Below are 115,343 nucleotides of genomic sequence, written 5' to 3' on the forward strand. Positions count from 1 at the left end.
GTCAGCATCACGCTCACCTTCGACGCCGAGACCGACCCGAACATCGCCCAGGTCCAGGTGCAGAACAAGCTCCAGCTCGCCATGCCGCTTCTTCCCCAAAGGGTGCAGCAGCAGGGGGTGCAGGTCGTCAAGTCCACCCGAAACTTCATGCTCATCGTCGGGCTCATCTCCGAGGACGGGAAGATGTCCCGGTACGACCTATCCGACTATCTGGCAGCGAACGTCCAGGACCCGCTGAGCCGCGTCACCGGGGTCGGCGAGGTCACGCTCTTCGGCTCCCAGTACGCCATGCGGATCTGGCTCAACCCGAACCGGCTCGCCAGCTTCGGCCTGACCCCCGCGGATGTACAGGCGGCGATCCAGGCCCAGAACGCCCAGGTCTCCGCCGGCCAGCTTGGCGGTGCGCCGGCGGCCAAGGAACAGCAGCTGAACGCCGCTATCACCGCCCAGACGCTGCTCAAGACGCCGGAGGAATTCGACAGCATCCTGCTGCGTACCAACCCCGACGGATCCGTGGTGCGGCTGCGCGACGTCGCCCGCTCCGAGATCGGGACCGAGAGCTACGAGATGGTCGGCCAATACAACGGCAAGCCGGCCTCCGGCCTGGCGATCCGCCTCGCGTCGGGCGCCAACGCCCTCAACACCGCCAAGGCGGTGAAAGACAAGGTCGACGAGCTGTCGAAGTTCTTCCCCGCGGGCGTGAAGGCGGTCTACCCCTACGACACGACGCCCTTCGTGAAGATCTCCATCGAGGAAGTGGTGAAGACGCTGGCCGAGGCGATCCTGCTGGTCTTCGTCGTCATGTACCTCTTCCTCCAGAACTTCCGGGCGACGCTCATCCCGACGATCGCCGTGCCGGTCGTCCTCCTCGGCACCTTCGGCGTTCTCTCGGCCTTCGGCTTTTCCATCAACACGCTGACGATGTTCGCGATGGTGCTCGCCATCGGACTCCTCGTCGACGATGCCATCGTCGTCGTCGAGAACGTGGAACGCATCATGTCCACCGAAGGGCTGTCCCCCATCGAGGCGACGCGAAAGTCGATGGACCAGATCACGGGGGCCCTGATCGGCATCGCCATGGTCCTCTCCGCCGTCTTCATCCCGATGGCCTTCTTCGGCGGCTCCACGGGCGTCATCTATCGCCAGTTCTCCATCACCATCGTCTCGGCGATGGTCCTTTCCGTCGTCGTGGCGCTGATCCTTACGCCGGCGCTGTGCGCGACCCTGCTCAAGCCGGTCGCCAAGGGGCACAATGTCGCTGAGGGAGGCCGCTTCTCGTGGTTCTTCAACTGGTTCAACCGCGTCTTCGACAGCGGCAGCGGCGAGTACCAGTCGATCGTCGGGCGCCTGCTCGCGAAGAGCGGGCGAGTCATCGCCGTCTATATCGCGATCGTGGCCGTCATGGGGTTCCTGTTCTGGCGGCTGCCCACGGCATTCCTGCCCGACGAGGACCAGGGGATCCTCATGTGCATGGTCCAGCTTCCGGCCGGGGCGACTCAGGAGCGGACGTTGAAGGTCCTGTCCGAGGTGCAGCGGCACTTCCTGGAAGACGAGAAGGAATCGGTCGCCTCCATCATGACCGTCGCCGGCTTCAGCTTCGGCGGACGGGGGCAGAACATGGGGCTCGCCTTCGTGAAGCTTAAGGACTGGAGCCTTCGGACGCGCGCGGACCTTGGCGCCAAGGCCGTCGCCGGAAGGGCGATGGGCGCCTTCTCGAAGATCCGGGACGCCATGGTCTTCGCCTTTCCGCCGCCGGCCGTCATGGAACTCGGGAACGCGACCGGCTTCGATTTCGAGCTCCAGGACCGGGGCGGGCTCGGGCACGACCAGCTGATGGCGGCGCGCAACCAGCTCCTGGGAATGGCGGCGCAGGACCCGCGCCTCATGAAGGTGCGCCCCAACGGGCAGGAGGACACGCCCGAGTATCGGCTCGAGATCGACAAGCCCCGACTCGGGGCGATGGGGCTCTCGATCGCCCAGGTCAACGACGCCATCTCGACCTCTTGGGGCAGTGCCTACATCGGCGACTTCCTCGACAAGGGGCGCGTCAAGAAGGTCTATCTCCAGTCGGATGCGGCCTACCGCATGAAGCCGGAAGACCTCGAAAGCTGGTTCGTCCGGAACAAGGACGCCGAGATGGTTCCCTTCTCGGCCTTCGCATCTACCCGCTGGAGCTACGGTTCCCCGCGGCTCGAGCGGTACAACGGCCTGCCGTCCGCGGAAATCCAGGGCGAACCGTCGCCCGGCACGAGCTCGGGGGAAGCCATGACGATCATGGAGGAGCTGGCGGCGAAGCTGCCGCCCGGCATCGGGTTCGAATGGACCGGGCTGTCCTATGAAGAGCGGCTGACCGGCGCCCAGGCGCCCGCGCTCTATGCGATCTCGCTGCTGGTGGTGTTCCTGTCGCTCGCGGCCCTCTACGAGAGCTGGGCCATCCCGGCCGCAGTCCTGCTCGTCGTCCCGCTCGGGGTAGTCGGTGCACTCGTCGCGGCCACCGGGCGCAGCCTGTCGGACGACGTGTACTTTCAAGTCGGGTTGCTGACGACCATCGGCCTCTCCGCCAAGAACGCCATCCTCATCGTCGAGTTCGCCGAGGCCAATCTTGCGCAAGGCATGGGCCTGATCGAGGCGGCGCTGGAAGCGACCCGCCTGCGCCTCCGGCCGATCCTGATGACGTCGCTCGCCTTCATCCTGGGCGTGCTCCCGATGGTCATCACCAAGGGGGCCGGGTCCGGCGCGCAGAATGCGATCGGCACCGGCGTCATGGGCGGGATGATCTCGGCCACCTTCCTTGCCATTCTCTTCGTCCCCGTGTTCTTCCTGGTGGTCCGGCGCGCCTTCCCCAGGAAGTCGGAAAAGGCAGAGCCGGCGATCGAGGCGGGAAACGAAATCGCTCAACCCACGGAGACCGTCTGATATGAAACGTTTACTTATCGTTCTTCCGATCGCTGCAATCGCCTTGTCGGGCTGCGCCACGATGGCGCCGAAATACGCCCGACCGGCCGCCCCCGTACCTTCGGTCTGGCCGACCGGCGCCGCCTATGGGGCATCGGAGCCGAAACCGCCGGGGATGGCGGCGGCCGACATCGCCTGGGTCGACTACTTCACGAACGACGCACTCAGGAAGGTGATCGCCCTCGCGCTCTCGAACAACCGCGACCTGCGGATCGCCACGCTGAGCATCGAACGGGCACGGGCGCTTTACCGGATCCGGCAGGCCGATCTTTTCCCATCGGTCAACGCGAGCGGCGGCGCCGCAGCCCAGAGGGTGCCCGAGACGCTCTCGGGCGTGGGGAAACCGATCACCACGCACCAGTATGACGTAGGGGTCGGGGTCAGCGGCTACGAGCTTGATCTCTTCGGCCGGGTTCAAAGCCTCAAGAACCAGGCGCTCGAAAGCTATCTCGCAACCGAGCAGGCCCGCCGGAGCGTGCAGATCAGCCTCGTCTCCGAAGTGGCCGGGCAATGGCTGGCGCTGGCCTCCGATCGGGAACGGCTGCGGCTCGCGGGGGAAACGCTCGGAACGCAGGAGAAATCCTACGAGCTGACGAAGCGTCGCTTCGAGGGCGGGGTTTCCTCCGAGCTCGACCTTCGGCAGGCCCAGACCAGCGTCGACGCCGCGCGAATCGATATCGCCCGCTATACCTCGGTGATCGCCCAGGACCGGAACGCCCTCGAACTGCTCGCGGGGGGGCCGGTCCCCGAAGAACTGCTCCCGGCGCAGCTCGACGCCGCCTCCGCGATGCAGGATCTGGCGCCCGGAATTCCATCCGAAGTACTTCAGCGGCGTCCCGACATCCTGGAGGCCGAAGGGCAGTTGAAGGGCGCCAATGCGAACATCGGCGCGGCACGTGCCGCCTTCTTCCCCCGAATCACGCTTACGACGTCGATCGGCCTCGGCAGCGATCAGCTGGGGGATCTGTTCAAGGGCGGCGCGGGCATGTGGAGCTTCGCGCCCCGAATCACCCTGCCGATCTTCGAAGGTGGCGCGAACCTGGCGAACCTGAAAGTGGCGGAAACGGACCGCGACATTTTCGTGGCGCAGTATGAAAAGGCCATCCAGGGCGCATTCCGGGAAGTGGCCGACGCCCTGGCGCAACGCGGGACGCTGGGAGAGCAGCTTTCCGCGACGCAATCGCTGGTCGATGCAGCGGCGGCGACGCGCAAGCTGTCCGATGCCCGGTATGAAAAGGGGGTCGACAGCTACCTGTCGGTCCTGGATGCCCAACGCACCCTTTACGCGGCGCAACAGAACCTGATCGCGGTGCGCCTCGCGCATCTCGCGAACCGGGTGACGCTCTACAAGGCGCTCGGCGGAGGGGCCTGAAACCGATCCATCACGAGTCCGAAGCCGATCCCCCGGAGGGAACCCATGACTGATCGATTCCGATTTGTTCGTCGGCGCTTCATGATCCCGTTGCTATTCGCGATGGCCGTCTCGCTGGCGATCGCCGGGTCGGCCCTCGCCGTCGATCTCGCCCCGATTCCGCTCCCGGCGCCGCAGACGGACGGCGGCAAGCCGCTCATGCAGGCGCTGGCGCTGCGAGCGACCAGCCGCGCGTTTGCGAAGGAACCGATCCCGGACCAGCAGCTCGCGAACCTGCTCTGGGCCGCCTGGGGGATCAACCGCCCCGCGGACGGGAAGCGCACCGCGCCCTCCGCGCGCAACTGGCAAGAGATCGACCTTATGGTGGTCCGTGCGGAGGGGACGTACCGCTACGATCCCGCCGCCAACCGCCTGGTACCGGTGGCGCCCGGCGATCTCAGGGCGCAGGCGGGCGTCCAGTCGTTCGTCAAGGACGCGCCGCTGACGCTCGTCCTGGTCGCCGACACGTCCCGGATGAAGGGGGCGGAGAAGGACCCCGAGCAGAAGCAGTGGATCTGGGCGGACGCCGGCTTCATCGGCCAGAACGTCTACCTGTTCTGCGCCAGCGAGGGGCTCGCCACGGGCGTGCGCGCCCTCATCGACCGGCCTGCGCTCGCGAAATCGCTCGGACTGTCCGACCGTCAGGTCGTCCTGCTCGCCATGAGCGTCGGGCGCCCGGCGCCCGCCGCCGGTCCGCCGGGGCGGTGATCCCGGGCGCTCCAGCGTTTATGGCGTTGCAATAAACTGCATATGGCGCATATCATTCAGCCCAAGACCATGAATCGGGGAGGGTTGGATGGCATTCACCGACAGGTGCAGCATCTACGCCGGCGTCACCGAAGCCGGCATCAACGCCGCGGTCCGGCTGCTCATGAAGCAGCGACCGTCGCTGTTCAACTACGGGACGGGATACTTCCAGGCTGACCCCAAGCGCTTTCCCAAGCCGATCACTCCGGCGCCCGACGTCTCCCGCTACAAGAATCCGCTCACGACACTCGTGAAGCTCCCCGATCTGGGACTCAAGGTTCCACCGGACCTGTGCTTCCAACTGACCGGCTTCGCGATCGACTTCCATCCGGCCAACACGGTGGCGCTGCCGTCGAACATCGCCTCCCTGATGAAGCCCGAGCAACGATTTTCGCTCCAGGCGACGGTCACGGCGGGCGTCCTGAACGCGCTCGACAACATCTACCCCGTGAATCCCGTCTATTCCTTCGACCTCGTGGTCTATGCGATCGGTCACCTGGTGCTGGGCGGGACCGCTCCCGACGAGACGCTCTCCGGCGTGGCGGACCACCTCGAGATCGTCGGCATCGCGCCCCCGGGCCTCGACAACGCGCTGGTCTACCTGGCCCGGCTGGTGCTCAAGGAAAAGGTGCTGCCCAAGGCGGTCCTGGCGCTGGCACCCTTCACCCTGGACATCCCGAAAATGGTGGGAAAGGTTTCCGTTTCGGCAACGAAGCCGTCGCCCGCCACGGTGGCCAACAACCCCGCGGTGGAAGACGATCAGGTCAAGGTCTTCGTGGAGGTGACCGCGTCATGAGCCAGTTCACCGTCGCCCTGAATCATCAGCTTTTCTCCGATCTGTTTCGCGCTGTCGAGGAGCATTTCGCCGTGACCAAGAACGGCAGCACGTCGACCGGGGCGTTCTCGGCCTCCTACGATGTGGGCGCCAAGCTCCATGGGGGAAGCGTTTCGCTGACCGATGCCGGGACGATCAAGGTGGAGGATCTCGAGGTGGTCAACGACCCCACGAATCTCTCGGTCGGCGTCGCCATCCCCGACCTCGCCATCGGCGGGTTCTGCATCGTCCCCGACCTCATCCATGGCGGCTGCGCCCTGACCGCGCCCAGGGTCGTCATCTTTCACGGCAGGACCGTCACACTGGACCTGGACCTCAAGGGAATCCTCGACATCAACGTGAACGTCGAGTCGGGCGCGACGATCCGCCACTTCGCGAATCCGGACCGCACCCCCGCCATGACGGACCTCGACGCCGAGATCGCCAAGGTGGCGAACCAGTGGCAGCTCTTCGCCGCCCCGAAACACGTCGATGTCACGCTGAACGTGGCCGCGTCCATCGACGCCCTCCTCGAAGACACCGCGAACAACGTGTTCAACAACCTGCTGGGAGGCGCGCCCCAGTGGATCAAGGACGCTTTCTGGGCGATCGTCGGACCGATCGTCGATTTTCTCAAGAAGCTGGTCGGAATCGTCGGAACGGTCGCCGACTGGGTGCTGGACCTGTTCAAGCGGGTATTCAACTTCGTGGCCTTCCTCGAGACGGCGATCGCCGACCACTTCGCGAACAAGTACCCGGTCCACAAGTTCAACGATCCCTACCCGGCGACGAAAGGGGATCCCAAGGTCCCCCTGAACCCGCTGCTGATCCCGATCCTGAACCCGGCGGTCGCGGTCAATGCGGCCGAGCTCGTCATCACCGCCGACATCGGAGGCTGATCATGACCGAATTCGTCGATCCGGATCTTGCGTCGCAGACCACCCTGGACAGCGGTGCGCTGACGCTTCTGGGAATGGTCGTCCACCGATTCACCGAACCGGGCCGCTACCTCGGGACGGTATGGGAAGGTGAACGCGCGGTTGCGCATTTCCGCCTGGAATCGGACGTCGGGCACACCATGCCGCAGACCGATATCGACCTGGCGGCCTTGGCGTCGGGTGCCCCGGAGCCTCTGCGCGGCGGGGGGCCGGGCAAAGGGGAAGCCGCGTTCGACGTCAACCCCGGCGGCTACGTCCTGTTCTATGTCTCGAAAGGGAAGGGGGGATACGCCGTCACGGTCTCCCCCGGGACGGGCACGGATGGAAAGCCGGTGTTCGACAGCCGGGAGCTGCAGCAGGGCGACCTCTTCGTCTCGCACCTGGTGCGTCCCGGCCGATACGCCGTCAACAACCTGGTGGCCCGCCAGACGCTCAGCCTGAAGGTCACGCGTGCCCCCCGGCTTCGGATGCACGGGGCCTTGCCGCTCAAGCCGCTGCAGATCGAGGCGCACGCGCAGGGCTTCAACCGCCCGGAGGTCGAACTCCAGGCGATGCAGGGGAAGGTCTACAAGATCCAGTCGCCTTCCCGGATCCGGATCGAGCTGGTCGCGCCGGACGACCCGGACTGACGGAAGGCCCGGCGCGATCCGGGAGTGCCTAGTCGGTCACGATGATGGTTCCCGTCATGTCCTCGTGTCCTTCCCCGCAGAAGACGTCGCAGTGGAAAGGGAACGTTCCCGACTTGTCAGGCACGACCCGCAGGCGGGTTGTCTTTCCCGGCGGGATATCGGTCCGGAGTCCCAGGCCGGGGCAGTCGAACCCGTGCAGCCGGTCGAGGGAGGTCAACTCGATGATCGCCGGAACCCCCCGTTTCAGCCGGATCTCGTTCGGGCTGTATTCGAATTTCCTTGCGGTGACCCGGACAATGGTTTCGGGCTCGTCGGACCAGGCGACGGGGACGAGCGCCCCGGCCGCCAGGATCAGAAGCGCCAGAACGGAGACGGCGCGAAGCCTGTTGATCGAACGCATCGGATGGGTCCTCCCTAGCGGATCGGGTATTCCTGGAGCGAATAGATCGATTTCCCGGCGATCGCCTTCGGCTCCCGGAACCCGAGTCCCTTGTACGGATGCGCCGGGTCCCACGGGATCGGCGCCTTTTTCGGGACCGAGCCGGGCTCGGGAAGGGGATACATCAGCCCGCGCGCTGCGTGGTGCGGAATATTCCCGGTCATCCGGTGATGTTCCTGGTGGATGTGTCCGTAGAAAACCGTCACGTTCCGGAACGGGGTGAGCAGCTCGATCGCTTTCGCTCCGTCGCGCGTCGCCCAGTCCCACTGTGGGTAGAGATCGAAGAGAGGCCGGTGGGTCAGCACGGTGATCATCGTCTCGGGATCGAGCTTCCGGAGGTCGTCCGCCAGCCAGGCGAGCTGCGCGTCGCCGATGGACGAGGTCGGATCGGAGACGTTGTCGAGCGCGATGAAATGGACGCCCTCGTGGTCGAACGTGTAGCGGGTCGGGCCGAAAAATTCCTTGAACGCCTCGCCGTTGTCCAGGGAGGCGTCGTGCTCGCCCGGCATGTAGCGGATGTTCCCCGCCTTGAGTCCTGCAGCGATGTCGCGGAAGCCCGACAACCGATTACGCCGCTCCTTCGGGTCGTCGGTCGTGTGGCTCAGGTCGCCGGTGAAGACGATGAAGGCCGGGGGAGACTCGAGGTCGTTGACCGCTGCGACCGCTTTTTTCAGCGTTCCCTGCCAGTCCGGATTCACCTTTTCGTCCTTGAAGCCCCAGTGGGTGTCGGACAGCTGAACGAAGAAGAAATCCTTCCCGACCGTGCCTGTCTTGGCCGCCTCGGCGAATCCGCCCATGCCAGAGGCGAAGACAACGCCGCCGATCCCTGCCAGCTTGAGGAACTGCCTCCGGTCCAACTTGCTGTTCATCGTCTTGGTCTCCTTCCGCGCCACGTCGGGGTTGGCTTCAAGAGAATACCGGGTCGAATAACGGGAATTAGATGACGATGACGGGAGTCGGTTTCCGGAAACATCCGCCCGAACAGAAACCCGTGCTGCGGCATCCAAGTATCGGAGGGTTGTGCGCGTGATCCGAAAGGGACGTCTCGTCCGGGCCTTGCCGGTCTTCGCGGCGGTGGCTGCCGTAGCGCTCGCTGCGGCGGAGTTCCAGACCTCGTGGCTGCAGTCCCGTCTGCTCCCGCGCCTCGATCGTCAGCTCTCCTGCGTCGTTAAGGGCGGGGCCAGCCGGCAACCCCCGCACCGGGGGCAGGGGCCTTACGACTTCCGGCTCGGCTACGCGCGTCTCCCCGGATTTCTCGAACACCTGTCCCGCCAGGGATTCCGGATCGTGTCCCAGGCTCGATGCACGACGGCGATGGGCGAGCGGATCGACCGGTTCGTCTATCCCGTTTACCGTGAAAAAAGCCAGGCGGGCCTTTCTCTCCTCGACCGGAAGGGTGTGTCGCTCTACGAAGCCCGGGTTCCCCGTCACGTCTATCGGGACTTCCCGTCGATCCCGCCGCCGGTCGTCGCCACGCTGCTGTTCGTCGAGAACCGGGACATGCTCGACGAGCGGTACCCTTACCGGAATCCTGCGGTCGAGTGGCCCCGGTTCGCCAAGGCGATGCTGGATCTCGGCTACAGCCGGATCGTGCCGTCGCACCCGGTCTCCGGCGGCAGCACGCTTGCGACGCAGATCGAGAAGTTCCGCCATTCCCCCGCCGGCAGGACCCCCGACGGGGTCGAGAAGATCCGGCAGATGGCGACCGCCTCGCTGCGCGCCTACATGGAAGGGGAGCGCACCCTGGAAGCGCGCCGGCGGATCGTCCTGGACTACATCAACGCGATGCCGCTCGCGGCGATGCCAGGCACGGGAGAGATCATCGGCCTGGGCGACGGTCTTGCGTCCTGGTTCGGCGCAGATTTCGACCGCGTCAACCGACTGCTTCAGGAGGCGCCTGCCGCCGACCCGCAGCGGCTGGCCGAGCAGGGGCGTGCCTTCCGCCAGGTCGCTACCCTCGTGCTCGCCGTCAAGAAGCCGTCGGAGTACTTGACGAAGGCCCGCCCTGCCCTGGAATCCCGCGTCGAGGCCTACCTGCGGCTGCTCGCGAAGGAAGAAGTCGTCGACCGGCGCCTGTGCCGGGCGGCGCTGGAATCGGATGCGGGGAGTTCCGTCCCGACCGTCCCGCCCGAAGGGACGGCCGACCCGGCCCGGAAGGCCGCCGATGCGATCCGGGGCCGGTTGCTCGGGCTCCTGGACCTGAACGACACCTACGACCTAGACCGACTCGACCTGTCGGTCGAGACGACCCTCGACGGGGAGCTCCAACGAGCGGTCGCCGACACCTTGGCGCGGCTCGGCAAGCCCGGGCTTCCGCTTGACCCCGAGCTCCAGGGCCCATGGCTGCTAGACCGGGGCGACCCGTCCGGGATCATCTACAGCTTTACCCTCTTCGAGCGCACCCCCGGAGGGAACCTGCTCCGGGTCCAGGCCGACAGCCTTGACCAGCCGCTGGACATCAACGAGGGCACGAAGCTCGAGCTCGGGTCCACGGCGAAATTGCGCACCTTGATCCATTACCTCGAGATCGTCGCCGCGCTCCACGCCGATTTGGCCGGCCTGTCGCCGGAGCGGCTGGAGACCCGACAGGTCCCGCCGCAGGACCGGTTGACCCGATGGGCGGTCGACTACCTTTCAGGGACGGGCGATCGGGGCCTTCCGGCCATGCTGGAAGCCGCGATGACGAGAACGTATTCCTCCAGCCCGTCGGAGACGTTCTTCACGGGGGGCGGCATCCAGCGCTTCTCGAACTTCGACCACCGGGACGATGGAAAGATCCTGACGGTACGGGAAGCGTTCCGGAAATCGGTCAACCTCGTTTTCGTCCGGCTGATGCGTGACGTCGTCAACTACCACGTCGCCCGGCTTCCCGGCTACGCGCCAAGCCTGTTCGAGGACCGGGGCGATCCCGGCAGGCTTGCCTTGCTGTCCCGGTTCGCCGACATGGAGGGGCGCCGGTTCCTCTCCCGGTTCTACGAGCGATATCGGGGCCAGTCGCCGGACGAGATGCTCGAGACGCTGGTTGGCGGGCTCGGCAGGCCGTCACCGGGGCGGTTTGCGGTGATCTATCGCGCGGTCCGCCCGGCCGCGGGGATCGGGCCTTTCACCGCGTTCCTTCGCGCCCACGACCCGGAGGGGCGCCTGGACGATCGGGCGATCGTCGCCCTCTACGGGGATTACGACCCCGGACGGCTCACTCTTCAGGATCGTGGTTACCTCGCGCGGATCCATCCACTTGAGCTGTGGCTGCTCGAATATCGCTCCCGTCATCCGGGAGCGAAGTTCGACGAGCTGGCCGCCGCCTCCGCCGACGTCCGCCAGGAGATCTACCGTTGGCTCTTCAAGGACCGCTATCGCCGCGGGCAAGACCACCGGATCCGGACGATGCTGGAGGCGGACGCCTTCCTCGAGATCCACGCCGCATGGAAACGCATGGCCTTCCCGTTCGACCGGCTGGTGCCATCCTTCGCGACGGCGATCGGCAGCTCCGGCGACAATCCCGCCGCCCTCGCGGAGCTCATGGGCATCCTGGCCGGCAACGGAGTCCGGCAGTCCTCCGTCCGCATCCGGGCGCTCCGGTTCGCGACGGGAACGCCTTACTCGGCGAACGTAGCGGCGGTCCCCGCCCCGGGAGAACGGGTCCTTTCCCCCGAGCTGGCGGGGATGGTCAAGACGGAGCTGGTCGGAGTCGTCCGGGAAGGCACCGCCCGACGCATCTCCGGGGTCTTCGCCAGGCCGGATGGGACGCCGATCGAGGTCGGGGGGAAGACCGGCACCGGCGACAACCGGTTCAAGTCCTACGCCAGGGGAGGTCGGCAGATCGGCTCCCGCGTCGTGAACCGGACCGCGACGTTCGCTTTCATCATCGACGACCGGTTCTTCGGGACGGTCACCGCATTCGTCCCGGGGGAGAAGGCATCGGGCTACGGCTTCACCAGCGCATTGCCGGTGGCGCTGCTGAAGCGGCTGGCGCCGATAATCATGCCCGCCGTTTCCTCCCCGCCTCAGGCGGGAACGTGACCCGCCCGGGCGGCTGCGATCATGGTATATAAGGAGACATGATCAGCGGCCTGTCCAGGGTCCTTCGATTCCTGCCGTCCGTTACCGCAGCGCTCCTGTTCCTGCTTTTCGCTGCGGCGCCGGGCACCGGCGCACCCCTTCCCCCCCTTCGCGTCGTCATGGACGATAGTTATCCTCCGTATGTTTTCCGGGAATCCGACAATACGCTGTCGGGCATCCTCGTCGACCAGTGGAAGCTCTGGAGCGAAAAGACGGGAAGGCGCGTCCAGGTCACCGGCATCCCCTGGGGCGAGGCGCTGCGCCGCATGGAGGCAGGCGAGTTCGACGTCATCGACACGATCTTCCGGACGTCCGACCGGGAGCGGCGGTTCGATTTCACCCCCCCGTATGCCCGGATCGAGGTGCCCCTGTTCTTCCACTCCGACATCACCGGGATCCAGGATGCCCACGACGCAAAGGGATTCATGGTGGCCGTCAAGCGGGGCGATGCCGCCATCGATATCCTGCGGGAGGCGGGCGTCGGCTCCCTCGTGGAGTACCCGGGATACTTGGAGATCGTTGCCGCGGCGAAGGACGGACGCGTCAAGGTCTTCACGATCGACCGCCCTCCGGCGCTCTACTTCCTCAACAAGGCGGGGATCGCCGATCGTTTCCGCGAGACGAAGCCCCTCTACACCGGGGAATTCCACCGCGCGGTCCGTAAAGGGGACGCCGCGACGCTCGCCGCGGTCTCGGACGGCTTCGGACGGATCTCCCGGGCCGAGTTCGACCGCATCGACCGCCGATGGTCGGGATCCCCCCTGGCGGGTTGGCTCACTCCGGGCCGGATGCGTTGGGCCGGGGGCGGATTCGCCGTCGTCGCACTGTCGATGGCGGCCTGGCTGGTCACCATGCGGCGTATCGTGGAAGCCCGGACGCGGCAGTTGCACGCGAGCGAGACGCGCTATCGCCTGCTCGTCGAGAACCAGACCGACCTGGTCGTGCAGGTCGACATGGAAGGGCGCTTCCAGTTCGTCAACGAGGCGTACTGCCGCATGTTCGACAAGACGCGCGAGGAGCTGCTGGGACGGACGTTCATGCCGCTTGTCCACGAAGAGGACCGGGATTCGACATCCCGCGCGATGGAGGGGCTTGACCGGCACCCGTACCATGTCTACCTGGAACAGCGGGCGATGACGAAGGAAGGGTGGCGCTGGCTTGCCTGGGTGGATACGGCGCTTCGCGGCCGGGACGGGGAGATGATCGCCATCCACGGCATCGGCCGGGACATCACGCCCCGCAAGGAGGCCGAGATCGCCCTGCGCGAGTCCGAGGGCCGTTTCCGCAACGCCATCGACTTCCTGCCCATCCCGATCGGAATATCTTCGGCGGACGGCGAGATCCTGACGATCAACCAGGAGTTCACTCGACGCTTCGGATATACGCTGGAGGATATTCCTACCATCGATGCGTGGATGGCGCTCGCCTATCCGGACCCCGCGTATCGCGAACTCATGTCGTCGAACTGGCGCCGGGACATCGCCGGGGCCGAGCGGGAGGGCTCCGCGACATCCGTCCGGGAATACAGGATCGACTGCCTTGACGGGGAGACCCGGGAAGTCGAGATCCGCACGCAGCCGGTGGGGAAGCAGCTCGTCACTGCCTTCAACGACATCACGGAGCTTCGGGCCCATGAACGCGAGATCGTCCGGTTGAACCGCATCTACGCCACCCGGAGCCAGATCAGCCAGTGCGTCACCCGGGTCCGGTCGGCCGAGGAACTCTACCTCGAAGCCTGCCGGGTCGCCGCTTCGACCGGGAGATTCGCCCTGGCCTGGATCGGGCTGGTCGATCGCGGCACGGGCGAAGTCAGGGTCGCCGCAAAGGCTGGGAAGGCGGCCGGCTATCTCGTGGGAATCCGGGTCAGCGCCGACGACCGGCCCGAGGGGGCCGGACCAATGGGGACCTGCATTCGGGAAGGGCGGACCTACGTCTGCAACGACTTCGCGAACGATCCCGCGACGCATCTTTGGGCCGACCGCGCCCGGCGGTTCGGCCTGCGCTCCGCCGTCGCGGTCCCGCTCCGCATGGGAGACGCCGTGTACGGCGCGATGATGGCCTACTCGGAAGAGGCCAGCGTCTTCCACGAGAAGGAGATCGCCCTCCTCGAGGAAGCCACCCTCGACATCTCCTTCGGGCTCGAGTTCCTCGAGCACGACCGGAAGCGGGGGCTTGCCGAGGAACGGCTCCGAGAGAGCCGCGAGCGGGTCGGCCTGATCCTCGATTCCGCCGCCGAGGGGATCTACGGCGTCGACCGGGAGGGGGGCTGCACCTTCTGCAACGCGTCTGCGCTCAGGATGCTCGGGTATCCGGAGGAAGGCGCGCTTCTGGGCCGGAACCTCCATGCGCTGATCCGGCATACCGACGAGCAGGGGGAGCCTTGCCCGGCCGGCGATGGGGCGGACTGGCGCGCCATCTGGATGGGCGAGCACGCGCACCTCGACCGGGTCCTGCTATGGCGGAGCGACGGGACGAGCTTCCTCGGCGAGATGTGGGCTTACCCGCTTCTCGGGGAGGGCGGTAACGTCGGCGCGGTCGTGACGTTCGTCGATATCTCGAAACGCGTCGCGCTTGAGGACCAGCTGCTGCAGGCCCAGAAGATGGAGGCGGTCGGCCGGCTTGCCGGCGGCGTCGCGCACGACTTCAACAACCTGCTCACGGCGATCCTCGGCTATGGTGCCCTGGCCACCCGGAAGGCGGCCGGCAACGCCGAGCTGCTGCGGGACCTCGAGCAGATCCGCCTGGCCGGCGATCAGGCCGCCTCTCTGACCCGCCAGCTGCTGGCGTTCAGCCGGAAGCAGATCCTCCGTCCGCGCGTGATCTCCCTGGCCGGGGTGGTCCGCGAGATCCAGGCGATGATCGGGCGGCTCCTGGGGGAAGACATCGCGCTGGTCGTGGACGCCCCTGCCGGAACGGGGTTCATCGAGGCCGATCCGGGGCAGGTCCACCAGGTGATCATGAACCTCGTGGTGAACGCCCGCGACGCCATGCCGGAGGGAGGCACCGTCACGCTCCGGACCAGCGACGCGGTCGTCCCGCCCGGGGGCGCCGCGGAAGCCGCAGGGATTTTCCCCGGCGCGTACACGCTGTTGTCCGTGACCGATACGGGGTGCGGCATGGACGAGGCGACCCGGCTGCGGCTGTTCGAGCCGTTCTTCACGACCAAGGAGCCGGGGCGCGGGACCGGCCTGGGGCTCGCGACGGTGCACGGGATCGTGACCCAGAGCGGCGGGTACATCCGGGTGCGGAGCGAGGAAGGGAAGGGCACGACGTTCCGGATCTACTTCCCGCGGGTCGAGGCGGAGATCGTCGCGACGGAAGCGGCGGCGGCCCCGACCGTACTGCCGCGCGGAAACGAGGTGATCCTCGTGGCCGAGGATTCCGAGGAGGTTCGCGAGCTGACGTGCCGGACGCTCGCGATGCAGGGCTACCGGGTGCTCGAGGCGGCGAACGGGGCGGAGGCGATCGCCGTCGCCCGCCGATGCCCGCAGCCGATCCGTCTTCTCCTGACCGACGTTGTCATGCCCGGGATGAGCGGACGCACGCTTGCGGATGCGCTCACCGCCGAGATGCCCGGCCTGGCGGTCGCCTACACCTCGGGCTACACCGAGGATGCGATCGTCCGGCACGGCGTACTCGAGCCGGGGATCCGCTTCCTCCCCAAGCCGTTCCTTCCCTCGGAGCTGGCGATCTTCGTCCGGGACGTCATCGGCCCGGCCGAAGAACCGGCCGGAAACGAGACCGCCTGAGGCCCTTCGGGGGGAACGCACCGGCCGGTCAGGGCGAGGCGGGGAAGCGGATGCGGAAGGCGTCCCGTTGATGGAAATCGGGACGGGGGGAGGTGTGCGCGAGCGCCCAGCAGGACTTCTCGCCCGACACGGTCCGGACGACGGCGGCGACCGCGGCCGAGAGCGGCCGCCCCGGCGGGAACAGCTTTCCGAGATCCAGCTCGACTGACAGCGCGAGCCTGCCCTTCTCCCGGTCCACCTGGAAGGGGAGCGCGTCGAACGCCGCTTCTTCCCGCATGCCCTTCCTGTAAACATCGAATCGGTAGACGTTCCAGTTTCCGGAAGGGGACAGGTTGAACTCCAGGTAGCTCTCGGAACCGCTTTCGCCCAGAAACAGCTCAAGGCAGGTCTCCTCCCAGAGGCCGTCCCTTCGCTCCGGTCTCCCGGTCGCCGGCGGGATCTCCAGCATCGACAGGTCACCGGATATGGAAGGGCAAAAGACGAGCGTCTCCTCGTGGCGGCCGAGCGTGCCCTCGACCGCCAGGCCGGGCGGGAAGGCCTGGCCCGGGAAGGGGACGAGGGAAAAGGGAAGTATCATCATCCGGTTGGTCGGCGAGGGGAGGCTACGGGGGGTACAGCAGGTTTCCGGCCCGCCGTTTCGAGAACGCCTGCTCCTCGGGTTTCCAGGCGGCGGCCATCACGCGCCACCCGGCGCCGCCTTCGATCGCCTCGCGCTCTCGCGCCGATCCGCACAAAAGGTCGAAGGCGGGGATGTCCTCGACGAACTCGTAAGGTTTCGTTCTCCATCCGAACTTTCCGGGGGCCTGGGCGCGCGCCGTGGCGACGCAGGCGAGGCCGGTGCGGACCGGGCGGAACGCCTCCCGGTCGTCGACGACGAGCTCGGCGCCCTGGCACCGGATCCCGGAATGCTTGTCCCAGGTCGGGACGAAGCTGACCGGCCGGAAGCGGACCCCCGGCAGCCGTTCCGCCGAGAGCGATTCCGCGAGCCGCGCCCCGTCGAGCCAGGGCGCCCCGAACAGCTCGAACGGCCGGGTGGTGCCGCGGCCCTCGCTCAGGTTGGTCCCCTCGAGCAGGCACATCCCGGGGTAGACGAGCGCCGTCTCGGGCGTCGGCATGTTGGGCGACGGGAATATCCACGGGAGCCCCGTGTCGCGCTGGTGCATCCCGCGCCGCCAGCCGCGGCAGGGGATGACTCCGAGGGCGAGTGCGAGCCCGCGCTCCTCGAGGTAAAGGCCCGCCAGTTCGCCGACGGTGAGGCCGTGGCGGACCGCGATGTCGTGCACGCCGCAGAAGCTCCCGAAGCCCGGGCGAAGCGCAGGGCCTTCAACGGCGAGGCCGCCGATCGGGTTGGGGCGGTCGAGGACGAAGAAGCCGATCCCCGCGCGCGCCGCGGCTTCCATGCAGAAGAGCATCGTGGCCTGATAGGTGAAGAAGCGGGTCCCGACATCCTGGATGTCGAAGACGAGCGCATCCAGCCCGCGGAGGTGCCGGGGCGCGGGACACAGAGATTGCGCGTCGCTCCCGTAGAGCGAGTGGACCGGGACGCCGGTCTTCGGGTCGCGCCCCGCCCGGACGGCCGCCATGTACTGGACGTCGCCCCGGACGCCGTGCTCGGGGCCGAACAGGGCGGCGAGTCGCACGCCCGGCGCCTCGTGGAAGAGATCGGCCGCATGGCGCAGCCGGCGGTCCAGCGAGGTGGGGTTGCAGACGAGCCCGACGGAAAGCCCCTTGAGGAGCGCGAAGCCGTCCTCGACGAGGACGTCGAGGCCGGAAAGGACGGGTCTGGCCCGGCGAGGCGGGCGGATCGGCTTGGGAGACATGATCCACATCTTAGTGCGGGAACCCGCCTCCCCGCAATCTTCTCCCGGCAAAGGGAGGGTATACTATCGGCGGAACACCCAATACCCGTCGTCCAATCCAGAAAGAAGGTGTCATGGGTTTCAATACGTTCAAGCTCCACAAGCTGATCATGTCCGGCGTCCGGGCGCTCGATTATTCCACGCCGACCCCCATCCAGCTCCAGGCCATCCCGCCGGTGCTCGAAGGCCGGGACGTCATGGGCCTCGCCCAGACCGGCACGGGCAAGACGGCGGCCTTCGTGCTGCCGATCCTGCAGCGTCTGCTGGAAGGGCCGCGCGGCACGCTTCGGTCGCTGATCATCGCTCCCACGCGCGAGCTCGCGGAACAGATCCACGTCTCGATCGTGGCGCTCGGGCGAGACACGAAATTGCGCAGCTGCACCATCTACGGCGGCGTCGGCGTGAACCCGCAGGTCCAGAAGCTGCGCGAGGGAGTCGACATTGTCGTGGCCTGCCCGGGACGGCTGCTCGACCACATCGGCCAGAAGACGATCAACCTGTCGAAGCTCGAGGTGCTGGTCCTCGACGAGGCCGACCGGATGTTCGACATGGGGTTCCTGCCCGACATCCGCAAGATCATCAAGGTGCTGCCCGCGAAGCGGCAGAATCTCATGTTCTCAGCCACCATGGCCGACGACATCCGGAAACTCGCGAACGAGGTGCTGCGCAACCCGGTCACGATCCAGGTTGGCCACTCGGCCCCGGTGAATACGGTGTCGCACGCGCTCTACCCGGTCGAGCCTCACCTCAAGACCGCGCTCCTCATGGAACTGCTGAAGCACACGGACACGGAATCGATCCTGATCTTCGCTCGCGAGAAGTACCGGGCCAAGCGCATCGGACAGCAGCTCGAGGAAGCGGGGTACAAGGCCGCCTCGCTCCAGGGGAACCTGTCGCAGAACCGGCGGCAGGAAGCGCTCGACGGGTTTCGCAGCGGGAAGTACCAAATCCTCGTCGCGACCGACATCGCGGCCCGCGGCATCGACGTGTCGAGCATCTCGCATGTCATCAACTACGACATGCCGGATACGACCGACGCCTACACGCACCGCATCGGCCGGACCGGGCGGGCGGCGAAGACGGGAGACGCCTTCACCTTCGTCAGCCGCGAGGACGAGTTCCAGGTCAAGGCCATCGAGCGGGTGCTTGGCGCGAAGATCGAGCGGCGCGTGGTCAAGGGGTTCGACTACAAGAAGCCGGCCCCGGCCCGCGACCTCGAGTTCGCCCGTCCTCCCCGCGAGCCGCAGCGTCGCAAGGCCGCCCCGCGCACGAGCCGCCGATCCTGACGATCCGGGAAGCGCCTTTATGATGGGATAGGGCGGTCATTTGGCCGCCCTATCCTGTGATCGAAAGTGGAATAATGTCGGGACCCCACTCCCCTGGAGGCCCCGGTGATTGCGCGCCCCGCTCGTTTGTTCCTCCTTCTCGCGTTGTTGCTGGCGGACCTTGCCGTCGTCGGCCCCTCCCATGCCGCTCCCGTATCCGGTTCCGCCCCGACGGTCGAAAGCTTTAACCCCACCGGCCTCGTGAAGGGCGTCCGGCAGGCGGCCGTTCGCTTTTCGGACCCGATGGTCCCGTTCGGCGACCCGCGGGTCGCGGACCCGTTCTCGGTGTCGTGCCCCGTCAAGGGGAAGGGGCGATGGGCGGACGAGCGGAACTGGGTGTACGACTTCGACAAGGACCTCGCGGCCGGGATCGTCGCGCGATTCACCCTCGTTCCGGGTCTTAAGAGTCTCGCAGGCCTCGCGCTTGAAGGGACTGCGTCCTTCGAGTTTTCCACGGGGGGGCCGGCGATCATCGCCTCGGTTCCCAGAGAGGGAACGCTCGAGATCGACGAGGAGCAGGCTTTCATCCTCCTCTTGGACGGGGAGGCCGACGAGGCGTCGATCCTCGCCCACGCCTCCTTCTCGGTCGAGGGGATCGGGCAGAAGGTCGGCGTCCGCATCGTCCAAGGGGCCGATCGGACGCGGCTTCTCGACCTGGGGCCGTCGCGAGCCCTGATCCGTATCCGGCGAAAAGGACTCGGACGGGAGGATGACCTGCTCTCGTTCAAGAAGAAAAAGAACTTCGACGACCCGCGCATCGTCGTCCTCCAGGCACGTCAGCGTTTCCCGGCCTCCGCCGAGGTTCGCCTCGATTGGGGCGAGGGGATCCGGACGAAGAGCGGCCTATCGAACGAGGAGACGCAGCAGCTCGAATTCACGGTCCGCGATCCGTTCAAAGTCTCGTTCACCTGCAGCCGCGAGAATCCGGAAGGCGGCTGCCTCCCCATGCTGCCGATGCGCCTGGTCTTCTCCGCGCCCGTCACCCGGGGCGAGGCGAAGAAGATCGTCCTGCAGGGCGTTTCGGGCAAGTCCCGGCGGGCGGGATTCGAGCGGTCGGAAGAAGGGGGGACGGGCGACGACAAGGTGTACGGCGTCACGTTCGACGGGCCGTTCCCGCCGGATGCCCGCTTCACCGTGCGGTTGCCGGAAGGCTTCCGGGACGACGCCGGCCGGCGCCCCGGGAACGCGGCTTCCTTTCCGTTGAGCGTGTCTACGGGCGGCTATCCGCCGCTGGCGAAATTTTCCGCCCCCTTCGGCATCGTCGAATGGACGGGGGAGGCGGTCCTCCCCGTCACGCTCCGCAACATCGAGGCGCAGGCGAAAAGCCGGCTGGTCGATGCGGGGCGGACCCCGCCGCTGACGCTCCCGGCTCCCGGGGACAGCACGGAATCCGCCCGGATAAAAGGAAACAGGCGCGGGACGGACTGGGCCGCGGATCTGCAGGAAGACGCGATGGCCGATCTCAAGGGACGCATCCGCACGATCGTCCCGGGAAAGGACGCCGAGATTCTCGCGTGGCTGAGGAAAGTGGAACGGGCCTATCGCTACCACGAGGGGCCATACAACCTGAGCGCGTCGATCCTGTCCTCCGGCTCGGGAACCCAGGCAATCTCGATCCCGCGTCCCGCGGGCGACAATGCCTTCGAAGTCGTCGGCATCCCGCTTCCCCGACCGGGCTTCTACGTCGTCGAGCTGGAAAGCGCCCGCCTCGGCACCTCGCTCCTGCAGAAGGCGCCGATGTACATCCCCAACGCGACGCTCGTCACCAACCTCGCGGCCCATTTCAAGAAGGGGCGCGAATCGTCCGCGGTTTGGGTGACGGCGCTCGACAGCGGCGCGCCGGTCGCCGGGGCGAAGGTCGCGGTCCACGACGGAAACGGGAAAAAGCTGTGGGAAGGGGAGACGGACGGGGAAGGCATCTCCCGGATCGCCGGCAAGCTTCCGCCACCGGGAGGCGTGGAGGAATGCGGAGATTTCTGCGGCTATTTCGTCACGGCCCGGCAGGGCGACGACATGACGTTCGTCCTTTCGTCCTGGCAGAAGGGGATCGAATCGTGGCGGTACAACCTCGGGGACGAGAGCCGGGACCCGTCGATTGCGCACACCGTGTTCGACCGGACGCTGCTGCGCGCGGGTGAGACCGTCTCCATGAAGCATTTCCTGCGGCGCCACTTCTCGGGCGGGATCACGGCCGCGGAAGCCGGGAAACTCCCGAAGGGGCTGGCCATCGTCCATGAGGGGAGCGATCAGCGATATCTCTTTCCGCTGTCGTGGGACGCCTCGGGAATCTCGGAAAGCCGCTGGGAGATCCCGCGGGAGGCGAAGCTGGGGGAATACCAGGTCTACCTGCTCGACGAGGACCTGTCGGGCTCGGGTGGAAAAATCGCCGTCGGCAAGTTCAAGCGGGAAGACGACGTTTTCTGGCGCGTCGCACGACGCCTCTCGGGCGCGTTCCGGGTCGAGGAATTCCGCGTCCCGATGATGAAGGCGTCGGTGAGGCCGGTGGGCGGGCCGCTCGTGCGGGCGAAGACGGCGGCGCTGGACTTGATGGCGGCCTATCTCTCGGGGGGCGGCGCCGGCGGCGCCGCCGTCAAGCTGCGGACCGACGTCTCCCCCGGTCACGTGTCGTTTTCCGCCTTCGAGGAATACACGTTCGCCAACGGTCCGATCATCGAGGGGATCGTCCGGGGCAGCTCCCGGTACGATGACGAATTTGGCGGAGGAGAGGACGAGGAAGACGATGGCGGGCAGACGGGTCCCCGGAAGAAGACGGTCCGCACGAAGGAGCTGACGCTCGGCGCGCGCGGCACGCTGCGGACGACGGTCGATCGCCTCCCGAACGCGGCCGTGCCGATGGACCTGGTCGCCGAGATGGAGTTCGCCGACCCCAACGGCGAGATCCAGACGGTCTCGACGCGCGTCCCGATCTATCCCGCGAAGGTGCTTCCCGGCATTCTGCCTGACGGCTGGGCGGCGTCGAAGGAGGATTTTCGCTTCAAGGTGGCCGTGGTCGACCTCTCTGGCAAGCCGGTGAAGGATGCCGAAGCGACGGTGGACCTGTTCCAGCGGAACCGCTACACGCATCGGAAACGGCTGCTGGGCGGGTTCTACGCCTACGAGTACGTCACCGAGACGAAGAAGGTGACGGAGCGGTTCTGCGCGGGGAGAACCGACGAGAAGGGGCTTTTGTTCTGCGAGGGGAAAAGCCCGGTCTCGGGCAACGTGCTCCTTTCGGCGCGCGTCGCCGACGACAACGGCGCCGTCGCCGCCGCGAACCAGGACGTCTGGGTCGCCGGCAAGGACGACTGGTGGTTCGAGCAGCAGGACGGCGACCGGATCGACCTCCTTCCTGAGAAGAAGCGCTACGAGCCGGGCGACACCGCCCGGTTCCAGGTCCGGATGCCGTTCCGGGAGGCGACCGCGCTCATCGCCGTAGAGCGCGAGGGCGTCCTCGAGACGTTCGTCCGGACGCTGTCGGGAAAATCTCCGGTCGTCGAGATTCCCGTGCGCCCGACGTTCGCGCCCAACGTCTACGTCTCCGTCCTCGTCGTCCGGGGGCGCGTCGCGGGAGTGACGCCGACCGCCACGGTCGACCTCGGCAAGCCCGCTTACCGGCTGGGCAACGCAGAGATCAAGGTGGGGTGGAAGGCGCACGAGCTGCTGGTGGGCGTGACGCCCGAGAAGGAAGTCTACGCGATCCGCGAGAAGGCCAAGGTTCGCGTCCACGTCCGGCGGGCGGACGGCGGGCCGCTTCCGGCCGGGAGCGAGATCGCCGTCGCCGCGGTGGACGAGGGATTGCTCGCCCTGTCCCCCAACGGGAGCTGGGACCTGCTCAAGGCGATGATGGGGGAGCGGCCGCACGAGGTGGCGACCTCGACCGCGCAGTCGCGGGTGGTGGGCAAGCGCCACTTCGGGCTCAAGGCGCTTCCCGCGGGGGGCGGCGGGGGAAGGCAGTCGGCCCGGAAGCTGTTCGAGACGCTGCTTCTCTGGAAGGGGCGCGTCGTCCTGGACGGGAACGGCGAGGCCGGGATCGACATCCCTCTGAACGATTCGCTGACCGCCTTCCGGGTGGTCGCCGTCGCCAGCGGCGGCGATTCGCTTTTCGGGACGGGGGGAGCGACGATCCGGACGACCCAGCCGCTCATGGTACTCCCGGGCCTTCCGCCGCTCGTGCGGGAAGGGGACCGCTTCCTGGCGGGCGTCACCCTGCGCAACGGCTCAGAGCGCCCGATCGCGGCGACGGTCACGGCATACGCCGCCGGGAGCGCGGGGCGCCGGGCGGAGAAGCGGGTCGGGGTGCGGGAAGCGGCGCTGGCGCCGGGAGAGGCGAAGGAGCTCTCCTGGGAGTTCACGGTTCCTCCGGGCGACAACACGCTCGCATGGCGGTTCGAGGCCGTCTCCGGCGACAACGCGGCGCAGGATCGCGTCGAGGTGCGGCAGAAGGTGGTTCCGGCCGTCCCGGTGCGGACGCTCCAGGCGACGATCACCCAGGTCGAGATGCCGTTCTCGTTGGCGGTCGCGAAGCCGGCCGACGCCCTGCCCGGACGCGGCGGGCTCTCGCTCGACCTGAAGGCGTCGCTGTCGGAGGGGATGGGGGCCGTTCGCTACTTCATGTCGCAATATCCGTACGATTGCCTGGAGCAGAAGGTCTCCGTCGCGGTGGCGCTGCGGGATCCCGCGAAGTGGGCGGCGATCGCGGCTTCGCTTCCTTCCTATCAGGACGGCGACGGGCTGCTGAAATACTTCCCCGGCCCCTGGGACGGCAGCGACACGCTCACCGCCTACGTCGTTTCCGTCGCGGAGGAGGCCGGCTGGAAGATCCCCGAGGAGACCGAGGCGCGGATGCTCTCCGGGCTGGAGCGTTTCATCGAGGGGCGCATCTACCGGGGCAGCCCGCTCAACACGGCCGATCTTTCGATCCGTAAGATGGCGGCGCTCGAGGCGCTCTCGCGCCGCGGCAAGGGGCGCCCGGAGCTTCTGGGCCCGATCACGATCGCGCCGAACCTTTGGCCCACATCAGCCGTGCTCGACTGGATGAACGTCATCCTCCGGACGGGGAACCTGCCCGACCGGGACCCCCGTTTTTTGGAGGCCGAGTCGATCCTGCGCTCCCGCCTCAATTTCCAGGGGACGACGATGGGCTTCTCGACCGAGCGGACGGACTACCTCTGGTGGCTCATGGTGTCCGGCGACGTGAATGCCGTCAAGGGACTTCTGACGTTCATGAAGATGCCGAAGTGGAAGGCCGACATTCCGAGGCTCGTGAACGGGGCGCTCGGGCGGCAGCAGCGCGGCGCCTGGAACACGACCGTGGCCAACGCCTGGGGAGTCCTGGCGATGGAACGGTTCACTCAGCTGTTCGAGTCCGTTCCCGTGACGGGGAGGACACGGGCGATCCTGGGCGAGACGGTGCAACTCTCCGACTGGGCGGCGCATCCGCGCGGAGAGACGCTGGCGTTCCCGTGGCCCGCAAAGGGGAAGGGATCGATCGCGGTGGGGCACGAGGGTTCGGGGCGCCCGTGGGCGACCGTGACCAGCCGGGCGGCCATTCCGCTGAAAAAGCCGCTCTCGACCGGGTACAGAATCGTCAAGTCGATCAAAGCCGTGTCGAAAAAGCGGAAAGACCGTTGGAGCCGGGGAGACGTAGCCCGCGTGACGCTCTCGATCGAAGCGCAGGCCGACATGACCTGGGTCGTGGTCGACGACCCCGTTCCGGCGGGATCGACCATCCTCGGGAGCGGCCTCGGCCGCGATTCCGCCCTGCTGACCCGGGGGGAGCGGCGCGAGGGGCTTGCCTGGTCGGCGTTCGAGGAGCGGGGGTTTGACGGCTTCCGGGCCTTCTACACTTTCGTCCCGAAGGGGAAATGGACCGTTTCGTACACGGTCCGGCTCAACAATGCGGGCCGCTTCCAGCTTCCGCCGACGCGGGTCGAGGCGATGTACGCGCCCGAGATGTTCGGCGAGTCGCCGAATCCGTCGATGACGCTGGCGCCGTGAGTGCACGGTGGTCAAGGTTCGCGCGAATCCTCGTCGCGATTTTTGCGGCCGCGGGCATTGTCGTCCCGGCGGCGGGATGGTGGCTGACGACCGGGGGGGCGGACCCGCCATCCTTTGAAGCGGTGCGTTCGGGGTTCACGCCGTCCGAGGCGCTGCTCCTCGACCGGAACGGGGTGCCGATCGATTCGATCCGGATCGACTCCCGCGGCCGCAGGTTGTCCTGGGTTTGCCTCGACGCCATCTCCCCTGCGATGGTCCGGGCGATCCTCGCCTCCGAGGATCGGCGGTTCATGCGGCATCACGGGGTGGACTGGCGGGCGCTCGCGTCGGCGGCGGCCGGCAATCTCCTGCGGGGCGGGCGGCGCGGCGCCTCGACGATATCGATGCAGCTCGCCGGGATGCTCGACGGAGGCCGGGGGAGGGGCGTCTCCGGTCGCCGAAAGCTCCCCGGGAAGGTCGCCCAGCTGCGTCGGGCGGTCGCGCTGGAGCGCCGCTGGAGCAAGGGACAGATTCTCGAGGCGTACCTGAACCTCGTCACTTTCCGGGGGGAGCTGCAGGGGATCGACGCGGCGGCCCGCGGGCTATTCCACAAGGCGCCGGGCGGGCTGACCGGGCCGGAGTCGATCGTCCTGTCGGTGCTCGTCCGCTCGCCCAACGCGCTTCCGCCGCGCGTCGGAAGGCGCGCGGCCGTCCTGGCGCGGGCGATGGGCGGGACGGTTTCCGAAGCGGAAGCGACCCGCCTGGCCGTCGAGACGCTGTCGGTCCCGTACGCGATCGACCAGGGGCCGTCGCTCGCCCCGCTCGTCGCCCGGCAACTGCTGACGCTCGGCGGCCAGCGCGTCGCCTGCACCCTCGACGCGGCGCTCCAGCGCTTCGCTTCCGAGTCGCTCGCGCGCCAGCTGGCGTCGCTCGGCGGGCAGAACGTGACCGACGGCGCGGTCCTCATAGCCGACAATCGGACCGGGGAGATTTTGGCCTACGTGGCCAACGGCGGGACGCTCTCCTCGGCGATCTGCGTCGACGGGGTCGCCGCGCGCCGGCAGGCCGGTTCGACGCTCAAGCCGTTCCTCTACGGGCTGGCGATCGAGCGCCGCATCCTGACCGCGGCCTCGTTGCTCGACGATTCCCCCCTAGACGTCCAGACGGCTTCCGGCACCTATCGCCCGCAGAACTACGACCGGACGTTCCGGGGGGCGGTCTCCGTCCGCACCGCGCTGGCCTCCTCCCTCAACGTGCCCGCCGTCCGCACGATCAGGATCGCGGGGGAGGACGACTTCGCCCGGCGGCTTCGCGCCCTCGGATTCTCGGCCATCGACGACAGGGGCGATTATGGCGCCTCGCTGGCGCTCGGCTCCGCCGACGTCACGCTGCTGGAGCTCGTCAACGCCTTCCGGACGCTTGCGAACGTGGGGATGGGCGGGCCGCTGTCGCTCCTGCCCGGGGCGAAGCCGGGGGAACGATCCCGGAAGATGTCGAGGGAATCAGCCTTCATCGTCTCGGACATCCTGGCGGACCGGGGCGCGCGGGCCGAGGCGTTCGGGCTCGACAATCCGCTCGGGACCCCGTTCCGGGCCTCGGCCAAGACCGGCACCAGCAAGGACATGCGCGACAACTGGTGCATCGGCTTCACGAGCCGCTACACCGCGGGCGTGTGGGTCGGCAATTTCAACGGAGCCCCGATGTGGAACGTCTCGGGCGTGTCGGGCGCCGCGCCGGTCTGGCGGGAGGTGATGACTTATCTGCACGAGGGGAGTCCGCCCGCGAACGTGAAGGCGCCTCCCGGTGTCCTGACGGCGCGGGTCGATTTCCCGGAAGAAGTCGAGCCCGGCCGCGAGGAGTGGTTCGTCGCGGGAACGGAGCCGTCCGCCGAGGCCGCCCCCGCAAGAGCCAAGCTGCCTTCCCGGATCGCGTATCCCGCGGAGGGGACGGTCGTCGCCCTCGATCCCGACATCCCGGATGCGCGCCAGCGGATCTTCTTCCAGGCGCGCGACCCGTCGCCTGGGGACGCCTGGCGCCTGGACGGCCTTCCCGCGGGGCGGGCCGACGCGCCCTCGCCGTGGGCCCCCGAGGCGGGGATCCACACGCTCGAGCTGGTAACGGCCGAGGGACGTCCGGCCCACGCCGTGCGATTCTCGGTCCGGGGGCGCCCGCGGGCGACGGCACCTCCCGACAGATTTCCGGAAAAAGAGACATCCCATGAAACTTCCGGTCATGGGGGTCATCTTTAGGCGATCGGAACAGGCGTCGTGCCGTGAACCTTGCAGTACCTCCGGAGGTGCCAAGTCATGAGCCAGCTCGAACTGCTCGATCCGAAAAACTCCGCCCTCGTCCTGATCGATTTCCAACCTCAGATGACCTTCGGCGTCGCCAGCATCGACCGTCAGACGCTCTTTAACAACGTGCTCCTCCTGGCTAAGGCAGCGAAGATATTCAAGGTGCCGACCGTCCTGACGACCGTGGCGTCGAAAAGTTTCTCGGGCTACATGTGGCCGCAGATCCTCGATCTTTTCCCGGGGCAGGAACCGGTCGAACGGACGTCGATGAACTCCTGGGAAGACGAGAAATTCGTGGCGGCGGTCAAGGCGACGGGGCGGAAGAAGCTCGTCATGGCGGCGCTCTGGACGGAGGTCTGCCTGGCGTTTCCGGCGCTGGGAGCGATCAAGGCGGGTTATGAAGTCTATGCCGTCGAGGATGCTTCGGGCGGCACTACCCCGATTGCGCACAACGCCGCCATGCGGCGCGTCGAGCAGGCGGGCGCGGTCCCGATGACGTCGCTTCAGGTTCTCCTCGAGTACCAGCGCGACTGGTCGCGCACGGAAACCTACGATGCGGTCTTGGGGGTCGTGAAGGAACACTGCGGCGCCTACGGCCAGGGGGTCGAGTACGCCTACACCATGGTGCACGGCGCACCGCCCAGCCGGAAAAACACGGGCCGCTAAGGCCATGGAAAGCCCGGCGCATGAAACCGGACCGCTGACGGTCATCGTCACCTGGAGGGTCCGGGCGGGATGCGAAAAGGAGTTCGAGGCGTGGCGGCGGGAGATCGGGGCCGCCGCCCTCGGATTCCAGGGCCACATGGGTATAGACGTGTTCCGCCCCGCGGGCTCCGGCGGCGAGTACGTGGTGGTCTTCCGGTTCGATACCTACGACCATCTGCGGGCGTGGCAGGAATCGGACGTCCGGCGAGATCTCCTGAAAAAGGCCGAGCCGTTCCGGGAGAAGGAACCGACTTACCACCAACAGAGCGGACTGGAGTACTGGTTCGTCCCGGCCGGCGGCACGGAATCCCCACCGCGCTGGAAGATGGTCATCGTCACGGTCCTGGGCGTCTGGCCGCTCAGCATTCTGGTCCCGTGGCTGCTGAATCCGCTCATCGCCAACTTCGCTTTCGTCCTGAAAGCGCTCCTGATCGCCGTTGGTATCGTTATTCTGCTGACTTGGGTGGTCATGCCGGTCCTGGTGCGCATCCTCCGCCCCTGGCTGCAACATCGCGGTTCAAGGGAGGCAACACCATGAGCGCACCCGACCTGGTCCTGCACAACGGAAAGATCACCACGCTGGATGCCGCGCAGCCCCAGGTCTCGGCCGTCGCCATGACCGGAGATCGCATCTCCGCCATCGGGGGAGAAGAGCTGCTCGACACGGCCAGCGACAAGACCCGGCGGATCGACCTTCAGGGCCGGCGGGCCATCCCCGGCCTCAACGATTCCCATATGCACGTCATCCGCGGCGGTCTCAGCTACAACCTCGAGCTTCGCTGGGACGGCGTTCCATCCCTCGCCGACGCCATGCGCATGCTGAAAGAGCAGGTGCAGCGCACGCCGCCCGGCCAGTGGGTCCGGGTCATCGGCGGCTGGAGCGAATTCCAGTTCGCCGAGCGGCGCATGCCCACGCTCGAGGAGATCAACGCGATCGCCCCCGACACGCCGGTCTTCATCCTGCACCTCTATTGTCGAGGGATGTTGAACAAGGCCGCGTTGCGTGCGTGCGGCTACACGAAGGACACCCCGGATCCGCCCGCCGGAGAAATCCAGCGCGACGGAAGCGGCAACCCCACCGGATTGCTCATCGCCCGCCCCAATGCCGGCATCCTCTACGCCACCGTCGGCAAGCAGCCGAAGCTCCCCCCCGAGCACCAGATGAATTCCTCCCGCCATTTCATGCGCGAGCTGAACCGCCTCGGCCTCACGAGCCTCGTGGATGCGGGAGGCGGGTCGCAGATCTATCCCGACGACTACGCGATCATCGAGGAGCTCCACCGGCGGGGCGAGATGACCGTCCGTATGGCCTACAACATCTTCACGCAGAAGCCGAAGGAGGAGAAAGCCGACTTTCTGCGCTGCATGAAGCTGACCGGCCCCGGGCAGGGCGACGACTACTATCGCTGCAACGGCGCAGGGGAGATGCTGGTCTACTCGGCGGCCGATTTCGAGGATTTCATGGTCCCGCGGCCAGACCTCCCGTCCAACCTTGAGGCGGAGCTGAAAGAGGTCGTTTCGCTGCTCGCCGAAAAAAAATGGCCCTTCCGCATCCACGCGACCTATGACGAAAGCATCTCCCGCATGCTCGACGTGTTCGAGGACGTGAACCGGGAGATCCCCTTCGCGGGCAGTGGCTGGTTCTTCGATCATTGCGAGACCGTCTCGGACCGAAGCCTGGAACGCGTCAAGGCGTTGGGCGGCGGCATCGCGATCCAGAACCGGATGGCTTTCCAGGGGGAGTATTTCCTCGATCGCTACGGGAAGCAGGCGGCCGAGCGGACGCCTCCGGTCCGGAAGATGCTCGAGCTCGGCATTCCCGTGGGAGCGGGCACCGACGCGACGCGCGTCTCCAGCTACAACCCGTGGCTAGCCCTTTACTGGCTGGCGGCCGGAAAGACGGTCGGCGGCGCCGTGCTCTACTCCGAAAAGAGTCGCCTGAGCCGGGAAGATGCGCTGAGACTCTACACGCAGGGCAGCAGCTGGTTCTCGGGGGAAAACGGCCGCAAGGGGGCGATCACCGTCGGCCAACTGGCGGACGTCGTCGCGCTTACCGAAGATTACTTTTCCGTTTCGGAAGAGCGGATCAAGGGGATCGAGTCGGTCCTGACCATCGTGGGGGGCAAGATCGTCTACGGCGCCAAGGAATTCCAGGATCTTGGTCCGGCCTCGTTGCCCGTGCTGCCGGAATGGTCGCCCGTCAAGATCTACGGCGGCTACGGAGCCCCGCTCGACGTCGGCAAGGCCGCACGCGCCGGCGTGCCGGTCCCGAGGCAGCACCATCCCGCCGAGTGCCGCTCGAACGGCTGTCATCATGCGAGCCACCCGCTCCCGGCCGGAACCCAAGCGGTTCCCCGTTACGGCGACTTCTGGGGATTCGGCTGCGACTGTTTCGCATTCTGAGCATCAATAAGGATATTCGCTGTGGCGGCGGAGTACGGCTTCGTGCTGCAAGAATTCTGGAACAACGCGATTCGGAGCGTGGTGCGCAATCCGTTCGGGATGGTCAAGTGACGGGAGGGGAAACGGGGATGTGGACCTACGTGTTGGAAGAGGCGGTGTTGCCGGAAGGCGGCATGGCGCCGGTCTATCCGCTGGGAGTCAATGTCGTGATCGCCCGCGTCGGCGGAACGGTCCATGCCGTCTCGGGCAAGTGCGCCCACATGGCGTGTCCGCTGTTCAGCGGGACGCTGGACGGCCATATTCTCACCTGCCCGTGCCACGATTGGCGCTTCGACATCAGAACCGGTCGATTTCTCGATGCACCCGAGCTCGGCATCGCCGTGTATTCCGCAAAGGCCGAAGCGGGGAAGCTCTACGTCAACCTCGGCTGAAAGGAAAACGAGATGAAAAAAGTCTCCATGTACACGCTGTCCACCTGCCCCTGGTGCCGAAAGACCAAGATCTTCTTCACCCAGCACAATGTCCCGTTCGACTTCACGGATTACGACCTCGCCGACGAAGCGACGCAGGACCGGATCATGCGCGAACTGGATGCCGTGGGGGCCAACGGGTTCCCGTTCGTCCGGATCGGCGACCAGATCGTCGAAGGTTATCGGCCGGATCGTTACGCCGATTTGCTGGGGCTGTAGGAGGCGCTCGTGAATCCCGAATCCAGGAAGAAGGCGCTTCGCCAGCTCTATGATAAGGTCGTCGGTCCGCTGGGGTTCAAGTTCACGCCCGACGCCGACCTCGCCGAATTCCTCCTCGAGCAGGAGGTGAAGCTCGAGGAGAAGCACGGCGTGCCTTTTTGCCCCTGCCAGCCGATCCGGCACGACCGCGCCCGCGACATGCGGATCGTTTGCCCGTGCATCCCGTTCCACCGCGAGCATTTCGATGCCATGAAGCGCTGCTGGTGCGGGCTGTTCGTGCACCAGGACGTCACGGATCCCGACAGCCTGCCGCAGATATCGGAAAAGGAGATCGGCAATGACTGATAATTACGTCAGGGCGGTATCCATTGCCGACATCGCACCGGGCGGGATGAAGGCCGTCGAGCTGAACGGCCGCGAGATCGTCATCTGCAACTGCGATGGTCGCTTCCATGCGATCGATCGTCGCTGCGGGCACATGAATTCACCCCTCGAAATGGGGACGCTCGCGAGCACGATCCTTACCTGCGCCATGCATTGCGCGCAGTTCGACGTGACCACGGGGGAGGCGCTCTCGGGGCCCGTTCCTCCCTGGCTGGGAAACGAGGTCATCCCGCCGAGGACCGGCGCGCTCCTCAAGAATGTCGGCATGCTCATGCAGCACATCTGCACCCGGTCCATCGGCACCTACAAGGTGAAGACGGAATCCGGTTGGGTGCTGGTCGCGTTATAGATCGATCCGCCGGATTTCGCGACCGGCTGGTTGACTTGCAAGTGCTGACGATCGTGGGATGAAGGGGGGCGGGAGGCAAGGGGATGCGCCTGGGGAAACTTTTCGCACCTCCGGTGCTGCGGACCGGCAAGGAGCGGGAACGCCACGCCACCTGGCTCGAGCTGTTCTACGACCTGGTTTTCGTGGCGGCGGTGGCCCAGCTCGCCACTGCCCTATATACCGACTATACGATCCCCGGGCTCCTCCGGTTCTGCCTGCTGATGGTGCCGGTCTGGTGGGCCTGGGTCGGGCACACGTTCTACCTCACCCGCTTCGACACCGACGATGTCGGGCACCAGCTCCTGACGATGCTCCAGATGATCGCGGTCGCCTCGCTGGCCGTTAACGTTTCCCGCGCGCTCGGCCCCACATCGAGGGAATTTGCGCTCTCCTATGTGGCGATCCGCGGCATCCTGGTGGCGGAGTACCTCCGGGCGGGGTGGTACGTGCCCGTGGCCCGTCCATTGACGCATCGCTATGCCGCCGGGTTCGGGATCGCCGCCTTCCTCTGGCTGGTCTCCGTGGCGGTCCCGCCGCCGTTCCGGTTCGCCCTCTGGGGGATCGGCATCGCCATCGACTTCCTGACACCGCTCACGGGCGGTTCGATCCACTTCCGTTTCCCGCCGCACCACATGCACCTGCCGGAGCGATTCGGCCTGTTCGTCATCATCGTGATCGGCGAGGCCGTGGCCGGGGTCGTCACCGGGGAGGGGAGGAGCGGGCTCTCGTCCGTTTCCGCGATCTCCGGCGTCATGGGACTCGTCATCGCCTTCACGCTTTGGTGGGGTTATTTCGAGGGCGCGCGGGGCGCCGCGAACCGGGTCGTCAGCTCGTTCGAGCACGTGAGCCGCTATCAACTCTGGCTTTACGCCCACCTCCCGCTCGTAATGGGCATCACGGCCGCCGCTGTCGGCGTACGGCACATCATCGGCCTGGCGTCTTTCGAGCCGCTGCCGCATCCGCAGGCAATCATGTTCAGCGGAGCGGTCGGCGCGAGCTGTCTTTCCCTGGTCAGCCTCTTCGTCGCCGCCTATCCGGCCCGCCGATCCTGGGAACTCCAGCGGTTTCTGGTCCCCTACTACGTCATCGCGCTTCTCGGAATCGCCACGGGGGTGGTGGGGGACGCGCTGCCCGGCGTGGCGGTCCTCGCCGCCCTGATGGCGCTCTGCATCGCGCAGATCGCCTTTTCCTTGAGAGGGTTGCCGAAGGGCGAGGGTTAAAACCGTCGAACCCCGCGATGGCACCACGGCAACGGATGAATAACGTGGTGCCCGGGGAGAGGATCGAACTCTCACGGCCGTAAGGCCTCGGGATTTTAAGTCCCGTGCGTCTGCCAGTTCCGCCACCCGGGCGATCGACCAAAACAATAGCAAATATGGGGGAAGGAAAGAAGGATGGAGGCGGCACCCGGATTTGAACCGGGGGATCAGGGATTTGCAGTCCCGTGCCTTACCACTTGGCTATGCCGCCGTCCGAACCCCACATTCTGAAGGGGCGGCGGGCAACTGTCAAGCGTTCCCGGCGGCGAGTGTCGCATCCGTTTCGTGCCGCTTTCCGCCCGGCGCCGGATGATGGTATCTTTCCTGGATGAGGAAATCCGTCTTCATCACCGGCGTGGCCGGCTTCATCGGCTCTCACGTGGCCGAGCGGCTGCTCCGGGACGGCATGCGCGTCTTCGGTCTCGACAACTTCGATCCCTTTTATGAGCGGGCCGTCAAGGAACGGAATCTCGTGGCGCTGACCGCGTTCCCCGAGTTCCGGTTCGTCGAGGGCGACATCCGCGATCCGCAAACGTTGGCGGCCTGGGGCGAGGGCGAGCAGGTCGATGCGTTGATCCACCTGGCGGCGCGGGCGGGCGTCCGGCCGTCGGTGGCCGACCCCGTGGGATATGTGGACGTCAACGTCCGGGGCACCGTCAATGTGCTCGAGTGGGCACGCTTGCGCGGCGCGAAGCGGATCGCCTTCGCGTCCTCGTCATCCGTCTATGGGGGCAACGAAAAGGTTCCTTTTTCGGAGAACGATTCCGTCGACCACCCCGTCAGCCCCTACGCGGCGACCAAGAAGGCCGGCGAGCTCCTGTGCCACGCCTACTGCCACCTGTATGCCATGAACATCGCCTCGCTTCGCTTCTTTACCGTCTATGGCCCCCGGCAGCGGCCCGAGATGGCGATCCACAAATTCACCCGGCGGATCTTCGAGGGAAAGCCGATCGAGCTTTTCGGCGACGGGTCGACGCTTCGCGACTACACCTACGTCGACGACATCGTCGACGGCGTCGTCGGTTGCCTCGACGCGCCACCTGGTTACCGGGTCTACAACCTGGGGGAATCGGCGACCACCTCGCTGGCCGACCTCGTCGCCCTGATCGAGAAGGCGGCGGGCATTCCCGCGATACGGAAGTTCGCCCCCTTGCAACCGGGCGATGTCCCGGCAACCTGCGCCGACATCTCCAGGGCGCGCGCCGAGATCGGATACGCGCCCCACACGCCCGTTTCCGAGGGCATCGAAAAATTCGTCGCATGGTACAAGACTGCATACGTCAACCCCCCGGAGGGATCCCGACCATGATGGGCATGCATCTGTCGTTCGACTTTTCCCTGGTCCTCGAATCCAATCTGAAAAACGGAGACGGGATGACTTCCGCCGCGATGAAGGCGGCGGTCCGGCGTGCCGGCCGGATTTCGAAGATTACCGAAAAGCGCCATGCGGCCGGGCAGATCGGCTTCCCGGATTTGCCCTTCAACCTTGGCGAGGCAAAGGCGATCGGCCGGATCGCGGCGACCCTTCGGAAAAAATATTCCCGCATGCTGGTGCTCGGAATCGGAGGCTCGGCGCTGGGGACCAAGGCCGTTCTGGAAGCCATCGGCCCCGCAGCGAAGAAGGGGATGTCGGTGCAGGTCGCCGACAATGTCGACCCCGATTTCTTTTTCCCGTTGCTCCGGTCGGCGCCCATGAGCGAGACCGTCGTGGTCGCCATCAGCAAGTCGGGCACGACGGCCGAGACGAATTCCCAGCTGGCGATCGCGATCGACGCGCTCAGAAAGGCGAACCCCAAGGGGTGGCGCGACCAGGTCGTCCTGATCACCGACCCCGAGAAGGGCGTCTTCCGGAAACTGGCCGACGACGAGGGGATCGCGACGCTTCCCGTTCCCGAAAATGTCGGCGGGCGTTTCTCCGTGATGACGCCGGTCGGCCTGCTTCCGCTGGCGGCGGCCGGCGTCTCGATCGACCGCCTGCTCGACGGCGCGGCGTGGATGGAGGCGATGTTCCGCAGCGTGCCGGTCGATGACAACCCGGTGATCAAGGCCGCGGCGGTTTACGCGCACTATATGCGCGAGAATCCGAAGCCGGTGCAGCTCTGGTTCACCTACGGGCACGGGCTCGACCGGGTGGCCGAGTGGTGGCAGCAGCTCTGGGGCGAATCGCTGGGCAAGCGGCGTCCGGGCGGCGGATCGGTCGGGCAGACGCCCTGCCGCGCCGTCGGCGTGACCGACCAGCATTCGCAGGTGCAGCTTTACCAGGACGGCCCCTCCGACAAGATCTTCACCTTCGTCAAATGGAAGGAAGGGCGAGAGAAGGGGAAAGTGCCGAAGGCCACCTTCTCGCCCGACATGGCGATGCTCGGGAATCGCCCGCTGCGCGACCTGTTTGAAGCCGAGTTCGAAGGGACGATCGGGGCGCTGTGGGACGCGGGCCGGCCGATCGTCCGGATCGAGATCGGAAAGCCCGACGAGGCGCACCTGGGGGCATTCCTTCACTTCTGGATGTGGGTGACGGCCATCATCGGCGACATCCTCGAGATCGACGCATTCGACCAGCCGGGCGTCGAGGAGGGCAAGAAGATCGCGCGGGCGCTGATGGGCGAAAAAGGCGCCGAGGCGCGGCGGGCGGCGTTCCTGCGCAAGTCCGAAAAGCGGGTTCGCGACGAGACCCACATCGAGGACCGGCCGGCGGGTAAAAGCGAGACCGGCGAGCCGGAAGAGACGGGCGAATAGCGGTTGGCCGGGCGCATCCGCCAGCTACCCGACGGCGTCGTCAACCAGATCGCCGCGGGCGAGGTCGTCGAACGGCCCGCTTCCATACTTAAGGAACTGATGGAAAACGCGGTCGACTCGGGTGCGAAGCGTGTCGACGTGCGCGTCTCGGGCGCGTTCCCGTACGACCTGCGCATCTCCGACGACGGGTGCGGCATGACGGCCGAAGAGATGGCGCTCGCCGTGCGCCGCCACACCACCAGCAAGATCGCCGCAGCCTCAGACCTCGAGAAGATCGAGACCTATGGTTTCCGGGGCGAGGCGCTCCCGTCGATCGGCTCGGTGTCGCGCCTCCGCATCGTGTCGCGCCCCCGCGGGCAGGCGCATGCCGTCGAGATCGTGGTCGACAACGGGGCGGTCTCGCAGAAGGAGGCGGCGGGCTCCGAGGGCACGACCGTCGAAGTTTCCGGCATCTTTTCCAACATCCCCGCGCGGCTCAAGTTCCTCAAAAGCCCCCGCACCGAGATGACCCACCTCTGGGAGGTGTTCCACGGCGTCGCGATCCCGAGGGAAGGGGTCGCCTTCAAGATGTCCGACGGGCGCTCCGAGGAAACGTACGAGGCCGGGGAGACGTGCCTGCAGCGGGCGCTCCGGCACGCCGGGAACGAGGCGAAATATCTCGTTCCGGTCGACCGGGCCTCCGCATTCTTCCGGGTGACGGGACAGGTCGGCCTGCCCCAGCTCTCGCGCTTCGGCGCTTCCGGCCTGCTGTTTTTCGTCAATGGGCGTCATTTCCGCGACAAGGGGCTCTACGCCGCCGTCCGCGAGGCGTACCGGGGGATCGTCCCCCCCGACCGGCAGCCGGTGGCCACGCTGTTTATCGCCTGCAGCCCGGCCGAAGTCGACGTCAACGTCCACCCCGGGAAGACCGAAGTGCGGTTCCGCTACGGACGCGACCTTTTCGAACTGGTCCGACACGCCGTCGGTGAGAAGCTGGGGGAGATTCCCGCGGCGTTCGCCGACGGGGGGATCGCCGTCCCCCCCCGGCCGTATTCGGTCTCATCGTCCGCGCCTTTCTTCGGACCGCGGGGCTCTGTCGACGGCGGGTACGGCGCGTCCGGCGGCCCCGCGCCCGCTTCCGGTCCGCCGCCCGACGCATCGCTGCCTTTCTTCGGGGAGCGGCCCGAACGGGGCGAGGCCGGATTCTTCGCGGCGCTCAAGCCGCTCGGCCAGCTTTTCAACACTTATATCTTGTGCGAGGCGGCGGGCGAGCTGGTGATCGTCGACCAGCACGCCGCGGACGAACGGATCGTCTTCTCGCAGCTCAAGGGTGCCTACCTCGGGGAGGGCAGCCCGCTCCAGCACTGGCTCGAGCCGCAGCGGCTCGCGCTTCCCGGCGGATCGAAGGCCGAGGGCGACGCGGTGTCCGAATTCCTTTCGCGGTCCGGCTTCGCCTTCGCTCGGGAGGGCGATGCCGCGTTCCTGCTGACCGGCGGGCCCGCGGCGCTCGGCCGGATCGACGTGCAGCGCTGGTGGAAAGACCTGGCGGGATATCTCACCGAGCACGAGGCGCTGCCGAAGGGCGTCTTCGACGCCGACCGCGCGCTCTGGCGTATGGCGTGCCACGGTTCCGTCCGGGGCGGTGACGCGCTCGACCTGCCCGCGATGGGCCGCCTGCTGGCCGATCTCGACCGGGCGGTCGCCGCCCACAGCTGCCCGCACGGCCGGCCGGTCTGGGTCCGCATCTCGCGTTCCGAGCTCGAGCGGATGTTCCTCCGAAGCTGATGCCCCCCGCTCCCCCCCTCGTCATCCTGTCCGGACCCACGGCCTCCGGCAAGAGCGGCCTTGCGCTCGCGCTCGCGGCGCAGTTCCCTTTCGAGATCGTCAATGCCGATTCGCTGCAGGTTTACCGCGGGATGGATATCGGCAGCGCAAAACCGACCCCCGAGGAGCGCGTGCAGGTTCCCCACCACCTGGTCGACGTCGCCGATCCCGACGAGCCCTACAACGCCGGCCGCTTCGTCGCGGAAGCCGACGCGGCGATCCTCGAAATCCGGGGTCGGGACCGATGGCCGATGGTGGTCGGGGGAACGGGCATGTACATCAGGGCGCTGCTTCGGGGGCTGGATGCGCTGCCGGCCGACCCGGAGGTGCGGGAAACGCTCTCCGCCCGGTGGGAGGCGGAAGGGGGGACGGCGCTCCACGCGGAGCTTCACGCAAAGGACCCCGCGTCCGCCGGCCGCATCCATCCGGCCGACCGGGTCCGGGTGATCCGGGCGCTCGAGATCGCGATCGTCGCCGGGAAGCCCGCGTCGGTGCTCCGCGCGGCGTGGGAAGGCCGGGAGGCGCGTTATACGAGCTTTTTCATGGCGCTCAAGCCGGACCGCGACCGGCTCTACGCCCGCATCGACGCTCGCGTCGACGAGATGTTCCGGCGGGGGCTGCTCGATGAGGTCCGGGGGCTGCTTGCCAGGGGATACGGCCCCGCCCTCAAGCCGATGGGGGCGCTCGGCTACCGGCATGCGGTTTCCCACCTGGTGGGCGGCGTCCCGCTCGTCCAGGCGGTCGAGGCGATGAAGCGCGATACCCGGCACTATGCCAAGCGGCAGTCGACCTGGTTGGCGGCGGAAAGGGAAGTCGCCTGGATTCCCGGCGAGGGGGCGCTCGGCGCGGCGTCCGACAGGATCAAATACTGCTTGTTTTGACCGCTATGTTGCCATAGATTAAGAAGTTATCCCTGCCGGCAGGAGTTTGCGATGATCCTTCAGTATCTCGATTTCGAGCGTCCGCTCGTCGAACTCGAAAACAAGCTCGAGCAACTCGGTCCGATCGACGACGGCAGCGACAAGTCCGTCCGCGACGAGATCTCCAAGCTCGAGAAGAAGATCGCCAAGACCCGCAAGGATATCTTCGGCGGTCTCACCCGCTGGCAGATGACCCAGCTCGCGCGCCATCCCAACCGTCCCTACATGCTCGATTACATCAATTTCTGCTTCAAGAATTTCATCGAGATCCACGGCGATCGCGCCTTCCACGACGACCCGCCGATCGTGTGCGGATTCGCCGAGCTCGACGGCGAGCGCGTGGTCGTGATCGGGCACCAAAAAGGTCGCAACACGAAGGAAAAGATCTACCGCAACTTCGGCATGCCCAACCCCGAGGGGTACCGCAAGGCGCTGCGCGTGATGAAGCTGGCCGAGAAGTTCCACCTCCCCATCATCACCTTCATCGACACGCCCGGCGCGTTTCCCGGCATCGGCGCCGAAGAGCGGGGCCAATCCGAGGCGATCGCCCGCAACCTCCTCGAGATGTCCCACCTCAAGACGCCCATCGTCGTCGCGGTCATCGGCGAGGGGGGCAGCGGGGGCGCGTTGGCGCTCGGCGTCGGCGACGAGATCCTGATGATGCAGTACTCGATCTATTCGGTCATCTCACCCGAAGGGTGCGCCTCGATCCTCTGGCGCGACGCGGCCAAGGCCGAGACGGCGGCCGAGATGATGAAGATCACCTCGCCCGACCTGCTAAAGTTCGGAGTGATCGACCGGATCATCCCCGAGCCCGAAGGGGGTGCGCACCGCGACCACAAGGAAGCGGCCGAGTCGCTCAAGAAAGAGCTGATCCAGTCGCTCGCCGCGCTGACGCCTCTTCCGATACCGGAGCTGCTCGATCGCCGTTACGCCAAGTTCCGCGCGATGGGCCAGTTCAAGAAAAAGGCCGGAGGGACCGCTTGACGGAGGCCCGCCTCTCCGAACTTCGCCACGAAATCGACTCGATCGACGACCAGCTCCTTGCCCTGCTCAACCGCCGGGCTGCCGCCGCGCTCGAAGTCGGCTCGATCAAGTCCAGGGAAAAGCTGCAGTTCTACGTGCCCGAGCGCGAGACCGAGATCCTGCGGCGCCTCATCTCGATCAACCCGGGACCCTTTCCCAACGATGCGCTCAAGGCCATATACCGGGAGATCATCTCCGCCTCCCTTGCTCTCGAAAAGCCGCTCAGCGTCGCGTTCCTCGGTCCCAGGGCCACCTTCACCCACCTCGCGTGCCTCAAGCATTTCGGCGAAAGCGCGGTCTTCGACCCGCAGCTCAACGTCTCCGAGGTTTTCGAGGCGGTCGAGCGCGGCGTCTCCGATTTCGGCGTCGTCCCGATCGAGAACTCCTCCGAGGGGATCGTCACCCACACGCACGACATGTTCGTCGATCACAACCTGCTCATTTGCGGCGAGATCATGGTCGAGGTGTCGCACGACCTGCTGTCGGTGACCGGCGACCTGTCGCATGTCCGCAAGGTCTACTCCCACCCCCAGGCGCTGGCGCAATGCCGCGACTGGCTCGAGCGCAACCTGCGCGCCGTCCCCGTCTTCGATGTCGAGAGCACCGCGCGCGCGGCCGAGCTGGCCAAGGACGACCCGGCGGCGGCGGCGATCGCGAGCGAGGCGGCGGCCAAGATCTACGGGCTCAAGACCATCCGGAAGCGGGTGCAGGACAACACCAACAATTTCACCCGCTTCATCATCATCGGGAAGATCGCGCCGAAGCGCACCGGCCACGACAAGACGTCGATCCTGTTCTCGTCGAAGGACGAGGCGGGGGCGCTCTACCTGATGCTCGAGCCGTTCTACAAGAACAAGATCAATCTGGCCAAGATCGAGTCCCGGCCGGTCAAGAAGAAGGCGTGGGAATACCTGTTCTTCCTCGACATGGAAGGGCACATCACCGACGCCCCGATCGCCGCCGCGGTCGACGCGCTCAAGATGCGCGCGCAGTACATCAAGATCCTGGGCTCTTATCCCAGGGTCGTCTGAAACCACCGCACGCACAGAATATCCTGGGGAGATTGCTCGCATGATCATCGTACTGAAGAAGGGCGCGACCGAAGCCGAAGTCGATCGGATCGAGGAGCGGATCAAGGCGGACGGCCTCTCGGCGCACATCTCGAAGGGCGTCGAGCGCACCATCATCGGCGTGGTCGGCGACGAGCGCAAGCTCGATCCCGAGACGTTCGAGGGGCTCGACTGCGTCGAAAAGGTGATGCGGGTCCTGTCCCCCTACAAGCTGGTCAGCCGCGATTTCCAGAAGGAAGACACCGTCGTCGAGGTGATGGGCAAGAAGATCGGGGGCGGCAGCATCGCCCTGTTCGCGGGCCCCTGCTCCGTCGAAGGCAAAGAGATGATGGTCGAGATCGGGAAGCGGGTCGCGGCCGCGGGCGCGACCTTCCTCCGGGGAGGGGCGTACAAGCCGCGCACTTCCCCATATGCTTTCCAGGGGATGGGCGAGGACGGCCTGAAATGCCTGGCCGAAGCACGCGAGGCCACTGGGCTTCCGGTCGCGACCGAGCTGATGGATCCGCGCGACATCGAAGTCGTCGCGAAATACGCCGATCTCATCCAGATCGGTGCCCGCAACATGCAGAATTTCCGGCTGCTCACCGAGGTGGGCAAGCTCGACAAGCCGATCATCCTCAAGCGCGGCATCAGCGCCACGATCATCGAGTGGCTCATGTCGGCCGAGTACATCGCTTCCGAGGGCAACACGCGGATCATCCTTTGCGAACGCGGCATCCGCACCTACGAGCCCGCTACCAGAAACACTTTCGACGTCTCCGCGATCCCCGTGCTCAAGGCGCTCACGCACCTGCCGGTGATCGCCGACCCGAGCCACGCGGCAGGGAAGGCGTCGCTGGTCGAGCCGCTCGCGGCCGCCGCGATCGCCGCGGGCGCCGACGGACTCATGATCGAGGTGCACGACCATCCCGAGAAGGCGCTCTCCGACGGCCCGCAGTCGCTCCGGCCCGACACCTTCGACGCGGTCGTCCGCCGCCTCAAGCGCGTCGCCGAAGCGGTCGACCGCAGACTCGGCACCGCGTGAAGCGATTGCGTCTCGGCATCGTCGGGCTCGGGCTGATCGGCGGATCGCTCGCCCGCGCCCTGAAAGGGAAGCGGGGCGCCCCCGAGGTTTGGGGGTTCGACAAGCGCAGGGAGTCCGTCCGGATGGCGCTCGAATGCGGCGCCATCGCGAAGGGGGCGACCGAGCGCGAGATCGCCGGCTGCGATGTCGTCGTGGTCTGCGTGCCGGTGCGCGTCTCGGTCGGCGTGATCGAACGGATCGGGCGCCGGATGCGCGCAGGGTCGATCCTGACCGACGCCGGGAGCGTCAAGGCCGAAGTCGTGGCCAAGGGGCGCGCCGCGGTGGCGGAGGGCGTCTCGTTCGTCGGGGGGCATCCGATCGCGGGCACCGAAAATTCCGGTTTCCCCGCGGCAGACCCCGCGCTTTTCAAGGGGCGCACAGCCATCGTCACGCCGTGCGACGGCGACGATGCCGTGGCCGTCGGAATCGTCGAAAAAATCTGGAGACTGGCCGGCGCGCGCGTGCTGCGGATGGACCCCGTGACGCACGATCATGTCTTCGCCTACGTGTCGCACCTGCCGCACGTCGTGGCCTACGCGCTGGTCCACGCGGTGGGAACACTCGACACCAAGGTTCCCCTCGGCTACGCGGCGGGCGGCTTCCGGGATTTCACCCGCATCGCTTCGAGCAATCCGGCCATGTGGAAGGACATCGTCCTCCAGAACCGGCCCGAGATGCTCAGGGCGCTCGCGCACTATCGCAAGAACCTGGCCCTGATCGAAGGGCTGATCCGGCAGGGGGACGAGGCGGAAATTCTCGCCTACTTCGGCCGGGCCAAGAAGATTCGGGACGGGATCTGACGCCATGAGCCAAACGAAAAAGATCGACGGCGCGGTCGAGGTGCCGGGAGACAAGTCGATCAGCCACCGGGCGGTGATGTTCGCCGGGATGGCCGACGGGCAGAGCCGCATCCGCGGCTTCCTCCACGCCGAGGACACGCTCCGCACGGCCTCGATGATGCGCGCGCTGGGCGCCGAGATCGACTTTCTCTCGACGACCGACCTGCGTGTCACGGGTCCCGGCTTGCGCAGCCTGTCCGAGCCGTCCGACGTGATCGACGCCGGCAACTCGGGCACCACGATCCGCATCGGCGCCGGCCTGCTCGCGGCCCAGCCGTTCCTTACCGTCGTCACCGGCGACCAGTACCTGAGGCGTCGCCCGATGGGGCGGGTCATTGCGCCGCTATCCGCCATGGGCGCCGTCATCTCGGGGCGCGACGGCGACCGCCTGCCGCCGCTCTGCATTAGGGGCGGGGCGCTCAAGGGAATCCGTTACGAGATGCCGGTCGCCTCCGCCCAGGTCAAGTCGGCGCTGCTGCTCGCCGGGCTCTATGCCGATTCGCCGGTCACGGTGGTCGAGCCGATGCTCTCGCGCGATCACACCGAGCGGATGTTGTCGGCCATGAACGCCCGGGTCGAGCGCGAGGGCAACGCGGTCACGGTCCATCCGGCGGCGTCGCTCGCGCCCTCGGATATCTTCGTCCCCGCGGACATCTCCTCGGCCGCCTTCTTTCTCGTGCTGGGCGCCTGCGTCCCGGGATCCCGCATCCGGCTTCCCGGCATCGGCATGAATCCGTTTCGCACCGGCGTCGTCGACGTGCTCCGCCGGATGGGCGCCGACATCGTTGAGGAGAACCGGCGGGTCGAGGGCGGCGAGCCGGTCGCCGACCTGGTCGTCCGCGGGGGAGAGCTTCGGGGCACCGAGATCGCCCCCGAAGAGATTCCGGGGCTGGTCGACGAGGTACCGGCCCTTTGCGTCGCGGCATCCCTCGCCGAAGGGCGCACCGAGATTCGTGGGGCGCAGGAGCTTCGTGTCAAGGAATCCGACCGGATCCGGTCGATGAGCGAGGCTCTAACGGCGCTTGGCGTCTCATGCGGAGAATACCCGGACGGTTTGTGGGTCGAAGGGCCGTCGAAGATCGCGGCCGGGGTCCGCTGCGCAAGCCATGGCGACCACCGGGTCGCGATGTCGCTGGCGATCCTGTCCGTCGCCTCGGGCGTCGGCATCGGCATCTCCGACACCGGTTGCATCGATACCTCTTTCCCCACGTTCCATGCCCAGTTGGCGGGGCTTTTGTCGTGACTGCCGCCGCCCGCCTTCGCCCCATCGTCACCATCGACGGTCCCGCCGGCTCCGGCAAGACCACGGTGTCGAAGCGGCTTGCCGAGCGCGCGGGCCTGCTCCGCCTCGATACGGGCGCAACTTATCGCGCTTGCGCGCTCGCCGCGCAGCGTGCCGGCATTCCTTGGGATAACGGTCCGAAACTGGGAACGCTGTGCGCCGGTCTCGACCTGGCGTTCCGCCGAGAAGGGGGAGAGCTCCGCGTCCTCCTCGCGGGCGAAGACGTCAGCACGGCGATCCGGACCCCCGACATGGGAATGGGGGCCTCCGACGTTTCCCGCCACCCGCAGGTGCGGGAAGCGCTCGTGGCGCTCCAGCGCCGGATGGGCGCCGACGGCGGGGTCGTGCTCGAAGGGCGCGACACCGGCACCGTCGTCTTCCCCGACGCCGAGGTCAAGTTCTTCCTCGACGCCGCCGCGGCCGTTCGTGCGCTCCGCCGCTTCCGCGAGTGGAAAGATGAAGCGCCTCCGTTCGAAGAGGTGCTGCGCGACGTCCTCCGCCGCGACGTCCAGGACTCGACGCGCGACCACTCGCCCTTGCGCATGGCCGAAGGCGCGATCTACATCGATTCCACGATCCTGGGCATCGAAGAAGTGGTCGACGAGATGGTCCGGAGTCTTCCGAAGTGAAACAGATCCTGATCGCCCGCAGCGCGGGTTTTTGCTTCGGGGTCAAGCGCGCCATCTCGATCGCGAACGAGACGGCGACGAAAGGCGTCTCCGAAGGGGAGTCCGGATGCGGCCAGACGATCCGCTCGCTGGGGCCGCTGATTCATAATCCCCAGGTGGTCGAGGAGCTCGAGAAGAAGGGAGTCCGCGTCGTCGAGACCGTCGACGACGTCGACGGCGGGAAGGTGATCGTCCGTTCGCACGGCATCACGCGCTCCGACCGCGCCGCGCTCGACGCGAAAGGCGTCGGCATCATCGACGCCACCTGCCCCTTCGTCAACAAGGCCCAGGAGCACGCGCGCCAGCTCAGCTCCGAGGGGTACGCGGTCATCGTCGTCGGCGACGCCAATCACCCCGAGGTCAAGAGCATCATCAGCTACATCGCGCCGGGCGTGCCAATTCTCACCAACCTGGCCGAGCTTCGGGAGGGGACCGGGATCCGCAAGGCGGGGATCGTCGCCCAGACGACTCAGTCGTTCGAGAACCTGATGCAGTTCGTATCCGCCGCTCTCAAGGTCTTTCCCGAGGTCCGCGTCTTCAACACCATCTGCAACGCCACCGTGCTGCGCCAGAAGGAGTCGACCGCCGTGGCCGAAAAGGCCGACGTCATGGTGGTGCTCGGCGGATACAACAGCGCCAACACGTGCCGGCTGGCCGAGATCTGCCGGGAGATCAACCCGCGAACGCACCACGTCGAAACCGCGGACGAGCTGCCGGCGGGTTTCCTCGAGAACGTCTCAACCGTCGGCGTGACGGCGGGCGCATCGACACCTCAGTGGATCATCGAGGCGCTGATCGCGCGGATTCGCGAATTGTGGGCAGGCGAATCGATCCGGGTCGAGCATTATCAATAGGTTGTGCTAAACTTGATTCCATCCACCGACAGGAGTCCGGCATGAACGAGAACCCAACCAAGCCCGAAGTTTCCGAAGATCCGGCCGAGGCCGATTTCGCGACGCTCTGGGAGGAAAGCATCGAAGTCCCCGAGGAAGGCCACCTCATCCACGGGGTCGTGATCAAGATTCTCAAGGAATATGTGGCGGTCGACATCAACCGCAAGTCCGAGGGAATGCTTCCGATCTCCGATATTCCCCCCGAAGAGCTCGAGGGGCTGAAGCCGGGCGAACGGATCGACGTCATGGTCGAGCGCTACGACGGTCAGCAGGGCTTCGTGCTGCTCTCAAGGACCAAGGTGCTCAAGCTCCGCGTCTGGGACGACCTCCAGAAGGCGTTCGACGAAGGGACGCCGGTCGACGGCGTGCTGGTGGCCAAGGTCAAGGGCGGCTATACGGTCGATATCGGGGTCAAGACCTTCCTGCCGGGCAGCCAGGTCGACCTTCGCCCCGTGAAAGACACGGAAAACGTCGTGGGGCTCAAGGGCAAGTTCAAGATCCTCAAGTTCTCCCGGAAGAAGGCAAACGTCGTCGTGTCCCGCCGCGCCTGGCTCGAGCAGGAGCGCGAGGGGCTTCGGGCCGGCCTTCTCGACCACATGAAAGAAGGCGACATCGTCGAGGCGCGGGTCAAGAACATCACCGATTACGGGATGTTCATGGACCTCGGCGGTCTCGACGGCCTCATGCACATCACCGACATGAGCTACGGCAAGGTGTCGCACCCGAGCGAGCTCTTCAAGGTCGGCGACGCGCTCACGGTCAAGGTCATCCGCTTCGACCGCGAGAAGGGGCGCATCTCCCTGGGGCTCAAGCAGATGAAGCCCGATCCCTGGTTCGAGATCGCGGCGAACTACCCCGAAGGCGCGCGTGCCAAGGGGCGGGTGACCAACATCACGAAATACGGCGCATTCGTCGAGCTCGAGGAGGGGGTCGAGGGATTGCTCCACGTCTCCGAGATGTCCTGGGGCAAGCGGCTCAAGGAACCGTCCGAGATCATGAAGGCGGGCGACGTCATCGAGGTCGTCGTCCTCAAGGTCGAGACCGAGAACCGGAAGATCTCGCTGGGCTACCGGCAGCTCCTGCCCAACCCGTGGGATGAACTGCGCGCCCTCCACCCCGAAGGGTCGGTCGTCGACGGCGTCGTCAAGAACATCACCGATTTCGGCGTATTCGTCGACATCGGGGGCGAGATCGACGGCCTGATCCACATCTCCGACCTGTCGTGGAACCAGCGGATCAAGCATCCATCCGAAGTCGTCAAGAAGGGCGACAAGGTGACCGCCAAGGTCGTCAAGGTCGACCGGGAGAACCAGAAGTTCTCGCTCGGTCTCAAGCAGTTGACCGCCGATCCCTGGTCCGAGCTCGAATCGCGCCTGCACAAGGGCGTTGCGGTGACCGGCAAGGTGACCCGCGTCGCGGACTTCGGCGTGTTCGTCGAGGTCGGCAACGGCTTCGAGGGCCTGGTCCACATCTCCGAGCTTTCCCGCGAAAAGGTCGAGAGCGCCGCGGCCTTCTGCCACGAGGGCGAGGAAGTCACCGCCGTCGTGCTCGGCCTCGACCGGGCCAACAAGAAGATCTCTCTCAGCATCCGCGCCTACCAGGACGAGGCCGACCGGAAGAGCATGGAAAGCTACATGCACAACGCGAATCGCGAACCCGAGGGGCCGACCGCGCTCGGGGAGGCGCTTCGGGCCAAGCTGAAGCTCAACGGAGAATGAACACCGGGGGGCTCTACGGCGACGTGTCCCACTTCAAGGGCGGGGCGCGCAAAAGCCCGTTCTTTCGGGGCTGCCTGATGATCGGTCTGGTGCTCGGGGTCTTCCTTCTCCTGCTCGGGATTCTCTCCCAGGTCGACGAGGGGACGCTCCAGCGAGGCGACAAGGTGGCGGTGCTGCCCATCACCGGGTTGATCGCCGACTCCGAGTCCGTGATCGAGCAGCTCAAGAAATACGCGAAAGACGAGAACGTCAAAGCCATCGTCATCCGGATCAACTCGCCGGGCGGCGGGGTTGGCCCTTCCCAGGAAATCTACGAAGAGGTTCGCAAGCTCCGGGGCAAGAAGGTGGTCGTCACGTCGATGGGGGCGCTGGCAGCGTCCGGCGGCTATTACATCGCCTGCGCCACGCAGAAGATCTATGCGAACCCGGGGACGATCACCGGCTCCATCGGCGTCATCATGCCGTTCGTCAACCTCGAGGAGCTCGCCCATAAGCTCGGCGTCCGGGGGATGGAGGTCAAGAGCGGCCGCTTCAAGGACACCGGATCCTCGATGCGCTCCATGAATCCCGAAGAAAAGGCGCTGCTCCAGGGGGTCGTCGACAACACCCATCGCCAGTTCGTCGCGGCGGTCGCCGAGGGCCGAAAGCAGCCGGCCTCGAAGGTCATGCAGATCGCCGACGGCCGCATCATGTCGGGCGAGCAGGCCAAGGCGCTCGGGCTGGTCGACGCGCTTGGCAACCTCGAGGATGCGGTGGCCGATGCCGGGCGCATGGCCGGAATCAAGGGCGAGCCCCGTGTGATCACGCCCGCCAAGAAAAAGCTGTCATTTGCCGACCTGCTCAAGCAGGAGATCAAGACGCTGATCGACGAGCGCATGTCGGCCGAACCCGTTCACATCGATTATCTGGCGAAATGAGCCTACATAAGGAGTCGAAGGGATGACCAAGAGCGATCTCGTCGAAAAGCTTTCCGAGAAGGTGTCGAACCTGACCAAGAAAGAGTGTGAGGAAATCGTCGACACCGTGTTCGAAAACATGAAGAAGGCGCTCCACAAGGGCGAAAAGATCGAGATCCGCGGTTTCGGCAGCTTCACGGTCCGGACGCGGCGGGCCAAGGAAGGCCGCAATCCCAAGACCGGCGACAAGGTGGCAATTCCCGAGAAGCGCATTCCCTTCTTCAAGGTGGGGAAGGAGCTCCGGGAACTGGTCAACTGCTGAAGGACGGCGACGGCATGGAGCGGATGTTTTCACCGTGGCGGATGGCGTACATCCAGAAGGATCAGGGGGGCTGCGGCAACGGACACGGTTGCGTTTTCTGCGTCGAACCGGCCGACCTCGACGATCCCGGCCGGCTGGTACTCGGAATCTACCCTCATACGCTCGCCATCTGCAACCTGTACCCCTACAATAACGGGCATGTCCTTCTCGCGCCGCGCCGGCACGTTTCCGATCTGTCGCTCCTCTCGCGCGAGGAGCTGTCCGAACTCATGTCGCTCGCGGCGATGGCCACCCGCGCGCTCGGCGCAGAGTACGCTCCCGCAGGCTTCAACCTCGGCATGAACCTGGGCAAGGTGGCGGGCGCCGGCATCGCCGACCACCTTCACCTTCACGTTGTCCCCCGATGGAACGGCGACACAAACTTCATGAGCGCCGCCCTGACCACGCGCGTTCTCCCCGAATCGCTGGCCGAGACGCACCTTCGCCTTCAGCCCCTGTTCCGCGACCTCGCGCCGTAAAGGCGCAACCACCCCCCGATGGAATCAACTGGAACCGGAACCATCCTGACGAACCTGACGCCCGCGATGCGCCAGTACGTCGACATCAAGACGCGGTACCGCGACTGCATTCTCTTTTTCCGGATGGGCGACTTCTATGAAATGTTCTTCGAGGATGCCCTCCGCGCCTCCCGGCTTCTCGACATCGCGCTCACCTCGCGCGACAAGGAGTCGAGCATCCCGATGTGCGGCTTCCCGTGGCACGCCCGCACCGCCCAGCTTTCCAAGCTGATCCGGCAGGGATGCAAGGTGGCGATCTGCGAGCAGATCGAGGAGCCGGGCGGGAAGGGGCTTTTCAGGCGAGAGGTGACCGAGGTCGTTACGCCGGGGCTTGTTTTCAACGACGAGTGCCTCGACGCCCGCGGCAACAATTTTCTCGTGTCGGCGCGTTTCCGGGAGCCGTTTGCCTACGCGGCGCTCGACGCGACGACCGGCGAGTTTTTCCACGAGGCGTGCGAGACGGCTCAGGCGCTGGCCGATGCCCTCTACCGGATCGAGGCCGCCGAGTTCATCTACATCGAAGGCGACGACGACCCGTCCTCGGCCCGGTTCCGACGCATCCTGGGAGAGAAACTCTCGACGGGGCTCTCCCGCGCGGAGGTTGCCTCGTTCCGCGTTCCTCCCGCCATCTCCGGCATTCCGCCCGAGGGGCACCCGGCGCACGACGTCGTGCTCGCGGCGCTCTACTACCTCCATCTCCATCAGCCGGCCGCGCTGGCCGAGATCGCGCGCGTCGGCGAACGGGAGGGGAGCCGCTACCTCGCCATCGACGAGACCGCGGTCCGGACGCTCGAACTCTTTTCGACGTTGTCGGGCGAACGCCGCGGCGGCCTGCTGTGGGCGATCGACCGCACCGCGACGCCGATGGGCGCCCGCTTGCTGCGCAGCTGGCTCTCGATGCCGCTGGTCGATCCCAAGAAGATCGCGGCGCGCCACGATGCCGTCGCCGCACTGGTCGAGGGAGTTCCCGCGCGCGCGTCGCTTCAGCAGCAGCTGAAGGGGATGGGCGACCTCCAGCGCCTGGCGTCCCGGCTGGCGCAGGACCGGTCGGGGCCGCGCGACCTGGCAGCGCTGCGCGACGCGCTGGACACGCTTCCCGCGATCGTCGAGGCGCTTGCGCCCCTTTCCTCCGACCTGTTGTCGTCGCTGCGCAACCGGATGGGCGATCACGCGGAGACCGTCGCCCTGATCGAAAACGCGCTGGCCGACGAGCCGCCGATGGGCTACCGGGACGGCGGCATCTTCCGGGCGGGCTACGATGCCCGGATCGACGAGTTGGCCCACCTGCTGACGCACGGCAAGGCGATGCTCGACGAGATGGAAGCGCGCGAGCGCGCCCGCACCGGCATCGGCAACCTCAAGATCCGCTACAACCGGGTCTTCGGGTACTACATCGAGATCTCCAAGTCCAATCTCGACCGGGCGCCCTCCGATTACATCCGGAAGCAGACGCTCGTCAACGCAGAGCGGTTCATCACGCCCGAGCTCAAGGAATTCGAGGGAAAGGTGCTCCAGGCCCAGGAGGGGCGGTCGGCGCTCGAGGAAGAGCTGTTCCTCGAGTTGCGAGGGAAGCTCAAGCCGTTCCTGCCGGCGGTCTACGACGCGGCCGAAGCCGTCTCGGCGCTCGACGTTCTGCTTTCATTCGCCGCCAAGGCGGTCGAGTCGGGCTACAACCGTCCCGAGGTGACCATGGGGCGCGGCATTCTCATCGAGAACGGCCGCCACCCCGTCGTCGAAAGCATCCTCGACTCGCTCGCGTTCGTCCCCAACGACACATGGCTGTCGCCCGACGAGACGCAGGTCGCCATCATCACCGGCCCCAACATGGCCGGCAAATCCACCTATATCCGCCAGGTCGCGCTCATCGCGCTCATGGCCCACGCCGGATCCTTCGTCCCGGCCGAGCGGGCCGAGATCGGCGTGATCGACCGCATCCACACCCGGATCGGCGCTTCAGACGACCTGTCGCGGGGCGAGAGCACCTTCATGGTCGAGATGCGCGAGACGGCGCGCATCCTGTCCGGGTTGACCGACCGGACGCTGGTCGTGCTCGACGAGGTGGGACGCGGCACCAGCACGTTCGACGGGCTCAGCATCGCCTGGGCGGTCGCCGAGCATCTCCACAACTGTCCCCAGCGCCCCAAGGTGCTGTTCGCGACGCACTATCACGAGCTGACCGATATCGTCCAGACGTGCCCGCGCGCCGCCAATTTCCACGTCGCCGTCCGCGAGTGGCAGGGGGATATCATCTTCCTGCGGCGCATCGACGCGGGCAGCGCGAGCAAGTCCTACGGCATCCAGGTGGCCAAGCTAGCCGGGCTTCCCGACGAAGTGGTCTCGCGGGCCCGGGATATTTTGAAAAACCTCGAATCCGCCGAGTATAATGAGTACGGCCAGCCGAGCATCGCCGGCCCGGGAAGGCCCGGCGACCGCGCTTCGGCGCAGATGGAACTTTTTTCCCAACGCCGGCCCGGTTCCCGCGACGAAGACGCGGTCGTCGAAGAGATCCGGTCGATCGACGCCGAGCGCCTGTCCCCGTTCGATGCCCTGCTCCGGCTCGTCGCCTGGAAAGAGAGGTTGCTGAAAGGGCAGTCGTGATGTTCTCCTCTCGCCAAGCCGCGGCGCGGTTCGCCGCACGGCTCCTCCTGCTGGTTCTTCTCCCGGCTTCGGCATTCGCGCAAGGCGCGCGCGTGTCCGGCATCCGCTTCTGGAACAGCGACCAGTACACCCGCGTGGCCGTCGACCTCGATACGGAGGCCGCCTACGAGACACGCTTTCTTCCTGCCTCAAGCGACGGCAGGTTCCCTCCCCGCATCCTGATCGACATCAAGCAGGCCGTCATCCACGAAGACATCCTCCGAAAGCCGGTCGAGGTGCGCAACGGGCTGCTCAAAGTGGTCCGGGCGGGGCGTTTCAAGCCCGGCGTCGTTCGGGTCGTGATCGACCTCGAAAAGACGTGCTCATACCAGGCCTTCACGATGGTCGATCCCTATCGCATCATCGTCGATGTCGACGGACAGGGGATGGGCGATAGTTGCCCGCTGCCGGCCGACGGGAACTCGGCTGCCGGCGCCTCTTCCGACAACGTGCACCCGGTTCTCCGGAGCGCACCGCCGGCGCCCCTGCCGGGGTCTGTCCCGATGGTCCAGTCGATGATTCCCAGGCCGGTTCCCCCCCCCGTTCCCGAAGCGCTTCCCGCACCGGAACCGAGGGAGACGGCGGCGGAGGACCAACCGACGGGGCGCCCGGAGGCTTCGCCCCCGGGGCAGGCGAAGGTTCCCCGTTTCCGCGTCATGCTCGATCCCGGTCACGGCGGAAAGGATTCGGGCGCCGTGGGGTTCAGCGGGTTGAAAGAGAAGGACATCGTGCTCGAGCTCGGCCGGCTGGTCCGGGAAAGGCTCCAGAAAGAAGGCGGTTGCGACATCCGGATGACGCGCGACACCGACGTGTTCATCCCGCTCGAGGAGCGCACCGCGATGGCCAACAAGGCGCACGCCGACCTGTTCGTGTCGCTCCACATCAATGCCAGTCCCAACCGCAAGGCCGACGGGATTTCCACCTACGTCCTGTCCCGGGCCGGCAGCGACCGCGCGGCGCTCGAGCTGGCTGCACGCGAGAACGGCGTGCCGGTCGCCAAGCTGACCGGCGTCAAATTCATCCTCGACGACCTGTCGCTGTTCGGCCGGAAGAAAGAGTCGATGAAGCTGGCAAAGACCGTCAACGACGCCATCGTGCGCAACCTGTCGGGCAAGTACGGCCAGATGCACAACCTCGGGCTCAAGCAGGCGCCCTTTTACGTCCTCGTTGGCGCCCGGATGACGGCCGTGCTCATCGAATCGGCTTTCATCAGCAACGAACGCGACGAGAAGCGGTTGCGCGAGCATGCCTATCTCGAGACGATCGCCGACAGTGTCGTCGAGGCGATCCGCTATTACGCCCGGAACGGCGCCATCGCATCCAGGGCAGGCATCTGACGCCGTGCCCCCGGCTCCGGTTTTCGACATCGACCTTTCCCGGGCCGGGATGTCCGACAAGGAATTTCGCGAAGCGTTAAAAGGGTATCTCGCCGGGACGCTCGGCGCCATTCGGGCCCAATGCCGCACGATCCCGGGGGCCGGCCACGCCGCGTGCTACGATTACTCCGACGCGATGGACACGGTTCTGCGGGTGGTCCACGACCGGGCGCGCCAGTCCTTCCTGGCCACCGCCCCCGACATCGGCTACAAGATGTCCGTGGTCGCCGTCGGCGGCTACGGCCGTCGGGAGCTCTGCCCGAAATCCGACGTCGACCTTCTGTTCCTTTATCCCTACAAGCTCGACCGCTACGTCGAGGCGATGACCGAGTGGATGACCTATCCGCTGTGGGATCTCGGCCTCGACGTCGGCTACAGCGTCCGCAACGTCAAGGAAACGATCAAGATGGCGTCGTGCGACGACACCATCCGGACTGCGCTGCTCGATCGCCGGTTTATTACCGGCCACGAGGGCAACTTCGACGAGTCGGTCAAGGAGCTCGACAAGTTTCTCTTTTATACGGGCGCCGACCGGTTCATCGAGAAGAAGATCTCCGAGATGCATGCGCGCCACGAGAAGTACGGGCTGACGACCTACGTGCTCGAGCCCAACATCAAGGAAGGGCGCGGGGCGCTTCGCGACATCCAGACCGCGGTCTGGGCCGCCCGGATCAAGTACAAGTGCGCCAACCTGACCGAGCTCCGGAACAAGGGGGTCGCGACCCGTCAGACGATCGAGGCGCTTCGTTACGTCGAAGACTACCTGCTGCGCGTCCGGACCGAGATGCATTTCCTCCCCGGCAAGAAGACCGATATGCTGACGTTCGACGCCCAAGAGCAGGTGGCGGCGCGATTCGGCTATCGCGACCGGGGCAACGACTACGGCGTCGAGCGGTTCATGCGCGCCTACTACCTCAACACGGTCGCCTGCGCCCAGCTTTCCGACGAGCTGCTTGAAGAGGTCGGCCGATTCCTGCCCGAGCCGTCCCGGAGGCCCTTCTTTTTCCAGAGGCGCAAGCAGCTGGGCGACGAGGCGATCATCTACAAGGGGAAGATCTCCGCCCGGGATGCCGGCTCCTTCCGGAAAGACCCGGTCCGCATCCTCGAATTCTTCCGGTCGATGCAGATCAACAAGGCGAAACTTTCCGTCGAGGCCAAGCGGCAGATCCAGCAGGCGCTGCCGGCCGTCACTGCGGAGTTCCGCGAGGATCCGCGTGCCGCGAAGCTGTTCCTCGAAATCCTGGGCGACACGACCCACCTGCGGGACACGCTCATGGCGATGAACGCCACGCGCTTCCTCGGCCGGTACATCCCCGAGTGGGCGGGCATCACCTGCAAGGTCCAGCGCGACGTCTACCATGTCTACACCGTCGACGTGCACAGCATCCGCGCCGCGAGCGTCCTGGCGCGCGCCGAGTTTCTCGAACATCGCAACCCGGACGAGGATGCGTTCCTCCGGATCTTCAAGACGGTGGCCCGCCCCGACGTCCTGACGCTCGCGACGCTTTGCCACGACATCGGCAAGGGGCGGGGGCATCGCCATTCCGAGGTCGGCGCCGAGATGGCCGAGCGGATCTGCCGCCGCCTCGGGCTTTCGCAGGCGCTGATCGACGACGTGGTTTTTCTCGTGCGGGAGCACTTGTCGATGGCCCATGCCGCCCAGCGTCGCGACCTGCACGACCTCGACCTCATCCTGTCGTTCAGCGGAACCGTGGGCACGATGGCCCGCCTCGACCAACTCTACCTGCTGACCTATTCCGACATCCGGGCGGTCGGCCCCGAGGTGTGGAACCACTGGAAGTCGATGCTGATCGGCGAGCTCTATGCCAAGGCGAAAAACGTGCTCGAGCACGGCGCCCTCAAACATCCGTTCGAGCAGCAGGCGACCCGTCGCCGGGAGGCAGTACGCGACCTGCTCAAGTCCGCCCCGCCGGACATCCTCGACCTGTTCATGTCGCGCTTCGACGATCGTTATTTCCTCGGCACGCCCGACACGCTCATCCCGCAGCATTTCAGGATGCTCTCCGCCTATTCCGGGGCCCCGATGGTCGAGGTGATCGATGTTCCCGAAACCGGCGCCTCGGAGGTGATCGTGCTCTGCCCCGACCGGCGGGGGCTGTTCGCTACCATTGCGGGCACGCTGTCCGCCGATTCGGTCAACATCCTCAACGCCGCGATCGCCACCACCTTTGACGGGGTGGCAGTCGACACCTTTTACGTCTCGGGGATCTTCGAGGAAGACCCGGAGCAGTCCCGCCGCGGCCGGCTTGCCGGCGACCTGAAGCGGGTGTTGTCCGGGAGTATCGACGTCCCCGCCTTGCTGGCCGAGCGCCGCACCCCCCGCTTCGTCCGGGAAAAGCTGGTCAAGTACCGGCCCACGCGGGTCGTGTTCGACAACAGCGTCTCCACGCGGTACACCGTCGTCGACATCTTCACCTACGACCGGATCGGCCTGTTGTTCGACATCACGGGCACCCTGACGGCACTCGGCGTGGATATCGTCCTCTCCAAGATCGCCACCAAGGCCGACCAGGTGGCCGACGTTTTCTACCTAGCCGACCAGGATGGCGGGAAGATCACCGATCCGGCGCGCCAGGAAGAGATCCGGGCCGCGCTCATGGACGCGATCGCGGGGGAGCAGTGACCCGTGGAGGACATCGAATCGCTGGCTGACGGCTTCCTTCTGCACCTCCGCACCGAGCGGCGACTGTCACCCCACACGCTCGACGCCTACGGCGGCGACATCCGCCGCTTCGTCTCCCACCTGCTGGCGGAGGGGACGACGCCCGACCGGTTCGACCGCCCCGCCTACCTTCGCTTCCTGACCGACCTCCGGGAAGAGGGCCTTTCCGCCCGCAGCACCGCGCGCCACGTTTCCTCCATCCGGTCCTTTTTTCGTTGGCTCGTCCGGGAAGGGAAGCTCGAGGCGTCGCCGCTGGCCGACGTCCGCGCCCCGAAGACCGGCCGCCCGCTGCCCAAATACCTGACGCTCACCGAGGTTTCCGCCCTGCTCGACGCTCCCGACAGCGAAACGCCCGAGGGATTGCGCGACCGGGCGATGCTGTCCTTGATGTACGCCTCCGGATTGCGCGCGACCGAGGTCGTCACGCTTCGTCTCGAAAACGTCGACACATCCGCCGGTTTCCTGCGGATCTTCGGGAAGGGAAGCAAGGAGCGTGTCGTCCCCGTCGCCCAGAAGGCGCTGGCCGACCTGTCGACCTACATGAAGATGGGACGCCCCGTGTTCCTTCGCAACGGAAGCGGAAACGCGATTTTCTTGAGCCGGCGCGGAAAGGCCATTACCCGGCAAACACTCTGGAACCGGATTAAATACTGGGTCATTATCGCAGGTATACGGATTGATATCTCGCCTCATACATTAAGGCATTCCTTCGCGGGCCACCTGCTGGCCGGCGGTGCCGACCTGCGCGCCGTACAGGCCATGCTGGGACACGCCGACATCGCCACGACCCAGATCTATACCTTCGTAACCCCCGAGCGGCTCCTCGAGGCGCACCGCCGCCACCACCCGAGGGGGTAACGAACCCGAACCGATGCCCATGAATCCAAAGGAATGAACGTGACCCGAGGGGCAGGGACACACCGGAGGGAAAATGATCAAAACGAGGCGATCCGAGACAGGTGTCATGCTCGCCGCGGTCGGCTTGGCCGCAATCCTTTCCGCCGTCCCTTCGGATTCTTCGGGACTGGGCTGGAACATCTCCGAAAATGCGTCTTTCAGGAAAAGTATCCAGGCTGACGCGCTTTCGGTGAAAGCGCCATGGACCGACGTCAGGGCATTCATCCCCGATAACCTGTGGGCCGGGATCGCGGACGGGACGGACCGGACCGACCTGTCCCCGTTTATCGGGAGGTGCATCGAGGCGACCCCGGATGGCGGGGAAATCGTGTTCCCTCCGGGGACCTATACGCTCGGAAGAACCGTTACAGTCCGGAACCGATCGTATCTGCGAATCCGGGGTGCGGGGGTAGGCCAGCGGGGCGGGGGGGTGCGGCTGAGATGGATCGGAAACGGAAATCCCAAGGCGACGATGATTGACCTGTCCCATGTCAAGTACAGTGCCATTTCCGACGTGGTTTTTCTTGGGAACTCGACCGGCAGCCATTCCGTCTCCGATTGGACCGGGATCGGCGTCTACATCCACGATGGCAGTACCTCCATTGCCTTCACGTCCTGCGATTTTCTCCTGTTCGGGGTAGGCGTACAGGTCGGTGATGTAGCGAGAAACGAGAGCAACAACGAGAACATGTCTTTCCGGAACTGCTTATTCTCCTACAATACGGTCGGATACCGGCAGCTCTGGCCGAACGCCATGAACAGTTTCTTCGATCATGTCGACGCCACCTTCAACGACCGCGCTTTCTCCTTCGGCAACGAGCTCGCGGGCACGGGGTCGGTGGTGATGGACAGCATGAACCTCGGGCATAACGGGATCGACATTCACATCGCGAGTTTTGTGAACAGCTTGACCGTCACGGGAGTCCGGTCGGAGGTCTCGGGGCAATTCTTCGTCGCGCCCGAGGGGGCGAGCGGTTCGCCATCATCTTATGTTTTCACCGGCGCCGTCCTGCATGGATTGGAGGGGGTCACGCGAAACCCTTACATTGCCTCGAACGGTAACACCACGTGGATCAATGCCGCATTCGGTAATTACACGGAGCCCGAGCTCACGTTCCTCAATGGGAACGGGTTCTCGACCTGGATATTCATCAATTCCCAGCTCCCGGCGAAGGCGGTCGAAAACACATACCCCGGATGGCGGTCTGGCAATCGGGTCATCTTCATCGGGTCGCAGTCCTGGGACCCGGCTAAGACACGGTACCGGAACATTACCGACCATGTGCATCTGAGCAACTATGCTTCCGCCAGATTCTATTTTCCCGCATCGGACGAAACGCCCGATGTCGGCGGCGGGGCGAACTGGTTCTACACACAGTCCAAGGGCACGGGCGGGTTCGCATCCATCAACGGTTTCCGGAACCCTTACAACGGGCAGTCGATTACCTTGATCTGCACCGACGCGAATACCCGTATCGTCAGCGGAGGGAAGATCCATCTGGCAGGAGGCGCCGACTTCGAATGCAGACCGAATTCGACGATCCAGCTTTTCCACGGGCAGGAGGGCGCCTGGTACGAAATCTCCCGCAGCGTCAACTGATCGGTGTTCTGCTTGCCGAAGTCTTGATGATCCGATAGGTTACGCATATATGCAGGTGATCACGACGCATACCAATGCCGACTTCGATACCGTCGCCTCAATGGTGGCGGCCAGGAAGCTTTATCCCGAGGCTGTCATCGCCATGCCGGGCACGCAGGAGGAGAGCGTCAAGGGGTTCCTGCTGCAGTCGGCGCTTTACAATCTCGAAATGCGGAAAGCGGCCGACATCGACCTCGACGCGGTCACGCTGCTGATCCTGGTAGACATCCGCAACTCGGCGCGGATTGGACTGTTCCGTAGCCTGATCGGGAAGCCGGGGGTCGAGATCCACCTCTACGACCACCACCCGGATTCCGATGCCGACATCAAGGGCAGCCTCGAGGTCGTGCGAGCCGTCGGGTCCACTGCGACGATCATGGTCGGGCTTCTCGCAGAAAAAGGGCTTGAATATTCAGCAGATGAAGCCACAGTTATGATGTTGGGCATTTACGAGGACACGGGGTCGCTCTCATTCCCTTCGACCACGCCCGAAGACTGCAGGGCTGCCGCGATCCTCCTGGAGCACGGGGCGAGCCTGGCGACCGTTTCGGATGTCCTTTCCCGCGAGATCACATCCGATCAGGTCTCGCTTCTGTACGACCTGATGCAGGGTTCGCGTCCCTACATGATCAACGGTGTCGAGGTGATCGTGACCGAGGCCCGACGCGAGGAATACGCCGGAGAGATCGCGCCGGTCGTCCATCGCCTGCGCGATATGGAAGGAGCCGGCGTCCTGTTCGCGGTCTGCCAGATGGGCGACCGGGTGGTGGTGGTCGCCCGAAGCCGGCGCCCCGAGGTCGATGTGGGCGAGGTGATGCGGGCGCTCGGCGGGGGAGGGCACCCCTATGCGGCGTCGGCCGCTCTGAAGCACGTTACCGCGACCGAGATTCGCGAGCGAATCCTCGAGATCCTGTCCACCCGCGTCATCCATCGAAAGACGGCCGCAGATCTCATGGTCGCCCCCGTCCGGAGCGCATCGGCCGGCGATACGGTCGCCGCCGCCCATGAGATGATGACGCGCTACGGCCTGAACGCCGTTCCGGTGATGCAGGGCGTCGTCGTGGCAGGCATCATTACGCGCCAGGTCGCGGAAAAGGCGATATATCATGGCCTTGGCATGGAAGACGTTACCGAATACATGACGACTGATTTCGAGTCGACCGGGGTCGGAGACAGCATCGAGCGGGTCCAGGAGATCCTGATCGGCAAGAACCAGCGCCTGATTCCTGTGCTCGACGGGGATCGCCGCCTGGCCGGCATCATTACCCGCACGGGCCTGCTTCGCCACCTTCACGAGGCCAGTCGCGCGACGGTCGGGGATGTCGAGGAGGCATCCCCGAGCGGCGGAATCTATTCCCGTCCCAAACGGGTGGGCAATCTGATGCGGGACCGCCTTCCCGAAAGCGTGATGGCGCTCCTGCACTCAGCGGGGCAGGTCGCCGAGCGGCTCGGGATGAAGCTCTACCTGGTCGGCGGTTTCGTGCGCGATCTGCTGATGCGGCTCGACAACCTCGACATCGATCTCGTGGTCGAAGGGGACGGAATCGCTTTCGCCGAGGCGCTCGCGCAGGTCCACGCACCGTGCCGGGTGCGCCCCCACCACAAGTTCGGAACCGCGGTCGTGGTGTTCCCCGACGGGTTCAAGCTCGATGTGGCGACGGCCCGGGTCGAATATTATGTCGAGCCGGGGGCGCTTCCCACCGTCTCCTTCAGCAGCATGAAACAGGATCTCTATCGGCGTGATTTCACGATCAATACGCTGGCGGTCCGGCTCGACGGCGAGCTGTTCGGGGAGCTGGTCGATTACTTCGGCGCCCAGCGCGACATCAAGGACCGCGCGATCCGGGTCCTGCATTCCCTCTCGTTCGTCGAAGATCCGACCCGGATCCTGCGCGCCTGTCGCTTCGAACAGCGCTTCGGATTCGCCATCGCTCGTCACACGCGTAACCTGATCCGGAACGCCGTCCGGCTCGATCTCGTCAGTCGTCTTCCAAAGACTAGATTAAACAACGAGTTAGAGCTAATATTTAAAGAAAAAGATCCTGTATCTATCCTCCGGCGGATGAGCGAATTCGGACTCGCGCCCTCGATCCATCCCGACATCACGCTAGGAAACGACCAGATGGCCCTGATGTCCGAGGTGTCCGAGGTGCTGGTCTGGTTCTCCCTGCTCTTCCTCGACGAAAAGGTCGATCCGTGGATGGTCTATTACCTGGCGCTGCTCGACCCGGTGCCGCCCGACGAGGCGATCGCTTTTGCCGAACGCCTCGGATTGGGGCGCCGCCTCCGCGCCCACGTCGTCACGGCCAAGCAGACCGGCGAATCCCTGCTCCGGTGCCTGTTCGGGTTGCCGGTCGTTTCCCGGAAGGCCATCCACGATATCTTCCGCGACCTGCCGAACGAAGTGATCCTTTACTTGATGGCAAAGGCGAAACATCCTGATATCAAAAGATATATCTCGTTGTATCTTACCCAGCTCAAGCCGATACGCGTCTTCACGACCGGGGAGGACCTCAAGGCGATGGGGTATCCGCCCGGCCCGAGGTTCAAGAAGATCCTCGAGGCCGTGCATGAGAAACGGCTGGCCGGGGAGATCCGCACGCCAAAGGGGGAGACCGCCTGGATCCGGAGATCCTTCCCCCTGTTTACCGAAGAGGACTGAACCCGGCCACACATCGGGCGCCTGCTTCTGATATACTTCCCGTTTGCCGTGACGATATGGGGGAACATTTTTGCCTGACATCCAGGTCATCATACAGAATATATCGATCTACGCGCTTCCGGTCATCCTGGCCATCACGTTCCACGAGGTGGCCCACGGGTGGGTCGCTTCCAAGAAGGGCGATCCCACTGCGATGATGCTCGGACGGGTCACGCTCAACCCGCTGGCGCACATCGATCCGATCGGCACCGTTCTCGTCCCGCTGGTGCTGCTCGTCATGAATTCGGGGTTCATGTTCGGCTGGGCTAAGCCGGTCCCGGTCAACTTCCGGCTGCTCCACGATCAGAAGCGAGACCCGATATACGTGGCCTCGGCAGGGGTGATCACCAACCTGATGCTCGCGTCTCTTTCCGGCCTCCTCTTCCGGATCATCGCCGCGATCGACCCCGGGGTGATCTATAACGTTTCGATGAGCGGCGATGCCGATACGCTCGCCCGGAAGGTGCTGGTTCCCGTGGCGATGATGCTGGTCGTCTCGGTCCGGATCAACGTGATCCTGGCCATCTTCAACCTCGTACCGATCCCGCCGCTCGACGGGGGGCGGATCGCCGTCGGCCTGTTGCCCCCGCGCGCGTCCATGGCGCTGGCCTCGGTCGAAAGATACGGGATGCCGCTGCTCATCCTGCTGATGATGTCTGGTATAATCTGGCGCTTTATCGACATGCCCATCCGGCTGCTGACCGCGGTCATCCTGGGCGCCCATTAAGCATATGAACGATCCAAGGGGGGACAAGACCGTGCGCAAGCGTGTGTTGAGCGGCATGAGGCCCAGCGGGCAGCTTCACCTGGGGCATTATCTCGGGGTGCTCGTCAACTGGGCGAAGATGCAGGAAGAGCACGACTGCTTCTTCTTTGTGGCCGACTGGCACGCCCTCACCACCGAGTACGAGCGCACCCAGGTCATCCGCGACAGCATCGACGAGATGGTCCTCGACTGGATGGCCTCCGGCATCGATCCGAATAAGGCCAACCTCTTCATCCAGAGCCACGTCCCTGCCCACGCCGAGTTGCATCTGCTCCTGTCGATGATCACGCCGCTCGCATGGCTCGAGCGGTGCACGACCTACAAGGAACAGCTTCGCGAGCTGTCGCAGCGCGACCTGCAAACCTACGGATTCCTCGGCTACCCCGTGCTGATGACGGCCGACATCCTGATGTACGACGCCTCGCTCGTCCCGGTGGGCATCGACCAGCTACCGCACCTCGAGCTGACGCGCGAGATCGGGCGTCGCTTCAACTTCCTGTACCAGAAGGAAACGTTCGTCATTCCAGATCAGTACCTCACGAAGACTTCCAAGGTGATGGGACTCGACAACCGCAAGATGAGCAAGTCCTACGGCAACGCGATCCTGCTGTCAGACACCGCGCAGGAAGTGTGGGACAAGGTCCGGCCGATGGTGACCGATCCGGCGCGCGTCCGTCGCACCGATCCGGGCAATCCCGACATCTGCAACGTGCACGACTACCACAAGATCTTTTCCGACGAGAAGACGGTCGCGTGGTCGGCTGCGGGCTGCCGCTCCGCAGGCATCGGGTGCATCGACTGCAAGAAGGCGATGTACGAGAACATGGAGCGGGTGCTCGTTCCGATCCGCAAGCGGCGGCAGGCGATCGTCGAGAGCGGAATCTCGGTGAAGGACATCCTCGCCGAAGGCTCGGCGCGCGCGAATGCGGTCGCGACCCGGAAGATCCAGGAGGTACGGGAAGCTGTCGGCATCTGATCCCCAGGAAGGCATGACGCCATTGTCCGCCCCCCCCGACGAGGCGGTCCCGGTCGATCCGACCCAAATCGCCGTCGAACCCGAAGCCCACCCGAAGCTTCCGGGCGCCGAGGAATGGTCATCGACCGTCGCGGGCATCCCGCTCAAGCTTGAGGTGTTCGAGGGGCCGCTCGACCTGCTGCTGCACCTCGTCCGCAAAGACAAGCTCGACGTCAACGACATCCCCATCTCGCTGATCACCGAGCAGTATCTCGCCTACCTCGACGTGATGAAGTCGCTCAACCTCGACATCGCGAGCGAATTCCTCGTGATGGCGTCCACTCTCATCTATATCAAGTCGCGGTCGCTGCTGCCGCGCCAGGAGGGCGAACTCGAGCCCGAGGACGATCCCGAGATCCTGCAGGCCGAGCTGCAGCGGCGGCTGACCGAATACGAAAAGTTCAAGGAAGCGGCGGCCAGGCTGGGCGGACGTCCGCTGCTGGGACGCGAGGTCTTCGCACGCGACTTCGTCGGCGAGGAGCCGCTCGAGGAAGAGCTGACGATGACCGAGCTGTCGCTGGCCGACCTCATCACGGCGTTCAAGGACGTGCTGGGGCGCATCCCGACCAAGGATGTCCACAAGGTGTTCGTCGACCGGCTCTCGACCGCCGATGCCATCGCTTTCCTGCTCGACCGCCTGAAGGAAGACGGCACCATCCGGTTCGAGCGGCTGCTCGAGGAGTTCACCACGCGCAACGAGATCGTCTCGTTCTTCCTCGCCATTCTCGAGCTGGTGAAGGAGCGCACCGTCAAGGTGTTCCAGGCGAACCCGATGGGTTTCATCACGATCGTGCCCGCAGTGACCGAGGGAGAAGATGACCAAGAATCCGAAACGACCGACCCCGACTGACGCACTTCCCGAGGAGCCGTTCCCGCTCGACGAAGAAAGCGCGTTGGCCGAGCCGATGGCTTCCGACGGCGCAGACGCGGGCGAGGGAGAGGGCGAGGGAGAGGCGGCCGAGTCCGTCGTACTCCTTGCCGAATCCGACCTGGCCGGGCTCGCCGGAGGCGATGCGCCGCGCGAAGAGGCCGACGAGACGCTTCCCGAAGTCGCCGAGGAGGGCAGGGGGGCGGCCGAGCCGATCGATATCGCCCGTTCCGCGGCCATCGTCGAGAGTCTCATGCTGATCAGCGCCCAGCCGCTGTCCTACGATCGGATCGGCAAGATCCTGGGCGGCTTTACGCGCGCCGACGTCCGCGCGGTTGTCGACGCGCTCAAGGCCAGGTATTCGCCCGCAAGCTCGGGAATCGTCGTCGAGGAGATCAACCGGGCCATCCAGTTCCGCACCAACCCGGCCAACCAGGAGTATGTCCGCAAGATGTTCGACGTCAAGCCGGTCCGCTTCTCGCGCGCCGCGCTCGAGACGCTGGCGATCATCGCCTACCGGCAGCCGATCACGCGCCAGGAGATGGAAGAGATCCGCGGCGTCGATTGCGCGGGGGCGCTCAAGACGCTGATGGAGCGGCGGCTCGTTCGCGTGATGGGCAAGAAAAACGTCGCGGGCAAGCCGTTCATTTTCGGAACCACGCGCGAATTCATGGAAGTGTTCGGCCTGGGCACCATGTCCGACCTGCCGTCGCTGCGCGAGATCGAGGACTATCTCTCCAGCAAATCCGAAGAGCCGCAGCTGCCCGAGCTTCCCTTCCCGATGGACGAGAAGCGGGAAGCGGCCGAGCTGGCCGATGCGCTCGATCAGTCGCGCCGCAACGCCGAAACGCTCGACGAGATGCGCGGGGCCTCCGGCGTGGCGGCCGAGGATGTGCTCGAAGAGGCCGCCATGAGCCGGGTCGGCGATCTGGACGACGGCATCGACGAGCTGGCCGAGATCGAGGCGGCCGAATCAGAGGACAGCGAACTGTCAGACGAGACCGACCCGCCGAGGGCGGGCGAAGGGGAGCCGAATGGCGACTGAAGAACGGCTCAACAAATACATCGTCCTGGCGGCGGGGGTATCGCGGCGTGCCGCAGACGAAATGATCCGCGCGGGTCGCGTGACCGTCAACGGCAAGCTGTCGACCGACCCGGGCATGCTTTGGGTCCCGGGGCGCGACGAGGTGCGGCTCGACGGCCGCATGCTGGTCCCGGTCTCCGACGAGAAGATCTATGTCATGCTCCACAAGCCCGACAACGTGATGACCACGATGAAGGACAAGGAGGGGCGGGATACCGTCGCCTCGATGGTCGGCGCGCTCTCGACCCGCATCTTCCCCGTGGGGCGACTCGACTACCACACGACCGGGCTTCTGCTGCTGACCAACGACGGCGACCTGGCGTTCAAGCTGACCCACCCGCGCTTCGGTGTCGAGAAGACGTACATCGCCAAGGTCATGGGGGTGCCCAACAGGGCCAGCCTCAACGTGCTGCGGAAGGGAATGGAGATCGACGGAGAGACGACCAACCCGGCGTACATCACCTTCATCGAGCATCGCGAGGGGAAGGCATGGGTCTCCATCAAGATCGCCGAGGGCCGTTACCACCAGGTGCGCAAGATGTTCGACGCGATCGGCCACCGGGTAATGAAGCTGCGCCGCGTGGCGGTCGGCACGCTCGAGCTGGGCGGCCTCGATACGGGCGAGTGGCGCTACCTGACCGGCAAGGAAGTCCGCGAGCTGCAGGCCTACGTGGAAGAGCGCGCGAAGGAAGCGAAGCTCGCCGGGCCGCCGGTCAAGCGTGCGGCGCATGTCAAGCGGGTCGAGACCATGGGCGAAAAGGCCCGCCTGCTCCAGAAGGCGACGGCCCCCAAGAAGGCGAAGCCCAAGGCCGCCGAGGCAGTCGACGAGGCGCCGGATAAAAAGAAGAAGGCCAAGCCGCGCAAGGCCGCAGGCCCGGTCAAGGGAATGAAGGCCGGCACGTTCGGCAAGCCGAAGCCGTCGTCGCGCAAGCCTGCTAAAGGCGCTCCGCGAAAGGGGAGCGCATCCGGAAGCGCCCGCGGCTGTGCCCGCGGCAGTGCCCGCGGCAGTGCTGCCAAGCCCAGGCGTGGTTCCGGTCCGGCCAAAGGGCCGTCCGCGCCCCGCAAACGGCGCTCATCGAACGACTGAGCCTCAATAGTAGTCCTCGTGGCAGTCGGCGCAGAACGCGCTGAGATCCACGTCGTTCCCGAAGAAGTTGACCTTCCGCACCATCTTGAAATCGGCGCCGACCGGCTTCAGATGGTAGTGGCACGTCGCGCAGGTGATCTTCCCCGCATACAACGGCAGCGTTTTCGGTCCATCGCACACCCGTTGGTTCCAGTTCCCGATTCCCGACGGATGGACAACCTGGCCGATGCCGAGCGCGCACGCCGTATCCGCATGGCACGTCTTGCATGTGGTGTCGATGGAATCCCGCAACAGCCGGAACTCCCCGAGCGCGATGTCGTCGGGAGAGGGGATGGCCACGTGGCAGTACGGGCAGAGGTCCATCGAGATGTGTGGATTGACGGGAGCGGATTCGACCGGGTTGGCAAGCGAGAGGCAGGCAAACAGGACCACGAGGGCGAAGCCGGGGTGGCGATACATCTCGTTCCCCTTTCTGCCGGCAGGATGGGTGTCGGCCGCAGAAGGGTTGGTGAGAGTACGCCGGGTATTACGTCTCTGGATACAGTATACACCTCATGTCAGAGACAGGGGGATTCAGCGGCCCGGGTGGCAGTCGGCGCAGAATTTCGTGAAATCGGGCCCCCCGTCGATGATCGCGACGTTGCGGACCATCTTGTAGTCGCCCCCTTCGGGCTTCATCCGGTAATGGCAGGTGGTGCAGGTGATCCGGCCGTCATTCAGCGGCAGGGTTTTGGGGCCTTGGCAGTTCCAGGTTTCCGCATCGGACAGGTGCTCGACCCGATTCGGGCCGAGGGCGCACACGACCTGCCGGTGGCAGCAGCGGCACGTCTCGTCGACCGTATCCCTGGTCAGACGGAAAACGCCGCACGCCGCGTCGTCGGTCACGGGAATCACGGTATGGCAGGAGAGGCAGCTCTCGCGGTCGGTCGAGGTGTGCGGGTTGCAGGTGACGGGCGCCGCCCAAACCTTGAAGGGAACGGCTGCGAGGAGGAGCGACGAAAGCAGACGCAGGGCGAGAGATCGGCAACGCATCGGATTCCCCTTTCCGTCGTCACGGGTTCGTGCCGGCTGTCGAAAGGTTGGCTTGGAGCAGGCAGAATCGACCGGTTCTCCATCATTGAATACTCCCCCGTCCTCGCCAAGGTTACCGCATGACGCTCACTTGTCGTCGTGGCAGTCCCGGCAAAGAGGGGACCACTCGATCTTCTCACCATCCCGGTGGACGATCCGAACCATCTTGTAGGAAGGCCCGTCGGGGATCGAATGAAAATGGCAGGTGTTGCAGGTGATGAACCCGTTCTGCAGCGGCAACGTTTTCGGCGACCGGAACCTCGTCTTGTCCCAGTGGTCGAATCCGCTCGGGTGGTTGAATGTGTGCAGGGCATTCATGTCGCAGCACACCTTGGGGTGGCACATGTGGCAGGTATCGTCGATCGTGTCCTTGAGCAGGTTAAGGTTGCCGGCCGCCCCTTCCTCCTTGGTCGGGACCTTCGAGTGGCAGCTTTCGCAACGCCCGGGCTTGATGTGGGGATTGATGACGGTCCCGGCCGCCCGAACGGGAGGGACGACGGGAAGCAGCAGGATGGACAGTGCGGCGAGCACAGGCAGACACCTTTGCGTCATGAGACCCTCCGAAAACCGAATTGGCTCACGTCGTTGCGGCGACAATTAGATAGCGATCGGGGGCATCGGGTTGCCGGTTCCGGATAAAAAAGTGTTCAAATCATCGGTAATCGGGTCTGTGGGATGGTTATTCCGACCCGAAGGGCGAAATCCCTTGACATCATGCCCGTCAAAACGATAGTATCTTAGGTTCACGGCGCGGGGTGGAGCAGCCAGGTAGCTCGTCGGGCTCATAACCCGAAGGTCAGGGGTTCAAATCCCCTCCCCGCTACCAAAAAAGCACAAGGGAATCGCAGAGATGCGGTTCCCTTTTTTTATGCCCCCCCTCCCCGTCCGGCGCATTGCAGGGCGATTTCCTCTCCCGCCGTCCGCAGCAGGAACTTGTAGACCTCGTGGAGGACGATCGACGGGACGACGATCTCCTCGGGGGGCGCAGAGAGTTCCCGAGCGTACACTTCCGCCAGCGAACCGTCTGAAAAAAACCCAAGCCACCCGCACGAATCGACGAGTCGCATCAGAGCCGATCCCTTTTATCACGAAAATTCTTCAAGGGGACCCGTGGCGCCTCGGGCAGATGTGTCGGCAGTTGTCTGGATATCCGTATCATTTGGAGAAATCGCCGGTATAGAATCTGGGGATATCCCGCCGGGAGGAGGTGTTTCATGTCCGAAAAAAGTATAGATCGTCATCCTGCCGTACCGTCGCAACTGGCGATGTTGCTGCCAGGGGTCTTGCTGATGTTTATCTGCTTTTCTTGGGGCTCCGCTCGGGCGTCGGACAACGTAGCTGTGCTTCGGCTGACCGTTGGCGAGATCATGGCCGAATCTCCATCCGCCGTGCAGAAACTGATCGGCGTGTACAGCCAAATCCCCGGTTTTCCTGCCGGCGGGAAGGCGGTCAAGCTCTACGTTTTCAGGGGGACGGATGTGGTCTGCACCGCGCCCATCAAGGCAACGCAGAAGGACAAATTCGACTGCTGGCATTTCGACGATGCGCCAGGGCCGGTCCAGAAGCTGGTGAACGAGAAGGACGCAGAGTTTAGCGAGAAATGACCGGACGCGCGACCCGATCGTCCTTATCCCCCCTTGGCGATAAGACTTGACAAGGGGGCTTTCGATAGATAGTCTATAACGCCTATAGGGGAATCCGGTCAGTGGTGCCGGATCCCTGAGACCCTCAATGCGAACCAATTTTTTTAACCATAATGCCTACAAAAACGATAGGCAAACAAGGGGCATCCGCCCCGGAAGGAGATCGAACCATGAGCCAGATTTACAGCGACAACTCGCAATCGATCGGGAACACCCCGCTGGTGAAGCTGAACCATGTGACCGATGGGGCGAAGGCGACCGTGCTCGTCAAGGTTGAAGGGCGCAACCCGGCCTACTCGGTCAAGGACCGGATCGGGCAGAACCTGATCGCGGACGCCGAGAAGCGGGGCGTCCTCAAGCCCGGCGTCGAGATCGTAGAGCCGACCAGCGGCAACACCGGCATCGCGCTGGCCTACGTCGCCGCGGCGCGCGGCTACAAGCTCACGCTGACGATGCCCGAGACGATGAGCATCGAGCGACGGCGGATTCTTGCGGCGCTGGGCGCCAAGCTGGTACTGACGCCGGGAGTCGAAGGGATGAAGGGCGCGATCAGCAAGGCCGAGGAGATCGCGGCCTCCGAGCCGGGCCGCTGGTTCCTGCCGCAGCAGTTCAAGAATCCCGCGAATCCCGAGATCCACGAGAAGACGACGGGCCCCGAGATCTGGAACGATACCAACGGGGGCGTCGACGTGATCGTCTCCGGCGTCGGGACCGGCGGCACGATCACAGGCGTCTCGCGTTACATCAAGAAGACGAAGGGCAAGGCAATCATCTCTGTGGCCGTCGAGCCGAAGGAGAGCCCGGTCATCACGCAGAAGCTGGCCGGAGAGCCGCTGAAGCCGGGACCCCACAAGATCCAGGGGATCGGCGCAGGCTTCATCCCGGACACGCTCGACCTGACGCTTGTGGACCGTGTCGAGCTGGTGGGCAGCGACGAGGCGATCGAGACCGCGAAGCGGCTGAGCAGGGAGGAAGGGCTGCTGGTCGGCATCTCGTCTGGAGCGGCCGCCGCGGTTGCCGTCCGGCTCGCGAAGCTGCCGGAGTTCGCGGGCAAGACCATCGTCGCGATCCTTCCGGATCTGGCCGAGCGCTACCTGTCGACGGCGCTGTTCGAAGGGATCTAGGGGACGCCGGCGATGATCAACGGCAAACAATACCTTGAGAGCCTCCGGCGGCTTCGTCCCAATATTTACAAGTGGGGAAAGCCACTGGCAGATGTGACGACGCATCCCGCGACGCGCCTCCATGTCGCCGCCATCGCGGCCTGCTACGACGCGGCGTTCGATCCGGAAAGCGCGCCGCTGTTCACCTCCGATTCGCATCTCACGAACAAGCCGGCACACCGCTGGAATACGCTCGTACGTTCCGCGGAGGACGTGGCCGCCAATGCCCGGATGAAGCGGGAACAGTTCCGTCGGACAGGCGCTTGCCACGGGGCGACGTGCGCCGGGTGGACGGCACTCAACGCGCTGTGGGCCGTGACGCACGAGGTTGATGCCGAGCACGGGACCGGATACCACGCGCGACTTGAAAAATACTTTCGCCATATCGAGGAAAACGGCCTGGCCACCGCCGGCGCGCTGACCGACGCGAAGGGCGACCGGTCGCTTCCGCCGTCCGGCCAGGCGGATCCCGACCGCTACCTGCACGTGAAGGATGTTCGGGAGGACGGCATCGTCGTCCGGGGCGTCAAGGCGCAGATCTGCGGCGTCGCCGCGGCGCACGAGATCGTCTGCGTCCCCGGGGGCGCGCTGTCGGAATCGGAGGTCGACTTCGCCGTCGCTTTTGCGATCCCCCGCGACGTTGCGGGACTCACCGTGGTCGAGACGCGTCGGCCGAGCGACACGCGGGACGAGGAGGAAGGCTGGGATGCCCCCAAGACGGGCGGCATCTCCCAGGCGTTCCTCCTGTTCGACGACGTCTTCGTCCCGAATGACCGGATCTTCCTCCGGGGCGAGACGCCGTTCGCGGCGCGCTTCGTCCATCTTTTTACGGCCCTCTACCGGGCTCCGATAGGAGCGTGCGTGGCCGGGCAGGGCGACGTGATGATCGGGGCCGCCACCGAGCTGGGCAAGGCGGGGGGGCTCTCGCGCAAGGTGTTCCAGGACAAGTTGACGAAAATGGCGATCAACAACGAGACCACTTTCGCGGTCGGCATGGGAGCCGCGATGCTTGGCACCCGGCACCCTTCCGGCGTCTGGATTCCCGATCCGCTGCTTTCGCATGTCAACAAGGTGCTGGTGGCGACGCTTCCTTATGAAACCAAGCGATTGGCGCAGGAGATCGGCGGGGGCATCGCCGAGACGGGATGTTTCCCTTCGTACAAGGACCTGAACTCGCCCGAGTACGGCAAGTCGTTGCTGGACGCGATGTCGGCGGCCGAAAGCGGGGAAGTGCGGGCCCGCTTGGCGCGACTGGTCGAATGGCTGACCGTCGGGGGCGGGATTCCCGGATGCCTGCACGGGGGCGGCTCTCCCGACGGGGCGCGTCTGATGGTTCGCGCCCTCGAGCCGTGGGACGCGCTGGGCGTGCGAGCCCGGCATATCGCCGGATTGGAAGGAGAGGTCCGATGACGACGCGCACGACAACGGCAGCGGACACGGCAGACAGCCTCACGGAACGGGAATATTGGGACGAAGCGCTGGAGACCTTGCCCCGGCATGATCTCGATGCGCTCCAGCTGCGGCTCCTGAAGGAGCATCTCGACTTCGCCGGCCGGAATTCCCCTTATTACAGGGCATCGTTCCGGGATTCGGGCCTGGCGGCATCCGATCTCCGGTCGCTGTCCGACCTGCGCGCATTTCCCTTCATCAAGAAGTCGATCCTGCGAGATCGGCAGACCGCCGCCCCGTTGCTGGGAGATCTGGCGGCCGTGCCGGAAACCGAGGTCGTCTATGTCTCGGCTTCGAGCGGTTCCACCGGCGTGCCGACTCTGTCTCCCTTCACCGCCGAGGATTTCGACGGATGGCAGGACGTCGAGGCGCGCCTTTTCTACGCGGCAGGCATGCGCGAGACCGACCGCTACCTGCACGCGCTGAATTTCTCGATGTTCGTCGGCGGGCCCGACGTGATCGGGGCGCAGCGGCTGGGCGCCTTGACGATCTGGGGCGGTACCCTCCCGGCCGACAGGCTTCTGTTCCTGGCGAAGTCCTTCGGCGCCACGGTCACCTGGACGACGCCTTCCTACGCATGGCATCTGGGGGAGACGGCGAAAGCGCAGGGACTCGACCCCGCGCGCGATCTCGCGATCCGGAAGATCATCGTGGCGGGCGAGCCGGGCGGATCGATCCCGGCGACACGACAGGCGATCGAGCGGTTATGGGACGCCGAGCTGTACGACTTCTACGGCATCTCCGACATCTTCGGAGCCTCGGCCGGGATGTGCCGGGAGCGGGAAGGGCTGCACCTCTCGGAAGACCATCATCTCCTTGAGGTGCTCGATCCTGCAACCGGGGAGCCGGTGCTGGATGGGGAGAAGGGCGAGATGGTGCTGACGACGCTCAAGAAAAAAGCGCGCCCGATGATCCGTTTCAGGACCGGGGACATCGTCACAGCCGACCGGTCGCCATGCGCCTGCGGGCGGACGCACGTGCGGATCAAGGTGCTGGGGCGGACCGACGACATGTTCATCGTCAACGGCGTGAATCTTTTTCCGTCGGACGTGGAAATCGCGGTCCGGGAGATTCCCGAGTCGACGGGCGAATACCGGATCACGCTGACGCGGGAAAACCGACTGACGCGGTTCGGGCTGGAGATCGAGCGGAGGAACGGGGCGTCCGTCTCGGAAACCGCCCTGGCGGATGGCGTGCGGACGATCCTGCGGAATCGACACGGGGTCGCTCCCCATTCGGTGACGATCCACGAAGACGGGACGCTTCCGAGGGCGGTGCACAAGGCGAAACGGGTCGTGGACAACCGATAAGACCGGCGGGAATAAAAGCATGAGTGGGAAGTACCAAGGAACGGCGGCGGCGCCGCCAGGAAAGGGGGAATGGAGATGGGTCATACAGGAAAAAAGAAAAGGGTACTGCGACGCTTATTGACCGTGGCTGCACTGACGGCGTTCTCGGCCGCGGCGTTCGCGGGCGAGGCGATCAAGGTCGGTTATCTGCCGGTGACCGGGCACGCGAAGTTCTTCGTCGCGAAGGAAAAGGGCTTCTTCGCGAAAGAGGGGATCGACGCCGAACTGCTGGAGTTCGCGAATTCGGCGGACGGCCTTTCGGCGCTGCGGGCCGACAAGATCGACATCGGCGCGTTCGGGACGACGGCGCCGCTAGCGCATATCGACAAGGGCGCCGACATCCGGATCATCGGCGGGATCATGGGCGAGGATGCGGCCATCGTCACGACCGCGGCAAACGCCGGAAAGGTGAAGCGGATCGCCGACCTGAAGGGAAAGAAAGTGGCGACCGTCCGCCTGGCGACAGGTGACGCGGTCCTTCGGGGCGCGCTGAAGGATGCCGGCATCGATTGGAAGAAGGACCTGCAGATCTTCGAGCTGAAGAACCCGCCGGCGGTGATCGAGTCGGTCAAGTCGGGCCAGGTGGATGCGGGCGTCGTCTGGGGACCGTTCGACCTGAAAGCCGAGGAGCAGGGGCTGAAGGTCGTGATCCGGAGCGACAAGCTCCAACCGGGACACCCGTGCTGCAGGATCGTGGTCCGGGAAGGGAAGCTCAGGAACACGGCGACGCTGGAGCGGTTCGTCCGTGCCATCCTCCGGGCCGAGAAATACGCGAAGGAGAACCACAAGGAAACCATCGACGCGATCGTTAAATACGTGAAGCTCGACCGCGCGCTGATCGAGAAGGCGTACTACCAGGGGCACCTCGACCAGAGCAGCGACCCGAACGTCAAGGGGGTCAAGCATTTCTGGGGGACGATGCAGCACTCGGAGATGGTCGCCTCGAAGGCCGACATCGGCCAATACATCAACACGGCAATCTACAAGGCGGCGCTGGACGGGCTGATCCGGGAGAGCCCGAAAGATGCCTACTGGCAGAAGCTGAAGAAACAGTTTGCGGAGCGGGACGCGTGATGCCTGCATCCGCCGGGAATGCCGCGGGTCTCGAGGCCCGCGGCATCTCCCACGCCTTCCGCGGAAATATCGTCCTGCGCGGGATCGATCTTTCGATCCCGGAGGGGCAGCTGGTGGCGCTCCTGGGGCCGAGCGGGTCCGGCAAGACCACGCTGCTCCGCCTGCTGGCGGGACTCGAGCGGCCGACGGAGGGCCGGGTCTCATGGAAGGGGCGCGAGATCGGGGAGCCCGGAATCGAGCGCGGCGTCGTCTTCCAGGACTATTCGCTCTTCCCATGGATGAAGGTGTCCGACAATCTCGTCCTGGCGATCCGGAAGGCGTTTCCCGGGAAGCCCCGTGCGGAACAGCTTGCGCTGGCGGAGGACTACCTGGAGATGGTGGGGCTTTCGGGATCGGCGTCGAAATACCCGTACCAGCTTTCCGGCGGGATGCAGCAACGGGGCGCCATCGCCCGCGCGCTCGCGATCGGATCCCCGGTGCTGTTGATGGACGAGCCGTTCGGGGCGCTCGATCCGCTCAACCGGATCCGGCTCCAGGACCTGCTGGCGGAAGTGCGGGAGGCGGCGCAGCCCCGGAAGACGATCCTCTTCGTGACGCACGATGTGGACGAGGCCATCTTTCTCGGCGACCGGGTCGTCGTGCTGGGCGCTTCCCCCGGCCGGGTGATCGCGGATCTCCCTGTTTCGCATCATCGCGGCGTCTCCCCGCGGGACCGGCGGGCGGCGATCGGCGAGTTCCGCTCGCTTCGGGAACAAATATCGGACTTGTACCGGGAAGACGTGCTGAACCGGCTCGAGGAACCCACGATGGTGGCAGGTTCGGCGGAGGGGATCTGAAGATGGATAGGAACATCGTGAAGTTCCCGTGGGAACCGGCGCTCCTCTTCATCGCGATCCTGGCCGCCTGGCAGCTGGTCACGACGCTGACCCCGGTCGGGGCCAACCCGCTCTATCCGACGCCGGTCAAGACGCTCGAAGCGCTTCGGGCGTCGCTTCCCGAATTGTGGAAGGGAACGGTCTCTTCGTTCCTCATCCTCGTTCCCGGATATCTCCTCGCCGTCGCCGCCGGAATCTTTTCCGGGCTGATCGTCGGCGAGTCCGCCCGGATGCGGAAAACCTTCTTCCCGTTCGCCCGCGTGGTCGCACCGGTCCCGCCCACGGTGTATGTGGCTTACGCGATCGCGATCCTGCCTACGTTCCGGTTGTCCGCCATGTTCGTGATCTTCCTGGGGGCGTTCTGGCCGGTCTTCCTCAATACCGCGGCGGGAGTCCATTCCATCGATGTCCGATACCGGGACAACGCTCGAATCCTCGGCTTATCCCGTCGGGAATACCTGCTGCGGGTCGCGTTTCCGGCGGCGCTGCCCCACATCTTTTCCGGGATGGCCGTCGGGCTTGCGCTTTCTTTCATCATGCTGACGGTCGCCGAGCTGTTCGGGGCGAACGCGGGTTTGGGACGGTTCGTCCAGTATTACGCCGATTTCGCGGACTACCCGAAGATGGCGGCCGGGATCCTGTACACGGGTTGCGTGACCTGGGCCTCGATGGCGCTCCTCGAATCGATCCGGAAGCGGGCGCTTTTCTGGCTCCTCCGGGAAGACCGGTCGTGACAGAACGAAAACCATTCAGGAAGGAGGCGCGCCAATGAGCAGCCGGGATGCGGAAGAGGCGAAAAGAAGGAAGGCAGAAAGGGAAAGGCTCGCGCTCGCGCTGATTCAGGACGCGTTGCGGGGATTGCGGTACGGGACCGTGACGGTGATCGTCCAGGACGGGGTGACGGTCCAGGTCGAGCGGCAGGAGAAGTTCAGGATCGTCAACCCGGGCGGCGGCTTCCGGGAGGGGGACGGGATATGACGCACCCGAAGGAATCGCTGCTTTCCGCGTTGTCGGATCGGAGCCCGATTCAAGGGGCTGGAGGGCGGCGACGCGGATCGTCGCGTCCGGATAATTAGGGTGTTGACCCAAAACCCCATATTCGCTACAATCCTACCAGATATATAGATTTTATATGCTATGGATTTGGGAGGAGGATTTATGGTCCCCGCGGCGGAAAGCGTCCGTCGATACAGCCGGTTCTTCAAGAAACGGAACGTGTCCCGCGTCCTCGACTACGGGACCGGGAAGATGCGGAACGCGGTCTATCTTTCCAACGAGGGATTCCGGAGCCACTCGGTCGCTGCGATTTATCAGAAAGAAACCGCGTCATGACGAATCCGATTCGTTTCGATACCCTCCTGGTGCACGGCGGGCTGGAGCCCGGGCCCTCGGGCGCAACGGCGTTGCCGATCGTCCAGTCGTCCGCCTTCGCCTACGAGACCGCCGAATCGCTCGAGGATGTGTTCCGCGGACGGCGTCCGGGGCAGGTTTATACGCGAATCGGCAATCCGACGACCGAAGGCCTCGAGCGGCGGCTGGCGCTGCTCGAAGGGGGCGGGGCCGCCGTCGTTACCGCCTCCGGCATGGCCGCGATCACCGAGACCGTCCTGACGATCGTCCGGGCCGGCGACGAGATCCTGTCCTCCTCCTCGCTGTTCGGCGGCACCTTCTCCCTGTTTCGCGACACACTGTCGAACTACGGGATCACGACGCGGTTCGTCGACCCGGTCGACCTCGATGCGGTCCGGGCCGGCGTCAACGAACGAACCCGGCTGCTCTTCGTCGAGACGATCGGGAATCCCAAGCTCGACGTGCCGGACGTGCCGGCCCTTGCGGCGATCGCCCGGGAGGCGGGAATCCCGCTCGTGGTCGATGCGACCGTCAGCACCCCCGCGCTGGCGACGGGCGCGCAGCTTGGCGCGGACCTGGTCATCCACTCGATCAGCAAATACATCGGCGGGACCGGCAACAGCATCGGCGGCGCGGTCATCGACCGTGGGACGTTCGACTGGGGCAACGGAAAATTTCCCCACTTTGACCTCTACCGGAAACGCTATCGTCCCTATGTCTTCACCGCGCGGCTGCGCAAGCTGATCCACAAGGATGTCGGCGGCTGCATCGCGCCGATGAACGCCTTCCTGTTCTCGGAAGGGGTGCAGACGCTGTCCTTGCGGATGGCGCGCCATTGCGACAACGCGCTGGCGCTCGCCCTGTTTCTCGCCGCCCACCCAAAGGTCGCGTGGGTCAACTATCCCGGACTCAAATCGTCGCCGCATCACGCCACGGCGGGAAGACTGTACGGCGGCCGCTACGGCGGCCTGCTCACCTTCGGAACCGGCGACAAGCCTTCCGCCTTCCGCGTGATCGACGGCTTGAAGATTGCGAAGAACCTCGCGAACATCGGCGACACGAAGACGCTCGTCATCCATCCGGCGAGCACCATCTGCGTCGACTTCGGACCGGAAGAGCGGGCGCTGATGGGCGTACCGGACGACCTGGTCCGCGTCTCGGCCGGCATCGAGGACATCCGGGACCTGATCGACGATTTCGGCCGGGCGCTCGATTCGGCCTTCAAAGGAGAGAACGCATGAAGATCACCGTGAACGGAAAAGAAACCCCGCTGCCGGAGAATCCCGGCCGCACCATCGAATCGCTGCTCGAGGAGTTGGACGTTTCGCAGCGGCTCTACGTGACGGTGGAGCTGAACGGCGACATCCTGGCGCGCGAAGCGTTTCCTTCGACGCCGGTGGACGACGGCGACGCCATCGAGTTCCTCTACTTCATGGGCGGGGGACGATGATGCTGACGGATGCCCAGATCGAACGCTACTCGCGCCACATCATCCTCAAGCAGGTGGGCGGGAAAGGGCAGCAGAAGCTGCTCGACGGCCGCGTACTCATCATCGGGGCGGGCGGGCTCGGGGCGCCGGCCGCGCTCTACCTGGCCGCCGCAGGCGTCGGAACGATCGGCATCGCCGACGCGGATGTGGTCGACGTGACCAACCTCCAGCGGCAAGTGATCCACTTCACTCCGGACGTCGGAAAGCCCAAGGTCGAATCGGCCGCCGAAAAGATGCGCGCCATCAATCCCGACGTCACGGTGAAGACGTACCACGAATGGGTTACGGCCGCGAACATCGCCGGGATCCTGGCCGACTACGACTTCGTGATCGACGGCACCGACAACTTCACGGCAAAGTTCCTCGTCAACGACGCCTGCGTGCTTGCGGGCAAGCCATATTCCCACGCGGGCATCCTCCAGTTCGAAGGGCAGGCGCTCACGGTGCTGCCGGGGAAATCGACCTGCTTCCGCTGCATTTTCCCCGAGCCGCCCCCTAAGGATGCGATTCCCACCTGCTCACAGGCCGGCGTGCTCGGCGTTCTCCCGGGCGTGGTCGGATCGATCCAGGCGACCGAGGCGATCAAGTATCTTCTCGGCAAGGGCGAGCTTCTCGCTGGAAGGCTGCTGACGTACAACGCGCTTTCGATGCGTTTCCGCGAGGTGCCCATCGACCGCAACCCCAACTGCCCGATTTGCGGCGAGCAGCCGACGATCACGGCGCTACGCGACGAGGTCGACGCGATGACCGTGTGCGACCTGGGAGGCCGCTGAATGCTCCGGATCCCGGCCGACATCCTGGACGCCATCATCGCCCATGCGCAGGAGGGATTCCCGCACGAGGTGTGCGGCATCCTGGGCGGGAGCGAAGGGGACGTTTCGACGATCCACCGGATGACCAACACCGACGCGAGCGCCGAGCATTTCTCGATGGACCCGAGGGAGCAGTTCGCCGTCGTCAAGGCGCTGCGGGCCGAGGGGATCACGATGCAGGCGATCTATCACTCGCACCCGGAAACGCCCGCGCGACCTTCGGAGGAAGACATCCAGCTGGCGCTGACGCCCGGCGTTTGGCACGTCATCGTGTCGCTAACAGACCCGCAAGCCCCCGTCGTCCGGGCGTTCCGGATCGCGGAGGGAAAAGTCACCGCCGAGGAAATCGGGTAAGGAGGCGTCGATGGAAAGCATGACGGAAGCGCAGGCGCGCAAGCACGAGGCGCTGAAGGATATTTTGCGGGAGATCGATTCCTGCGTGATCGCCTATTCGGGCGGGGTCGACTCCACGCTGCTGTTCGCCGTGGCCGCGTCGGTGCTGGGCGACCGGGCGCTCGCGGTCACGGCGCTATCCGAAACCTATCCGGCGAGCGAGCTGGCGGCGGCCCGCCAGGTTGCGGCGTCGCTGGGCGGCCGTTTCCGCGAAGTCGACTCCGAGGAGCTCGACATCCCCGGCTTCCGCGAGAATCCGCGCGACCGCTGCTACTTCTGCAAGAAAGAGCTGTTCGGCAAGCTGCGCGAGATCGCCGACGCGGAAGGGCTGCGACACGTGCTCGACGGGAACAACGTCGACGACCGGGGCGACCACCGGCCCGGGCGGCGCGCGGCGGCCGAGCAGGATGTCCGAAGCCCGCTCGAGGAAGCCGGATTCACGAAAGCCGACATCCGGGCGCTGTCGCATGCGCTGGGATTGCCGACCTGGGACAAGCCGGCCTATGCCTGCCTCTCCAGCCGGTTCCCCTACGGCACCGAGATCACGCGCGACCGGGTGCGGCAGGTGGGGCAGGCCGAGGAAGCCCTTCGGGCGCTCGGTTTCCGCACGCTGCGCGTTCGCTACCACGGAACCGTGGCGCGCGTCGAGCTGGGCCCCGAGGAGTTCGGGCGGGCGGTCGGACCGCTCCGCGCCGACGTCGTCCGGATCGTCAAGGCCGCCGGCTTCGTCTACGTGTCGCTCGACCTGGAAGGGTTCCGTTCGGGCGCCATGAACGAGGCCTGACCCAAATCGCGTAAGATACATCCGTCCCGTCGTACACCAATATCAATCACCGAAAGGGGGTGATCTTCTTGCCGGACTCGATGTCCCTGGCTCTTCCCCGTCATTGAGGAAGTGTCGCCTCGCCGGTCGGCGCGGGAAGAAATCTGGCGTATGAGCCTATTACTCGAAAAGGAAAGGAGATCGCCCTCCATGCGATTGACGTGTTTCCTGGAGGCCGGATTGGCCGCCACCCTGTTCCTGTCCTCCTCCGCCCGCGCCGGTGAGCGTCGCGTTGCGGTCAACGTGAACGTGAAGCTTGCCGCTCCGGTCGAAGCGCAACGTACCCGGCTCTGGATCCCCTATCCCGTTTCCGACGAAAACCAGGACATCTCCGACATTGATATTTCCGGGAATTTCGCCCGCGCGGCCGTCTACCGTGAACGAAAAGGGGGCAACGCCCTGCTTTATGCCGAATGGAACGGGCCTTCGAAAGAACGGACGCTCTCGTATACGTTCCGTGCTTCCCGGCGGGAGGTTACGACGAAAGACTTTCCTTCGAAGGAGTTGTCGTTTGCCCCCAGTGAGTTCGCGCGCGAGCTCGCCCCGAACAGCCTCGGTTCGACCACGGGGCAGGCGAAGGAATTCGCGGCAAGAATCACCAAGGGGAAGAAGACCAACCTGACGAAGGCCCGCGCAATCCACGACTGGATCGTGGACAACATGCACCGCGATCCGGACGTCAAGGGGTGCGGGATCGGCGAGGTCGATTCCCTCCTGCGAAAGATGGGAGGCAAGTGCGCCGACATCCACTCCGTGTTCGTGACGCTGTGCCGCGCGGCCGGCGTGCCGGCCCGCGAAGTATTCGGGATCCGGATCCCGAAGGGAAGCTCGGGAGAGATGACGAAGGCGCAACATTGCTGGGCCGAGTTTTATGAGCCCGGCGCCGGCTGGATCGTCGTTGATCCTGCCGACGTTCGAAAAGCCATCCTGGAAAAGAAGCTCACCGTCGAGGAAGCCAGCCCCTTGCGGGAATACTACTTCGGAGCCGTGGACGAGAACCGGATCGCTTTCGGAACTGGACGGGACATCGTCCTTAACCCTCCGCAGGATGGGCAACCCTTGAATTACTTCATGTATCCTTACGCGGAAGCGGATGGGAAGGTGTTGAACGAGGACCTCTTCGGGTTCAACATCGGTTACAAGATCACATATATCGATCAGCGATAGCGAACGCCGCCCCCGATCCCTCCCTCCAATCGCCGAATACTCTCCGGGGCGTTGAAGAATAATCTTCAACGCCCCGATTATCCCTGAATTCCATTCTCGCTTATTACGCTCCAACCATCTGATATTGCAATCATTATGGGTCGCGCCGTTAAGCGGCACGGCCCTTGCTCAAAGTAAGGCAATATTTCCTATCCGGGAGGACAAGCCGCATGTCTGGACACACTGATCGGATTCACCGAACCGGAAAAATGATCCTCCTGATTCTCCTGCTGGTCGGGGGGCTATCCGCGATCGTTCACGCAGGGGTGCTCGATGGACTCTTCAAGAAGTCGCCCGAAGCCTCCGCCAAGGCGGCCGGAGTCGTGGAATCGTCCGATCAGGTGACGATTCCCCTGAAGTCGCTCGATTCCGGCAAGGCGATTTTCCTGCAGACCGAGTCTGAAGGTCGGACCCTCTACTTCCTGGCGCTGAAGACCGCCGACGGAAAGTATCGTTCCTCGCTGGATGCCTGCGACGTCTGCTTCCGGGCGAATCGCGGATACCGGCAGGAGGGCGATCAGCTCGTCTGCAACAACTGCAACCAGAAGTTCGCGGCCAACAAGCTCGGCGAGGCGAAGGGCGGATGCAACCCGCACCCGCTGGCGCACCGGATCGAGGGGACGAATATGGTGATCCAGAAGGCCGACATCGCCGCCGGGAAGAATTACTTCCAGCGGAAGCGGTCGTGACCTGGAAACCGGCGGGGGGAAAGCGATGAATATCCGGAAGCTGGCCTGGAAAAATCTGTTCCGCCGGAAATCGCGCGCCATCTTCACCGGCCTCGGGATCTTCCTCGGGATCGGGACGTTCGTGGCCATCTCGTCGCTGACGATGCGGATGGAAGGCGCCGTGCGCGACAAGCTCGACAAGTTCGGCGCCAACATCCTGGTCACCCCCCGGACGGAACAGCTCTCCCTGGGATTCGGAGATATCTCGCTGGGCGGCACCCAGGTCGCGCACGCGCAACTGACGGCTGACGACGAGAAGGCGATCCGGTCGATCGCCCTGGCGGAACGGCTTCGCATGGTCGTCCCCTATTACCTGACGGCGACCGACGTATCGGGGAAGAATCTCGTGTGGATGGGGATCCGCCCCGCCGACATCGTCGAATCCCGCCCTTGGTGGAAGGTGCAGGGTGATGCGCTGAAAGGCAGGGACGAGGTGCTGCTCGGTTCCGAGGCGGCGATCGCGCTCGACAAGGGGCCCGGCGGGACGATCGAATCGGGCGGGAAGACGTTCCGGGTCGCCGGCGTCCTGTTGCCGACCGGCGAAAAGGAAGACGGGATGGTGATCGCGAACCTCGAGGATGTCCGCGCATTGGCCGGCACGCCCGGCGGCGTCACCTTTTTCGAAGTGGCTGCGCTTTGCAAGGACTGCCCGGTGGAGGACATCGTCAAGGAGATCGGCGAGAAGATTCCCGGCGCCAAGGTTTCCGCGATCCGCTCGGTCGTCGAAAGCCGCAAGGCCGCGGTCGACCAGTTCCGACGGCTGGGACTGGGCGTGTCGGCGATCGTCCTGACCATCGGTGGCCTGATGGTGTTCGTCACCATCATGGGGAACGTCCAGGAACGCACGCGCGAGATCGGCATCCTGCGGGCGGTCGGGTTCCGGCGGGGGGCGATCCGCGCGCTCCTGTTCTGGGAGACGGGCTGGATCTCCCTGGCTGCTTCGCTGGCCGGGGGCATTCTAGGGGCGGCCGCGGCGTTCGCGGGAGCGCCGCTCTTCGGTGCGGAACGGGGCGGGATCGAACTCGCGCCCATCTTGCTGGGAACGGCGCTTGGGCTGGCGCTCGGGTTGCTGGGCACGATCCCGCCCGCCCGCCGAGCCGCCGCGCTGTCGCCGACCGAAGCCATCCGCAGCCTGTAGACGAGGAGATAAGGCATGAAGCCGTTGATCACACTTGAAAACGTCTCGATGACCTACGGCGCCAACGGGACCAGCGCCACTGCGCTTCGCGAGATCAGCGTCTCGATCGCCGAAGGGGAATACGCGGTCATCACCGGCGAATCCGGAGCCGGCAAAAGCACGCTGCTCTGCCTGCTGGGCGGGCTGCAACTGCCGACTTCGGGACGCATCGTCATCGATGACGTCGACATCGCGACCCTCTCCCAGGACCGCCTGGCCGATTTCCGTGGGAAAAAGATCGGGTTTGTCTTCCAGGCGTACCACCTGCTTCCATACCTGACCGCTCAGGAAAATGTGATGGTCCCGATGGCGCCGGAAAAGGGAACGGCGACGCAGAAGAGCGATCGGGCGACCGCATTGCTGGAATCCGTCGGGCTGGCCGGAAAGGAAGACCGGCTGCCGTCGCAGTTGTCAGGCGGAGAATGCCAACGGGTGGCGATCGCCCGGGCGCTCGTCCACGATCCTCCGATCCTGCTCGCTGACGAACCGACCGGGAATCTCGACAGCGCGACGGGGAATCAGATACTCGACCTGTTTGCCGACCTTCACGACGCAGGCAAGACGATCCTGGTGGTGACCCACAACCGGACGAATATCGAGCGGGGAACGCGATCGATCCGCCTGGGCGACGGCCTGATCGTCGAAGACCGTCCCGTCAGGACGGTTCCCCGTGCGAGCCGAATCCACGTCCCGGAACAGGCATTGGGAGCATAAAGCCATGGAGACACCGAAAAACGAGAGATCCGTGCGTGGGTGGATCATTGCCATCGTGGTCGCCATCCTCCTTTCCGTCGCGGTGACCTGGATCCTGGGAACGATCTTCCGGCAGGGGATGACGCACCCTGCGCATGGCTCGACGGGGGAAGGCGCCTCCGCTTCCGGGTGCAGGATGAAGTGTTGCGGCGGGGATTGACGCAAAGGAGACCGGAAACGTTTTATAGTCGGGGTGAAAGCGGTGACACGGTGATGGAGAGGAGAACGGGAACGATGCAGATAGTTACTTTCGGAACAGGGAAGCGGAGGCCGGAAACGGGAAGGCGCGCTTGCCCCCGGGCCGGTTTTCTTGTTCCGCTTTTACTGACGCTTGCCGTTGTCGCTTCAGCCGCGGATCCGGTCGGACTCGCGTTGCGAAAGGACGCCGCCGTTGCGGTCTCTCCCGTCGAGTTGCCGGGAAACGTCGAACGGGAAACCCTGGAGAAGAAAATTATTCAGGGACCGACGCAGGCCGACCTCTCCGCCTACGGCTATCTTTCCAGCCCGATGATCCAGGCGGCGCGCGCCAGGTGGCGCGGGACGGCCGAGAAATACCGGATCGACACCGCCTGGAACAACCCCGAGATCATGATCGAGGGGATGCGCATGGTCGGTTCCGGCAGCATGGCCCCTACCGCGACGGGGCCCGACGGGATGCCGGTGGCCGGCAGCCAGGATTCGACTCCGAAGAACGACTGGACCGTGCGCCTGACCCAGGGCATCCCTCTGCCGGGCAAGCTTGGGCGGGCCGGGGATATCGTGCAGTCCGACGCGCGGATCGCACGGCTCGGTCTCGATGCGGCGGTTCGCGACGTCGTCCTGGGCATCCGCGAGTCGTACCAGGAACTGCTCTACATCGGTGAGGCGCGAAGGATCGCGACGCGGAACAGGGAGCTGCTCGACCAGCTGCGGAAGGTGGGGGAGGGGGCGTACGCCGCGAACCGGGCGGCGCTGGTCGACGTCATGAAGGCGCAGGCGCAGTCGGGGCAGTTGCTCTACGACGCGTTGTTGCTCGAGGAGTTGGAGCGGACCGAGAAGACGCGGATGAACGGGCTGCTCGACCGGCCGGCCGATGCCGCGATCGGGCCGCTCGCCGACCTCCCGGTCCGTCCGGTGGTCTACGCCCTCCCTGAGATCCAGGCGTTCGCGGAGGCGAACCTCGAGGAAGTGAAGATCGCCCAGGCGGGCGTCGAGAAGGCGCAATCCATGCTTTCGCTCACGCGGTACGAGAACCTTCCGGAATTCAACCTCGGCGCCTCCTACGGAACCGATCGGGGAGACAGGCAGGTGGGAGTCCAGGTGGGCGTCATGCTTCCGATCTGGCTGGGAAAGAACGCCGGCCGGACCGCCTCCGCGCGCGCCGATGTCGAGACGATGCAATCCATGAAGCGGGCGCAGGTCAACGAGACGCGGACCATGGTCCAGGAGGGATGGTTCCGGATGCGCAACGCGGAGCGGCTGGTCAAGCTTTACCGGGACGACCTGCTTCCGCAGGCCGAGCGCGCGATCGAGAGCGCCGAGACGCTCTACAAGCAGGGGCAGGGCGCCTTCAGCGACTACATCGAGACGCAGTCGACGTTCTACGGATTCCAGCTTTCGCTGGCGCGCGCGAAGGCCGACTACGGCAAATTCCAGGCGCGGCTCGAGAAGCTCGCGGGAAAAGGGCTGACCGAGCGGGAACCATCGACGGCGCCCCAAGCGGGCAAGGAGGTCGCCCGATGAAAACGTTGACTGCGATATTTCGGGCGACGATCGGGTTGGGTTCGGTCGCGATACTGATTTCCGCGCCGGCCTCGGCCTGGGGGCCGTTCGGGACGGACGACCGGGGGCTCGTGCAGGAGGTCGACCGTTACCAGCCGTCCGGCACCTACCGTGCCGCGGTCACCGTTCCGGCGAAAGAGGCGGCGGGCGCCGCTGCCCCGGATGACTTCGACATGCAGGTCGGGAAGCTGCGGGCGCTCTCGGCGCGCTGGGAGAAGACGCTGTCCGAACCGGTTGCGGAAGAATCGTTCCTGGTCCCCGATGCGTCGCGGATGACGCGTCTGGCAGGGGCGGCCACCGACAACGAAGCGGCTGAAAAGACGCTCGCCGACGGGTTCACGCTCGCCGACCTCGAGGCGCTGGCGCTGCTGCGGAATCCGGGCGCGGCGTCGAAGGAGCGGGATTTCCGCGCGGCGCTCGACGGCTATCCGCAGGTCGAGAACCTCGACACGATCCTTCGCCGGTACAGCGCGTTCACGAGCGGCCTGATGACGGGCATCGGGCCGATGGACAGCCCCGACGCGATGGCCCGGGCCAGGTTCCCCTTTCCCGGCGTGCTGGCGCTCAAGGGCGAGATCGTGACGCAGGAGGCGACGGCGGCGCGGGAAAACCTCGAGGCCGCGCGTCGCAAGGCGGTCACCTCGGTCCGGAAGAGCTATCGGGAACTGCTCTACGTGGCGGCAGCCCGGAAGACTACCGAGTCGATGCTCGATCTGCTCGACAATCTGAAAAGCGCCGCCTCCGCGCGCTACTCGGCCGGCGAAACCAGCTTCCAGGACGTGCTCAAGATCGGGATCGAGCGGGAAAAGATGCGGGAGGAGCTTCGCACGCTCACGGAGGAGCAGCGGAACATTGAGGCGATGATCCGCGAGACGCTCGCGCTGCCGCCTTCCGTCCGGATCGGGATTCCCGCGTCCGACAATCTCGCGGTCACGGTTCCGGCGATCGAGGACCTTCAGGCGAAGTCGCTTTCGAGCCGGCAGGAGTTGCGATCGATGCGGGCGATGGTCGGGAAGATGGAACGGATGCTTCTGATGCAGGAGACGATGGTCCATCCCGGCTTCACGCTGAACCTGTCCCAGTACGACCGGGACGAGGCGTCGCGGATCGCAGCCGGCGGGATGGGCGGAGAAAAAGAGAACTTTCCGACAACGACCGTGGCCTCGGTGGGTGCGGGGCTTCCCAAGGCGCCGCTGTTCGGGACCCAGGAGGCGTACCTGCGCGAGCTTCGGCAGCGGATCGAGGGGCTGAAGAGCGACCTCCGGATGGAGGAAGCGGCCACGTTGCTCGGCGTCCGGACCGCGTGGTTCGCGCTCGACAAGGCGAAACGGGAAGAGGCGCTCTACGGCGACCGGATCGTGACGCTGTCGCGCAGCGCGCTCGAAGCCTCGAACCAGGGCTATTCGGCGGGCAAGGTCATGTTCGCGGACGTGATCGAGGCGTACCGGGGCTGGCTGGAAGCCAACCTTTCCCTGTCGCGCAGCCGGGCGGATCTCGGCGTGGCTTCTGCAGAACTGGAAAACGCGGTCGGGCAGCGGGTTGCCCCAGACCCGAAACGATAATCGAAGGGCGGGGAGGATGATCATGACGGAAGAAAACCACATCACCGAAAGCCCGGCGCCCAAGAAGCGCAAGGGGATCGCGACGGCAATCATCGCCCTGGTTGCGCTGGCGGTCGGTGTTGCCGGCGGGCTATATCTGGGCGGGCGGGGATCGAAAGGGGCCGGCCTTACGGACAATGCGGCGGCCGCGCACGTCGAGGGAGAGAAATACACCTGCGGCATGCATCCCTTCATCATCTCCGACAAGCCGGGCAACTGCCCGATCTGCGGCATGGCGCTGACGAAGATCCAGGGGAGCGGCGGGTCGGCCGGGGCGGGAAGTCCCGCCGCGAAGGGTCCCCGCAAGATCCTCTTCTACCGGAACCCGATGAATGCCGTGGTGACCTCGCCCGTTCCGATGAAGGATGAGATGGGGATGGACTACGTCCCGGTCTACGAGGACGAGGCGAAGGGCGGGGGCGGGCAGGCGGCGGGCGCGCTGCCGGAGGGGTATGGGACGCTCGCTTCGGGCCCCGATACCCTCAAGCTGGCCGGCGTCCGGACGGCGCCCGCGGTTCGCGAGCGGATCGCGCGTTCGGTCCGCACCGCCGGCATCGTGGTCCCCGACGAGTCGCGCATCCGCCGGGTACAGAGCAAGATCGACGGCTATGTCGAGAAGCTGTTCGTCAGCGCGACCGGCCAGGTGGTCAGGAAGGGGCAGCCGCTTCTCTCGCTTTATTCCCCGGAGCTGCTGGCGTCCCAGCAGGAGTATGTGAAGGCGCGCGAGACATCGAAGAAGTTTTCCAATTCCACGAGCGACGAGGTGCGGGCGCTTGGCGAGGAGTTGCGGAACGCCTCCCGCCGCAGGCTCGAGCTGTTCGACGTTCCCGCATCGGCGATCGCCAGCCTGGAGCGCACGGGCACGCCGACGCGCACCGTGACGCTCGTCGCCCCGGTGTCCGGCTACGTGACCGGCAAGGAGGTTTTCGAGGGAACGAAGGTGGGCCCCGGCATGGAGCTGCTCACCGTCACCGACCTGTCCCGGGTCTGGATCGAGGCCGACCTCTACGAGACCGAGGCCGGTTCCGCCCGCGTCGGCATGTCCGCTACGCTGTCGCTTTCGGCCGATCCCGGGGTGCGCCTCAAGGGGCGAGTGGCGTTCGTCTATCCCGTCCTGACGCCCGACAGCCGCACCCTGAAGGTTCGCTTCGAGTTCCCGAATCCGGGTCTCAAGCTCAAGCCGCAGATGTACGCGGACGTGTCGATCGACCTCGCGGCCGCGACCGGCGTGACGATCGACGATTCGGCCATCATCGACACGGGCGTCCGGCGCATCGTCTTCGTCGAGACGGGCGAGGGATCGTTCACGCCGCGTGAAGTCACGGTCGGCGTCCGCGGTGACGGCAAGGCGCAGATCCTTTCCGGCGTCAAGGAAGGCGAGCGGGTGGCGATCGGGGCAAACTTCCTGCTCGACTCCGAATCGCGGATGCGGGCGGCGCTGACGAAGATGACCGGGGGTTCGCCGACTGCGCCCGCTGCCCCCCCGAAATCGCCATCGGGGCATGAAGGACACGGGGGCGCCCGATGAACTCTCACGGTTCCGCGTCCGGCGAACCGGGCAAGGAGACGCTGATCCAGCGGCTCATCGGCTTCTGCGCCGTGAACCGCTACCTGACGCTGCTCTTCGTCGTGGCATTGTGCGCCTTCGCGGTCTACACGCTGAAATCGATCCGGCTCGACGCGCTGCCCGACCTGTCCGACACGCAAGTCATCGTCTACTCGAAGTGGGACCGGTCGCCCGACATCATCGAAGACCAGGTGACCTACCCGATCGTCACGGCGCTACTCGGGGCACCGCACGTCAAGGCTGTTCGCGGTTCGTCGGACTTCGGCTTCTCGTATGTTTACGTGATCTTCGAGGACGGCACCGACATCTACTGGGCGCGCTCCCGGGTGCTCGAATACCTGTCCAAGATCCAGGCGCGGCTCCCGGCGGGGGTGCAGACCGAGCTCGGCCCCGACGCGACCGGCGTCGGCTGGGTCTATCAATACGCGCTGGTCGACAAATCGGGCACGCAGTCGCTCGACAAATTGCGCTCCTACCAGGACTGGACGCTGCGTTATGCGCTCCAGGCGGTGCCGGGCGTGGCCGAGGTGGCGTCGATCGGCGGCTTCCAGAAGCAATATCAGGTGACGGTCGACCCGAACCGGCTCGCGGCCTACGGACTTCCGCTCGACATGGTCATCGCGGCGATCCGGCAGTCCAACAACGAGGTCGGCGGGCGGCTGATCGAGTTCGCCGGCGCCGAGTATATGGTCCGGGGGCGCGGCTACGCAAAGACGACCGCCGACCTCGAAAAGATCGTGGTCAAGACCGGCGCGGGCGGCGTGCCCGTCCTGCTGAAAGACATCGGCCGGGTCGAACTGGGTCCCGAGATCCGTCGCGGCGTCGCCGACCTCGACGGGAAGGGCGACCATGTCGGCGGCATCGTCGTCATGCGTCACGGCGAGAACGCCTTGAACGTCATCAACCGGGTCAAGGCCAAGATGAAGGAGCTCGAACCCTCGCTGCCCAAGGGAACCGAGTTCGTCACGACCTACGACCGCTCCGACCTGATCGAACGGGCGATCGACACGCTCAAGCACGAGCTCACGATCGAGATGATCATCGTCTCGCTGGTGATCCTGATCTTCCTGTGGCACGTCCCGTCGGCGCTCGTGCCGATCATCACGATCCCCGTCTCGGTGCTGCTCTCCTTCATCCCGCTGCATTACATGGGCGTGACGATCAACATCATGAGCCTCGCCGGCATCGCGATCTCGATCGGGGTGCTCGTCGACGGGGCGATCGTCGAGGTCGAGAACGCCTACAACAAGATCCACCTATGGGACATCGGCGGGCGGAAGGAGGATTTCCATCATGTCCGGCTCTCGGCGCTGAAAGAGGTCGGGCCTTCGGTCTTCTTCTCGCTGCTGGTGATCGCCGTGGCGTTTCTCCCCGTCTTCGTGCTGGTCGACCAGGAAGGGCGCCTCTTCAAGCCGCTGGCGTATTCGAAAAACCTGGCGATGGGGCTGGCGGCCTTTCTCGCGGTCACGCTCGACCCCGCGCTCCGGATGATGTTCGCCCGGATCGATCCCTTTAACTTCAAGCCGTCGTTCCTGGCGAAGTTCGCCACCCACGCGCTCGTCGGGACCTACTATTCCGAGGATAAACATCCGATCAGCCGGGCGATCTTCCGGATCTACGACCCGGCGTGCCGCTTCGTCCTCAAGCACCCGAAAGCGGTCATCGGCGCCGCGATCGTGGCGGTCCTGCTGAGCGTCCCCGTCTTCATGAAGCTAGGCAGCGAGTTCATGCCGCCGCTCAACGAGGGGACGATGCTCTACATGCCGACGACACTTCCCGGGCTTTCGGTCGCTCAGGCGCAGGACCTGCTGATCCGCCAGGACAAGCTGCTCAAGACTTTCCCGGAGGTCGAGCGCGTCTTCGGAAAGGCGGGCAGGGCGGATACCTCCACGGATCCGGCGCCTTTTTCCATGATGGAGACGACCGTCATCCTCAAGCCGCAAAGCCAATGGAGCGGGAAGGACCGCTGGTATTCGAAATGGGCGCCCGGATTCGTGAAAGCGATCCTGCGGCCGGTCTGGCCCGACCGGATCTCGTGGGACGAGCTGGTCGCAAAGATGGATTCGGTGGTCCGCTTCCCCGGCGTCACCAATGCCTGGACGATGCCGATCAAAGCGCGCACGGACATGCTGACCACCGGCGTCCGGACGCCGATCGGGGTCAAGGTCTACGGCAGCGACCTGGCCGAGATCCAGAAGATCGGGGAGCGTCTCGAGCAAGTCATGCGGGACATCCCGGGCACGCGCAGCGTCTTCGCGGAGCGGGTCACGGGCGGCTATTTCATCGACATCGAGCCGAAGCGGGAGCAGCTCGCGCGGTATGGCCTGACGATCGGGATGCTCCAGGACACGGTCATGAGCGCGATCGGCGGCGAAAACATTACGACGACGATCGAGGGACGCGAGCGTTATCCGGTCAACCTGCGCTACCCGCGTGAGCTTCGGGAAGATCCCGACCGGTTGGCGCGCGTGCTCGTCTCCGTCCCGGGCGGCATGGGTCGGCAGGTGCCTCTTGCGCAGTTGGCCGATATCAAGATGGTGCAAGGTCCAGCGATGCTGCGCGACGAGAACGGCTTCCTGGCCGGCTACGTCTTCGTCGACATCGCCGGTCGCGACGTGGGCAGCTACGTCGAGGAAGCGAAGAAAGTCGTCGCGAGCAGCGTCCAATTGAAGACGGGGTATGTGCTCCAGTGGAGCGGCCAGTACGAGAACATGATCCGGGTGCGCGAGCGTCTGAAGATGGTCATTCCGGTGACGCTGGCGCTGATCTTCGCGCTGCTCTACATGAATACGCGCAGCGCGTTCAAGGCGTCGGTTGTCATGCTGGCGGTGCCCTTCTCGGCGATCGGCGCGATCTGGCTCTTTTACGCGCTCGGCTACAACGTGTCGATCGCGGCGTGGGTCGGGATGATCGCGCTCATGGGGCTCGACGCCGAGACGGGCGTGTTCATGCTGCTGTTCCTTGACCTGTCCTACGGCGAAGCTCGGGCGCGCGGACAGGTGACGAACCCGGCCGAACTCGACGAGGCGATCGTCCATGGCGCCGTCAAGCGCGCGCGTCCGAAGATGATGACGGTCGCGGCGGCGTTCATGGGGCTGTTGCCGATCATGTGGTCTTCGTCGGCAGGCGCCGACGTCATGAAACGGATCGCAGCGCCGATGCTGGGCGGGTTGGTCACCTCGTTCATCCTCGAGCTGCTGGTCTATCCGGCGATCTACAAGCTCTGGAAACTGCGGGAGCTGCCGAAAGTCACGGATGCCCCGGAACCCCAGGGCGACGCGTTTAAAGGGTAGGGGGACTGTCATGGACTGTTGCAAGACACCGCTCTGGGTTTGGGGATCCTTCGCCGGAGTCATATTGCTGATGGTTCTCTATGGGATCTTTTCAAAGGGGAAACCCAAGGAGATGAAACCGTTCGTCCACGTTACGGGGGCGTTTACGGAAATCTTCGGTGAGTTGCCGTCCATGCCCATGCCTGGCCCTTGTTATGCGACGGTCGCGTACTTTCCTTCCACGAAGGAACCGGGCCGTTTCCGCCCGGCAGCGATCTTCACGACGGAACAGGGGAAGGAAGAACAACTCACCGTTCGGACCGTAGTGAGGGGAATTCGCGATGCGGGAACATTTTCCGAAGAGGTGATCCTGCCGTTTGCCGAGGGAGCGGAGCTATCCGGTTACACGGTGGAAAAGGGCGTAGCGCACATCGTGGTTGGCGGATCTTTCCGGATTGAACAAATCCTGGAGGCGGATCGCAAGAGGGCCGCACAGGCGCTGGCGCTAACCGCAGTCCAGTTCGGCAAGGCGACCTCCGTGGATCTGACCGATACGGAAGGGAAGATCCATATCACGGCAGAGGCGAAAGGGAATCTTCCGGTTGATGTCGGAAATCCGAAGACGATCGGTGTTCTCGCAGTGAGCGAGAAAGCGGGAGAACCGGCGGGCATGCTCTCGGTCAATTTTGATCGTCCGGTGGTCGTCGAGCAGATCGCCTTTGCGCCAGCGGGCGGCGACGACTATCCAGGGGAAAGCTACACCACCGGGTTCGGGATGACGGCTGAATTCCATCCCAAGCCGGCAGAAACGTTCAGTGGAACTCGAAAGTATGGCGTCCGGATGACCGTCCGCGACGGGAAAGGGAGGAAAACGAGCGGGGAGACTATCTGGAATCCGAAGGAAGTCGTGCGGGACTAGCCCGCGATATTTACAACGCCCCACAACAAGGTCACGAGGGAGGAACGGAAAATGCGGAACATCGGAAAAATGGTTCGGATCGGAATCTGCACGTTGGGCATGTCGGTCATGGCGTTGCCGGGGCTCGCATTGGCGATGGATCACGGCGCCATGGGTGGAATGAACATGGGCGGTTCCGGGGATCACGCCGCGATGGACAAGAAGGACGGCGGCCACGACATGACCAAGATGGGCGACAAGCTGTACTCCGGCAAGCTGGGGGTCTGGAAGGCGGAGGCCCGCCTGATCGACATGGCAGCGCACATGAAGGCCATGCCCGGAATGAAGATGGAAGGGACGATGCCCAATTCCCACCATGTCGCCGTTTCCCTTACCGATTCCAAAACGAAGGCGGCGATCACGGAAGGGACGGGCAAGGTGACGGTGACCGGGCCGGACAAGAAGTCCGTCACGAGCGATTTCATGGTGATGCAGGGTCATTTCGGGGCCGACGTCAATCTCCCCAAGCCGGGCAAGTACACGTTCAAGGTCGAGATCACTTCCGGCGGCAAGACGGGGTCGGAGACATTCACCCACAAGGTGAAGTAGACCGGCATTCCGATTCGGCAACCGGCGTGGAATCCGGGGAAGGGGCTGATGAAAGCCCCTCCCCGGCACGTCATATCCGTGAGGAAACGATGGAAATCCAGGACGTGACTTGACCGGCATGGACCGACTGGTTCCGACGAATCGGGGGAGGTACCTGTTGATCGCCGCGTTGACGGTGATCGTCACGATCCTGCATTTCCGGACGACGGCCGGTCCGCACGATCTTCACTGGCTCCATCTCTTCTTCCAGAAGCTCTACTACATCCCGATTCTCCTGGCGGCGGCCTGGTTCGGTCCCCGGACGACCGGTGCGACCGCCTTGGCGGTCACCGCTCTTTTTTCCCTGCACATCTGGATCAATTGGGCAGGCGATCGGATGCAGCAGTCGGACCAGATCGGGGAAATCGCCAGTTTCTGGCTCCTTGCTCTTCTTTCCTCCGTCTTGTTCGAGCGACAGCGGAAGGCGTTCGAAGAGACGAAGACGGCGCACCAGGAAACGCTTTCGGCGTTGGCATCTTCCCTCGACTTGCGGGAGCACGACACCGGACTCCATTCCCGCCGGGTCGCGGAATACACGATGCTCCTGGCGCACCGGATGGGATTCCGGGACGAGCGCTATCTTGAGGAACTCCGGAAGGGCGCGATCCTGCACGATATCGGAAAGATCGGAGTGCCGGACCGGATTCTCCTGAAGGAATCCCGCCTGACCGACGAGGAAATGGACGTGATCCGGCACCACCCTGCGCAGGGAGCCGCTTTGATCGGAGAGATCCCTTTTCTGGAGGGTACCCGGGAGCTGGTCCTTTCCCACCACGAAAAATATGACGGGACAGGATACCCAAGAGGCTTGTCCGGTGAGGCGATCCCGATCGGGGGGAGGATCTTCGCGGTAGCGGATGTGTTCGATGCTCTGACTGCGAACAGATCGTACCGGGAACCCGCTTCATGGATAGAAGCGGCGGACCACATTGACAAGGGGTCGGGAACCCATTTCGACCCCGAGGTGGTCAATGCCTTTCTCGCGATACCTTTCAGGGATTTGGAGGAAATCGCGGCGCGGACCGGCGTCGATTTGCGCCAACCATTCCGCGACAACGATTCCGCCATGCCATCGAGTATCCCGAGCGCCACAACGTCCCTACGGGAAGGGCGCGGAGACATCAGAAGATCTTGACGAGTTTCCGGTTGAGGGGTGAGTCGCTCCGGTAGAACCATGCCACGACCACGGCAGCGACGGCCGCAGTTACAGCGCCACCCAGAACGTCCGATACATAATCGATTCTCCATCAAACCCATCTCCCCGTCACCGTCCCGTGTACGACATCAGCAATCCCGCCACTCCCGCAGCCAAGATGAGAACCGGCTCCGGAATCCGCTTCGCCTTTAGAAGGGCGGTAAGCGTCAACAGCGCAATCAGCGTGGTGGGGACGTCGACGATCGCCCGCCTTCCGAGCGTGATCGCCGCGCCTGCAATCGCGCCGGTTGCTGCTGCGGTGACGCCATCGACCAGCGCCTTGATCCGCGGACTCTGCCGGGACCGGTGGAAAAACGGCGCCGGAATGACCGTCAGTAGGTAGCACGGCAGAAACGTGCCCAAGGCGGCCACGACGGCACCCGACAGGCCGGCCACGAGGAATCCGATGAACCCGACCGTGATGACGACGGGGCCGGGGGTAATCATGGCGACGGCGACCGCATCCAGGAATTGCCGGTCGTTCAGCCAGTGGAACTCCTTGACCACGCCGGCGTACAGGAACGGGACGATGGCCAACCCGCTGCCGAACACGAAGGCGCCGGACTTCGTGAAGAACCACGCGATCCGCGTAAGCGTCCCGGGCAAGGCAACGCCGTGCAGGCCGGTCGTCAGCACCGCGGGCCATCCGGAAACCATGACCGCTGCGAACCCGGCCTTCCCGAATTTTGGAGGTGCCTTCACGAGGACCGAGGCCACGCCGCAAGCCAGGAACGCCCACGCGACCTCCGACTGCGTCCAGACGGTCACGACAGCCGTGACGGCGGCGAACAGCCAGAGCAGCGGGTCTTTCCCCAGCGTCATCTTTCCCAGCTTGACGGCGCTGCGGGAGACGATGGCGATGACCGACGCGGCGATTCCGTAGAACGCCCACTGGAGCCACGGCAACCCCCCGAAGCGCAGGTACAGCGCGGCGAGGACGACCACCATGAGGAAGGAAGGGAGAACGAAGGCCACGCCGACGAGGGTGCTACCCAAGATACCGCCGCGGACCCATCCGAGATAGATGGCAAGTTGGGCGGCGAGCGGTCCGGGCGAGAGCTGCGCGAGGGCGAGCCCCTCGGCGTAGTCTTCCTTGCTGATCCAGCCGCGTTCCTCGACGAGGTCGCGCTGCATGTAGCCAACCAGCGCGATCGGCCCGCCGAAGCCTGTCGCGCCGAGCCGGAGGAAGTAGAGGAGAAAATCCTTCAAGGGGACCGGCGCAGGGGTCTTGTCGTTCCCTTCCATGTCCAGTCTCCCCAACCGGTCGTCATCCACGTCCGCAACCTTCGGCGGCAGGACGCATCCAAGGAAGTCGGTACATCTCCATTCTACGGAGTTATCAAGGAGGGTGTTCATGCAATCATGGCCTACCCGGCTCGCGGGTGTCGGCGTTCATCTCGTTGCCTTTTTAGCCATCGCGATCCTGACCACGGGTCCGGCCGTGGCTGCCCCTCCGGCAACCGGCGGAGTGGACCTCTCCAAGGGAACAGGGACGCCGTCCGAAGTCTGCGGCGCCTGTCACGTCGCGATCTACCGGGAGTTCCAGCTCGGCTTCGGAAGCGACACCCGGTACCCGAAGATGACGCTGCGCGACAAGAGCGAGGAGCCCTTCGGCATGCCGGCCAACGTCTCGTCCGCAGCGACGACGCACGCGGCTGCCGGATTCGACCCCTTCGCGGTCCACGCCCGGGACGCTGAGGAGGCGGGACGCTCCTGCAACGTCTGCCATTTCCCCGAAGCATTCGCGCTGCCGCCGGTCGACAACGCCGAGATCGTCAAGCCCAAGGCGCGCGGCAAGGGGGACGAGGTCGGTGGGCTCACCTGCGCAAGCTGCCATTTGACGCAAGACGGCAAGATCCGCGGCCCCTACAACGTGAGCGCGGCGCCCCACGCTACCGTCGAGGACCCGGAGATGCGGACCTCTTCCGCGTGCGCCTACTGCCACAGTCTTGGGAAACGGGTGCCGGGCAAACAGACGCAGACCTTCCTGGAGTGGCGAGAAGACTTCCGCAAGCCGGACCTCGGGCGTCAGCATTGTCAGGACTGCCACATGCTCCGGTCGCAACGCAAGGTCGCCGAGGATTTCGACGTTCCCACTCGCGCCGTCGCCCGCCACCTCTGGACGGGCGGCCACTCGCCACAGCGGCTCGCGAGCGCCCTGAACCTGACGATCGTCCAGGCCGAGCTGGGCAAGCCGGCTTTCGAGTTCCACGTCGCCAACATCGCGGCCGGGCACTCCGTCCCGACCGGCTCCAACCGTCGGGGCGTCTACCTGATTGCCGAGCTGCAGAACCGCAAGGGGAAGACGGTGGCGAAGCAGGAGTGGATGTTCGCCCCGTGGTACGGCCCCCGTCCGGACGACAAGAAGTTCCTCGAAGAGGACAAGGCGCGGCCCGACGCGAAGGCGGCGTCTCAGGCCGATGCCCAGGGACCGCACGAGGCGATCATCCATGCAGGCGAGGAGCGCGTCCTGTCGTGGGCGCCGGCGGCCAAGGCGGGCGATTACACCGTCAAGGCGCGGCTGGTCTACGACCTGAACCGGTACAACGACCGGTCGTTCACCGACGACCAGACGGAGATGAACCGGAGCACCCTCAAAGTCAACGTGGCGAAGACCGGCGGGCGGTAGTCGGCAAAGGACGTAACAACAAGAAGCGAACAATCATGCCCACCCGACTGGGAGGTTACGTCTTCCGGTAGATTCCGAGGGTGACCCCGCCCACCACCAGCAATCCGCCTGCGAGTTGCGATGCGAGCAGCTTCTCGCCGAGAAAAAGCGAGGCGAGCAATACCCCAAAGACCGGAACCAGGTTCACGAACAGCGCAGACCTGGCTGTCCCGATCTTTTGGATCGCCTCATACCACCAGACGAAACCGACGACTGTCCCGAGCAAAGCGAGTTGCAGGACCGCGATCCATCCCCAGGTCGAGAGCCCGCCTGTTGACCCGCCGGTACTTCGTTCGAGGAAGGCACACGGTATCAGCAACAACGCGCCGAATAGCGATGCCCAGGAGGTCGCCTCCAGCGGGCTGCACCAATCTAGTACCCGTTTCCCCATCACCGAGAAGACGGCCCACGTCACCGGCGCCGCCACCAGAATCAGGTCGCCCGGGTTGAAGGAGAAATGACGGAGGGTTTCCCACGATCCCCCCGATACGATCGTCAGGACGCCGACGAGCGAGAGCGCGAAGCCGGCGATCTGCCTCGATCGAACGGCTTCTTTAAGCCAGATCGCCGAAAGCATGGCGGTCATGACCGGATTGATCGCGACGATGAGGGAGCCGTTCGATGCGGTGGTCAGTCGAAGTCCGACAAAGAAGGCAGTGTTGTAGATGAAGATGCCGACGGCGCCAAGGACAAAAAGCGTCCCCCACTGCTTCGCGCCGGTCGGAAACGGAAACCGAACTCCCGAGGCTCGCACTCTCAACGCGAGCAACCCGAACAGCGCAACGGTTGCGATGACGTACCGACAGGCAGCCACGAAAAACGGGGGCGCTTCGCCCACTGCGTAACGTGCGGCGACAAAGGTTCCACCCCAGAAAAAAGTGGTCAGGATCAACTTGAGATAAAGCAGGTCAACCTCCGTTGCGAATATCGAGATTAATAATGCCGGGTGATCAGTCGTTATCTTCGCACGATCGCGATTTTGGGTACCGAATGAACCATTGTCTTCGACACACAAGAGAACTTTCTTTAGTTCTGCCGGCCCGCTGACGTTCGTCGGGGGAGAAACCGGAATTGTCAGGCGGCATCGAACCCACTGGAAACGAAGGACACCGCATCGAAGGGAAGGCGCCCGATGAATGAGACCCCCGGATCCTCGAAGGACCCTGTCTGCGGGATGACGGTCGCACCTGGAACGGGACTCCGGCATTCCCATGGCGGCCATGAATATTCATTCTGCAGCGACCATTGCCTGAACGCATTCAAATCGGACCCCGAGCGGTACATCGATCCGGGGAAGCCGGATTTATCCGCTTCCGGAAATCCGGCAGAGCGGACCGATGACCATGCGACCGGGGACGGGTACACCTGCCCGATGCATCCAGAGGTCGTCAGCGATGCCCCCGGGAATTGCCCCAAGTGCGGCATGGCGCTGGAGCCCCGCACGATCACCGCGGAGGAACCGGAAAGCGGTGAGCTGACCGACATGCGCCGGCGCTTCCGGCTCGGCCTGCTCTTGACGGTGCCGCTCTTCCTCGTTGCCATGGGAGATCACATCCCGGGGCGCCCCCTGGACCATCTCATCCCGGGTTGGTCCCGGATCTGGATCGAACTGCTCCTGGCGACGCCGGTCGTCCTCTGGGGCGGTTGGCCGTTCTTCGTCCGCGCGTGGCAGTCGATCCTGAACCGGAGTCCCAACATGTTCACGCTGATCGGGTTGGGTGTCGGCGTCGCGTACGTCTACAGCGTCATTGCCGTGCTGTTCCCCTCGATATTCCCTCCCTCCTTTCGCGATCCCGCCACAGGGGTGGCCGTCTATTTCGAGCCGGCGGCCGTCATCGTGGTGCTTGTCCTTCTTGGGCAGGTGCTGGAGCTGAAAGCGCGCAGCCGGACCGGAGCCGCGATCAAGGCGCTTCTCGGGCTTGCCCCCAAGACCGCGCGGCGCATTGGGGATGACGGCACAGAGGAGGACGTCCCGCTCGGTGAGGTTCATCCCGGGGATCGCCTTCGGGTTCGGCCCGGGGAGAAGGTCCCGGTAGACGGGATCGTCCTCGAAGGGAAAAGCGCGGTCGATGAATCGATGGTTTCGGGAGAGCCGATCCCCGTGTCCAAGGAGTCGGGCGGCCGGGTGATCGGCGCCACGGTCAACGGCACCGGATCGTTCGTGATGCGCGCGGAGCGTGTCGGGGCAGACACGGTGCTGGCCCGGATCGTCCGGATGGTCGGCGAAGCCCAGCGGAGCCGTGCCCCGATCCAGAAACTGGCGGACGTCGTCGCGGGCTATTTCGTCCCCGCGGTGGTCGCCGTGGCCGCGGTCACCTTCGTCGCCTGGGGAATATGGGGTCCAGAACCGCGTATGGCGCGAGCACTCATCAACGCGGTGGCGGTCCTGATCATCGCCTGTCCCTGTGCCCTCGGCCTGGCGACGCCGATGTCGATCATGGTGGCCATGGGGAAAGGGGCGTTGGCCGGAGTCCTGTTCCGGAACGCCGAGGCGATCGAGGTGATGCGCAAGGTGGACACGCTCGTCGTCGACAAGACCGGTACGCTGACCGAGGGAAAACCACGATTGGCGACGGTGTCCGCCGCCGACGGGTGGGACGCCCCGGGACTTCTGAAATTTGCGGCCGGGCTGGAAAAGGGGAGCGAGCACCCGCTCGCGGCCGCCATCGTGGCGGGCGCCCGGGAGCGCGGAGTCGACGTCCCGGAAGCGGGGTCGTTCGAATCGGTGACGGGGCAGGGGGTCACGGGGACCGTGGAAGGGCGCGCTGTCGTCCTCGGCAATCGCACGCTGCTCGAATCGCTGGGAATCGCCCCGGAGAAGCTTGCCCGTGAAGCCGAGTCGCTTCGCGCGGACGGGCAGACCGTGATGTACGTCGCCGTGGACGGCAAGCCCGCGGGCCTTTTGGGCGTTTCCGACCCGATCAAGGAGAGTACGCCGGATGCGATCCGTTCCCTGCACGACGAAGGGATCCGGATCGTGATGCTCACGGGCGACAGTCGCACGACCGCCGAGGCGGTGGCCAAAAAGCTGGGGATCGACGAGGTGCTGGCCGAGGTGCTCCCCGACCAGAAGGCCGATGCGGTGAAACGTTTTCAGGCGGAGGGGCGGATCGTGGCCATGGCGGGCGACGGGATCAACGACGCACCGGCGCTGGCCCAGGCCCATGTGGGAATCGCGATGGGTACCGGGACCGATGTGGCGATGGAGAGCGCGGGCGTCACCCTGGTCAAGGGGGATCTGCGGGGTATCGTCCGGGCGCGCCGCCTGAGCCGTGCGACGATGGGCAACATCAAGCAGAACCTCTTCTTTGCCTTCGTCTACAACGCGCTGGGGGTTCCCGTCGCGGCGGGCGTCCTCTATCCGTCCTTCGGGATCCTGCTGAGCCCGATCATCGCCGCGGCGGCGATGAGCCTGAGCTCGGTTTCCGTCGTCGGCAATGCGTTGCGGCTGCGAAGGGTCCGGCTTTGAATGGCGTTCATTTCGTGAGAATACTCTCACCTGTCTTGAAGATTATTCTTTGAAGATGAGTTGTCTTTCCGGTGTCTCAGATCACAACGTGCCGTTTTAACACGATTATCTTCTTGGGCACGGCCGATGCATATTTCCTTGGCAACTACACCGATCGGCAATCGGATTGCCGAAGGAAGAAAAAGGAGAGCAAAGATGAAGAGCATCGGAAGCGTTATGATCATGGCGGCGGTGATGATGTTGGTGGGTGGATCAACCCTGGCGATGGCGGCGGAAAAAGAGGAGTCGGCGCCGGAGAAAGGCACCTGGCAGTACGATTATGCGATGGAGACCGGAACGCTCGAACCCGTCGGGACGGGAACTTTCAAAGAGGGCAATATCCCCCAGGTCGAGGAGACGGTGGTGATCGGCGGGATGACCTATCGGGTCCACATCGACCTGCCGTAAAAAAAGGTTGACACCGATCGCGTGTCGGGTTATAAGTCTATCAAGTAGACAGACATAATAGTTAATATGGCCCGGGGAATTACCCGGACCCACGCTGACCAGACCACTGGAGGCCGAGGGAAATATTCCCTCGGCCTTTTTTTATTTCCCGCGCCGACGTTGCGCGGAATTCGAATCCTGGAAGGGGGGATAGGAAATGGCAGGCAAGCGGCATCTGTTTACATCCGAATCGGTCACGGAGGGGCATCCCGACAAGCTGGCCGACCAGATCTCGGATGCGATCCTCGACGCGTTTTTGGAAAAGGATCCGCTGTCGCGCGTCGCGGCCGAAACCAGCGTGACCACCGGGCTGACGGTCGTGATCGGCGAAGTGTCCTCGAAGGCGCAGCTGAACGTGGCCCGGATCGCGCGGGACACCATCGCGTCGGTCGGGTATACGAAAGCCGAATACGGGCTCGATGCCGAGCACAGCGCAGTGCTCGTATCGCTCGACCAGCAGTCTCCGGACATCGCGCAGGGCGTCGATCAGGCATTCGAACAGCGTTCCGGCGGGGGCCATGACGGACGGCTGGACGCAATCGGCGCAGGAGACCAGGGAATGGTGTTCGGCTACGCGACCGACGAGACGCCGGAATATCTCCCGACGAGCATCGCGTTGGCGCACGGACTGACCCGGAAGCTGGCGCAAGCGCGCAAAAGCGGGGCGATCCCGTTTCTTCGGCCCGACGGAAAGAGCCAGGTAACCGTCGAATTCGAGGACGGCCGCCCGGTACGGATCGACACGATCGTGGTCTCCACCCAGCACGGTCCCGACGTCGACCTGGATCAAATCCGTAAAGCGGTCATCGACGGCATCGTCACGCCGGTCATTCCCGAAAACCTGCTCGACGACCGCACGAAATATTTCATCAACCCGACCGGTCGTTTCGTGGTCGGCGGCCCCCACGGCGATGCGGGCCTGACGGGCCGCAAGATCATCGTCGACACGTACGGGGGCGCCGCGCGTCACGGGGGCGGCGCCTTTTCGGGTAAAGACCCCACGAAGGTCGACCGCTCTGGCGCTTACGCGGCAAGGCACGCCGCGAAAAACATCGTGGCGGCAGGGCTGGCGAAGCGGGTCGAGATCCAGGTCGCCTATGCGATCGGCGTCGCGCGACCCGTTTCCGTCTTCGTCGACAGCTTCGGGACCGGCGTCCTCCCGGAAGAGGAGCTGGCGAGACTGATCACCCGCACCTTCGACCTGCGTCCCGCCGCGATCATCGAGCGACTCGACCTGCGCAGGCCCATCTACAGGCAGACGGCGGCGTACGGCCATTTCGGGCGGCTGGATCTCGACCTCCCCTGGGAACGGGTCGACTTCGCCCGGGAACTCGAAAAAATCGCATAGGCCCCGCCGCAACCGGGCCGGAAAGGAAACGCAATGTCATTCAAGGACAAGGTCGCCATCGTGACGGGGGCATCCAACGGGATCGGGCGGGCGATCGCGCTCGAATTCGCAAGCAAGGGCGCCGGCGTCGTCGTGAACGGGCGCAATGCGGAAAAGGTCCAGGCGGTCGTCGAAGCGATTCGCAGAAACGGCGGCACCGCGCTCGGCGTGTCGGCGGATGTCTCCAAAAAGGATCAGGTCGAGCGGCTCGTCCAGTCGACGCTGGGGAATTTCGGACGGATCGACGTGCTGGTCAACAACGCCGGCGGCGATAGCAAAACCCGGACGGTCGAAGGGCTGCCCGAGGCGGAATGGGACCAGGTGGTCGACAACAACCTGAAAAGCGTCTTCCTCGTCTCGCAGGCGGTCATCCCGACGCTCAAGCGGCAAAAAAGCGGGCGGATCATCAACATCTCATCGCAGGCGGGCCGGGCCCTGACAATCCTGGCCGGTCCCCATTATGCGGCCGCCAAGGCCGGCGTGATCGGCTTCGGCAAGCAGCTCGCGAAGGAACTCTCGCCGCATGGGATCAACGTGAATACGGTCGCTCCCGGCATCATCAACAGCAGCGAGCGTCTCGAGGCCGTATGGGAATCGTTCCCGGCGGAGTCGCGAAAGCGGTTCCTGGAGGACATCCCGCTGGGACGTCTGGGGGACAACCGGGAAATCGTTGCCACCGTCCTGTTCCTCGCCTCGGAAGGGGCGGGCTACATCACCGGCGCAACCATTGACGTCAACGGCGGTCGCTGGATGCTGTGAGGCATCCTTTCCGCATCCCACTTTGAAACAGGAGACAAGCCATGTCTGAAGCAAAGCCCGCATACGGACTCAAGGACCTGTTGTGGAAGGAATTGGAGCTCAAGCTTGACCTCGGCATGAACGGCGTGGCCGTTACCAAGGAAGCGCTGGCGAAGATCCAGCCGGGAACCGTCGCCCAGGAGCAGGTGCACTGCCTGTTCGAATACGATTTCGACACGCACGATTTCACGCTTCCGTCCGGATTCAACCTGCCGCTGGGGTTGAGCGTTCCCTTCCGCTGGAACCGGGATGCCGCCCATACAGTCACCGTCGACGGCGAACGGGTCATCCTCGTGAAGAAGGGGAACGAGATCGCCGAGATCGACTTCCATCCCCGCCCCGCCTTCTACGGGAAGAAGACCTCGGACGGCAAGGAGATGGACACCATCGCCATCCTCAACCAGAAGCGTGCGCTCTTCATCGTCTACAGCAACGAGTGCTCGTACAAGGAGAAGGGGGAAGACTGCCTCTTCTGCAACATCAACTTCACGAAGGATACCTACGGCGAGAAGGAAGGCATCTTCTGGAAGACGGCCCGCCAGATCGGGGAAACCGCGGCCGAGGCGTTCCGGGAAGGCATCATCGACCACTTGACGGTCACCGGCGGCGTCATTCCCGAGCGGCGCGAACTGGAATACTACCTGGACGTGGCGGAAGAGATCCGCATCCACACCGGGCGCGACGATTTCAACGGCACAGCGACCGTTGCCGCCCCGCTCGACCTGCGCAACCTGGACCGGCTGAAAGAGGCGGGATACCGCACCACGGCGATGAACCTGGAGCTGTGGGACAAGGGATTCTACGACACGATCTGCCCGGGCAAGGCGCGCGGCGGCGGGGGGTGGGACCACTGGCTCAAGGCGCTCGAATACGCCGTCGGCGTGTTCGGTCGCGGCCGGGTCCGGTCCAACTTCGTCGCGGGGATCGAGCCCAAGTTCAAGACGCTCGAGGGGCTCGAATACCTGGCAGAAAAAGGCGTTGTCGGCATCAATTCCGTGTGGATTCCATGCCCCGGTTCCGGGCTCGAAGGCCATCGTTCGCCCGTACCGGCCTGGTATATGGACCTCGCGTTCAAGCTGGTGCCGATCTGGAAGAAGGCCGGCTTTACGTTCGAGCAGGTCTGCGATGCGAACGCCTCGTCGGACTACCTGCAGCACGACATCTGGCGGATCGAGGACGAGCTGCTCCCGATATTCGGGGAGGCGAAGGCGGCGTCGTGAGCGATAAAGTCGGCAAGCACATCGCCATCTACGGCAAGGGGGGGATCGGGAAGTCGACGACCACCTCCAACATCAGCGCGGCGCTGGCCGAGGCCGGGCTTCGGGTCATCCAGATCGGCTGCGACCCCAAGAGTGATTCGACCAACATCCTCCGGGGCGGGGAAGAGCTGCCGACGGTGCTCGACACTTTGCGGGAACATGGCAAGGTGCGGCTCGAGGATATTTCCGCGACCGGGTACAAGGGCGTCCTTTGCATCGAGGCAGGGGGGCCTGTGCCGGGCGTCGGCTGCGCCGGACGCGGGATCAACGCCGCGGTCGACCTGCTCCAGGAGCTCAACCTGTTCGAGACGTTCAAGCCCGACGCCGTGCTCTACGACGTCCTGGGCGACGTCGTCTGCGGCGGCTTCGCCGTGCCGATAAGGGACGGGATCGCCGACCGGGCGTTCGTCGTGACCTCCTCGGATTTCATGGCGCTCTTCGCGGCGAACAACCTGTTCAAGGCGATCAACAAGTATGCCCCTTCGGGCGGAGCAAGGCTCGGGGGGGTTATCGCCAACAGCGTCCTGGCCCCTTACGCGACGTCGCTGATCGACGATTTTGCGGAGCGGACCGGCACGCGGGTCGTCGGCTACATCCCGCGCTCCATCGAGGTCTCCCAGAGCGAACTTTACGGACAGACCGTGATCGAGGCGTCGCCCGGCTCCGAGCAGGCGCAGGTGTACCGGAAACTGGCGGGCTTCATCCTCGAAAACGAGGCGAGCTGCATCCCGAATCCGCTGAACGGCCCGGACCTGAAGAACTGGGCACGGGAATGGGGCGACCGCATCTTCAAGAGCGAGGCGGGGATCGTCGAAGCAAGCGGCGGGATCTAGCAAAGGCGGGATCGAGATGTCACGACAAAAAACGGCTCCTGCGAGGGAAAAACGGATCAGGACGATCGGTGCGTTCATCGGTCCGATCGAGCGATTGATCGACGAACTTCGGGACCACGAATTGCCCCAGCGGATCCGGACGTATTCGGAAGCGGCCTCGGACGACCTCGTCCAGGCGCTTCGGCTGCTTTCGGGAATCGAGGGCGCGGGGATCATCGTCCACGGTCCGAGGGGTTGCGCCGCTTCGGTCATCGAAAGCGACCGGCCCGCCAGCGTTGTCGTCACCCATCTGGACGAACGCGACACCATCATGGGATCCGACAGGGCCGTATCGCAAGCGGCCCGGAAGCTCGTCGCCCGCGCCCGGCCATGGGTCATCCTGCTCGTCGGTACTCCCGTCGTCGCCATCAACAATGACGACATCCGATCGACGGCGAGCGAGTTGTCGGAGGAGCTGGGCCTCCCTGTCCTTCCCATATTCTGCGACGGGTTTCGATCCCGGTTCGCGGAGACGGGATTCGACGTGGCGTTCCACGGTCTTCTCAAGCTGATTCCCCGGAGGGACGGTCCTGCCGAAAAGGGGCTGGTCAATCTCCTGTCGATCACGGAAGGAGACGCGGCTGCCGTCCGGATATCGAAGCTGCTCGATGGGTTCGGAATCCGGGTCAATCGGTTGCCTGCCGGCGCCGGTTCCGCGCAATTCGAAGGAGCGGGTCGCGCAGTCGCTTCCGTGGGCATCGATCCCGATGCAACGAGATACCTGGGGCGCGACCTGGCGTCATCCCACGGAATCCCGTTTCTGGACGTGCCGCCCCCCATCGGAGTCGTGGGGACGAAGGCGTGGCTGGAAGCCGTGGCCCGGGCTGCCGGCGTGGAGGAGAAGGTGCCGCTGGTCCATGGGGTAGAACTTTCTAATCTTCCGGCAGGGTTCGGTCGGGCGCTGTCGGGCATGGACGTTTGGATCGGGTTCCCGCCGTCCGTAGCGCTCGCCGCCGCAGGATTGGTGGGAGAGATGGGCGGCCGCGTAAGCGGCTTGTCGGTCGACTACGCGGATGCGGGTCATGCCGCGCGGCTGGACGCCCTTGCGGCGAATCACCCGGCACTGCCGGTCCATGCGGGGGTCGGTCAGACGTTCGAGGCGGTCAACCTGCTGCGACGGAATCCGCCGGCGCTATACATCGGAACGCCCGATCGCGCAGCCGTCGCAACCCGCGCCGGCATTCCGGCCGTGGGCATCCTGCCCGACGAGTTGCTGGGATATCGGGGCGTCTGCGCCCTGGTCCGGCGTGCCGCGAAAGCGCTGAAGAATCGCGGGTTCGCGGACAGCCTTTCCGGTGTGGCGTCTTCGAGGTACCGGGACGGCTGGCTTCGCAGGAGCCCCGACTGGCACATCAAGATGGAGGTGAAGTGACATGGCCCATCCGCTTTATCGGTCTCGAACCGGATGCGCCCTGCACGGCGCCATCCGGGCCGCGCGGGCCATTCCTGGCGTGGTGCCGGTGGTTCATTCGACCGCCGGGTGCAGCGCCCCACGGGAATTCGGAAGCGGGCTGCCCTCGACCGGCATCGTCGAGAAGCAGGTGGTTTTCGGCGGATCGTCGCGCCTCCGGGAACAGTTGAAGAACGCGCTGAAAGTGGTCTCCGGCGACCTGTACGTCGTGCTCGGCGGTTGCGCGCCCGAACTGGTGGGAGACGACATCCCGGCCATGACGAAAGAGGCCGTGGAACAGGGATATCCGGTCATCTGCGCGGCGTCCGCCGGTTTTCGCGGGTCGGCTTTCGACGGGTACCGGTTGTTTCTAAAGGCGCTGATCGAGAATCTGCCGGATGCCCCATCAGGGGGGAACGACAAGATCCCCGGCCTCGTCAACCTGCTCGGGATCGTCCCCGGAGGCCACGCGACCTGGGAAGGCGATCTTGCGGAGCTCGGTCGAGTCCTTGAACGAACGAATCTCAAGGCCAACCCGGTATTCGGATATGGCGGAGGGATCGACGGCGTGCGAGGACTTGCGCGGGCGCAGCGGAGCGTCGTTTTTTCACCGTGGGGGCTCGACGCAGCCAGGCTGCTCGAAGCGCGCTTCGGAATTCCGTGGACCGATGCCGGGGCGATCCCGGTCGGTGCGGCCGAAACCGCCTCATTTCTTGAAGTGCTGGGTCGGGAGGCGGGACTTGGCGCGGACGCCCTCGAAGAACGATTGTCCGACGAAGCGCGACGGGAGCGTCACTTCCTCGACCGGCTGCCCGATACGACGTTCGGTTACGACTTCCAGAAGGATTTCGCCATCGTCGGACCCGGGTCGCAGGCGCTCGGCGTCGCCCGCTTCCTGACCGCAACGCTCGGGTGGCTGCCGTCGCTGGTCGTTGCCACGGACAATCCCCCCGAATCGGCGCGCCAGGCGCTGGATCGTGCCGTGTCCGGAATCCTGCCCGATTTCGGGTCGAAACTGCTGTTTTGCGAGGATGCCGGGGAGATCCGGGACGCGATCGTGGACCGCGATGTGGAATTCGTGATCGGAAGCTCGCTGGAGCGCGAGGCGGCGAACGCGTTGAATATCCCGCTGCTCGAGTGGTCGCCTCCGGTCAGAGACGGACTGATCCTGGAAACGGGTTTCGCCGGCTTCCGCGGCGGTCTCTCCCTCGTGGAAGCGCTGAGCCGCGTGATCCTGTCGTTCGATCAAGTCGATCCCCGCGCACGCCGATGAGTCACGGCGGGCAAGTTTCAATGAAATAAACGCGTTTTTATTTTACCGGTCCGAGCAAGTGGCGAGCCGCAAGAGCGGCAGCCGGAACAAGAAGGAGAACAAGAGCAGCGACTGACCAGTCCACTGGAAGCGCGAATCCGAAAAAGGAGAAGAACGATGCGTGCTTTCAGGTTCATGAACGGGTTGCTGGTATTGCTGGTCCTTCTCGCCCCGATCTCCAGGGCAAGGGCGGACGAGGTGCCGCCTTCGGACGGGCCTCCCTCCACCGGTGCGGAAGCGAACGAGCGGACGGAATACGTGACGCAGACCGACCTGCAGGGGGTCCGGGCGGAGCTCGAGACGCTGCGCGAGCAGTGGACGCGAACCCTCGACAAGAACACCGCGCAGACGTCGCGGCCTCTCACGGTCGGCGGCATCGCGCAGGTCCGCTACACCGCGTCCGAAAACAAGAAGGTCAACAACAGCTTCGACATCGCGGCGCTGATCCTCAACTTTCGCGGAAACCTGCGGAAAGACTACGAGGAGGGGCGGAACGTCGACTACCTGTTCAGCTTCGTAAGCCCCAGCGGTGCGAATGCCAACGGCAGCGCGGATTTCACCGTCCGGCCGCTGGATGCGTACATCAGTTATTTCCTCCTCCCTTCCCTCGACTTCGAAAAGCCGCTGCTGAGCATCACGCTCGGTCAGCAGAAGAAGCCGTTCGGACTCGAGGCGCTCGCGACCGAGGAGAAGAAGCCGACGATCAAAAGCGCGCAGAGCGCCACGACGCTCGGCCTCGATCCCCGCGACATCGGGCTGGTCGTCAAGGGTGACCTGTTCCCGTATTACGACGCCGGCTTCCGGTATCGCGTGCCGTTGGTCGAATACTCGGTCGGCCTGCTCAATGGGAGCGGCCCCAACGCGACCGACGACAACGGGCACAAGGATGTCTCCGGCCGCGTCGTGCTCAACGCGCCCGTCGACTACAACTCCATCTTCCGCGGCCTTTCGCTCGGCGGCTCCGCTTATCTCGGACGCCAGAACGTCGGGGTCGGGACGGCGGTGGCGCAACAAGGCGCGAAGAACCGGTACGGCGTCGACCTGGCTTACGTGAACACCCCGGTCGGCTTCACCGCGGAATATGTGCGCGGGGAGGACGGGAAGCTCCTGTCCGGCACGAGTGTGGACAACGCCGTATTCGGAAAGATCCAGAGCGAGGGATTCACGTTCACGGTCTTCTACAACTTCGGCGAGCAGTTCCTCCGCGGCTTCAAGGCGCAGGACCGCTACGACGACTGGTACCCGCTCACCTTCCAGCCCTTCGTCCGATTCGACCGGTGGGATCCGAATCTCAAGGCGGGCGGCGACCGGATCGACATCACCACACTCGGCTTCAACTGGTTCTTCGCGGAAACGACCAAGCTGCAGCTCAACTACAACAACAAGAAGCAGCAGGGCGTGAATGTCGCGAACAACGAGTTCCTCGCGCAGTTCCAGTTCGGATTCTAGGCAAGCACAGACCCAAAACAACATGAGGAGACCAAGGTCATGAAAAAAATAGTCGCTTCGATCCTGTCCATCGCAATCACCGTCCTCGTGGCGAGCACCATCGCAGCCGTCGCCGCGGAAAAGAAGCCGAAGACGATCTACCTCGGCTCCGCCTACAGCGGCGGCTTCGGCAAGCCGTACTCCGGCGGCGTCATCGGCATCGTCCACGCGCGGGCGCTGCTGGAAGAAGAGTTCAAGAAGGACGGCATCAAGATCGAGTGGTTCTTCTTCAAAGGCGCCGGCCCCGCGACGAACGAGGCGCTCGCGAACAAGACGATCGACTTCGCCTACATCGGCGACCTGCCCGCGATCGTGGGCAAGGCGAACGGCCTGAAGACGAAGTTCATCGCCCCCGGATCGAAGTGGACCCATGTCTACATCAGCGTCCCGAACGACTCGAAGATCACGACCATCAAGGAACTGAAGGGAAAGAAGGTCGCGATCGCCAAGGGAACCAACGCCCAGCTGACTTTCGCCCGGATCCTCGAGGCGAACGGCCTGACGGAAAAGGATCTCAAGCTCTACAACCTGGGGCTGGCCGACGGCGGTTCCGCCCTCAAGACGAAGGACATCGATGCGGCCGTCTACTGGACCGATCAGCTGAACCTGCGCACGCTGGGCGTTTCCAAAATCATCTATTCGACGAAAGAGGCGCCGGTCGACTGGCGGAACACCGGCGGATTCTACGTCACCGAGGCGTTCGCAAAGCAATACCCCGAGATCACCAAGCGGGTGGTCAAGGCCTACGTCAAGGCGGCCCGCTGGGGGTCGGAGGAAAAGAACAAGGAAGAGCTGTTCCAGATCGGCGTCAAGGCCGGCACCCCGCTGGCGGCGATCCGCGAGGAATTCGCGGGGCGTTCGGCAAAGGACATCAACAGCATCTCCTTCGACGATGCTTACGTGAAGCATTACGTCGAAGGCGCCGTGTTCGCCAAGGAACGGGGACTCATCAGGAAGACATTCGACGTCCACGCGTGGATCGACAGGAGCTACCTCGACGAGGCGCTGCGAGACCTCAAGCTTGAAGGGTACTGGAAATAACCCTCAACAAGGAAAGGGGAACGGAAATGTCGTTGATCCTCCGCAAGGAATCGCTGTTCAGGGAATTGTCCTTCGACCAGGTGGTCGAGAAGCACGCAGACGTTTCACCTTTCGTCATCCTGAAGCTCGACCTCCAGCGGCGCGGCATCCGGTTGACGGAAGCGGCGGCGGCGGCCGTCGACACGCCGTACTACCGGTATGCCCGCTCCAACGTCGTCCACGTCAAGAACCAGGACGGGAAGCCGCTGGTCTTCCCCGGCCCGGTCATTCTCCGCGACGGGACCACGGTCCTCACCTCTCCGGTTCCCGGCCAGTTCGAGAACCCGTACACGGTCGACTTTGCCGACGGGAAATACTGGGCGGTGGACGCCGGCCGCCGCGTCGACGAGATCGACTTTACCCCGAGGCCCGATTATTACGGCAAGCTGACCAGCCGCGGGATCCCGATGGAATCGATCGCCAACGCGAGACCGCAGCGCCTCGACATCTCTCCCTACCGGTATTGCCACTACTGGGACACGCAGGACCAATGCAAGTTCTGCGCGTTCTTCACCGACCTCAAGGCGCAGCGGCAGGCCGCGGGAGACGACTTCGAGCGGATCGTGCATCCGGAGGACATCTACGAGACGGTGCGCGAGGCGCTCAAGGAGCCGGGGCGCATCTCCCAGATCAACCTGACCGCGGGCACCGACTACTCGGGTGAGATCCCGTTCGAAAAGGAAGTGGACCGGTACGTCGAAGTGCTCCAGGCGATCGGGCGGAACTTCAAGACGCGCCGCTTTCCGAGCCAGCTGATCGCGCCCGCCTATTCGAAGCGGCAGGTCAAGCGGCTGTACGACGAGACAGGCCTGTCGTCCTACTGCCCCGACATCGAGGTCTGGGACGAGAAGCTGTTCAAGTGGATCTGCACCGGCAAGGAAAAGTGGTTCGGGCGCAACTACTGGATCCAGAGCGCGCTGGACGCGGTCGAGATCTTCGGGAAGGGCAACGTCTACACGAACTTCGTCGCAGGCATCGAGTTCGCGCAGCCGCACGGCTTCACGAGCATCGAGCAGGCGCTGGATTCCAACTTCGAGGCCGCCGACTTCTTCGCGAAGAACGGCGTTGTCTACCTGAGCCTTGTCTGGGTCCCGTGGAAGAGCACCGCCTTCGCGGGGCAGAAGCAGCCGCCGCTCGAATACTACGTCCGCCTGGTGAAGGGACTGGTCGAGATTCGCAGGAGCCACGGCCTGGCTTCCGACAACGACGATTTCAAGCATTGCGGAAACCACGGCGACAGCGACCTTGAACGACTCAACTGACGAAAGGGATAATCGACATGGCAAAGCTGCCTGAAGAACTGGTGAACCTGCTCAGGGATATCGAAAGCATCAAGGTCGTGGCGACCCTGGACGGGGAAGGAGCGCCTCACGCCGTCGTCAAGGGCTCGCTGACGACGTTGGACGGCGAGACAATCGCCTTCAACGAGGGGTTGGAGACGAACATCAGCAACAAGAACCTGGTGCGCAGCATCTGGTTCGACAGGAAAGTCGCGATCAACGTGACCAAGGGTCCGGTCAGCTACCAGATCAAGGGGAAGCCGTACCGGTACCTGATCACGGGATCCATCTTCAAGCAGTTTCTGCTCAAGGCGAGGGAGCGGCGGGGGCCGACGGCGGATATCGCGGGCGTCTGGATCGTCACCCCCGAGGAGGTCCGCAACGAATCGCCGGGCTTCCGGCGGAAACAGGCGGAGGAGGAACGGGGCCAGTTCCACAGCCACCTGGACCTGCTGCGGGCCGAATGAAATGGCCGAAACCCGCACGAAAAGCATGCTCCATCGCTTCATGCTGCTCTCGATCCTAGGCGGCATGGGCATGGGCGTGTCCCAGATCGCGGTGACGCTCTATGCGGTCAGCCTGGGGGCCGATGCTTCGCAGATCGGCCTTATCGGCGGAATCCAGGGGGTGGGTTTGCTGCTCACGGTCCTCCCCGTCGGTTTCCTAGTGGACCGTTTCGGCCCCCGGGTCGTCTTTCTGTTCGGCGGGCTGATGAGCGCGCTGATCTACCTGGCGTTCCCTTATGTCCGGACCGCGCAGCTCCTGATCGCATTCGTGGCGGTGATCGGGTTCTTCACGTCGTTCCGGTTCATCTCCATGAGCAGCGTGTTTCTCGAGTTCCTCGAATCCTGCGGGAACGAGAAGGCCGGGTGGCAACGCGGTTCGCATTCGACCGGGCTGGTATTTCTCGGCCCGATGGCGGGCGCTTTCCTGGCCCGGCATGCCGGATACACCGCGACGTTCTACGCGGTCAGCGGGTCGCTGGTTGCCCTGATTCTGGGAGCAGCCGTCGTGTTTCCCGGCCGGCCAAATGAACCGTCCCGGCATTCCTTTCGCGAAACGCTGGCGCACATCGGGGGGATGTTCAAGGACCGGAACCTGGTCGAGGCGTCGCTTGCCGAGGGGTTGGCGCTGGCGACATTTTCATGCTTCAACGCCTTCATCGTCGTCATCGCAATCCGGACTTTCGGGTTATCGGCACAGGGCGCGGCCATGTTCGTCTCGCTGGAAGGAATCGTCTTCATCGCGACGTTGTTCTCGCTCTGGCGACTGGTGGCAAGGCTCGGGCAGCGCCGCTTCTACTTGTTGAGCATCGGGATCCTGGTTGCCGGCCTGTCCCTTCTCTCCATTTCCCGACATCCGGCGTTTCCGGCCGCGGGGACGGTGCTGGTCGGGATCGGGCTCGGGATGTTCAACCTGGTCAACGTGACGCGGATCGGCGCCACGCCGGGGCGAAAGGGAAAGGTGGCGGGGCTTTTCGCCTTGTTCACGGTCGGCGGATCGATCCTGGGGCCGATTGCCGGCGGCTATATCGGAAAAGCTTTCGGCCCGGGAGCGATCTTCCCGGCATTCATCCCCTTGTTCCTGGCGTTCGGGCTCCGGCTTCACCTGCGGGGAGACGACGAGATTTCGTTCGGCGGCACGCCCTCGCGGGTCGACCACGGCGCGGAAGGAGCTGCCTCGTGAAAATCGCGAAACGTTCGAAATGGGGCGACGCCGCGCTGGGGCTGATCGTCCCCCTGCTGCTGGTCCTGTTCTGGGAAATCGCCTGCCGGCTGGAACTGTTTCCGCCCCAGATCGTCATTCCGCCGCGGCTGGTGCTCGCCACATTTCTGGAACTGCTGCGCTCGGGAGAGCTGGCGGACAACCTCAAGATCAGCCTGATCCGGGTTCTCCTCGGATTTGTCCTGGGAACCGTCTCCGGATTCCTCCTGGGAGCCGGAATGGCGATATCGCGGCCGGTGGAGCGGTACCTATTACCTCTGTTCACCGGCATCCGGCAGGTTCCGGTCCTCGGCTGGATACCGTTGCTGATGATCTGGCTCGGGATCGGGGAAACGTTCAAGGTCGTCTTCATCTCGCTGGGCGCCTTTTATCCGATGACGGTCAATACGTTCGATGGATTTCGCGGCGTGCCGGTCTGTTACGTCGAAGTGGCCCGCGCATTCGGATTCCGGCGGCGGAAGCTGCTGCTGCGGGTCCTTCTGCCGGCGGCACTCCCCTCGATCTTCACGGGAATTCGGATCGCCCTGAACATGTCCTGGATGCTGGTCATCGCGGCCGAGCTGGTCGCGGCGGGGGAGGGGATCGGGTACACGATCACCTGGGGGCGGCAACTATTCCAGATGGATATCGTCATCATGGGCGTCATCCTGATCGGCTTGATCGGCTACGGAATGAATCATCTCGTCGGCTCCGCGGAAGCGGCCTCGCTGCACTGGCGGCGCCCGTTCCAGGCGAAATGAACCGGGAGAATACGATGCGAAAAATCAAGGCAGCGGGTCATAAGGGACTGGACATCGGCCGGGGATTGTTGCTTCCGTCCCTGATTCTCTCGGTCTGGTGGGTCTGTTCGAGCAAAGGCTGGCTGTCGCCGAAACTGTTTCCTTCCCCGGCGCTGGTATTCAAGGAGCTCAAGGTGGTCATCGGCGACGGCAGCCTGCTGGAAAATCTCGGGATCAGTTTCGCGAGAGTGCTCAAGGGGTTTGCACTCGGGGCATCGGCGGGATTCATCCTCGGCTCGGTCCTGGGTCTTTCCAGGACCGCGGAAAGGCTGATCGGGCCTGTCTTCAACGCGATCCGCCAGGTTCCGCTCCCCGCCTGGATCCCGCTGCTCATCCTGGTCAGCATCGGCGAGTTGTCCCGGGTTGCGTTCATCGCGATCGGCGCATCCTACCCCGTGGCCTTGAACACCTTCGAGGGGATCCGGAGCGTCCGAATGGACCTTCTCGAAGTCGGGCGCGTGTTCCGCTTCGACCGCGCGAAGCGATTCCTGTCGATCATCCTGCCGTCGGCGTTCCCGACGATCCTCACCGGGTTGAAACTGAGCCTCGGCGTTTCGTGGACGCTTGTCGTCGGGGCGGAAATCTTCACGACCTCGGGCGGCGGGATCGGGGAAATGATGTGGGTGGGAAGGGAACTCTCCAATATCGAGCTCGTCGTGATCGGGATCGTGACGATCGCGCTGGTCGGCTTTGCGATGAACCTCCTGATCGCAACGCTCGAGAGAACGTTCTCCGTCTGGAGAAAAACGATGACGCAGGGAAGGTGAGTAGCCATGGGAACGGCCGGAACGTTGCAGATCCGCAAGTTGAACAAGAAATTCGTCGTGCAGGGCCGCGAAAACAAGGTCCTTGAAGATATCAACCTCACGATCGAGCCCGGGGAGTTCATCAGCATCATCGGCCTGAGCGGCTGCGGGAAAACGACGCTGCTCCGGCTGGTCGTCGGGCTCGAATCCGAATACGAGGGGGATATCCTCCTGGATGGCCGGAAGCTCAACGGCCCGAGCATCGACCGCGGGATCGTGTTCCAGGACCATCGCCTGTTTCCGTGGCTAAACGTGGAAAAGAACGTGGCGCTCGGCATCGTCGGCAAGAACGACGCGGCGAAGCGGGAGACCGTATTGCGCCACATCGAGCGGGTTGGACTCAAGGGGTTCGAGAAAAACTACCCGCACCAACTTTCCGGCGGAATGTCGCAGCGGGCCGCCATCGCCCGGTCGCTGGTGAACCAGCCCGAGATCCTGTTGTTGGATGAGCCGCTCGGGGCGCTCGACGCGTTGACGCGGATGTACATGCACAAGGAGCTGGAAAGGATCTGGCGGCAGGAAAGCATCACGATGATCATGGTGACGCACGACGTCGAGGAGGCGGTGTATCTCTCCGACAAGATCATCGTCATGTCGGCCCATCCGGGGAAGGTGCAGAAGATCATCCCCGTTCCGCTGGCCCGCCCCCGCGACCGCGCCAGCTACGATTTCGGCCTC

Annotated in this window: 98 protein-coding genes and 3 tRNA genes (2 of these 101 running past the window's edge); 89 read left to right on the top strand and 12 right to left on the bottom strand. The window is 65.0% G+C overall.

The genetic code is table 11. From position 1 onward, the window contains the following. The 6 genes from VGK27_13540 to VGK27_13565 form a co-directional block, all read left to right on the top strand. Positions 1-2,916, top strand: the 3' portion of a protein-coding gene (locus VGK27_13540; protein ID HEY3491127.1) for an efflux RND transporter permease subunit. 261 nt of this gene lie to the left of the window's left edge; 2,916 of the gene's 3,177 nt are visible here — the last part of the coding sequence; its start codon lies beyond the left edge, outside the window; the stop codon is at positions 2,914-2,916. Between the two features lies 1 nt (position 2,917). Then, the gene (adeC, locus tag VGK27_13545) at positions 2,918-4,327 is read left to right on the top strand and encodes an AdeC/AdeK/OprM family multidrug efflux complex outer membrane factor (GenBank protein HEY3491128.1); all 1,410 of its coding nucleotides are present in this window, start codon (positions 2,918-2,920) and stop codon (positions 4,325-4,327) included. Between the two features lie 45 nt (positions 4,328-4,372). Beyond that, a complete protein-coding gene (locus VGK27_13550; protein ID HEY3491129.1) occupies positions 4,373-5,074 on the top strand; it encodes a SagB/ThcOx family dehydrogenase in 702 nt (233 codons plus the stop codon). A gap of 88 nt (positions 5,075-5,162) precedes the next feature. Further along, a complete protein-coding gene (locus VGK27_13555; protein ID HEY3491130.1) occupies positions 5,163-5,909 on the top strand; it encodes a hypothetical protein in 747 nt (248 codons plus the stop codon). Further along, positions 5,906-6,826, top strand: coding sequence for a hypothetical protein (locus VGK27_13560; protein HEY3491131.1), 921 nt, complete (start codon positions 5,906-5,908; stop codon positions 6,824-6,826). Before VGK27_13555 ends, VGK27_13560 begins: the two co-directional genes overlap by 4 nt. A 2-nt stretch (positions 6,827-6,828) precedes the next feature. Beyond that, complete coding sequence (locus VGK27_13565) at positions 6,829-7,494, top strand: hypothetical protein (protein HEY3491132.1); 666 nt, start codon at positions 6,829-6,831, stop codon at positions 7,492-7,494. A gap of 28 nt (positions 7,495-7,522) precedes the next feature. On the opposite strand, the gene VGK27_13570 is transcribed toward VGK27_13565, so the two are convergent. Both VGK27_13570 and VGK27_13575 read right to left on the bottom strand, forming a co-directional pair. Further along, positions 7,523-7,894, bottom strand: a complete 372-nt coding sequence (locus VGK27_13570) for a cupredoxin domain-containing protein (protein HEY3491133.1) — start codon at positions 7,892-7,894, stop codon at positions 7,523-7,525. 14 nt (positions 7,895-7,908) lie between these two features. Further along, complete coding sequence (locus VGK27_13575) at positions 7,909-8,802, bottom strand: metallophosphoesterase (protein HEY3491134.1); 894 nt, start codon at positions 8,800-8,802, stop codon at positions 7,909-7,911. A 157-nt stretch (positions 8,803-8,959) separates the two neighbouring features. On the opposite strand from VGK27_13575, the gene VGK27_13580 reads away from it, so the two are divergent. Together VGK27_13580 and VGK27_13585 are read left to right on the top strand one after the other, a co-directional pair. Further along, complete coding sequence (locus VGK27_13580) at positions 8,960-11,953, top strand: transglycosylase domain-containing protein (GenBank protein ID HEY3491135.1); 2,994 nt, start codon at positions 8,960-8,962, stop codon at positions 11,951-11,953. Positions 11,954-11,991: 38 nt separating this feature from the next. After that, positions 11,992-15,741, top strand: coding sequence for a PAS domain S-box protein (locus VGK27_13585; protein HEY3491136.1), 3,750 nt, complete (start codon positions 11,992-11,994; stop codon positions 15,739-15,741). Positions 15,742-15,769: 28 nt separating this feature from the next. On the opposite strand, the gene VGK27_13590 is transcribed toward VGK27_13585, so the two are convergent. Both VGK27_13590 and VGK27_13595 read right to left on the bottom strand, forming a co-directional pair. Then, on the bottom strand, positions 15,770-16,321 hold the full coding sequence (locus VGK27_13590; protein ID HEY3491137.1) for a DOMON-like domain-containing protein: 552 nt from the start codon (positions 16,319-16,321) through the stop codon (positions 15,770-15,772). Between the two features lie 22 nt (positions 16,322-16,343). Next, complete coding sequence (locus VGK27_13595) at positions 16,344-17,561, bottom strand: DUF1343 domain-containing protein (protein ID HEY3491138.1); 1,218 nt, start codon at positions 17,559-17,561, stop codon at positions 16,344-16,346. A 113-nt stretch (positions 17,562-17,674) separates the two neighbouring features. Here VGK27_13595 and VGK27_13600 point away from each other — a divergent pair, with 113 nt between their 5' ends. The 11 genes from VGK27_13600 to VGK27_13650 all read left to right on the top strand — a co-directional run bounded on the left by VGK27_13600 (position 17,675) and on the right by VGK27_13650 (position 32,984). After that, on the top strand, positions 17,675-18,886 hold the full coding sequence (locus VGK27_13600) for a DEAD/DEAH box helicase (protein HEY3491139.1): 1,212 nt from the start codon (positions 17,675-17,677) through the stop codon (positions 18,884-18,886). 105 nt (positions 18,887-18,991) lie between these two features. Next, positions 18,992-24,922: an MG2 domain-containing protein gene (locus tag VGK27_13605; GenBank protein ID HEY3491140.1), complete on the top strand. Its 5,931-nt coding sequence runs from the start codon at positions 18,992-18,994 to the stop codon at positions 24,920-24,922. Next, positions 24,919-27,150, top strand: a complete 2,232-nt coding sequence (gene pbpC, locus VGK27_13610) for a penicillin-binding protein 1C (protein HEY3491141.1) — start codon at positions 24,919-24,921, stop codon at positions 27,148-27,150. Before VGK27_13605 ends, pbpC begins: the two co-directional genes overlap by 4 nt. Positions 27,151-27,207: 57 nt before the next feature. Then, positions 27,208-27,861 (top strand): hydrolase, encoded by a 654-nt coding sequence (locus VGK27_13615; GenBank protein HEY3491142.1) that lies wholly within the window; start codon positions 27,208-27,210, stop codon positions 27,859-27,861. Between the two features lie 4 nt (positions 27,862-27,865). After that, positions 27,866-28,438: an antibiotic biosynthesis monooxygenase gene (locus VGK27_13620; GenBank protein ID HEY3491143.1), complete on the top strand. Its 573-nt coding sequence runs from the start codon at positions 27,866-27,868 to the stop codon at positions 28,436-28,438. After that, positions 28,435-30,303, top strand: a complete 1,869-nt coding sequence (locus VGK27_13625) for an amidohydrolase (protein ID HEY3491144.1) — start codon at positions 28,435-28,437, stop codon at positions 30,301-30,303. The genes VGK27_13620 and VGK27_13625 overlap by 4 nt, the downstream gene beginning before the upstream one ends. A gap of 107 nt (positions 30,304-30,410) precedes the next feature. Next, positions 30,411-30,734, top strand: coding sequence for a Rieske (2Fe-2S) protein (locus VGK27_13630; GenBank protein HEY3491145.1), 324 nt, complete (start codon positions 30,411-30,413; stop codon positions 30,732-30,734). Between the two features lie 12 nt (positions 30,735-30,746). Then, a complete protein-coding gene (locus VGK27_13635; protein ID HEY3491146.1) occupies positions 30,747-30,992 on the top strand; it encodes a glutaredoxin family protein in 246 nt (81 codons plus the stop codon). Positions 30,993-31,001: 9 nt separating this feature from the next. Further along, a complete protein-coding gene (locus VGK27_13640) occupies positions 31,002-31,337 on the top strand; it encodes a ferredoxin-thioredoxin reductase catalytic domain-containing protein (protein ID HEY3491147.1) in 336 nt (111 codons plus the stop codon). Then, complete coding sequence (locus VGK27_13645) at positions 31,330-31,725, top strand: Rieske 2Fe-2S domain-containing protein (GenBank protein ID HEY3491148.1); 396 nt, start codon at positions 31,330-31,332, stop codon at positions 31,723-31,725. The genes VGK27_13640 and VGK27_13645 overlap by 8 nt, the downstream gene beginning before the upstream one ends. Positions 31,726-31,808: 83 nt before the next feature. Next, positions 31,809-32,984, top strand: coding sequence for a low temperature requirement protein A (locus VGK27_13650; protein HEY3491149.1), 1,176 nt, complete (start codon positions 31,809-31,811; stop codon positions 32,982-32,984). Between the two features lie 45 nt (positions 32,985-33,029). Here the strand turns inward: VGK27_13650 and VGK27_13655 are convergent. Further along, a tRNA-Leu gene (locus VGK27_13655) sits at positions 33,030-33,116 on the bottom strand. 43 nt (positions 33,117-33,159) lie between these two features. Next, a tRNA-Cys gene (locus VGK27_13660) sits at positions 33,160-33,234 on the bottom strand. A 117-nt stretch (positions 33,235-33,351) separates the two neighbouring features. Between VGK27_13660 and VGK27_13665 the strand changes: the two genes are divergently transcribed. From VGK27_13665 to VGK27_13790, 26 genes are all read left to right on the top strand, one after another. Further along, on the top strand, positions 33,352-34,332 hold the full coding sequence (locus tag VGK27_13665) for an NAD-dependent epimerase/dehydratase family protein (protein ID HEY3491150.1): 981 nt from the start codon (positions 33,352-33,354) through the stop codon (positions 34,330-34,332). Continuing rightward, positions 34,329-35,759, top strand: coding sequence for a hypothetical protein (locus tag VGK27_13670; protein ID HEY3491151.1), 1,431 nt, complete (start codon positions 34,329-34,331; stop codon positions 35,757-35,759). The genes VGK27_13665 and VGK27_13670 overlap by 4 nt, the downstream gene beginning before the upstream one ends. Before the next feature lie 3 nt (positions 35,760-35,762). Beyond that, positions 35,763-37,523, top strand: coding sequence for a DNA mismatch repair endonuclease MutL (mutL, locus tag VGK27_13675; protein ID HEY3491152.1), 1,761 nt, complete (start codon positions 35,763-35,765; stop codon positions 37,521-37,523). Then, positions 37,523-38,443 (top strand): tRNA (adenosine(37)-N6)-dimethylallyltransferase MiaA, encoded by a 921-nt coding sequence (gene miaA / locus VGK27_13680; GenBank protein ID HEY3491153.1) that lies wholly within the window; start codon positions 37,523-37,525, stop codon positions 38,441-38,443. Before mutL ends, miaA begins: the two co-directional genes overlap by 1 nt. 51 nt (positions 38,444-38,494) lie before the next feature. Continuing rightward, the gene (locus tag VGK27_13685) at positions 38,495-39,469 is read left to right on the top strand and encodes an acetyl-CoA carboxylase carboxyltransferase subunit alpha (GenBank protein ID HEY3491154.1); all 975 of its coding nucleotides are present in this window, start codon (positions 38,495-38,497) and stop codon (positions 39,467-39,469) included. Continuing rightward, positions 39,466-40,539, top strand: coding sequence for a prephenate dehydratase (gene pheA / locus VGK27_13690; protein HEY3491155.1), 1,074 nt, complete (start codon positions 39,466-39,468; stop codon positions 40,537-40,539). The genes VGK27_13685 and pheA overlap by 4 nt, the downstream gene beginning before the upstream one ends. A 40-nt stretch (positions 40,540-40,579) precedes the next feature. Beyond that, positions 40,580-41,602 carry a 3-deoxy-7-phosphoheptulonate synthase gene (aroF, locus tag VGK27_13695; protein ID HEY3491156.1) on the top strand — a complete coding sequence of 341 codons (1,023 nt, stop codon included), beginning with the start codon at positions 40,580-40,582 and terminating at the stop codon, positions 41,600-41,602. Beyond that, positions 41,599-42,441, top strand: a complete 843-nt coding sequence (locus VGK27_13700; protein HEY3491157.1) for a prephenate dehydrogenase/arogenate dehydrogenase family protein — start codon at positions 41,599-41,601, stop codon at positions 42,439-42,441. Before aroF ends, VGK27_13700 begins: the two co-directional genes overlap by 4 nt. Positions 42,442-42,445: 4 nt before the next feature. Continuing rightward, the gene (gene aroA, locus VGK27_13705; protein HEY3491158.1) at positions 42,446-43,723 is read left to right on the top strand and encodes a 3-phosphoshikimate 1-carboxyvinyltransferase; all 1,278 of its coding nucleotides are present in this window, start codon (positions 42,446-42,448) and stop codon (positions 43,721-43,723) included. Further along, positions 43,720-44,391, top strand: a complete 672-nt coding sequence (gene cmk / locus VGK27_13710; protein ID HEY3491159.1) for a (d)CMP kinase — start codon at positions 43,720-43,722, stop codon at positions 44,389-44,391. Before aroA ends, cmk begins: the two co-directional genes overlap by 4 nt. Continuing rightward, entirely contained in the window at positions 44,388-45,284 is an 897-nt protein-coding gene (ispH, locus tag VGK27_13715; protein ID HEY3491160.1) for a 4-hydroxy-3-methylbut-2-enyl diphosphate reductase, read from the top strand. The genes cmk and ispH overlap by 4 nt, the downstream gene beginning before the upstream one ends. Before the next feature lie 41 nt (positions 45,285-45,325). Then, complete coding sequence (locus tag VGK27_13720; GenBank protein HEY3491161.1) at positions 45,326-47,041, top strand: 30S ribosomal protein S1; 1,716 nt, start codon at positions 45,326-45,328, stop codon at positions 47,039-47,041. Further along, positions 47,038-47,958: a signal peptide peptidase SppA gene (gene sppA / locus VGK27_13725; GenBank protein HEY3491162.1), complete on the top strand. Its 921-nt coding sequence runs from the start codon at positions 47,038-47,040 to the stop codon at positions 47,956-47,958. The genes VGK27_13720 and sppA overlap by 4 nt, the downstream gene beginning before the upstream one ends. Positions 47,959-47,980: 22 nt before the next feature. After that, entirely contained in the window at positions 47,981-48,259 is a 279-nt protein-coding gene (locus VGK27_13730) for an integration host factor subunit beta (protein HEY3491163.1), read from the top strand. A 14-nt stretch (positions 48,260-48,273) separates the two neighbouring features. After that, complete coding sequence (locus VGK27_13735; GenBank protein ID HEY3491164.1) at positions 48,274-48,777, top strand: HIT domain-containing protein; 504 nt, start codon at positions 48,274-48,276, stop codon at positions 48,775-48,777. Positions 48,778-48,795: 18 nt separating this feature from the next. Continuing rightward, a complete protein-coding gene (gene mutS, locus VGK27_13740) occupies positions 48,796-51,414 on the top strand; it encodes a DNA mismatch repair protein MutS (GenBank protein HEY3491165.1) in 2,619 nt (872 codons plus the stop codon). Further along, the gene (locus tag VGK27_13745; protein ID HEY3491166.1) at positions 51,414-52,790 is read left to right on the top strand and encodes an N-acetylmuramoyl-L-alanine amidase; all 1,377 of its coding nucleotides are present in this window, start codon (positions 51,414-51,416) and stop codon (positions 52,788-52,790) included. Before mutS ends, VGK27_13745 begins: the two co-directional genes overlap by 1 nt. A 4-nt stretch (positions 52,791-52,794) precedes the next feature. Then, positions 52,795-55,473, top strand: coding sequence for a [protein-PII] uridylyltransferase (gene glnD, locus VGK27_13750; protein ID HEY3491167.1), 2,679 nt, complete (start codon positions 52,795-52,797; stop codon positions 55,471-55,473). 3 nt (positions 55,474-55,476) lie between these two features. Then, the gene (xerD, locus tag VGK27_13755; GenBank protein ID HEY3491168.1) at positions 55,477-56,370 is read left to right on the top strand and encodes a site-specific tyrosine recombinase XerD; all 894 of its coding nucleotides are present in this window, start codon (positions 55,477-55,479) and stop codon (positions 56,368-56,370) included. Between the two features lie 73 nt (positions 56,371-56,443). After that, on the top strand, positions 56,444-58,009 hold the full coding sequence (locus VGK27_13760; GenBank protein HEY3491169.1) for a hypothetical protein: 1,566 nt from the start codon (positions 56,444-56,446) through the stop codon (positions 58,007-58,009). Positions 58,010-58,058: 49 nt separating this feature from the next. Then, entirely contained in the window at positions 58,059-60,710 is a 2,652-nt protein-coding gene (locus tag VGK27_13765; protein HEY3491170.1) for a CBS domain-containing protein, read from the top strand. A 70-nt stretch (positions 60,711-60,780) separates the two neighbouring features. Beyond that, entirely contained in the window at positions 60,781-61,476 is a 696-nt protein-coding gene (locus tag VGK27_13770; GenBank protein ID HEY3491171.1) for a site-2 protease family protein, read from the top strand. A gap of 31 nt (positions 61,477-61,507) precedes the next feature. Further along, positions 61,508-62,491, top strand: a complete 984-nt coding sequence (trpS, locus tag VGK27_13775) for a tryptophan--tRNA ligase (GenBank protein ID HEY3491172.1) — start codon at positions 61,508-61,510, stop codon at positions 62,489-62,491. 13 nt (positions 62,492-62,504) lie between these two features. Then, a complete protein-coding gene (locus VGK27_13780) occupies positions 62,505-63,380 on the top strand; it encodes a segregation/condensation protein A (GenBank protein HEY3491173.1) in 876 nt (291 codons plus the stop codon). Next, the gene (gene scpB, locus VGK27_13785) at positions 63,346-64,443 is read left to right on the top strand and encodes an SMC-Scp complex subunit ScpB (GenBank protein ID HEY3491174.1); all 1,098 of its coding nucleotides are present in this window, start codon (positions 63,346-63,348) and stop codon (positions 64,441-64,443) included. Before VGK27_13780 ends, scpB begins: the two co-directional genes overlap by 35 nt. Next, positions 64,433-65,569, top strand: a complete 1,137-nt coding sequence (locus VGK27_13790; protein ID HEY3491175.1) for a pseudouridine synthase — start codon at positions 64,433-64,435, stop codon at positions 65,567-65,569. Before scpB ends, VGK27_13790 begins: the two co-directional genes overlap by 11 nt. Before the next feature lie 3 nt (positions 65,570-65,572). On the opposite strand, the gene VGK27_13795 is transcribed toward VGK27_13790, so the two are convergent. The 3 genes from VGK27_13795 to VGK27_13805 all read right to left on the bottom strand — a co-directional run bounded on the left by VGK27_13795 (position 65,573) and on the right by VGK27_13805 (position 67,192). Further along, on the bottom strand, positions 65,573-66,028 hold the full coding sequence (locus VGK27_13795; GenBank protein HEY3491176.1) for a hypothetical protein: 456 nt from the start codon (positions 66,026-66,028) through the stop codon (positions 65,573-65,575). A gap of 114 nt (positions 66,029-66,142) precedes the next feature. Beyond that, positions 66,143-66,601, bottom strand: coding sequence for a hypothetical protein (locus VGK27_13800; GenBank protein HEY3491177.1), 459 nt, complete (start codon positions 66,599-66,601; stop codon positions 66,143-66,145). A gap of 126 nt (positions 66,602-66,727) precedes the next feature. Next, entirely contained in the window at positions 66,728-67,192 is a 465-nt protein-coding gene (locus tag VGK27_13805; protein ID HEY3491178.1) for a hypothetical protein, read from the bottom strand. 197 nt (positions 67,193-67,389) lie between these two features. Between VGK27_13805 and VGK27_13810 the strand changes: the two genes are divergently transcribed. Beyond that, positions 67,390-67,466 (top strand) — tRNA-Met (locus tag VGK27_13810). A gap of 40 nt (positions 67,467-67,506) precedes the next feature. On the opposite strand, the gene VGK27_13815 is transcribed toward VGK27_13810, so the two are convergent. After that, entirely contained in the window at positions 67,507-67,707 is a 201-nt protein-coding gene (locus VGK27_13815; protein HEY3491179.1) for a hypothetical protein, read from the bottom strand. Positions 67,708-67,854: 147 nt separating this feature from the next. Between VGK27_13815 and VGK27_13820 the strand changes: the two genes are divergently transcribed. The 26 genes from VGK27_13820 to VGK27_13945 all read left to right on the top strand — a co-directional run bounded on the left by VGK27_13820 (position 67,855) and on the right by VGK27_13945 (position 93,806). After that, positions 67,855-68,244, top strand: a complete 390-nt coding sequence (locus tag VGK27_13820) for a hypothetical protein (GenBank protein HEY3491180.1) — start codon at positions 67,855-67,857, stop codon at positions 68,242-68,244. Between the two features lie 209 nt (positions 68,245-68,453). Further along, a complete protein-coding gene (cysK, locus tag VGK27_13825; protein HEY3491181.1) occupies positions 68,454-69,407 on the top strand; it encodes a cysteine synthase A in 954 nt (317 codons plus the stop codon). A gap of 12 nt (positions 69,408-69,419) precedes the next feature. Continuing rightward, positions 69,420-70,856, top strand: coding sequence for a 4-hydroxyphenylacetate 3-hydroxylase N-terminal domain-containing protein (locus VGK27_13830; GenBank protein ID HEY3491182.1), 1,437 nt, complete (start codon positions 69,420-69,422; stop codon positions 70,854-70,856). Next, a complete protein-coding gene (locus VGK27_13835) occupies positions 70,853-72,205 on the top strand; it encodes an AMP-binding protein (protein HEY3491183.1) in 1,353 nt (450 codons plus the stop codon). Before VGK27_13830 ends, VGK27_13835 begins: the two co-directional genes overlap by 4 nt. A 123-nt stretch (positions 72,206-72,328) precedes the next feature. Continuing rightward, on the top strand, positions 72,329-73,318 hold the full coding sequence (locus VGK27_13840; GenBank protein ID HEY3491184.1) for an ABC transporter substrate-binding protein: 990 nt from the start codon (positions 72,329-72,331) through the stop codon (positions 73,316-73,318). After that, a complete protein-coding gene (locus tag VGK27_13845) occupies positions 73,318-74,154 on the top strand; it encodes an ABC transporter ATP-binding protein (protein HEY3491185.1) in 837 nt (278 codons plus the stop codon). The genes VGK27_13840 and VGK27_13845 overlap by 1 nt, the downstream gene beginning before the upstream one ends. 2 nt (positions 74,155-74,156) lie before the next feature. Further along, positions 74,157-74,927: an ABC transporter permease gene (locus VGK27_13850; protein HEY3491186.1), complete on the top strand. Its 771-nt coding sequence runs from the start codon at positions 74,157-74,159 to the stop codon at positions 74,925-74,927. Positions 74,928-74,961: 34 nt separating this feature from the next. Further along, positions 74,962-75,171 (top strand): YezD family protein, encoded by a 210-nt coding sequence (locus tag VGK27_13855; protein ID HEY3491187.1) that lies wholly within the window; start codon positions 74,962-74,964, stop codon positions 75,169-75,171. 180 nt (positions 75,172-75,351) lie between these two features. Next, the gene (locus VGK27_13860; GenBank protein HEY3491188.1) at positions 75,352-75,525 is read left to right on the top strand and encodes a hypothetical protein; all 174 of its coding nucleotides are present in this window, start codon (positions 75,352-75,354) and stop codon (positions 75,523-75,525) included. Continuing rightward, positions 75,522-76,784 (top strand): aminotransferase class I/II-fold pyridoxal phosphate-dependent enzyme, encoded by a 1,263-nt coding sequence (locus VGK27_13865; GenBank protein HEY3491189.1) that lies wholly within the window; start codon positions 75,522-75,524, stop codon positions 76,782-76,784. The genes VGK27_13860 and VGK27_13865 overlap by 4 nt, the downstream gene beginning before the upstream one ends. Next, the gene (gene thiS, locus VGK27_13870; GenBank protein ID HEY3491190.1) at positions 76,781-76,993 is read left to right on the top strand and encodes a sulfur carrier protein ThiS; all 213 of its coding nucleotides are present in this window, start codon (positions 76,781-76,783) and stop codon (positions 76,991-76,993) included. The genes VGK27_13865 and thiS overlap by 4 nt, the downstream gene beginning before the upstream one ends. Continuing rightward, on the top strand, positions 76,990-77,805 hold the full coding sequence (gene moeB, locus VGK27_13875; protein HEY3491191.1) for a molybdopterin-synthase adenylyltransferase MoeB: 816 nt from the start codon (positions 76,990-76,992) through the stop codon (positions 77,803-77,805). The genes thiS and moeB overlap by 4 nt, the downstream gene beginning before the upstream one ends. Further along, positions 77,806-78,198 (top strand): M67 family metallopeptidase, encoded by a 393-nt coding sequence (locus tag VGK27_13880; GenBank protein HEY3491192.1) that lies wholly within the window; start codon positions 77,806-77,808, stop codon positions 78,196-78,198. A 10-nt stretch (positions 78,199-78,208) separates the two neighbouring features. Then, positions 78,209-79,021: an ATP-dependent sacrificial sulfur transferase LarE gene (larE, locus tag VGK27_13885; GenBank protein HEY3491193.1), complete on the top strand. Its 813-nt coding sequence runs from the start codon at positions 78,209-78,211 to the stop codon at positions 79,019-79,021. Positions 79,022-79,210: 189 nt separating this feature from the next. Beyond that, entirely contained in the window at positions 79,211-80,227 is a 1,017-nt protein-coding gene (locus VGK27_13890) for a transglutaminase domain-containing protein (protein ID HEY3491194.1), read from the top strand. Positions 80,228-80,475: 248 nt separating this feature from the next. Further along, complete coding sequence (locus VGK27_13895) at positions 80,476-80,955, top strand: DUF2318 domain-containing protein (GenBank protein HEY3491195.1); 480 nt, start codon at positions 80,476-80,478, stop codon at positions 80,953-80,955. A gap of 25 nt (positions 80,956-80,980) precedes the next feature. Beyond that, entirely contained in the window at positions 80,981-82,132 is a 1,152-nt protein-coding gene (locus tag VGK27_13900; GenBank protein HEY3491196.1) for an FtsX-like permease family protein, read from the top strand. Positions 82,133-82,147: 15 nt separating this feature from the next. Beyond that, the gene (locus tag VGK27_13905) at positions 82,148-82,885 is read left to right on the top strand and encodes an ABC transporter ATP-binding protein (GenBank protein HEY3491197.1); all 738 of its coding nucleotides are present in this window, start codon (positions 82,148-82,150) and stop codon (positions 82,883-82,885) included. Between the two features lie 4 nt (positions 82,886-82,889). Next, the gene (locus tag VGK27_13910; GenBank protein HEY3491198.1) at positions 82,890-83,084 is read left to right on the top strand and encodes a hypothetical protein; all 195 of its coding nucleotides are present in this window, start codon (positions 82,890-82,892) and stop codon (positions 83,082-83,084) included. A gap of 74 nt (positions 83,085-83,158) precedes the next feature. Continuing rightward, entirely contained in the window at positions 83,159-84,646 is a 1,488-nt protein-coding gene (locus VGK27_13915; protein ID HEY3491199.1) for a TolC family protein, read from the top strand. Continuing rightward, positions 84,643-86,247 carry a TolC family protein gene (locus tag VGK27_13920; GenBank protein ID HEY3491200.1) on the top strand — a complete coding sequence of 535 codons (1,605 nt, stop codon included), beginning with the start codon at positions 84,643-84,645 and terminating at the stop codon, positions 86,245-86,247. Before VGK27_13915 ends, VGK27_13920 begins: the two co-directional genes overlap by 4 nt. A gap of 22 nt (positions 86,248-86,269) precedes the next feature. Next, positions 86,270-87,814, top strand: a complete 1,545-nt coding sequence (locus tag VGK27_13925) for an efflux RND transporter periplasmic adaptor subunit (GenBank protein ID HEY3491201.1) — start codon at positions 86,270-86,272, stop codon at positions 87,812-87,814. Next, entirely contained in the window at positions 87,811-91,146 is a 3,336-nt protein-coding gene (locus tag VGK27_13930) for a CusA/CzcA family heavy metal efflux RND transporter (GenBank protein HEY3491202.1), read from the top strand. Before VGK27_13925 ends, VGK27_13930 begins: the two co-directional genes overlap by 4 nt. Positions 91,147-91,258: 112 nt before the next feature. Beyond that, on the top strand, positions 91,259-92,044 hold the full coding sequence (locus tag VGK27_13935) for a hypothetical protein (GenBank protein ID HEY3491203.1): 786 nt from the start codon (positions 91,259-91,261) through the stop codon (positions 92,042-92,044). A gap of 51 nt (positions 92,045-92,095) precedes the next feature. Further along, positions 92,096-92,632 carry a hypothetical protein gene (locus VGK27_13940; protein HEY3491204.1) on the top strand — a complete coding sequence of 179 codons (537 nt, stop codon included), beginning with the start codon at positions 92,096-92,098 and terminating at the stop codon, positions 92,630-92,632. Positions 92,633-92,789: 157 nt separating this feature from the next. Beyond that, entirely contained in the window at positions 92,790-93,806 is a 1,017-nt protein-coding gene (locus VGK27_13945; GenBank protein ID HEY3491205.1) for an HD-GYP domain-containing protein, read from the top strand. A gap of 129 nt (positions 93,807-93,935) precedes the next feature. Here the strand turns inward: VGK27_13945 and VGK27_13950 are convergent, their stop codons facing one another. Next, complete coding sequence (locus tag VGK27_13950; GenBank protein HEY3491206.1) at positions 93,936-95,111, bottom strand: chromate transporter; 1,176 nt, start codon at positions 95,109-95,111, stop codon at positions 93,936-93,938. Between the two features lie 109 nt (positions 95,112-95,220). Between VGK27_13950 and VGK27_13955 the strand changes: the two genes are divergently transcribed. Continuing rightward, positions 95,221-96,495, top strand: a complete 1,275-nt coding sequence (locus tag VGK27_13955) for a hypothetical protein (GenBank protein ID HEY3491207.1) — start codon at positions 95,221-95,223, stop codon at positions 96,493-96,495. A 55-nt stretch (positions 96,496-96,550) separates the two neighbouring features. Here the strand turns inward: VGK27_13955 and VGK27_13960 are convergent, their stop codons facing one another. Next, positions 96,551-97,756, bottom strand: coding sequence for a DMT family transporter (locus VGK27_13960; GenBank protein HEY3491208.1), 1,206 nt, complete (start codon positions 97,754-97,756; stop codon positions 96,551-96,553). On the opposite strand from VGK27_13960, the gene VGK27_13965 reads away from it, so the two are divergent. The 16 genes from VGK27_13965 to VGK27_14040 form a co-directional block, all read left to right on the top strand. Then, on the top strand, positions 97,667-100,003 hold the full coding sequence (locus tag VGK27_13965) for a heavy metal translocating P-type ATPase (protein ID HEY3491209.1): 2,337 nt from the start codon (positions 97,667-97,669) through the stop codon (positions 100,001-100,003). The genes VGK27_13960 and VGK27_13965 overlap by 90 nt on opposite strands. Before the next feature lie 195 nt (positions 100,004-100,198). Then, entirely contained in the window at positions 100,199-100,450 is a 252-nt protein-coding gene (locus VGK27_13970) for a hypothetical protein (GenBank protein HEY3491210.1), read from the top strand. Positions 100,451-100,646: 196 nt separating this feature from the next. After that, complete coding sequence (gene metK / locus VGK27_13975) at positions 100,647-101,837, top strand: methionine adenosyltransferase (protein HEY3491211.1); 1,191 nt, start codon at positions 100,647-100,649, stop codon at positions 101,835-101,837. A 33-nt stretch (positions 101,838-101,870) separates the two neighbouring features. Then, on the top strand, positions 101,871-102,635 hold the full coding sequence (locus tag VGK27_13980) for an SDR family NAD(P)-dependent oxidoreductase (GenBank protein ID HEY3491212.1): 765 nt from the start codon (positions 101,871-101,873) through the stop codon (positions 102,633-102,635). A gap of 41 nt (positions 102,636-102,676) precedes the next feature. Continuing rightward, positions 102,677-103,894, top strand: coding sequence for a radical SAM protein (locus VGK27_13985; protein ID HEY3491213.1), 1,218 nt, complete (start codon positions 102,677-102,679; stop codon positions 103,892-103,894). Then, positions 103,891-104,766, top strand: a complete 876-nt coding sequence (locus VGK27_13990) for a nitrogenase iron protein NifH (GenBank protein ID HEY3491214.1) — start codon at positions 103,891-103,893, stop codon at positions 104,764-104,766. The genes VGK27_13985 and VGK27_13990 overlap by 4 nt, the downstream gene beginning before the upstream one ends. Positions 104,767-104,782: 16 nt before the next feature. Continuing rightward, positions 104,783-106,177, top strand: a complete 1,395-nt coding sequence (locus VGK27_13995; GenBank protein ID HEY3491215.1) for a nitrogenase component 1 — start codon at positions 104,783-104,785, stop codon at positions 106,175-106,177. A 1-nt stretch (position 106,178) separates the two neighbouring features. After that, positions 106,179-107,468 (top strand): nitrogenase component 1, encoded by a 1,290-nt coding sequence (locus VGK27_14000; GenBank protein HEY3491216.1) that lies wholly within the window; start codon positions 106,179-106,181, stop codon positions 107,466-107,468. Positions 107,469-107,624: 156 nt separating this feature from the next. Further along, a complete protein-coding gene (locus tag VGK27_14005; GenBank protein ID HEY3491217.1) occupies positions 107,625-108,956 on the top strand; it encodes a porin in 1,332 nt (443 codons plus the stop codon). A 39-nt stretch (positions 108,957-108,995) separates the two neighbouring features. After that, positions 108,996-110,036, top strand: coding sequence for an aliphatic sulfonate ABC transporter substrate-binding protein (locus VGK27_14010; GenBank protein HEY3491218.1), 1,041 nt, complete (start codon positions 108,996-108,998; stop codon positions 110,034-110,036). Between the two features lie 26 nt (positions 110,037-110,062). Next, positions 110,063-111,337, top strand: coding sequence for a radical SAM protein (locus VGK27_14015; protein HEY3491219.1), 1,275 nt, complete (start codon positions 110,063-110,065; stop codon positions 111,335-111,337). Positions 111,338-111,354: 17 nt separating this feature from the next. Further along, a complete protein-coding gene (locus VGK27_14020) occupies positions 111,355-111,822 on the top strand; it encodes a hypothetical protein (GenBank protein ID HEY3491220.1) in 468 nt (155 codons plus the stop codon). 1 nt (position 111,823) lies between these two features. Then, a complete protein-coding gene (locus VGK27_14025; protein ID HEY3491221.1) occupies positions 111,824-113,041 on the top strand; it encodes an MFS transporter in 1,218 nt (405 codons plus the stop codon). After that, a complete protein-coding gene (locus VGK27_14030; GenBank protein ID HEY3491222.1) occupies positions 113,038-113,820 on the top strand; it encodes an ABC transporter permease in 783 nt (260 codons plus the stop codon). Before VGK27_14025 ends, VGK27_14030 begins: the two co-directional genes overlap by 4 nt. 14 nt (positions 113,821-113,834) lie before the next feature. Continuing rightward, complete coding sequence (locus tag VGK27_14035) at positions 113,835-114,626, top strand: ABC transporter permease (GenBank protein ID HEY3491223.1); 792 nt, start codon at positions 113,835-113,837, stop codon at positions 114,624-114,626. Between the two features lie 6 nt (positions 114,627-114,632). Next, positions 114,633-115,343, top strand: the 5' portion of a protein-coding gene (locus VGK27_14040) for an ABC transporter ATP-binding protein (protein HEY3491224.1). 66 nt of this gene lie beyond the right edge of the window; the window shows 711 of its 777 coding nt (coding positions 1-711); it begins with the start codon at positions 114,633-114,635; the stop codon falls past the right edge of the window.

It is taken from the genome of Candidatus Deferrimicrobiaceae bacterium, assembly GCA_036504035.1.
Classification (GTDB): Bacteria; Desulfobacterota; Deferrimicrobia; order Deferrimicrobiales; family Deferrimicrobiaceae; genus JANXPS01.

What these genes read in the sequence shown, in the direction of transcription:
- adeC (HEY3491128.1), top strand. Translation starts at nt 2,918, where the DNA reads ATGAAACGTTTACTTATCGTTCTTCCGATCGCTGCAATCGCCTTGTCG.
- VGK27_13550 (HEY3491129.1), top strand. Translation starts at nt 4,373, where the DNA reads ATGACTGATCGATTCCGATTTGTTCGTCGGCGCTTCATGATCCCGTTG.
- VGK27_13555 (HEY3491130.1), top strand. Translation starts at nt 5,163, where the DNA reads ATGGCATTCACCGACAGGTGCAGCATCTACGCCGGCGTCACCGAAGCC.
- VGK27_13560 (HEY3491131.1), top strand. Translation starts at nt 5,906, where the DNA reads ATGAGCCAGTTCACCGTCGCCCTGAATCATCAGCTTTTCTCCGATCTG.
- VGK27_13565 (HEY3491132.1), top strand. Translation starts at nt 6,829, where the DNA reads ATGACCGAATTCGTCGATCCGGATCTTGCGTCGCAGACCACCCTGGAC.
- VGK27_13570 (HEY3491133.1), bottom strand. Translation starts at nt 7,894, where the DNA reads ATGCGTTCGATCAACAGGCTTCGCGCCGTCTCCGTTCTGGCGCTTCTG.
- VGK27_13575 (HEY3491134.1), bottom strand. Translation starts at nt 8,802, where the DNA reads ATGAACAGCAAGTTGGACCGGAGGCAGTTCCTCAAGCTGGCAGGGATC.
- VGK27_13585 (HEY3491136.1), top strand. Translation starts at nt 11,992, where the DNA reads ATGATCAGCGGCCTGTCCAGGGTCCTTCGATTCCTGCCGTCCGTTACC.
- VGK27_13590 (HEY3491137.1), bottom strand. Translation starts at nt 16,321, where the DNA reads ATGATGATACTTCCCTTTTCCCTCGTCCCCTTCCCGGGCCAGGCCTTC.
- VGK27_13595 (HEY3491138.1), bottom strand. Translation starts at nt 17,561, where the DNA reads ATGTCTCCCAAGCCGATCCGCCCGCCTCGCCGGGCCAGACCCGTCCTT.
- VGK27_13600 (HEY3491139.1), top strand. Translation starts at nt 17,675, where the DNA reads ATGGGTTTCAATACGTTCAAGCTCCACAAGCTGATCATGTCCGGCGTC.
- VGK27_13615 (HEY3491142.1), top strand. Translation starts at nt 27,208, where the DNA reads ATGAGCCAGCTCGAACTGCTCGATCCGAAAAACTCCGCCCTCGTCCTG.
- VGK27_13620 (HEY3491143.1), top strand. Translation starts at nt 27,866, where the DNA reads ATGGAAAGCCCGGCGCATGAAACCGGACCGCTGACGGTCATCGTCACC.
- VGK27_13625 (HEY3491144.1), top strand. Translation starts at nt 28,435, where the DNA reads ATGAGCGCACCCGACCTGGTCCTGCACAACGGAAAGATCACCACGCTG.
- VGK27_13635 (HEY3491146.1), top strand. Translation starts at nt 30,747, where the DNA reads ATGAAAAAAGTCTCCATGTACACGCTGTCCACCTGCCCCTGGTGCCGA.
- VGK27_13645 (HEY3491148.1), top strand. Translation starts at nt 31,330, where the DNA reads ATGACTGATAATTACGTCAGGGCGGTATCCATTGCCGACATCGCACCG.
- VGK27_13650 (HEY3491149.1), top strand. Translation starts at nt 31,809, where the DNA reads ATGCGCCTGGGGAAACTTTTCGCACCTCCGGTGCTGCGGACCGGCAAG.
- VGK27_13665 (HEY3491150.1), top strand. Translation starts at nt 33,352, where the DNA reads ATGAGGAAATCCGTCTTCATCACCGGCGTGGCCGGCTTCATCGGCTCT.
- VGK27_13670 (HEY3491151.1), top strand. Translation starts at nt 34,329, where the DNA reads ATGATGGGCATGCATCTGTCGTTCGACTTTTCCCTGGTCCTCGAATCC.
- miaA (HEY3491153.1), top strand. Translation starts at nt 37,523, where the DNA reads ATGCCCCCCGCTCCCCCCCTCGTCATCCTGTCCGGACCCACGGCCTCC.
- VGK27_13685 (HEY3491154.1), top strand. Translation starts at nt 38,495, where the DNA reads ATGATCCTTCAGTATCTCGATTTCGAGCGTCCGCTCGTCGAACTCGAA.
- aroF (HEY3491156.1), top strand. Translation starts at nt 40,580, where the DNA reads ATGATCATCGTACTGAAGAAGGGCGCGACCGAAGCCGAAGTCGATCGG.
- aroA (HEY3491158.1), top strand. Translation starts at nt 42,446, where the DNA reads ATGAGCCAAACGAAAAAGATCGACGGCGCGGTCGAGGTGCCGGGAGAC.
- VGK27_13720 (HEY3491161.1), top strand. Translation starts at nt 45,326, where the DNA reads ATGAACGAGAACCCAACCAAGCCCGAAGTTTCCGAAGATCCGGCCGAG.
- sppA (HEY3491162.1), top strand. Translation starts at nt 47,038, where the DNA reads ATGAACACCGGGGGGCTCTACGGCGACGTGTCCCACTTCAAGGGCGGG.
- VGK27_13730 (HEY3491163.1), top strand. Translation starts at nt 47,981, where the DNA reads ATGACCAAGAGCGATCTCGTCGAAAAGCTTTCCGAGAAGGTGTCGAAC.
- VGK27_13735 (HEY3491164.1), top strand. Translation starts at nt 48,274, where the DNA reads ATGGAGCGGATGTTTTCACCGTGGCGGATGGCGTACATCCAGAAGGAT.
- mutS (HEY3491165.1), top strand. Translation starts at nt 48,796, where the DNA reads ATGGAATCAACTGGAACCGGAACCATCCTGACGAACCTGACGCCCGCG.
- VGK27_13745 (HEY3491166.1), top strand. Translation starts at nt 51,414, where the DNA reads ATGTTCTCCTCTCGCCAAGCCGCGGCGCGGTTCGCCGCACGGCTCCTC.
- VGK27_13760 (HEY3491169.1), top strand. Translation starts at nt 56,444, where the DNA reads ATGATCAAAACGAGGCGATCCGAGACAGGTGTCATGCTCGCCGCGGTC.
- VGK27_13765 (HEY3491170.1), top strand. Translation starts at nt 58,059, where the DNA reads ATGCAGGTGATCACGACGCATACCAATGCCGACTTCGATACCGTCGCC.
- VGK27_13780 (HEY3491173.1), top strand. Translation starts at nt 62,505, where the DNA reads ATGACGCCATTGTCCGCCCCCCCCGACGAGGCGGTCCCGGTCGATCCG.
- scpB (HEY3491174.1), top strand. Translation starts at nt 63,346, where the DNA reads ATGACCAAGAATCCGAAACGACCGACCCCGACTGACGCACTTCCCGAG.
- VGK27_13790 (HEY3491175.1), top strand. Translation starts at nt 64,433, where the DNA reads ATGGCGACTGAAGAACGGCTCAACAAATACATCGTCCTGGCGGCGGGG.
- VGK27_13795 (HEY3491176.1), bottom strand. Translation starts at nt 66,028, where the DNA reads ATGTATCGCCACCCCGGCTTCGCCCTCGTGGTCCTGTTTGCCTGCCTC.
- VGK27_13800 (HEY3491177.1), bottom strand. Translation starts at nt 66,601, where the DNA reads ATGCGTTGCCGATCTCTCGCCCTGCGTCTGCTTTCGTCGCTCCTCCTC.
- VGK27_13805 (HEY3491178.1), bottom strand. Translation starts at nt 67,192, where the DNA reads ATGACGCAAAGGTGTCTGCCTGTGCTCGCCGCACTGTCCATCCTGCTG.
- VGK27_13815 (HEY3491179.1), bottom strand. Translation starts at nt 67,707, where the DNA reads ATGCGACTCGTCGATTCGTGCGGGTGGCTTGGGTTTTTTTCAGACGGT.
- VGK27_13820 (HEY3491180.1), top strand. Translation starts at nt 67,855, where the DNA reads ATGTCCGAAAAAAGTATAGATCGTCATCCTGCCGTACCGTCGCAACTG.
- cysK (HEY3491181.1), top strand. Translation starts at nt 68,454, where the DNA reads ATGAGCCAGATTTACAGCGACAACTCGCAATCGATCGGGAACACCCCG.
- VGK27_13830 (HEY3491182.1), top strand. Translation starts at nt 69,420, where the DNA reads ATGATCAACGGCAAACAATACCTTGAGAGCCTCCGGCGGCTTCGTCCC.
- VGK27_13835 (HEY3491183.1), top strand. Translation starts at nt 70,853, where the DNA reads ATGACGACGCGCACGACAACGGCAGCGGACACGGCAGACAGCCTCACG.
- VGK27_13845 (HEY3491185.1), top strand. Translation starts at nt 73,318, where the DNA reads ATGCCTGCATCCGCCGGGAATGCCGCGGGTCTCGAGGCCCGCGGCATC.
- VGK27_13850 (HEY3491186.1), top strand. Translation starts at nt 74,157, where the DNA reads ATGGATAGGAACATCGTGAAGTTCCCGTGGGAACCGGCGCTCCTCTTC.
- VGK27_13855 (HEY3491187.1), top strand. Translation starts at nt 74,962, where the DNA reads ATGAGCAGCCGGGATGCGGAAGAGGCGAAAAGAAGGAAGGCAGAAAGG.
- VGK27_13860 (HEY3491188.1), top strand. Translation starts at nt 75,352, where the DNA reads ATGGTCCCCGCGGCGGAAAGCGTCCGTCGATACAGCCGGTTCTTCAAG.
- VGK27_13865 (HEY3491189.1), top strand. Translation starts at nt 75,522, where the DNA reads ATGACGAATCCGATTCGTTTCGATACCCTCCTGGTGCACGGCGGGCTG.
- thiS (HEY3491190.1), top strand. Translation starts at nt 76,781, where the DNA reads ATGAAGATCACCGTGAACGGAAAAGAAACCCCGCTGCCGGAGAATCCC.
- moeB (HEY3491191.1), top strand. Translation starts at nt 76,990, where the DNA reads ATGATGCTGACGGATGCCCAGATCGAACGCTACTCGCGCCACATCATC.
- VGK27_13880 (HEY3491192.1), top strand. Translation starts at nt 77,806, where the DNA reads ATGCTCCGGATCCCGGCCGACATCCTGGACGCCATCATCGCCCATGCG.
- larE (HEY3491193.1), top strand. Translation starts at nt 78,209, where the DNA reads ATGGAAAGCATGACGGAAGCGCAGGCGCGCAAGCACGAGGCGCTGAAG.
- VGK27_13890 (HEY3491194.1), top strand. Translation starts at nt 79,211, where the DNA reads ATGCGATTGACGTGTTTCCTGGAGGCCGGATTGGCCGCCACCCTGTTC.
- VGK27_13895 (HEY3491195.1), top strand. Translation starts at nt 80,476, where the DNA reads ATGATCCTCCTGATTCTCCTGCTGGTCGGGGGGCTATCCGCGATCGTT.
- VGK27_13900 (HEY3491196.1), top strand. Translation starts at nt 80,981, where the DNA reads ATGAATATCCGGAAGCTGGCCTGGAAAAATCTGTTCCGCCGGAAATCG.
- VGK27_13905 (HEY3491197.1), top strand. Translation starts at nt 82,148, where the DNA reads ATGAAGCCGTTGATCACACTTGAAAACGTCTCGATGACCTACGGCGCC.
- VGK27_13910 (HEY3491198.1), top strand. Translation starts at nt 82,890, where the DNA reads ATGGAGACACCGAAAAACGAGAGATCCGTGCGTGGGTGGATCATTGCC.
- VGK27_13915 (HEY3491199.1), top strand. Translation starts at nt 83,159, where the DNA reads ATGCAGATAGTTACTTTCGGAACAGGGAAGCGGAGGCCGGAAACGGGA.
- VGK27_13920 (HEY3491200.1), top strand. Translation starts at nt 84,643, where the DNA reads ATGAAAACGTTGACTGCGATATTTCGGGCGACGATCGGGTTGGGTTCG.
- VGK27_13925 (HEY3491201.1), top strand. Translation starts at nt 86,270, where the DNA reads ATGACGGAAGAAAACCACATCACCGAAAGCCCGGCGCCCAAGAAGCGC.
- VGK27_13930 (HEY3491202.1), top strand. Translation starts at nt 87,811, where the DNA reads ATGAACTCTCACGGTTCCGCGTCCGGCGAACCGGGCAAGGAGACGCTG.
- VGK27_13935 (HEY3491203.1), top strand. Translation starts at nt 91,259, where the DNA reads ATGAAACCGTTCGTCCACGTTACGGGGGCGTTTACGGAAATCTTCGGT.
- VGK27_13940 (HEY3491204.1), top strand. Translation starts at nt 92,096, where the DNA reads ATGCGGAACATCGGAAAAATGGTTCGGATCGGAATCTGCACGTTGGGC.
- VGK27_13950 (HEY3491206.1), bottom strand. Translation starts at nt 95,111, where the DNA reads ATGGAAGGGAACGACAAGACCCCTGCGCCGGTCCCCTTGAAGGATTTT.
- VGK27_13955 (HEY3491207.1), top strand. Translation starts at nt 95,221, where the DNA reads ATGCAATCATGGCCTACCCGGCTCGCGGGTGTCGGCGTTCATCTCGTT.
- VGK27_13965 (HEY3491209.1), top strand. Translation starts at nt 97,667, where the DNA reads ATGAATGAGACCCCCGGATCCTCGAAGGACCCTGTCTGCGGGATGACG.
- VGK27_13960 (HEY3491208.1), bottom strand. Translation starts at nt 97,756, where the DNA reads ATGGCCGCCATGGGAATGCCGGAGTCCCGTTCCAGGTGCGACCGTCAT.
- VGK27_13970 (HEY3491210.1), top strand. Translation starts at nt 100,199, where the DNA reads ATGAAGAGCATCGGAAGCGTTATGATCATGGCGGCGGTGATGATGTTG.
- metK (HEY3491211.1), top strand. Translation starts at nt 100,647, where the DNA reads ATGGCAGGCAAGCGGCATCTGTTTACATCCGAATCGGTCACGGAGGGG.
- VGK27_13980 (HEY3491212.1), top strand. Translation starts at nt 101,871, where the DNA reads ATGTCATTCAAGGACAAGGTCGCCATCGTGACGGGGGCATCCAACGGG.
- VGK27_13985 (HEY3491213.1), top strand. Translation starts at nt 102,677, where the DNA reads ATGTCTGAAGCAAAGCCCGCATACGGACTCAAGGACCTGTTGTGGAAG.
- VGK27_13995 (HEY3491215.1), top strand. Translation starts at nt 104,783, where the DNA reads ATGTCACGACAAAAAACGGCTCCTGCGAGGGAAAAACGGATCAGGACG.
- VGK27_14000 (HEY3491216.1), top strand. Translation starts at nt 106,179, where the DNA reads ATGGCCCATCCGCTTTATCGGTCTCGAACCGGATGCGCCCTGCACGGC.
- VGK27_14005 (HEY3491217.1), top strand. Translation starts at nt 107,625, where the DNA reads ATGCGTGCTTTCAGGTTCATGAACGGGTTGCTGGTATTGCTGGTCCTT.
- VGK27_14010 (HEY3491218.1), top strand. Translation starts at nt 108,996, where the DNA reads ATGAAAAAAATAGTCGCTTCGATCCTGTCCATCGCAATCACCGTCCTC.
- VGK27_14015 (HEY3491219.1), top strand. Translation starts at nt 110,063, where the DNA reads ATGTCGTTGATCCTCCGCAAGGAATCGCTGTTCAGGGAATTGTCCTTC.
- VGK27_14020 (HEY3491220.1), top strand. Translation starts at nt 111,355, where the DNA reads ATGGCAAAGCTGCCTGAAGAACTGGTGAACCTGCTCAGGGATATCGAA.
- VGK27_14025 (HEY3491221.1), top strand. Translation starts at nt 111,824, where the DNA reads ATGGCCGAAACCCGCACGAAAAGCATGCTCCATCGCTTCATGCTGCTC.
- VGK27_14035 (HEY3491223.1), top strand. Translation starts at nt 113,835, where the DNA reads ATGCGAAAAATCAAGGCAGCGGGTCATAAGGGACTGGACATCGGCCGG.